A 114283-nucleotide genomic window follows, 5' to 3' on the forward strand; every position below is an offset into this window, starting at 1 on the left:
TCTTGCCGGCGCCGCTCGGGCCGACCACGGCGACCCGGTGGCCGGCCGGCAGGTCGAGGTCGAAACCGGCCAGGGCCGGTGCGGCTCCGGCCCGATAGCGGACCGTCACGTCCTCGAACCGCACGTCGTGGCCGCCGGTGACGGGCTCCGCCGCGCCGACCGGTCCCGTGACGCCGACCGGTTCCGTCGCGGCCGGTTCGGTGAGCAGGTCGGCGACGCGGGCCAGCCCGGCCCGGAGCTGGGTGCGTTGCCGGGCCGCCGCGACCAGGGCGAGCGCCACCTCGACGGCGGCCAGCGTGCCGACGGCGAGGACGCCGACCAGCACCCCGCCCACGCCCGCGCGCAGCGCCACGACCACCACCGCGGCGGCGGTGAGGCCGCCCACCAGCACGCCGGTCGCGTCCACCGCGAAGCCGACGGCGGCGAGCCGGCGCTCCAGCCGGGCCAGTCGCCCGGCCCGCCCCTCGGCGGCGGCCAGGGCGGCGTCGGTCGCGCCGAAGGCGGCCAGGTCGGCGGCGCCGTGGGTGAGGTCGACGGCGTCGACCGCGAGCGCGCCGCGTAGCGGGGCCACCTCGTCGGCGGCCCGGCGGGTGAGCCGGGTGGCCAGCGCGGGCAGTGCCACGCCGGCGACCAGCAGGCCCACCGCGAGCACGCCGGCGGCCGGCGGCGAGATGAGTGCCGCGCCCCCGACCGCGAGCAGGCTGACCAGGGCCGCCGCCGATCCCGGCACGAGCACGCGCAGCAGCAGGTCCTGGGCCGCCTCCACGTCGGAGACCAGCCGGCTCAGCGCGTCACCGGTGCGCCGGTCGGCGCCCTCGCGCCGGGCGGCGAGCGCGGCGAAGACCCGGGCCCGGACGTCGGTGATCATGCGCAGCACGGCGTCGTGCCCGGCGAGCCGTTCGGTGTAGCGGAACACGCCCCGGCCGACCGCGAGCGCCCGCACCGCGACGATGGCCACGGTCAACCGGTCCAGCGGCGGCCGGCCGGCGGCGCTCATCAGCAGCCAGGTCGCGGTCGCCATCAGCGCGAGCCCGGCGAACTCGGTCGCCGCGGCGAGCAGCCCGGCCCCGAGCAGCCGGCCCAGGTAGGGCCGGGCCAGACGCAGCACGACCCGCTCGGCGTCCGGGCGGGTGGGCGCCGGTGGTTCCGGCACCCCGGACGGCTCCGCCGGGACCGAGGTCGGCCCGGTGGGCACGCGGCCCACCGGCGTCACGCCGTCGCCGGCGCTCACCGGGTCACCGCCGGGCCGGTGGTGGTCGGGCGCAGTTCGGTGACCCGGCCGTCCTCGACGCGCAGGATCCGGTCGGCGTCGGCCAGCAGCGCGGGCCGGTGCGCGACCAGCAACGCGGTCCGGCCGGCGACCAGCCGCCGGGTGGCGCTCAGGACCACCGCCTCGCTGGCGCTGTCCAGCCGGGCGGTCGGTTCGTCGAGCAGCACCACCGGCGCGTCCCGGAGGAACGCCCGGGCCAGCGCGACGCGTTGCCGCTGCCCGCTGGACAGGCCGTGGCCGCGCTCGCCGAGCCGGGTGTCGAGCCCGTCGGGCAGCGCGTCGACCACCTCGTCCAGCGCCGCGTCGGTCACCGCGGCGGCGAGCACGTCGTCCGGGGTGTCCGGCGCGCCGAGCCGGATGTTGTCGGCCAGCGAACCGGCGAACAGGTGGGCCCGCTGCGGCACCCAGGCCAGCTCGCGGCGCCACGCGTCCGGGTCGACCTCGGCCAGGTCGGTGCCGTCGACGGTGATCCGCCCGCTGGTCGGGCGGACGAAGCCGAGCAGCAGGTTGAGCAGCGTGCTCTTGCCCGCGCCGCTGGGCCCGATGACGGCCACCCGGTCGCCGGGCCGGATGGTCAGCGTGACGTCGCGCAGCGCGGTCGTCCGGTCGTACGCGACGGTCACGCCCTCGAAGCGGATCTCGCCGCGGCCGTCCGGGGCCGCGCGCCCGGCGGCGGTGGGTGCGTTCGGCGCGTCGGTCGCGGAGAGGGTGAGCGCCTCGTCCAGCGCGGTGAGGCCCTCCATGCTGGCGTGGAACCGGCTGCCGGCGGCCCGCAGCGGCAGGTACGCCTCCGGGGTGAGCAGCAGCACGAGCAGCGCGGTGGAGAGCGTGATCCCGCCGCCGAGCAGCCGGATGCCGACCGGCACCGCGACCAGCGCGACGGAGAGCGTGGCGACCAGCTCCAGCACCAGCGCGGACAGGAACGCGATGCGCAGCGTCCGCATGGTGGCCTGGCGGTGGCCGTCGGCCATCCGGCGCACCACGTCGACCTGGGCCCGGGCCCGGCCGAACGCGCGCAGCGTGGGCAGCCCGGCCACCATGTCGAGGAAGTGCCCGCCGAGCAGCGACAGCCGCCGCCACTGCCGCTCGGTGGCGGCCTGCGCCTGCCAGCCGAGCAGCGCCCCGAAGATCGGGATGAGCGGAATGGTGAGCGCGATGATCAGCGCCGAGCTCCAGTCCGCGAACACGATCCGGGCCAGCACCGCCGCCGGCACCGTCACGCTCAGCACCAGCTGCGGCAGGTAGCCGGTGAAGTAGGGGTCGAGCGCGTCCAGCCCCCGCCCGGCCAGGGTGGCCAGTTGCCCGGCCCGCCGGCCGGCGACCCAGGTGGGGCCGTGCCGGCCGACCGCGCGCAGCAGGTCCGCGCGCAGCGCCGCCTTGACCGTGGCCGCGGCCCGCGCCGCCACCGTGCCCTGGGCCCAGCTCACCAGCGCCCGGGCGGCCACCGCCGCCACGAACCCGGCCAGCGCGGGCCGGTGCAGCCGCCCGTCGATCGCGGTCGCCAGCAGCGTGGCCAGCGCGGTCGCCTGGGCCACCACCAGCAGCGCGGTCAGCCCGCCCAGCACCGCGAGCACGGCGAGGTCGCGCCGGGCCGCGGGGACCCGGCGCAGCAGACGCGGGTCGAACGGGCGGCGGTTCACCAGTACACCGGTGCCCGGCCGTCGGTCCGTCCTCGGAACACCCACCAGCACATCGCCTGAAAGCCTAGTAGGGCCGGCACGAGCGGCAGCACCAGCCAGCCCAGCAGCGCCAGCGTCGGGCGGCTCGCCGCCGCGTCGGCGACCGCGAGCGAGGCCGCCGGGTCCGTCGTGGCGACCAGGATCCGGGGCCAGAGCGCGGCCCCGACCAGCGGCGCCGGGAGCGCCAGCGCCGTCGCGGTCGCCGCGAAGGCCACCCCGGCGCGGCCCCGGCGCAGCGCCGCGCGGGCCACCAGCAGCGCCGCCACCAGCGCCAACGGCAGGAGTACGGCGACCGCCGGCCGCCCCACGGCGGCGCGTACCCGGTCGGAGAGCAGGCCCAGGACGGTGGCCGTGGCGACCGCGGTGAGCGCGGCGGGCACCAGGCCGCGGGCGACCCGGGCGAGCGCCGGCGCGTCGGCGGCCGGCAGCCGGAGCGTGAGGAAGGTCGCACCGTGCAGCGCGACCAGCGCCAGCACGGTGAGCGCGGCGGCGGCCACGAACGGGGTGACGAGGTGGCCGGCGCCGGCCACGTGCCCGTCGGCGGTGAGCGGCACCCCCTGGAGCAGCCCGCCGAGCAGGGCCCCCCAGCCGAGCGCGGCCAGCACGCTGCCGACCACCACCACCCGGTCCCAGCCGGCGCGGGCGGAGCCGGCGACCGGCCGGCTGCGCAGCTGCACCCCGGCGGTCACCAGCACCACGCCGGCCAGCGCGCCGAGCACCGCCGGGTAGAAGCCGGAGAGCAGTTCGCCCTCCAGCGTGGGGAAGGCGCCGAACAGGATGCCGACGGCGGCGACCAGCCAGACCTCGTTGCCGAGGAAGAACGGCCCCACGGCGGTGAGCGTCGCCCGGCGGGCGGCCTGGTCCGCGCGCCGGGCGAGCAGCAGGCCGACGCCGTAGTCGTAGCCGCCGAGCACCAGGTAGGTGGCGAAGAAGAGGCCGAGCAGGGCGTACCAGGCGAGTTCCACGGCGGGCTCCTCAGGCGAACACGGGCTGGTGGTCGGGGTCGGTGTCGGGCGCGGGCGGGCGGCCCAGGGCGGGGTCGAGCGCGCCCCGGGCGGCATGCCGGGCCATCAGCGTCCAGTTGGTGACCGCGAGCGTGCCGAGCAGCAGGCTGAAGCCGATCAGCGAGGTGAGCATGAGCCCGGGCGACACCGGCGAGACGGCCTGGGCGGTGGGCAGCAGCCCGTACGCCACCCAGGGCTGGCGGCCCACCTCGCGGGCGATCCAGCCGAGCAGCACGGCCACGAAAGGCAGCGGCAGGCCGAGCAGGACCAGCCAGAGCGGGAACCGCAGCCGGATGATCCAGTCGCGCCAGAGCAGCGGCAGCAGGAGCCAGACGCAGCCCAGGGCGAAGCCGATCAGGATCATGAAGCCGAGCCCGACGCTGGACAGCACCGGCGGGTCCCAGTCGCCGGGGCCGAACCGGGCGGTCCAGTCGGCCACCGTCGCGTCCCGGGCCGGCCCGCCGCCGAACTTGGTGGGCTGGACCTGCCCGACCGGGCCGAACTGGGCGAAGCCGAAGCCCTGGAGGGCGGTCACCGCGAGCGCCGCGGTGACCAGGCCGATCCGCAGCGAGGTGCGGAAGAGCGCGAAGTCGGGGGTACGCCGGAGCAGGTGCCAGGCGCTGACCGCGGCCATCAGCAGGCCGCCGGTGACCAGGCCGGCCGAGACGACGTGGCCGAACGCCATGCCGAACGTGGGATTGGTGAGCAGTGCGCCGAAGTCGGTGAGGTGGGCGACGCCGTCGCGGACCTCGTAGCCGACCGGGTTCTGGAGCCAGGCGTTCGCCACCATGATCCAGAACGCCGAGGCGTACGCGGTGATCGCGACGCCCCAGAGCAGCGCCAGGTGCGTGCCGCGCCGGAGCCGGTGCCACCCGAAGATCCACATGCCGAGGAACGTGGACTCCAGGAAGAACGCCACGAGCGTCTCGATGGCCAGCGGCGCGCCGAACACGTTGCCCACGTACCGCGACAGCCCGCTCCAGTTCAGCCCGAACTGGAACTCCATCACGATGCCGGTGGCGATGCCGAGCACGTAGTTGATCACGTAGAGCTGGCCCCAGAACCGGGTCAGCCGCTCGTACACCGGCTTGCCGGTCAGGTAGCCGGCCGTCTGCAGCCCGACCAGGAGAGTGACCAGGCCGAGCGTGACCACCACGAACAGGAAGTGGATGGAGGTGGTGGTGGCGAACTGCAGGCGGGCGAGGAGCAGGGGGTCCATGGTCGCGTCTCCCACGGGTTGGCTCGCTTGTCGTAGGAACCCTACACGTAGCTTGTCTACCTATTGGGCCGCGCGGCACCCGGAGAAGTCCCGTAGGGGACGCCTCAGCTCAGGAAGAGGGAGACCGGCAGGAATACCAGGGTGCCGGCGACGGCCAGCGCGGTCGCGCCGAGCACCCGCGGCGGGCGGTCCGCGACCAGCAGCCGCTGCACCCGTACGTCGAGGTCGCGGTCGCCCAGACCGAGCGTGCCGGCCGGCGTGACCCGGTGCCCGGCGGCGGCGAACCGGCGCAGCGCGCCGGCCAGCGGCTCCTCGGCGTGCAGCTCGCGGGCCTTGTCGTCGGCGCGCATCTCGACCAGCAGCGCAACCCGCTCGTGCGCGTCGCGCACCCAGCGGAACCAGGGCAGGGCCCGGCAGAGCGCGGTGAACGGCAGCAGCACCAGATCGTGCCGCTCCTGGGCGTGCGCCCGCTCGTGGGTCAGCACCGCCGCCAGCTCCGCCGGATCGAGCAGGCTGACCGTGCCGGCGCTCACCACCACCCGGGGCTTCACCCCGGGCAGGCAGTAGGCCGCCGCGCTCGGGTGGTCGAGCACCAGCGCGCCGGGAATCGTCGGGTCGCGCCGGGCGACCAGGGTGAGCAGCTCGCGGTGCCGGCGCTGCGCCCGCACCGCGCCGTGCACGCTGCGCACGGTCGTGGTGAGCAGCACCGCACCGATGCCGAAACCGACCCCGACCAGGCTGAGATGCACCGCGCCCACACCGGCCGGCAGCGTGCCGTGGGCCAGGTCGTCGGCGAGCGCCAGCAGCGCGCCGCCGGTCGGCCGGTCGTACGCGGCGAGACCGACCGCCATCGGCAGCCCCATCGCGGAGAGCCCGAGCGCCAACCCGACCGCCTGCCAGCAGACGATCGCCACCCGGGGCGCCCGCCACGTCCAGCGCGCGGCGGCGAGGACCTGCGCGGTCAGCCAGCAGGCCAGGATGGTCGCGGCGAAGTGCACGGCGTACGCCACGGCGGCGGCCCTACCGGTCCGTCGCCTCGTCGAGCGCCGGCCCGGCGGGCCGCGGATCCTCGACGCGGTCGGTCAGCCCGGCCTCGGCGGGTCGGGCCGGATCGGTGAGCCCGGCCTCGGCGGCGAGGGCGGCCCGGAGCACGTCCGCCTCCGTCCCGGTGACCGACCGGGCGAAGCGCACCAGCGCGGCGTCCCGGCTGCCGCCGAGGTCGAGCGCGTCGAGCATGAGCTGGGCGATGTGCGCCTCCCGGGTGGCGGCCGGCCGGTAGCGCCAGGCCCGACCCTCCCGCTCGCGCTGCACCATGCCCTTGCCGGCGAGCCGGTCGAGCACGGTCATCACCGTGGTGTAGGCCAGCTCACGGCCGTCCAGGGCGTCGGCGACCTCGCGCACGGTCACGCCGTCCGACGTGCCCGGGACCGAGTCCCACAGCACGTCCATCACCGCACGTTCGAGGTCACCGAGCCGAGTCACCCGTCAATCCTACCTCGCGTAGTAGAAGAGACTCAGACGCCCTTGGGGTGCCAGACGGTCTTGGTCTCCAGCAGCGTGGTCATCCGGGTCAGACCCGGATCGGCGTGCCAGTCGTGGTCCGCCGGCGCCGGCCGGAGCACCCGCTTGAGATTCTCCGCCGCCTTGACCTCCAGCTCCGCCGCCAGCTCGGCGTCGGCGACACCGGTCAGGTCGACGGCGTTGACGTCCATGTGCGCGGCCAGCGTCGGCACCGTCTCGGCGAGCCGGCCGGTCAGGATGTTGACCACGCCGCCGGGCAGGTCGGAGGTGGCCAGCACCTCGGCCAGGGTCACCGCCGCCAGCGGCGCCGCCGGGGAGGCGGCCACCACCACCGTGTTGCCGGTGACGATCGCCGGGGCGATCACGCTGACCAGGCCGAGCAACGCCGGGGCCTCGGGGGCCACCGCGGCCACCACCCCCGTCGGCTCCGGCGCGGACAGGTTGAAGTACGGGCCGGCGACCGGGTTCGCGCCGCCGTAGACCTGGGGGAGCTTGTCCGACCAGCCAGCGTACCAGACCCAGCGGTCGATCGCGGCGTCCACCTCGTCGGCCGGGGCGCCGAGCGCGACGAACTGGTCGCGCCGGCCCTCCAGCATCTCGGCCACCCGGTAGAGGATCTGACCCCGGTTGTACGCGGTCGCCCCGGCCCAGCCCTTCACCGCGGCGCGCGCGGCGACGACGGCGTCCCGGGCGTCCTTGCGGGAGGCCAGCGACACGTTGGAGTCCTGCACGAGATACGACCGTCCCGACTCGCTGCGCGGGAACTTCCCGCCGATGAAGAGCTTGTACGTCTTGCGTACCGCGACCCGCTCAGACATTGAGGTACCCCTCCAGCCCGTGCCGGCCGCCCTCGCGACCGTAACCCGACTCCTTGTAGCCGCCGAACGGCGAGGTCGGGTCGAACTTGTTGAACGTGTTGGCCCAGACCACGCCGGCGCGCAGCCGGTCGGCGGTCCACAGGATCCGGGAGCCCTTGTCGGTCCAGATGCCGGCCGACAGCCCGTACGGCGTGTTGTTGGCCTTCTCGACGGCCTCCGCCGGGGTGCGGAAGGTGAGCACGGACAGCACCGGACCGAAGATCTCCTCGCGGGCGATCCGGTGCGCCTGGGTGACCCCGGTGAAGATGGTCGGCGCGAACCAGAAGCCGCGCTCGGGCAGCTCGCACGGCGGCGACCAGCGCTCGGCCCCCTCGGCGGCGCCGACCTCGGACAGCTCGCGGATCTTCGCCAGCTGGGCGGCCGAGTTGATCGCGCCGATGTCGGTGTTCTTGTCCAGCGGGTCACCGACCCGCAGCTGGGCCATCCGGCGCTTGAGCGACTCCAGCACCCGGTCGGCGACCGACTCCTGGACCAGCAGCCGGGACCCGGCGCAGCAGACGTGCCCCTGGTTGAAGAAGATGCCGTTGACGATCCCCTCGACCGCCTGGTCGATCGGGGCGTCGTCGAAGACGATGTTGGCGGCCTTGCCGCCCAGCTCCAGGGTGAGCTTCTTGCGGGTGCCGGCGACCGCGCGGGCGATGGCCTTGCCCACGTCGGTGGAGCCGGTGAACGCGACCTTGTCCACGCCCGGGTGCTCGACCAGCGCGCGGCCGGTGTCACCGGCGCCGGTGACGATGTTGACCACGCCGGCCGGCAGGTCGGCCTGCTGGCAGATCTCGGCGAACAGCAGCGCGGTCAGCGGGGTGGTCTCGGCCGGCTTGAGCACGACCGTGTTGCCGGCGGCCAGCGCCGGGGCGATCTTCCAGGCCAGCATGAGCAGCGGGAAGTTCCACGGGATGACCTGCGCGGCCACGCCGAGCGGCTTCGGGTCGGGGCCGAAGCCGGCGTAGGGCAGCTTGTCCGCCCAGCCGGCGTAGTAGAAGAAGTGCGCGGCGACCAGCGGGAGGTCGACGTCGCGGGACTCCTTGATCGGCTTGCCGTTGTCCAGCGACTCCAGCACGGCCAGCTCGCGGGAGCGCTCCTGGATGATCCGGGCGATCCGGAACAGGTACTTGGCCCGGTCCCGGCCCGGCATCGGGCCCCACACCTTCTCGTACGCCTGGCGCGCGGCGCGGACCGCGCGGTCCACGTCCTCGTTGCCGGCCTCGGCGATCTCGGCCAGGACCTCCTCGGAGGCCGGGTTGACCGACTTGAAGCTGCCGCCGTCGGCAGGGTCGACGAACGCGCCGTCGACGAAGAGCCCGTACGAGGGCTTGATGTCCACCACCGAGCGCGACTCGGGGGCGGGTGCGTATTCGAACATCGCGTTCAGTCCAGGGTGAAGTAGTCGGGACCGGCGTAGACGCCGGTCGTCAGCTTGGTGCGCTGCATGAGCAGGTCGTTGAGCAGGCTGGACGCGCCGAAGCGGAACCAGTCCGGGTCGAGCCAGTCCGGGCCCACGGTCTCGTTGACCATGACCAGGTACTTGATCGCGTCCTTGGTGGTCTTGATGCCACCGGCCGGCTTGACGCCGACCTGCCGCCCGGTGGCGGCGCGGAAGTCGCGGACCGCCTCCAGCATCACCAGCGTCACCGGCAGCGTGGCCGCGACCGGGACCTTGCCGGTGGAGGTCTTGATGAAGTCGCCGCCGGCCAGCATGGCGAGCCAGGAGGCGCGCCGCACGTTGTCGTAGGTGGCCAGCTCGCCGGTCTCCAGGATCACCTTGAGGTGCGCGTCCCCGCACGCCTCCTTGGTGGCCACGATCTCGTCGTAGACCTCGGAGTAACGCCCGGCCAGGAACGCGCCCCGGTTGATCACCATGTCGATCTCGTCGGCGCCGGCCGCGACGGCGGCCCGGGTGTCGGCGAGCTTGACCTCCAGCGGCGCCTGACCGGACGGGAACGCGGTCGCCACGCTGGCCAGGTGCACGCCGGACCCGGCCAGCACCTCGGCCACGTACGGGACCATCGACGGGTAGACGCAGACCGCGCCGACGTGCGGGCAGCTCGGATCGGACGGGTCGGGACGCACCGCCTTGGCCGCGAGCGCCCGCACCTTGCCCGGGGTGTCCGCGCCCTCCAGCGTGGTCAGGTCGACCATCCGGATCGCCAGGTCGATCGCCTCGGCCTTGGCCGTGGTCTTGATGGATCGGGTGCCGAGTTGTGCCGCCCGCTGCTCCGCGCCGACCTGGTCCACGCCCGGCAGGCCGTGCAGGAAGGTCCGCAGAGCGGTCTCGGATCGTCCCAGCTCGGAGAGGTCCGACCGGGCCGACGTCGCTGTCGCCGTCATGCCCCGAATAGTACGCACCCGCGAGTCGAGTGATCTTGGTCACGGCTGACCCGACGTGAGCGCATACGTGAGCGGCGTCGCTGGTCGGGCCGCACCCGCCGTGCGCCGGGCCGGGGACCGGTAGGTTGAGCGATCGTGGACGTACACGTCATTGACCATCCGCTCGCCCAGTCGCGGTTGACCGCCATGCGGGACGCCCGGACCGACTCGGCGTCGTTCCGGGCCGCGCTGCGCGAACTCACCACCATGCTGGTGTACGAGGCCGCGCGCTCCTTCCCGGTCGAGAAGTACTCGATCCAGACCCCGGTCACCGACACCGAGGGCACCCGGCTGGCGAACCCGCCGCTGCTGGTGCCGGTGCTGCGGGCCGGCCTCGGCATGGCCGACGCCGCGCTCGACCTGCTGCCCGAGTCGTCGATGGGCTTCGTGGGCCTGGCCCGCGACGAGGAGACGTACGAGCCGCGGGCGTACATGGAGTCGCTGCCCCGGGACCTGAGCGGCCTGCCGGTGCTGGTGCTCGACCCGATGCTGGCCACCGGCGGCTCGCTGGAGCACTGCTGCCGGCTGCTCGCCGACCGCGGCTGCACCGACATCACCGTGCTCTGCGTGCTGGCCGCACCGGTCGGCATCCAGCGGCTGGAGCAGTCCGGCCTGCCGCTGCGCCTGGTCACCGCGTCGATCGACGAGGGCCTGAACGACCGGATGTTCATCGTCCCCGGTCTCGGCGACGCCGGTGACCGGCAGTTCGGCGGCATGCCCCGCTTCTGACCCGTCGGCACCCGCGCGCAGAGGGCCCGTTCCATCCCGGAGGGGCCCTCCGCCGTAGGAAGCGGGCGGCACCGGCGAGTTGATGCGCGAGGGTGCGGGGAGGCGCTAGCGTTCCGGGCCATGACTGGTGTTGCGCTCGCCGAGGAGCTGCTGCTCCTCGCGTATGACGACGAAACCGGCAAGGCCACCATGCCGCGGATCAGCCTGGACCTGGGCATGGCCGCCGCGGTGCTGGTCGAGCTGGCCCTGGCCGGACGGGTCGCGTACGCGGACGGGAACCTGGCGGTGGTCGACCCCGCGCCGACCGGCGAGCCGATCGCGGACGCGGTGCTGGCCAAGATCGCCGCGGACACCCCGCACACGCCCTCGTCCTGGGTGCAGCGGCTGCGGCACGGGCTGCGCGACCGGATCCTCGGCGACCTCTGCGGCCGGGGCGTGGTCCGCGACGTGGACGAGACCGAGCTGGGCTTCATCCACGTGCACCGCTACCCGGTGGCCGACGCCTCGGTCGAGGCGGACATCCGCCGCCGGCTGGCCGACGCGCTGACCAGCGGGCAGCTCCCGGACGAGCGGACCGCGGCGCTGGCCACCCTGGTCGCGGTGCTGCGGATGGAGCCGGCGCTCGGGCTGACCGGCGCCGCCGCCACCGACGCCGGCAAGCGCCTGGAGGAGATCGCGGCGGGCGCCGGCTTCTCCGGCACGGTGAGCCTGGACGACAGCGTGGTACGCCCGTCGGTGAGCCTGGTCATCGCCGCCCTCGGCCAAGCCGTCGACGCCGCCCTCGGCAAGCGGTAAGGAAGGGCCCCCTTTTAACGCCTCAGGTAGAGCAGGGGCCCCTTGTTAACGCCAGGCGTTAACAAGGGGCCCCTCCTTACATCTCAGAGGCCGAGCGCGGCGGCGATCTCGTTGCGCAGCTCGGTGACGGCGGCCCGGGCGCGGCGCCGGGCCGCGGTGACGTCGCCGTCGGTCACCGGCTCCACCACCTCCAGGTACGCCTTGAGCTTCGGCTCGGTGCCGGAGGGCCGGATCACCACCCGGGCGGCGTCGGTGCGCAGAATGACCACGTCCGACTCGGGGAGCAGGTCGGTCGCCTCGGTGACCGGGTGCCCGAGCAGCGCGGTCGGGGTGGCCGCCCGCACCCGCGCCATCGAGTCCGCGATCACCCGCAGGTCCTCCACCCGGACCGAGAGCTGGTCGGTGTGGTGCACGCCGAACTCGGCGGCCAACTCGTCCAGCCGGTGGGTGAGCGTACGGCCCTGGGCCTTGAGCCCGGCGGCCAGCTCGGCGACGGTCAGCGCGGCGGTGATGCCGTCCTTGTCCCGGACGTGGCCGGGCGCGACGCAGTAGCCCAGCGCCTCCTCGTAGCCGTACACCAGCGGCTCCCGGCCCCCGCCGGCCCGGACGATCCACTTGAACCCGGTCAGCGTCTCGTCGTAGGGCAGCCCCCGGGCCTCGGCCATGGCCCGCAGCAGCGTCGACGACACGATCGTGGTGGCGTAGAGGCCGGTCACCCCGCGTCGCATCAGGTGGTCGGCGAGCAGCGCGCCCACCTCGTCGCCGCGCAGCATCCGCCAGGACCCGGCGTCGCGTACGGCGACCGCGCAGCGGTCCGCGTCCGGGTCGTTGGCGATGGCGATGTCCGCGCCGGTGCGGTCGGCGAGCGCGACCAGCAGGTCCACCGCGCCCGGCTCCTCCGGGTTCGGGAAGCTCACGGTCGGGAACGCCGGATCCGGCTCGGCCTGCTCCGGCACCACGCCGGGCACGCCGAAGCCGGCCCGGGCGAACGCGGCGGTCAGCACCACGCCACCCACCCCGTGCAGCGGGGTGTACGCGACCTTCAGGTCCCTCGGCCCGGCCGGGTCCACCACCGCGGCGGCCCGGTCCACGTACGCGGCGACCAGGTCGTCGCCGAGCACCTGGCCGGCCGGGCCGAGCGGCACCTGCGCGAGCGGGCCGACCGCGCGGATGGCCGCCTCGATGCCGGCGTCGGCCGGCGGCACGATCTGCGCCCCCGCGCCCAGCTCGCCGCCGAGCTGCGCGCCCAGGTAGACCTTGTAGCCGTTGTCCTGCGGCGGGTTGTGGCTGGCGGTGACCATCACGCCGGCGACCGCGCCGAGCTGCCGGACCGCGAACGCCAGCACGGGCGTGGGCAGCGGGCGGGGCAGCAGCAGCGCGGGGCGGCCCGCGCCGGTGGCCACCTGCGCGGTGCGCTCGGCGAAGGCGCGCGACCCGCGTCGGGCGTCGTACCCGATCACCAGCGGGCCCTCGCCGCCCTGGGCGGCGAGCCAGCCGACGAGCCCGGCGGCGGCCTGGGTGACCACGGCGAGGTTCATCCCGTTCGGCCCGGCGCGCAGCGGGCCGCGCAGGCCGGCGGTGCCGAAGGTCAGCGGGCCGGCGAACCGGTCGGCCAGCTCGCCGGCGGTGCCGGGCAGCCCGTCGAGGACGGCGCGCAGCTCGTCCCGGTCGGCCGGGTCGGGGTCGTCGGCGAGCCAGCTCTCGGCTCGCGCGCGAAGGTCGTCAAGGTCAGTGGTGTCCGCCGCCATGGCCTCTTGATAGCACGGCGACGGATCACCACTGGCCGTCGGCCTCGACTCAGTTGTCCGCCGTGAGCTGGAACGAGCCGACCATCGCGTCGAAGATCGGCTTGCTCTCGGCGAACCGCGCGTCGGTGGAGGAGAGGTAGAACGAGTAGACCTTGCCGTCCTTGACCAGGCCCCGCCAGATGCCGTGGCGCATGGACTCGCCCTCGCCGCAGGTGTATTCGAGCTGGCCCGCGGTCTGGCCGGCGAGCGGCTGCTCGGAGACCGACACCTCGGTGTAGGGGGCGGGGCAGGTCTTGCTGTTGGCGGTGTTCCTCCTCAGGTTCTTCGAGGCGAACTCGGCCCAGCTGATCGACGTACCGCCCCACTTCTCGGCGATGACGCGGACCTTGCGGCCCTCGTCGTCCGGGTCGACGTAGTCGACGTAGAGCCCGCCGGTCTGCTGCTGCCAGCCCTTCGGCACCTGGATGGTGACGCCCTTGACGGTCCGCTCCTGCATCTCCGGCGCGGCGGCGGCCGAGGTGGAGGGCAGCGCGCCCACGATCGGCGGGGGAGCGTCGTCGCCGCCGCTGGTCAGCGCTATCACGCTCACCAGCAGCACCACGGCCAGACCGCCCGCGGCGGCGAGCTGAACCTTGCGCGGCCACGCCTTGACGCGGCCGAGCAGGCCCTTCACGCCGCCGGGCGCGCCGTCGCCGGGCGCGGTGGCCGGCGTGGTCCACGGCTGGCCGGTGCCCGGCACCGACCACTGGGCGCCGCCGCCGTACACCGGTTGGGTGGCGTCGGCGCCGCCGCCGTAGGTGGTCGGGGCGCCGGTGGGGACGCGCTGGGTGGCGTCCGCGCCGGCGCCCCGGCCGAGGCGGACGGTGGCGTCCGGCGAGATGTGCTGGGTGGCCTCGGGAGCGCCCGGCCCGGACATGGCCCCGGTGGGCGTGTGCAGCGGCCCGGCCAACGCGTCGGCGCTCGTCTCGTCGAGCGCCGCGTCACCCGCCGTCGTGGCGCCGGGGCGCTCGCCGCGACGCAGCGCGGCCAGCCGGTCGGTCAGCGACTCACCCGGGCCGATCATCGCCCGGCCGCCGATCTGGCCGCTCGGCTTCGGCTCCGGGGCGACCGGCGGCGGGGTGGTCGGGCGCGGCACCGGCACCACGGCGTACGGGTCGGTGACCGAGTTGACCGCGGTCGCGGTGCTGGTCAGCGGGCCGGCGAGCAGCTCGCGCAGCATGGCCCGGGCCCGGTGCACGTCCATCCGGCGGGCCGGGTCCTTCTCCAGCAGGCCCATCAGCACGCCGGTGAGCGGGCCGCTGCGCTGCGGCGTGGCGGGCGGGTCCTCGACCACGGCGTGCATGGTCTCGATCGGGTCGCCCTTGTCGAACGGGGGCCGTCCCTCGACCGCGGTGTAGAGCGTCACGCCGAGCGAGAAGAGGTCGCTGGGCGGGCCGAACTCCTGGCCCATGGCCCGCTCGGGGGAGATGAAGTGGGGCGAGCCGAGCACCATGCCGGGCGTGGTGAGCTGCACGTCGGTGGGCATCCGGGCGACGCCGAAGTCGGTCAGCACGCAGCGGCCGTCGGTGCAGATGAGCACGTTGGCCGGCTTGACGTCGCGGTGCAGCACGCCTATCGCGTGCGCCACCTCCAGCGCGCCGAGCAGCGCGATGCCGATCTTGGCCACCGCGCGCGGCGCGACCGGCCCGTCCTCGATCACCATGTCGGCGAGGCTGCGGGCGTCCAGCAGCTCCATCACGATCCACGGCCGGCCACCCTCGGTGACCACGTCGTAGACCTGCACCACGGCCGGGTGCTGGATCGCGGCGGCGGCGCGGGCCTCGCGCAGCGTCCGTTCGTAGAGCGCGTCGCGGTCGCTGGGGGCGAGCCCCGGCGGGAGGACGACCTCCTTGACCGCCACGTCGCGGCGCAACAGGGTGTCTGTGGCTCGCCAGACCGTGCCCATGCCGCCGTTGCCCACCGGGGATCGCAGCGAGTAGCGACCACCGATGGTGGTGCCGGGCGCCGCGCGTCCAGTGGGGGGACTGGCCGGTCCGCCGCTCCACGTCGGAATCTGAGTCACAGAAAAGCCACCGGGGGATATCGAGGGGGCTGGGACACAACCCCTCTATCTTGCTGGTTCCGACGCCCGATGCGAAACCCGACGCGGCGGGCGTTTACCTACTCGACGGTATGTGGCCAGCTACTCACCTCCGGTGGGCCGCCACCGCCCGGTGTGCGGTATCCCTCACCCATCGAGCGGCGGCCGCGTCCTACCATCCGGTAATGAGCGATGCGCGGTCAAGCGAGTCGGGTTTCCCGATCAAGGGCGTCTACACGGCGGCCGACCTTCCGGCGGACCTGGACTCCCGGCTGGGCGAGCCCGGCGACTACCCGTACACCCGTGGGGTCTACCCGACGATGTACACGTCCCGGCCGTGGACCATGCGGCAGTACGCCGGCTTCGGCACCGCCACCGAGAGCAACGCGCGCTACCACCAGCTGCTGCGCGCCGGCACCATGGGCCTGTCCGTCGCGTTCGACCTGCCCACCCAGATGGGCTACGACTCGGACGACCCGATCGCGCACGGCGAGGTCGGCAAGGTCGGCGTGGCCATCGACTCCATCGAGGACATGCGGACGCTCTTCGGCGGGATCCCGCTGGACAAGGTCTCCACCTCGATGACCATCAACGCGCCCGGCTCGGTGCTGCTGCTGCTCTACCAGCTCGTGGCGGAGGAGAACGGGGTGCCCGGCAGCGCGCTCAACGGCACCATCCAGAACGACATCCTCAAGGAGTACATCGCCCGCGGGACGTACATCTTCCCGCCGAAGCCCTCGCTGCGGCTGGTCGCGGACACCTTCGCCTACTGCCGGGCCGAGGTGCCGAAGTGGAACACCATCTCCATCTCCGGCTACCACATGGCCGAGGCCGGCGCCTCGCCCGCGCAGGAGATCGCGTTCACGCTGGCCAACGGCGTGGAGTACGTCCGGGCGGCGCTCGCGGCCGGGCTGGCCGTGGACGACTTCGCGCCCCGGCTGTCGTTCTTCTTCGTGGCCCGCACCACGCTGCTGGAGGAGGTCGCCAAGTTCCGCGCGGCCCGTCGCATCTGGGCCCGGGTGATGCGCGACGAGTTCGGCGCGAAGAACCCGAAGTCGATGATGCTGCGGTTCCACACCCAGACCGCGGGCGTGCAGCTCACCGCCCAGCAGCCCGAGGTCAACCTGGTGCGGGTGGCGGTGCAGGGGTTGGGCGCGGTGCTCGGCGGCACCCAGTCGCTGCACACCAACAGCTTCGACGAGGCCATCGCGCTGCCCACCGAGAAGGCCGCCCGGCTGGCGCTGCGGACCCAGCAGGTGCTGGCGTACGAGACGGATCTCACCGCCACCGTCGACCCGTTCGCCGGGTCGTACGTGGTGGAGGCGATGACCGCCGAGCTGGAGACGGCGGCGAACGAGCTGATGGACCGGGTGTTCGACCACGGCTCGGCGGTGGACGCCATCGAGGCCGGCTTCCAGAAGCGCGAGATCGAGCAGTCCGCGTACCGGATCGCCCAGGAGATCGACTCGGGTGAGCGGGTGGTGGTCGGGCTCAACCGGTTCCAGATCGACGAGGAGGAGCCGTACGAGCCGCTGCGGGTGGACCCGACGATCGAGGCGGCCCAGGCGGAACGGCTGGCCAAGCTGCGCGCGGAGCGGGATTCGGACGCGGTTGAGCGGGCGCTGGCCGAGCTGCGCGCCGCGGCCGAGGGCGACACGAACGTGCTGCACCCGATGAAGGCGGCGCTGCGCGCCCGGGCCACGGTCGGCGAGGTGTGCGGGACGCTGCGCGACGTGTGGGGGGTCTACCGGCCGACTGACCGGTTCTGACCTGGGCGAACACGGGCGCGCGGCGTACCGTGGAAGCCTCCGGCGCATGCGCCGGGCGGTGACGGCCCGGCGCGGATCCTGCCCCGGGCGCCGCCGCCCGGGGCGGTGCCGACGCGTCTGCGGGCAGTGTGGCCGTGACCGTGGCGCGTGTGCGATTCGGGAATGCGGGTAACCCGAACGGGGGAACGGGACGGACAGCCTGTGCGGTCGTTCGGCGGACAGCCATGTCACCGTCGGGAGTCGTCCGGCAGCCGACTGTTGTCGCGCAATTGTCGGAGCGGCAGTTAATTGCCGCGACTAATGCGACAATTCGGAACGACGACCGGTATTTGGTGACCGATGAATCGGTTACGCGTTGTAGGAGGTGGGGGGCAGATGACGGCGTCCGACCGCGATCTACCTGCTGTCCCGCAGATATTCGAGCCCTCCCACCAGGGCATTCGTGACGCTGCGCGGTCCGACCGCTACGCGAAAGATGTTGCGCAGCGTCACCGCCGGAGGTCTAGGCTGTCTGCTGTTCTCCCCGAAGATCCATCCATCTCTAGTGATCGAGAATTCGACGTGACGAGTGCGTTGACGCTGCCTTCCGGTGGCCCGCTGGCGTCGTCCCGACCCGAGACGCCGACCGGTTCCCAGCCCCTGCCCTTCGAGCTCGACCATCTGCTCGCGCTGCGGGTACCCGGTCTCATCGAGACCCGCCGGCACATTCACTCGCACCCGGAACTGTCGGGCGAGGAATTCGAGACGGCCGCGCTGGTGCACCGGGAACTCTCGCTCGCCGGGCTGAAGCCGCGCCTGCTCCCCAAGGGCAACGGCGTCATCTGTGACATCGACGGCCGCCCGGACGGGCCGGTGATCGCGCTCCGCGCCGACATCGACGCGCTGCCGCTGAGCGACCCGAAGGACGTGTCGTACCGGTCCACCGTGGAGGGCGTCTGCCACGCCTGCGGCCACGACGTGCACACCTCGGTGATGCTCGGTGTCGGCATGCTGCTCGCCCAGTTGGCCGACCTCGGTCAGCTCGACGGCCGGGTGCGGCTGATCTTCCAGCCGGCCGAGGAGATCCTGCCCTGCGGCTCGCTGGAGGTCATCGAGGCCGGCGGCCTCGACGACGTGGTGCAGATCTTCGCGTTGCACTGCGACCCGAACCTGCCGGTGGGCAAGGTCGGCCTGCGGGTCGGCCCGATCACCGCCGCCGCCGACAACGTCACCGTCCGGCTCACCGGTCCCGGCGGGCACACCGCCCGCCCGCACCTGACCGTCGATCTGGTCGACGCGCTCGGCCGGCTCGTCACCGAGGTGCCGACGCTGATCAGCCGCCGGGTGCCGGCCAACAGCGGGCTGCTGCTGGTGTTCGGCCACGCCTCGGCCGGCACCCGCTACAACGTGATCCCGTCCGAGGCGTGCGCCGCCGGCACGCTGCGGGTGATGGACCGCGACACCTGGGACCAGGCGCCCAAGATCGTGGCCCAGGTGGTGCGGGACGTGCTCGCGCCCACCGGCGCCACCGTCGACCTGGAATACCTGCGCGGCCGGCCGCCGGTGACCAACGACGCCCGGGCCATCGGCGTGCTCACCGCCGCCACCGCGTCGGCGCTCGGACCGGACGGCATCGCCGAGACGCCGCAGAGCATGGGCGGCGAGGACTTCTCCTGGTACCTGGAGCACGTCCCCGGCGCGCTCGCCCGCCTCGGCGTCGGCCGGAGCGGGCCCAACGTGGACCTGCACCGGGCCTCCTTCGACGTGGACGAGCGTGCCATCGAGGTGGGCGTACGCCTCATGGTCCAGACCGCGCTGCGGGCACTGGCGGCGGCGCGCTGACCGGACCGCCGGTCGGTCCGACGGTGGCGACGCCGGCGGGCCCGCCGGGCGGCGGCGTCCGGCGGGCCCGCCGGCGTCGCCACCGCAGCAACAGCCACAGCGGTACGCCGATCACCACCGCGAACGGCAGGACCGCGCCGAGCACGGTGAGGAGCACGCGTACCGAGGTGAGGAAGACCGTCCAGCCGCCGCCCAGCCCGGTCAGGAAGCCGAGGTCGGCCTCCTCCTCGGCGGTGCTGGCGTCCCGGCCCAGGAACGTCACGGTGATGGTGGAGAGCGCGGTCAGGTCGGCCAGCCGACGCTTGCGGGCCTCCAACGCGGCCAGGTCGGCCTGCCGGGTGCCCACCTCGTTCTCCAGGGCGACCAGCTGGTCCACCGAGCTTGCCTGGGCCAGCAGCTTGCGGGCGCTCTCGACCCGGGCCCGCTGGGTGGCGATCCGGGCGTCCAGGTCGACCACCTGCTCGGTCACGTCCTCGGTGCGGATCTCCCGGCGCTCCTGCCGGCCGAACCCGGCCAGCTGGTCGATCACGCCGGCGAACCGGTCCGCCGGCACCCGCAGCGTCAGCACCGCCCGCGCGTCCGCCGACTCGCTCGACCGCCGGTCGCCGCCGACGAAGCCGCCGGCCGCGGTCACCGCCGTGGTCGCCTCCCGTGCCGCGGTGTCCACGTCGTCCACCCGGACCTGCATCGTCCCGGTGTAGATGATGGACCGCTGGTCCACCCGCAGGTCCGCGCCGCCGGTCCCGCCCGGGGCCGCCTGGTCCCGCTCCGCGCCGGCGTCCCCGCCGCCCTCCGCCGCCGGCGCCGCCGCGTCGTTGCTGCCACTGTCCCCGCCCGCGCTGCACGCCCCCACGGCCAGCGCCGCCGCCAGGCCCACGGCCACCAGGGCCACGCCCCGGAGTCGTCGTCCGCCCATTCCCCGCTCCGATCGTCGACGGCCCCGCGAGCCGGGGCCGATACCTCGGACGCGACGCGTCGTCGCGCCGGTTCCGGCAGACTGCGCTGAGGACATCACGATTCGATAATCGAGGAGTCACGATGCAGGTCACCAAGTTCACCCACTCCTGTCTCCGGCTCGAGCACGACGGGGGAGTGCTGGTCGTCGACCCCGGCGTCTTCAGCGAACCCGAGGCGCTGGACGGGGCGGACGCGGTGCTGATCACGCACGAGCACCCGGACCACGTGGACGTCGCCGCGCTGACCCGGGCGCTGGAACGCCGGCCGATCCAGGTGAACGGCCCCGCCTCGCTCGCCGGCGTGCTCGGCGACGCCGCCGAGGCGCTCGTCGTGGTCGCCCCGGGCGAGTCGTTCACCGCCGCCGGCGTGCCGGTGCGGACGTACGGCGGGCAGCACGCGGTCATCCACCCGGACATCCCCGTGATCCAGAACATCGGCTACCTCTTCGACGAGGTCGTCTACCACCCGGGCGACGCGCTGTTCGTCCCCGACGACGTCCAGGTGGACACGCTCTTCGCCCCGATACACGCGCCCTGGTCGAAGTTCTCCGAGGTGCTCGACTTCATCCGCGCCGTCGCCCCCCGCCGGGCCTACGCGCTGCACGACGGCCTGCTCAACGCCAACGGCTTCGGTGTGCTCGACCGGCAGTACACCGCGATGTCGAACACCGACTACCGCCGTCTGGAGCCCGGTACCCGGATCGACGCCTGAACCGTGCCCGGCCCCCCTGCCGACGTGGTCCGGCGGCTCTACGCCGCGCCCCCGGACCGGTTCGTCGCGGCCCGGGACGCCGCCGTGGCGGAGGCGCGCCAGGCCGGCGACCCGCGTACCGCCCGGGAGATCGGGCGGCTCCGCCGGCCCACGGTCGCGGCCTGGCTGGTCAACCTGCTCGCGATCCGCCGGCCCGAGCTGGTCGCCGACCTGACCCAGCTCGCCGAGGCGCTCCGCGAAGCGCAACGCGACCTGCGCGGCGGCACGCTCCGCGAGCTCTCCGCGCAGCGTCGCGCCGTCGTGGGCGCGCTGGTCGCCGAGGTACGCCGGCTGGCCGCCGCCGAACCCGCCGCGCCCCCGGCCGGGAAACTGCCGCTGGGCGAGGTGGAGGCGACGCTCAACGCCGCGCTCTCCGACACCGAGGTGGCCGACCAGGTACGCGCCGGCCGGCTGCTGCGGGCCAGCCACTACGCCGGGTTCGGTGAGGTGCCCCGCCCCCAGCTGCGGCTGATCACCGGCGACGACGAGGAGCCCACCCGGCCCGAGCGCGCGGGCAGGTCCGGCGTACCGGAGCGGGCCGGGAAGTCCGGCGTACCGGAGAAGGCGGGGAAGTCCGGCGTACCGGACCGGGCGGGGAAGTCCGGCGTACCGGACCGGGCGGCCGAGGCGCGCCGGGCGCGCGAGGAACGGGCGGCGCGGGCCGAACGGGCGAAGCGGCGGCGGGCGGCCGCCCGCGAGCTGGAGAAGGCGCGCGCGGAGCTGGGCCGGGCCGAGGCGGAGCTGTCCGGGGCCGAACGGGCCGAGCGGGACGGCGCGGCGACGCTGGACCGGATCGAGACCGAGCTGGCCGAGCTGGAGCGCCGTCGGGCGGCGGCCGAGCAGGAGCTGAGCCGGGCCAAGCTGACCCGCCGGGGCGCGGAACGCGCGCTCAGCGCCGCCCGGCGGCGCGCCGGCGAGGTGGAGGGCGTCCTGGAGGCACTCGACGCCGAAGAGGGGGATGCCATGGAGGGTGATCACGAGGCAGACTGAGCGTGATGAGCGGCCACGGTGGACGGACGGCGGGGGGTCGCCGATGACCCCGGAGCAGGTGGCCGCCGCGTGCAAGCCGCTGGCGCTGGAACTCGGCGAGGCGTTCTCCCGCTGCCCGTCGACGCTGCGCCGGGCCCGGCTGCTCGGCATCTCCGGGTGGGCCTTCTACATCACCGGCCGGGCCGGCGCGCTCGGCGACGTACGCGCCGAGACGGTGGCCGCCGCGCTCGGCTTCATCGCCCCCGAGGCGGTCGCCGACGGCTGGGACGCCGCCGCGCGGACCGTCCCGCCGCTGGAGGTCGCCACCGCCAACCTCGCCGAGTGCTGCCGCTGGGGCGCGGCCCGGCTGGGTGGGAGTCCCGAGGTGTCCCGGCTCGCCGGGCTGCTCGGCCGGGCGGTCGAGGCCGCCGACGGCAGCGCCATGCCGCTCTTCGCCGCCTGGCGCGCCATGCCGGTGTCCGACCCGTCCCCCGGCGCCCGGGCCGCCGTCGGGCTGCTGCTGCTGCGCGAGCACTTCGCCGGGGCCTACCTGCTGGCCGTGCGGGCGGCCGGGTTGACGCCGCTGGAGGCGGTGCTGGCCGGGCCGGAGGGGGAGACGGGGGCCGCCGCCTGCGGCTGGGCGCCGCCCTACCCGCCGGTCGGGCCGCTGGTGCGGCGGCGGCTCTGGGCCGAGGCGGTGACCGACCGCCTGGTGTCCCCGGCGTTCCGCGCGCTCGGCCCGGTCGAGGGCACCGAGCTGGTCCACCTGCTCACCGCCGCCCGGCCGCGCGCCCGGGGCGGATAAATGGGAGGCGTCCCGGCCGGCCCGGCTGCCAGGATCTGCGCCGTGACGCTCCCCGCCGGCTGGACCGCCCGCCGCCCCACCCTCGACGACGTGCCCGCGATCCTGACGGTGGTGCACGCCGCCGACACGTTCGCCGTGGGCTACCCGGACTTCGACGCCGACGACGTGCGGGACGCGCTGACCGCGCCCTTCGTCGACCCGGCGCGGGACTCCTGGCTGGTCGCCGACCCGGACGGCGTGGTGGTCGGCTGGGCGATCCTGAGCAACCCGACCGGGGTGGGCCGGGAGTTCGTCGAGGTCTACGTGGACCCGGACCACGGCGCGCCCCTGCGCGCCCCGCTGCTGGCCCGGCTGCTCGAACGGGTCGCCGAACGGGCCGCCGAGCGGGGCCGGCCCGCGCTGACCGCCCGCACCGCCGTCTTCGCTCCGGAGACCCGCTGGGCGGCTGAGCTGGTGGAGGCCGGGTTCACCCGGGTCAAGCGGTACGTCCGGATGACCCGTTCGCTCGCCGACCTGCCCGCCGAGCCGGCGCCACCGGCCGGTGTGACGATCCGGCCGCTGCGCGCCGACGACGAGAGCGACCTGCGGCTGTTCCACCAGATCTACGACACCGCGTTCCGGGACACCCCCGACCACGAGCCGCTCGACTTCGCGCGGTGGCGGGAGTCGCTCCCGTCCAGCGGCAAGGTCTGGGACGAGTGGCTGCTGGCCGAGGTCGACGGCGAGCCGGCCGGTGCCCTCCAGTCCTCCGACCAGGCGGTCGACCAGGGCATGGGGTGGGTCCGGACGCTGTCGGTGCTGCCCGCCCACCGGCGGCGCGGGGTGGGCGCGGCGCTGCTGCGTCGGGCCTTCGCGATCTACGCGACGAAGGGCCGCGAGGGCGCCGGGCTGGGCGTGGACCTGGCCAACCCCACCGCCCCGGTCACCCTCTACCGCTCCGTCGGGCTGGTGGAGGAGCGCTGGACCGACATGTACGAGCGGAGCGTGCCCGCCCCGCAGGTGTGACCGGGGACCCCCGCGTCGGGGTCGCCGAGCGGGCGGGTGTCCGTCCGGCGCACACTGGAGGGGTGGGAGACGCGCTACGCGGACGCGGTGCCGGTGGGGCGGGACCGCAGCTCGGTGACGTAGTCGTCCGGCGCGCCCGCCTTCTCGGCCGCGTTCGCGATCTCCGACAGGTACCACGAGGTCGGCAGCCCGCCCTCGTAGCCGTCGAAGACGTAGACCCACGCGGTCACGTCCCCGTCCAGCGTCGAGACGCGCACGGTGAGCCGGCGGTAGGTCTCGGCGGTCACGCCCTCGATCTCGTCGAGCTGGGCCGCGTCGTACGGGTGGATGTCGTAGAGCGCCACGAAGACCCGGTCACCGGGGGACTCCACCACGGTGCTGACCGAGCCCTCCCAGCCGATGACGTCCTCGCCCGCGAAGGTGAGCCGCCACCCCTCCAGCCAGCCGGTGCCCACCATCGGCGAATGCGGGCAGTAGGCGCGCATGCGAGCGGGGTCCAGGTTTGAGCCGTAAGCGGCGTAGAGACGCACGGCGACGACGATAGCCCGGTCGGCGGGTGGGGGAGAATACGACGGTGCGTGTCGGACGCGACGGGGAGAAGAAAGTCACTGTGAGCACAGACGAGGGGCGTTTGCCGTGAGCGCGAGGAGTGCAGCGGAGCGGAGCCCCGCAGTCGCGAACGAAGGGACGGCTCTGTGAGCCAGATCGTGATCATCGGCGGCGGGCCGGCCGGGTACGAGGCGGCCCTGGTCGCCGCCCAGTTGGACGCCGATGTCACCGTGGTCGAGGCGGCGGGCGCCGGCGGCGCCTGCGTGCTCTCCGACTGCGTACCCTCAAAGACCTTCATCGCCAGCTCGGAGGTGGTGACCGGCTACCGGGACACCGAGGAGTTCGGGGTGCACTCCGACGGCCTGGAGGCGGTCACGGTCGACGCCCGGGCGGTGCACGAGCGGGTCAAGCGCCTCGCCCTGGCCCAGTCCGCCGACATCCACACCAAGCTGGTCAAGGCCGGGGTCGAGTTCGTCGCCGGCACCGCGCGCCTCGGCGAGGACGCGCTCGGGCACACCCACCGGGTGATCGTCACCCCGGCCGGCGGCGGCGAGCCGTACTCGATCGAGGCCTCGACGGTGCTGGTCGCCACCGGCTCGACCCCGCGTCAGCTCCCCACCGCCGTACCGGACGGCGAGCGCATCCTGACCTGGCGCCAGGTCTACGACCTGCCCGAGCTGCCCGAGCACCTGATCGTGGTCGGCTCCGGCGTCACCGGCGCGGAGTTCGCCAGCGCCTACCTGGCCATGGGCGTCCAGGTCACGCTGGTCTCCAGCCGCGACCGGGTGATGCCGCACGAGGACGCCGACGCCGCGATGGCGATCGAGCGGGTGTTCCGCAACCGGGGCATGAGCATCCTCAACAACTCCCGCGCCGAGGCGGTCCGCCGTACCGCCGACGGGGTGGAGGTCGTGCTCTCCGACGGTCGCCAGGTCACCGGTTCGCACGCGCTCATCGCGGTCGGCTCGATCCCCAACACCGCCGACCTGGGCCTGGCGGAATACGGCGTCGAACTGTCCCGGGGCGGTTACGTCACCGTCGACCGGGTGTCGCGCACCAACGTGCCCGGCATCTACGCCGCCGGCGACTGCACCGGCGTGCTGCTGCTGGCGAGCGTCGCGGCCATGCAGGGCCGGATCGCCATGTGGCACGCGCTCGGCGAGGCGGTCCGGCCGCTGCGGCTGCGTACCGTCGCGGCGAACGTGTTCACCGACCCGGAGCTGGCCACCGTCGGTGTCTCGCAGGACGAGGTGGACGCCGGCAAGACCCCGGCCCGCCAGGTGATGCTGCCGTTGTCCGGCAACGCCCGGGCGAAGATGGACGACCTGGCCGACGGTTTCGTCAAGCTGTTCTGCCGGCCGGCCAGCGGCCAGGTCATCGGCGGCGTGGTGGTGGCGCCCAAGGCCAGCGAGCTGATCCTGCCGATCACCATGGCGGTGGAGAACAACCTCACCGTCAACGAGCTGGCCCAGACCATCACGATCTACCCGAGCCTGTCCGGCTCGATCACCGAGGCCGCCCGGCAGCTCATGCTCCACGAGCTGGAGTGAGCGTGGACACGACCCGCGTCACGACTCCCCGGAGCCGTCCGGATTCGATCGTGACCGGTCGTGGTGGTGGCAGCGGCCGGTGAAGACGGCCGCGAGGATCGGGCCGAGCACGGCGTCGACGTGTCCGGTCGACGCCGTGGCCGTGGGCGGTCGTGTCAGGGCCAGCCGGATGGCGAGACCGTGCGCGGTGGCGAGGATGCGGGCGGCGGCTGTGTCGGCGTCGACGTCGGGCTCGACCTCACCGCACTTCTTGCCGTTGCGCACCGCGACGGACGCGCGCAGGTGCAGGTCGCGATCGGCGCGCACCGCGACCTCGGCGATCTCGGGGTCGTGGAGGGCCTGGGTGAGGAGGTTCTGGGTGATGTGGAACTCCGCGGTCCGTGTGCCGTCGAGGGGGAGCAGTTCGCGTACGGCGGCGGCGAGCATGTCGCGGATCGGGCGTTCGGCGGCCTCGCCCTCGGCGATGTGCGCCACGATCCGGTCGTCGCGGCGGCGTAACGCGTCGAGGTAGACGAAGCGGAGCAGCTCGTCGCGGTTGGTGAAGTAGTGCTGGATGAGTCCGACCGAGATTCCGGCCGACGCGGCGACGCGCGCGAACGTGGTGGCCGCGAGCCCGTGCACCAGGACGTGGCGCTGGAATGTACGGGCGATGAGCGTACGTCGCTCCTCGTGGTCCACGACGCGAGGCATTTGAAAACCATACAGCTATATGGTTAAGGTTTGCCATATGAGCGTATGGTTACGTGGGTCGATCCTCGGCGGACTGTTGCTGGTCGTCCTTCCGATCGGTGCCGCAGCACCTGAACGTCCCACCGCACGTGCCTCGGTGGGGCCCGGTGAACTGGACGCCTTCGTCACCGGACAGATGAAGCGCGCGGGCGTCCCCGGACTCGCCTACGCGGTGGTGGGGCCGGACGGGGTGGAGCGCCAGGAGACGTTCGGCAAGGACGGTGACGGCGAGGCCGTCACCGCCACGACCCCGTTCCTCTGGGGCTCCCTGGCCAAGCCGGTGACCGCGAGCCTGGTGGTGCGGATGGCGGCCGCCGGGGAACTCGACCTCGACGAGCGCGTGACGACGTACCTGCCGGGCTTCGCCATGGCCGACGACGAGGCGCGCACGATCACCCTGCGGCACCTGCTGAGCCAGACCGGCGGCATTCCCGAGCGGATGGACCTCACCGACCGTTACGACGCCGACCGGCGCCCCGGGGACGTCGTCGATGACCTCGCCGACGTCCGTCTCGCCGCCGACGTCGGCGCGAAGCACGTCTACTCGAGCTTGAACTACATGCTGCTCGGTGCGGTCGTGGAGGAGGCCACCGGCCGCGATTTCGCGAAAGTGCTGCGCGAGCGGCTGCTCGTGCCGGCGGGCATGGACACCGCGATCGTCGACGCCGACGACGCGGCGGACCGGCTTCCGCCCGGCCACCGGTACGTCCTCGGCCAACCCCGGGCGTTCCGGACCGCGTTCGATCCCGCCGGGCTCAGCTCGGGCTACCTCGGCGGTTCGCTGCGGGACGCCGTCGCGTTCGTCGAGGCCAACCTCGACGGCAGCCGGGTGCTGACTCCCGATCAACGCGCGGCCCTGCGCCATCCGGAAGTTGTCACCGGCGACGACCGGAGCTACGGGCTGGGCTGGCGTACCTGGCCGGTCTTCGGGGGTGACCAGCCGATGGTCTGGCACGGAGGGGCTGCGCCCGGCTACCAGGCCGGGCTCGTGCTGCTGCCGGAACAGGGACGGGCGGTGGTGGTGTTGCAGAACGTCTACGGCAACTTCCAGGAGACCCGGTTGCTCGACACCGCGTGGGGGTTGGCGTCACTGCTGTCGGGTGTCGAGCCGGAGCCGCACGGCGGGGAGCCGTCGTACCCGACGATCCTCTCCGCGCTGAGCGCGGTATGCCTGGCGCTGGTGGCGATCCTCGCCCTCTCGCTCCGGCGGTTGGCCCGGCCGCCGGGGCCGGTGTGGTCGCGACGCCGTGCGGTGGTCGGGCTGGCCGGCTGGCTGGTCGGCCTCGTGCTGGTCGGAGGTGGGCTGCTGGCCCTGCCGGCGGCCTTCGGGGTGACGCTCGGCCAGGTGCCGCTCTGGGCGCCGGACATCGCGGCGCTTCTCGACACCGGTCTGGCGCTGGTCGTCCTGGCGGCCCTGGGTCGACTCGCGGTGACGGCACGCGCCCGCCTGGCCGGAACCCGCGCCGACGTGGCCTGAACGCCGCGCCCGACCCCGGCTGGTCGTCGGAGGTGCAGCTGTCCGGTTGCCGCAAGGGCGCAGCGACCGGAGAGCCGGGTCCCCTCTGGCGCGACGTCGACGGTCAGAATCCAGGGCCGCCCCATCGCGTGGCCCTGGATGGTGCTCGTCATCGCCCATGGAATGACTTTCACGCGATCACCCCCACGATGACGACCGCGATCACGAAGATGATCCACACAGGTTCCATCGCTTCTCTCCATCCGGTGTGTCGAGCGCGCATGTCCTCGATTCTCTTCCCCGGCCGACCACCGCCCACGCTCAGCTCCGCTCGCCTGCGCCCCTGGGTGCGTGGGTCGAGCGCCGGCCGAAGTCGGTGGCGAGCCAGCGACCGGCGGAGGCGTCGGGGAAATCGGGCGCCTCGTCACCGGTGGCCACGACCTCCAGGTCGTGCACCCGGTCGAGTCGGAAGACGCGCCAGTCGTCGCGGTCGACGTCGTAACCGATGAGGTACCAGCGACCGCGACGGTGGACGTGGCGGTGGGGGATCAGCAGGCGGGTGGTCGGCCGGTCGTGGTCGTCGCGGTAGGTGAACCGGACGCTCCGGCCCTGGGCCACCGCGTCGGCCACGACGCCGACCGCGCGGGCGTTGATGCCGGGGTCGTCGATCTCCGGAACGGTGACGGCGAGCATGGTCGCCGCGGCCCGGCGACGTAGGGCGCGGGGCAGCACCCGGTCGAGCTTGGCCAGCGCGCGGGCCGGGGCGTCGTCGCCCGGCATGGCGCCCTCGATCAGGCGGAGCCCCGCCACCACGCAACTGATCTCGTCGGGGTCGAACAACAGTGGCGGCAGTGCGACGCCGGGGACCAGGCGGTAGCTGCTCCCGGGACCGGGGCGCGCCACCACGCCGTAGCCGAGCCGGCGCAGCCGGTCGGCGTCGCGCCGCACGGTCCGTCCGCTCACCCCGAGGCGGCCGGCGAGTTCCTCGACGGTCCAGCCGGAGCGCGAATGGAGCAGGGCGAGGAGCAACAGCGTCCGCTCGGTGGGGTCGTCGGCCATGGCGCCACCATGTCAGAAGTGGCGGACGCCAGACGGCCGGCACTGCTTCTAGCGTGGTGATCGTCCGCCCGACCCGATTCGAGGGAGTGCCGATGACGATCGCCGTGACGACTCCGACGGGCAATGTGGGCCGCCACGTGGTGGCCATGCTGATCCGCGCCGGTGTCCGGCCACGGGTGCTGGCCCGTCGGCCGGAGCGGATGAAGCCCGACATCCGCGCGGAGGTGGAGGTCGTCGCGGTCGACCAGCACGACGTCGACGCCGTGGTCGCGGCCACCGCCGGCGTCACCGCGTTGTTCTGGGTCGATCCGCCGCCCGCCGGTGACGACCCACTCGCGGAGTACGCGCGGGCGACCGACAGCGTGATCCGGGCCGTGCGGGAGAACGGCATCGGCCGGGTCGTCTTCCAGAGCAGCGTCGGAGCCGAGAAACGGCACGGCGTCGGCGAGATCGACGGGCTGGCCCGGACCGAGGAGGCGCTCGACGCCACCGCCGCATCGGTCACCCACCTGCGCTGCGGCATGTTCTTCAGCAACCTGGAACTCCAGGTCGACGCCATCGGCAGCGGGACGATCCCGGTCCTGCTGCCGGTGGACCACGCGATCCCGTGGGTCGCACCGCGCGACGTCGCCGAGGTCGCCACCACCAGGCTCCTCGCCGACGCCTGGACGGGACGGTGCGTACGGGCGGTGCACGGGCCCGCCGACCTGACCTGGACCCAGGTCGCCGAGACCGTCACCGCCGTCACCGGCCATCGACTGCGGGCCGAGCGGATCTCCGACGACTCGATGCGTGAACTGCTCTCCGCCGCCGGTATGAGCGAGGCCCGGATCGAGGCCCTCATCGGGATGTCCAGCGGGATGCGCGACGGCTTCACCCCCGAACAGGCGCGCACCGTCCACACGAGCACGCCCACCACCCTGGCCTCGTGGGTCGGCGACGTGCTGGCCCCCCTACTCGACGGTCACGGGCCCAGTGACCGTCGACGCCCGTAATGCCGTTGTCACCCCCGTGCCGACCTGTGAAGGATCAGCCCCATGGCCTCTCGTACCTCCAACTTCTGCTTCGACTCGATCGACCCCTATGCGCAGGTCACCTGGTGGTCGGCGGTGCTCGACGACTTCCAGCTGCTCAACCCGGAGGAGATGGGGCCCGACGACGACGAGTGCTGGCTGGTCGGCCCCGATTCCAGGGAGATCATCTTCGCCCGGGTCCCGGAACCGAAGACAGTGAAGAACCGGATGCACTTCTGCCTCCGCCCCACCGACCGCAGCCGTGAGGAGGAGGTGGACCGCATCCTCTCGCTGGGCGCCACTCTGGTGGCCGACCTGCGCGACGGACCGTCGAAGGGCTGGGCCGTGCTCGCCGACCCCGAGGGCAACGAGTTCTGCGTCCTCACCCGCCACGTCCCCGAGGACTAGCCGGGCAACCCCGCGGTTCCGGCCCGTCGGCTCATGTTCCACGGGCCGGCGTGAGCGCGGCGACCCGCGTCAGGTGCAGGGCGACGGTGGTCAGGAGGGCGGTCTCGGCGAGGATCAGGAGTCGCTCGGCCAGGCCGATCAACGCGCGGTCACCGGGGTAGGCGGACCAGATCATCGCGGCGGCCAGCAGCAGGCTCGCCACCGTCCACGCGCGTAGCCAACCGGCGGGCGCGGCGCCGAGCCGGCGGGCGAGCAGCCAGCCGGCGACCGGCAGGGCCAGGAACGACAGGACCGACGCGTACCGGTGCACGTAGGCCGCGGTGTCCATGGGCAGGCCCGGCTCGTTCGTGGGCACCACGGCGGCGGCCAGCAGTCCGGCCGACCAGGCGACCAGCAGCACGACCGCCGCCCGACCGGCGCCCGCCCGGCGCAGCGCGGGAAGGAGTACGGCGCTGGCCACCGCGAGGACCGCCATCGCGGTGTCGATGACGCCGCCCCGGTCGGAGACGGCGAAGTCGCTGACGGTCAGCGACCAGGGACTCAGGTCGTCGTTCACCTCGAGGTGACCGATCACGGCGAGCACCGCCGCCAGGGCGATCCCGCCGAGGGCCAGCAGGCCGCTTCTCCGGGCTCCACGCATGGGCCAAGCCTGTCGCCGGAACGACCCCAGGCGGATCCGGGACCGCCACCCACTTCGATCCCCGGGTCGTCCCCTAGCGGAAGCCGCCCGGCGTCACGCCACGTCGAGCCGGATGTTGCCGATCCTGGCCACGACGTCGAGGTGGCCACCCAGCCCGGTCACGTAGGCGCGGAGGATCTCCAGATTGACGCTCTCGCCGTTCTCGATCTGGCTGATCCGGGCCTGGGACAGGCCCGCCGCCTCCGCCAGTTGAGCCTGTGTCATGCCCAGTTGCTTCCGGATCTCCGCCAGTTGGGCGCCACTGACCGCGGCCAGCATCTGTTCCCTGAGTCGTCCACGCCGGGCCACCCGGTCGGCATCGTCCCAGGAGGGGTCGACCCCCCGGGCCTTCGCCTTGACGTCGCGCCAGTTCGACCCATCGCTCATGACTGATCTTCCTTCAAGCTGATCAGGTGCTCCGGGAACCGTTCGTCCGCCAACGGGACGACCCCACATATAAGCAGGACTTATATGTGCCGTTGCCCCGGACGCGCCGGAGTCGCGGAAAGAATCCGACGCCCAGTCGGTGGGGCGTCCGGCGGAGATCCTGGGTGGCCGCGCGAGGGTCAGTCGGCGGGGGCCTCGGTGCGGGTCTGGCGGGTGCTGATCCAGGTCATGGCCCAGCCCGCCCCCGCGAACCCGGCCGCCGCCAGCCCGCCGATCAGCAGCAGCCGCCACGCCGACTCGGTCAGCGCCGTGCCGCCCAGGTGACCGACGAGCGTGCCGTAGCTGGCCCAGCCGGTGGCCGCCGCCGCCTCGTAGGTCAGGAACAGTCGGTACGGGTAGCGGCTGCGGCCGGCCGAGAAACACGCCGCCATCCGGCCGCCGGGCACGAAGCGGCAGAGCAGGATCACCAGCGGTCCGGGCTCGCGCAGTCGGCGGGTGGCCCGGGCGACGGCGCGGCGGGCCCGCCCCGGCGCGGCGTGCCGGGCTGCCCGACGGGCCGGTGCGGTGCGGCCGAGCACATAGCAGGCCAGGTCACCGACGAAGACGCCGACCGCGCCGACCGCGATGGTGAGCGGCAGGTTGAGCCCGCCGTAGACGGTCAGCGCCCCACTGGTGATCATGACGACCTGGGTCGGCACCACCGGGACGAAGGCGTCGGCGACCAGCAGCGTCAGCAGCAGCGCGTACGCCCACATGGGCGACGCGACGTCAGAGATGAGTTCGGCCACGACCGCCACCTCGCCGGAGTTCCCCGTTCGACCGCACCGAGCCTGACGCCGTGTCCCGCGTCACCGCGACCGGCCCTGCCCCGTGGTGACCGTCGACACCGGTGGGCCGTCGATCTGCAACGAGGCGACCCTTCCCGGGGTGACGGACAACCGGTGCGACGGGCGTCGAGCGGGGCGGCGGATTCACGCTCACCGGCGTACCGTTGACGGGACGCGGCACCGGAGCCGTCGGGTCCCCCGTTCTCGATGCCCGGGCCGCCGCGGGTCGCCGGCAGGTCCCGTGCCGGCGACCCGCACCCACTCCCCGAAACTCACGTGCGCCGTCGACGTCCGCGCGCCTACCGTCGGGGCATGCGCAGTGCTGAGGTGACCACGACGCCGGGTGTTCCCGGCGCGCCGCACTGACGTTTCCGTCGACGAGGCCCCGGGGCGATCCGCTCCGGGGCCTCGCGGCGTCCCGGTCCCGCTCGCCTCCGGGTCGTACCTGATCAAGGAGAGCGACATGATCGACCACCGCAGGCTCGGCCGGGAGCTGGAGCTGTTCGTCTCCGACCCGCTCGCGGGCGCCGGGCTGCCGATCTGGCTGCCGGCCGGCGCCGCCGCCCGGCACGCCGTCGAGGAGTACGTACGGGAGTTGGAGCGTCGGGCCGGCTACCGGCACGTCTACTCGCCTCCGCTGGGCAAACGGGAGCTGTTCGAACGCTCCGGGCACCTGGGCTACTTCGCCGACGACATGTTCCCGCCGATGCGGTTGAGCGCCGACGACGAGTTCGTGCTCCGCCCGGCGCTCTGCCCGCACCACGCGCTGGTCTTCGCCGCCCGGGGCCGGTCCTACCGGGAACTGCCGCTGCGCGTCGCCGAGCTGGGCGGGATGTATCGGGCCGAGCGCTCCGGGGTGCTCGGTGGGCTGTCCCGGGTGCGGGCCATCTCGCTCAACGACGCGCACAACTTCTGCGCCCTGGAGCAGGTCGGCGACGAGGTGCGGGAGATCCTGCGGCTGATCCGCGAGGCGCACGCCGCCCTCGGCGTCCGTCCGGCCGGGTTCCGGTTGTCGCTGCGCGGGCCGGACCAGCGGTACGTCGGCGACGACGCCGGGTGGGCGCGGGCCGAGGAGCTGCTCCGCGCCGCGCTCGACGGGGTGGACGTCACCGAGGCGCCGGGCGAGGCCGCGTTCTACGGCCCGAAGATCGACATCCAGATCGTGGACGCGGGCGGCCGGGAGTCGACCATCTCCACCGTCCAGCTCGACTTCGACAAGCCGGAGCGGTTCGACCTGTCGTACACCGACTCGGACGGGCGGCGGAAACGGCCGGTGATGGTGCACCGGAGCCTGGTCGGCAGCATGGAGCGGCTGTTCGCCTACCTGATCGAGGTGCACGAGGGCGCGTTCCCGGCCTGGTACGCCCCGGTGCAGCTGGTGCTGCTCCCGGTGGACGACGCGCAGGCCGACGCGGTCCACCGGCTCCGCCGCGAGGCGGAGGGCGCCGGCCTGCGGGCCGAGGTCGACGAATCGGGCTCGCTGGGCGCGCGGATCCGGGACGCGGCCCGCCGACGCGTCCCGTACGTCGGGGTGGTCGGTGCCCGGGAGGCGGCCGACGGGTCGGTCTCGCTGCGCCTGCGCGACGGGCGCGGTCTCGCCCCGATGCCCACCGCCGCGGCGGTGGGGCTGGTCGGCGCGGTGGTCGCGAGCCGGTCGCCCGACCTGCTCCCGCCGGCCTGAGCCCGGCCCGACGCCGGGGTCGCCCGGGTGACGTGCCGTCACCCGGGCGGCCGGTGTCGCAGGTGTCGCCGGGTCCACGTCAGTTCCCGACCGGCGCGCCGGTGGGCCGGACCCCGGCCGGCGGACCGCCCGGCGTCGGCGCGGGCACCTCGTCGGAGATCACCGCGCCGGTGAACTGGGCCCGGTAGAGCCGGGCGTACGCGCCACCGGCGGCGACCAGCTGGTCGTGGGTGCCCTGCTCGACGATCCGGCCCTGCTCCATCATCAGGATCAGGTCGGCGTCGCGGATGGTGGAGAGCCGGTGCGCGATGACGAAACTGGTCCGGTCGGAGCGCAGCGCCGCCATGGCGCGCTGGAGCAGCACCTCGGTGCGGGTGTCCACCGAGCTGGTCGCCTCGTCCAGGATCAGCAGCGACGGCTCGGCCAGGAACGCCCGCGCGATGGTGATGAGCTGCTTCTCGCCGGCGCTGACGTTGCTGCCCTCCTCGTCGATGACGGTGTCGTAGCCGTCCGGCAGGCTGCGGACGAAACGGTCCACGAAGGTCGCCCGGGCGGCGGCGAGGATCTCCTCCTCGGTGGCGTCCGGCCGCCCGTAGGCGATGTTGTCCCGGATGGTGCCGCCGAACAGCCAGGTGTCCTGGAGCACCATGCCGATCCGTCCGCGCAGGTCGTCCCGGCGCAGGGTGCTGATGTCCACCCCGTCCAGCGTGATCCGGCCGGCGTCCAGCTCGTAGAACCGCATGACCAGGTTGACCAGGGTGGTCTTGCCGGCGCCGGTGGGACCGACGATGGCCACGGTGTGCCCGGGCTCGGCGACCAGGGAGAGGTCGTCGATCAGCGGCTTGTCCGGGTCGTAGCGGAACGAGACGTGTTCGAACTCGACCCGGCCGTGCGGGTCGGCGATCCGGGCCGGCTCGGCCGGGTCGGCGCTCTGCTCGTCGGCGTCGAGCACGGCGAAGACCCGCTCGGCCGAGGCCACCCCGGACTGGAGCAGGTTGGCCATCGACGCGACCTGGGTGAGCGGCTGGGTGAACTGCCGCGAGTACTGGATGAACGCCTGCACGTCGCCGAGGCTCATCGCGCCGGAGGCCACCCGCAGCCCGCCGACCACCGCGATGGCGACGTAGCTGAGGTTCCCGATGAAGAACATCGCCGGCATGATGATCCCGGAGACGAACTGGGCGCCGAAGCTGGCCTTGAACAGCTCCTCGTTCTTGGCGTGGAAGGCGGCCTCGACCTCCTTCTGCCGGCCGAACACCTTGACCAGCTCGTGCCCGGTGTAGGCCTCCTCGATCTGGGCGTTCAGCTCACCGGTGTGGGTCCACTGGGCGATGAACTTGCGCTGCGACCGCTTGGCGATCTGACCGGTGACGATCACCGACAGCGGGATCGCGACCAGGGCCACCGTCGCCAGCAGCGGCGAGATCCAGAACATCATCCCGAGTACGCCGACGACGGTCAGCAGCGACGTGAGCAGCTGGCTCAGCGTCTGCTGGAGGGTCTGCGAGATGTTGTCGATGTCGTTGGTGACCCGGCTCAGCAGCTCGCCCCGCGGCTGCTTGTCGAAGTACGGCAGCGGCAGCCGGTTGAGCTTGTCCTCCACGTCGGCGCGGAGCCGGAACACGGTGCGCTGCACCACGCCGTTGAGCACCCAGCCCTGCGCCCACATCAGCACGCTCGCGGCGACGTAGAGCGCGACCGCGAACGCCAGCACCCGGCCCAGCCGGTCGAAGTCGATGCCCGCGCCGGGCACCACGTCCATCCGGGCCAGCATGTCGGCGAAGTTGCCGTTGCCCGCGGCCCGGGCCGCGGCCACCGCCGCCTCGGTGCTGGTGCCGGCCGGCAACTGCCGCCCGATCACCCCGTTGAAGATCAGGTCCGTGGCGTGCCCGAGCACCTTCGGCCCGATCACGCTCAGCCCGACGCTGGCCAGCGCCAGCGCCAGCACACCGACGAGCTGGATCCGGTACGGGCGCAGCCGCCCGAGCAGCCGCCGCGCCGACGGCCCGAACCGCATCGCCTTCTCGGCCGGCATGCCCATGTTCATGTGCGGCGGGCCGCCGGGCCGCCGTCCGGCCGGAGGCAGCCGCTTCGGCTCGCCCTTCTGCTGCGGCACAGCTCTCGTGTCACTCACAGGGTCACCTCCGCCGTCTGCTGGGACGCCACGATCTCGGCGTACGTCGGGCAGTTCTCCAGCAGTTCCTCGTGCCGTCCCATCCCGACGACACCCCCGTCCTCGAGCACGATGATCTGGTCGGCGTCGACGATCGTGGAGACCCGCTGGGCCACGATCACCACCGCCGCGTCCGCGGTGACCGGCTTGAGGGCGGCCCGCAGCCGGGCGTCCGTGCCGAGGTCGAGCGCGGAGAAGGAGTCGTCGAAGAGATAGATCTCCGGCTTGCGGACCAGCGCGCGGGCGATGGCCAGGCGTTGCCGCTGGCCGCCGGAGACGTTGGTGCCGCCCTGCGCGATCGGCGCCTCCAGCCCGCCCGGCATCTCGGCGACGAAGTCGCGCGCCTGGGCGATCTCCAGGGCCGCCCACAGGTCCGCGTCGGTGGCGTCCGGGTTGCCGTAGCGCAGGTTGCTCGCCACCGTGCCGCTGAACAGGTACGGCCGTTGCGGCACCAGCCCGATCCGCCGCCACAGCTCGTCCGGGGCCAGGTCGCGCACGTCCACGCCGTCGACCAGGACCGCGCCGGCGGTCGGGTCGACCAGCCGGGGGATCAGCGTCAGCAACGTGGTCTTGCCGGCGCCGGTGGACCCGATGATCGCCGTGGTGCGGCCCGGTCGGGCCCGGAACGAGATGTCGCGCAGCACCGGCGCGGTGGCGCCCGGGTACTGGAAGCCGGCGCCGCGCAGCTCCAGCTCGCCGCGTCCGGCGACCTCGGTCACCGGGTCGGCCGCCGGCACCACCGAGGAGTCGGTGTCCAGCACCTCCTCGATGCGTTCGGCGCAGACCGCCGCCCGGGGCACCATCATCAGCATGAAGGTGGCCATCATGACCGCCATCAGGATCTGCATCAGGTACTGCAGGAACGCGGTGAGCGCGCCGACCTGGATCTCCCCGGAGTCGACCCGGGCCGCGCCGAACCAGAGCACCGCCACGCTGGAGACGTTGAGCACCAGCATCACGATCGGGAAGATCAGCGCCTGGAGTCGGCCGATGCGCAGCGCGGTCGCGGTCAGGTCGGCGTTGGCCCCCTGGAAGCGGTCGGTCTCGTACGGCTCGCGGACGAACGCCCGGACCACCCGGATGCCGGTGATCTGCTCGCGCAGCACCCGGTTGACGGTGTCGATCCGGGTCTGCATGAGCCGGAAGCCCGGCACCATCCGGCGGATGATCAGGCCCAGCGCGACGGCCAGCACCGGTACGCAGACCAGCATCAGCCAGGAGAGGCCGACGTCCTCGCGCAGCGCCATCACCACGCCGCCGACGCTCATGATCGGCGCGGCCACCAGCATGGTGCAGCTGAGCAGCACCAGCATCTGCACCTGCTGGACGTCGTTGGTGTTGCGGGTGATCAGGGACGGCGCGCCGAAGCGGGCCACCTCGCGGGCGGAGAAGCGGTTGACGTGCCCGAAGATCGCCCTGCGGACGTCGCGGCCGAAGCCCATCGCGGTCTTCGCGCCGAGGTAGACCGCGGCGATCGAGCAGGCGATCTGGAGCAGGCTGACCACCAGCATCCAGCCGCCCGTCCGCAGGATCTGGTCGGTGTCGCCGCGGGCGACGCCCCGGTCGATGATGTCGGCGTTGAGGCTGGGCAGGTAGAGCGAGGCCATCGTGCCGACGAACTGGAGCGCCACCACGGCGGCCAGCAGTCGTCGGTACGGGCGTAGATGTGTGCGGAGCAGGCGGATCAGCACGGATGTCTCCCCGTTGGCGACTCGGTGTCGGACTCGCTGTCCCGGTTCAACCGACGGAGGTCCCCGTCGGACATGCCGGTGATGATTTCGGTCAGGAATTCGCGGATGACGGCCCGCTTGGCCGGGTCGGCGTCGACCGACGTCAACGGCCGGTCGCTGTGGATCAGGTCGATGATCGCGCGGGCGTGCTCCTGGCCCTTGTCGGTGAGCGTGAGCTGGACGGCACGCCGGTCCTCCGGGTTGCGCCGCCGGCTGACGAAGCCGTCGCGTTCCAGGGTGTCGACGATGCCGGTGAGGGTGGCGGGCCGGACGAAGCACAGCTCCGCCATCTCGCGGTGGGTGATGTCGCCGGCCCGCAGCAGGATCATCAGCACCCGCATGCCGGCGGAGGTGAGGCCGTGGTGCTCGGCCAGGTAGCGCCCCCAGTGCTGCTCGACGACGTGGCCGGCGATCGAGATCAGCCGGCCGAGCGGCGCCTGTTGCAGCGCGTCGGGGTAGCGGACGAGCGGTCCCATGTTCACGGGCGCCAGATTAGCCCCCGAACCATCAGGGCCCAAACTAATTTCTGAGAGTGCCCTCAGCCACGCTCGGTACGGGCGCGGGGCGGCTCGTCCGGCGCGGTGGCGACGTACTCCCGCATCACCTCGGCGACCTCGCGCAGGAACGTGGCGGTGGCCTCGGCCTGTTCGGGGGTGAGTCGGGCGACCGCGCGGTCGACGCCGACCAGCATGGGCCGCAGCGCCTCCAGCACCTCGCCGACCGCGTGCTCGGTCACCTGGAGGGTCAGGCGCCGGCGATCGTGCGGATGCGGGGCGCGGGCGACGTGTCCGGCCTGGACCAGCCGGTCGACGAGCGTGGTGGCGGAGGCGGACCGGATGCCCAAACGGTTGCCCAGCTCCACCGGGCCCAGCGGCTCGGGGCTGGAGATCAGGTGGTCGATGGCCGCGGCGTCGGTCGCGCCGATGCCGAGGCGGCGGGCCAACGCGGCCCGGGTGTCCCCGGCGACCCGCAGCATCTCACGCAGCGCCCGGGCGGCCTCGCTGCTCGGCGGCCGGCCGGCGGGCGTGGCCTCTCCGGTTGACGGCGACCCCTCCACGGGTTAAAGCTAGCATCTCAGGTAGCTAGAAAATCTAGCTAAAGCGGGAGGGGTGCCATGCGCAGCGACGGGCGCGGACGTTGGTTCGGGCTGCTCGCCATCAGCCTCGGCGTGGCGATGATCATCGTGGATGCCACCATCGTGAACGTCGCGGTTCCGCAGATCATCCGGGACCTGGACATCACCTCGACCGACGCCCAGTGGGTGCAGGAGGCGTACACCCTGGTCTTCGCCGCGTTGCTGCTGGTCGCCGGCCGCTTCGCCGACCGGTCCGGGCGGCGGCGGATGTTCGTCGCCGGCGTGGGCGTCTTCGTGGTGGCCAGCGTGCTGGCGGCACTCGCCGGCTCCGGCGAGGCGCTGATCGGCGCCCGGGTGCTGCAGGGCATCGGTGGCGCGATGATGCTGCCCACCTCGCTCTCCCTGCTCAACGCCAACTTCACCGGCCGGGAGCGGGGCATCGCATTCGCCGTCTGGGGCTCGACCATCGGCGGCGCGGCGGCGCTCGGCCCGTTGCTCGGCGGCTGGCTCACCACCACGTACTCCTGGCGGTGGGCGTTCGGCATCAACGTCCCGGTCAGCCTGGCCGTGATCGGGGCGACCCTGCTGCTGGTCGCCGAGTCCCGGGACGACCGCGCCGAACGCGGGGTCGACCTGCTCGGCGCGCTGCTCTCCGTGGTCGGCATGACCGGCGTGGTCTTCGCGCTCATCGAGGGACGCACCTACGGCTGGTGGGAGCGGGAACGCCCGTTCAGCCTCTTCGGCCTCGACTGGACCGCCTCGATCTCCCCGGTGCCGGTGGCCGCGCTGGCCGGGCTGACCGCACTCGGGGTCTTCCTGGCCCAGCAGGTCCGCCGCAACCGCGCCGGGCGACCCGCGCTGCTCGACCTGTCGCTGTTCGGCATCGGCTCGTTCCGCAACGGCATCCTGGCCGCGGCGATCGTCAGCCTGGGCGAGTTCGGCCTGCTCTTCGCGCTGCCGCTGTGGTTCCAGAACGTGCTCGGCTACAGCGCCTTCCGCACCGGCCTGGCGCTGCTGCCACTCGCCGTGGGCAGTTTCCTGGCCAGCGGCATCGGTGCGCCGCTGACCCAGCGGTGGGGCGCGGCCCGGGTGGTCCAGTTGGGCGTCGCGGCCGAGCTGGTCGGCGTCGCCGGACTGGGCTTCGTGGTGGCCCCGGACACCCGCTGGTGGGCGCCACTGGCGTTCCTCTTCGTCTACGGCATCGGCGTCGGTCTCGCCACCGCCCAGCTCACCGGCGTCTCGCTGGCCGAGGTGCCGGTCCGGCGCAGCGGGCAGGGCTCCGGACTGCAGAGCACCGCCCGGCAGGTCGGTTCGGCGCTCGGCATCGCCGTGCTCGGCACCGTGCTCTTCGCCGGCCTCGGCGGCCTCCTCGGCGACCGGCTGGCCGACCAGCCCGGCCTCGACCCGGCCGGTCGGGACCAGGTGGTGAGCGCGGTGAAGGAGAGCGCCGGCGCGGCGATCGGCGGGCTGGCGGCGGATCCGCGTACCGCGCCGATCGCCGAGGAGGCGAAGGCGGCCTTCTCCGACGCCACCCGGTACGCCGCCTTCACCGCGGCCGGGTTCCTGCTGGTCGGCCTGCTCGCCTGCCTGCGCCTGCCGAGCGTGCGCGCCGAGGTGACGGGGGACGCCCCGCCGGCCGGGGCGGAGCCGGCGCGGGTCTGAGGCCGGGGCGTGCCTGCCGATCCGGGTCGGCAGGCACGCCGTTCTCCGGTCGGTCCGGCACCCCGCCCGCAGCCGTCGGGCGGCTGCCCGGCACCGCACCGCAGCCCGGCACCTGGACCGCGGCGCGCGGACGGCGGATGTGCACCGGGCGCGGCCGAGGGCGCGGTCAGTCGCCCAGGGCGACCGCGAGCGCGGCGGCCACGAAGACGAGCTGGAGCGCCGTCCGGGTGGCCAGCGGGGTGACCGGTCGGCCGGCGAGCGTCAGCCGGCGGCGGGCGGCCGAGACGTTGGCCGGGAACATGGCGAGCATCAGCAGCGCCAGGCCGGCCGCGGCCCAGCGCGCGGTCGCCGGCGGCAGCAGGGCGACCGCGCCGCCGAGTTCCAGCACGCCGGTGAGCGTGACCAGCAGGTCCGGCCGGGGCAGCGCCGGCGGAACCATGGCGATCAGGTCCGCCCGCCGGGAGGCGAAGTGGGCCGTGCCGGTCAGCACGAGCATCAGCGCCAGGCCGACCCGCAGCGCGGGATGCCAGCCGTCGAGCGCGTCCACGCCGAGCAGGCCGGCGATCCGGGCCACGGCGGTGCCGGTGAGGAGTGCGATCAGGGGTGCCACGGCTCATCCCTCCGTCGAGCAATCTTGTCAGCGACAAGATTGCCGGCGTGGATGCCATCTTGTCAATGACAAGTTAGGGTGGGGGTCATGACGTCCTCCGGCTCCTACCACCACGGGGACCTGCGCCGGGCGCTGCTGGCCGCCGCCGTGGACGCGATCGCCGAATCCGGGCCGGCCGCGCTGAGCCTGCGCGATCTCGCCCGGCGGGCCGGCGTCTCGCACGCGGCGCCCGCGCACCACTTCGGTGACAAGGCGGGGTTGCTCACCGCGCTCGCCATCCAGGGCTTCGACAAGCTCGGCGAGGCGCTGCGGGGGGCGGGCGACGACTTCCGGGAGAGCGGCGTCGCGTACGTCGTCTTCGCGGTCCGGCACCGCGCGCACTTCGAGGTGATGTTCCGTCCGGACCTCTACCGGGCCGACGACCCGGAGCTGGTGGCGGCCCGGCAGCGGACCGGGGAGCTGCTGCGCGGCGGGGTGGCCCGGCACACCGGCCGGGAACCCGACCCGGACGCGCTGGCCGCCTGGTCGATCGCGCACGGCTTCGCCGAGCTGTGGCTGGCCGGCGCCCTCCCGTCCCGGGTGGGCGCCGACCCCGAGCCCGCCGCCCGTGCGGTGGTCGGCCGGCTCTTCTCCTGAACGGTCACCAACTGGTCGGCAGCGGCATCCCCTCGGTGTACCCGGCGGTGCTCTGCACGCCGACCAGCGCCCGCTCGTGGAACTCCTCCAGGCTGCGTGCGCCCGCGTAGGTGAACGCGCTGCGTACCCCGGAGATGATCTCGTCGATCAGGTCCTCGACGCCCGGGCGGTTCGGGTCCAGGTACATCCGGGCCGAGGAGATGCCCTCCTCGAAGATGGCCTTGCGGGCCCGGTCGAACGCGCTGTCCTCGGCGGTCCGGGCGCTCACCGCCCGCGACGAGGCCATGCCGAAGCTCTCCTTGTAGCGCCGGCCGTCGGCGTCGGTGTAGAGATCGCCGGGGGACTCGTAGGTGCCGGCGAACCAGGAGCCGATCATCACGTTCGAGGCGCCCGCGGCCAGCGCCAGCGCCACGTCCCGCGGGTGCCGTACGCCGCCGTCGGCCCAGACGTGCCGGCCCAGCGAGCGGGCCGCCGCGGCGCAGTCGAGCACCGCGGAGAACTGCGGGCGGCCCACGCCGGTCATCATCCGGGTGGTGCACATGGCGCCCGGCCCGACACCGACCTTCACGATGTCCGCACCGGCCTCGACCAGGTCGCGTACGCCGTCCGCGGTGACCACGTTGCCCGCCGCCACCGGCACCCCCGGGTCGAGCTTGCGCACCGCCCGCAGCGCCTGGAGCATCCGCTCCTGGTGACCGTGCGCGGTGTCCACCACCAGCGTGTCCACCCCCGCCTCCAGCAGCGCGGCGGCCTTGCCGGTGACGTCGCCGTTGATGCCCACCGCGGCGGCGATGCGCAGCCGGCCCCGGTCGTCCACCGCCGGCCGGTAGAGCGTGGCGCGCAGCGCGCCCTGCCGGGTCAGCACGCCGACCAGGCGGCCCTCGCCGTCCACCACCGGCGCGAGCCGCCGCCGGCCCGCCGACAACCGGTCGAATCCGGTACGCGGGTCCGCGTCCGCCGGCACGGTGTGCAGCTCGGTGGACATCACGTGCCGCAGCTGGGCGAAGCGGTCCACCCCGACGGTGTCCGCCTCCGTCACCACGCCCATCGGCCGCCCGTCCGCGTCGACCACGACGACCGCGCCGTGGGAGCGCTTGGGCAGCAGGTGGATCGCGTCGCCGACGGTGTCGGTCGGACCCAGCGTGATCGCGGTGTCGTGCACCAGGTGCCGCTGCTTGACCCAGCCGACGACGTTGGCCACGACCTCGATCGGGATGTCCTGCGGGATCACCGCCACGGCGCCGCGCCGGGCCACCGTCTCGGCCATCCGCCGGCCGGCCACCGCGGTCATGTTCGCCACCACCAGCGGGATGGTGGTGCCGGTGCCGTCGCCGGAGGACAGATCGACGTCGAGTCGGGAGCCCACCTGCGAGCGGTTGGGCGCCATGAAGACGTCGTTGTAGGTCAGGTCGTGCGCGGGGACCGCGCCATGAAGGAACCGCACCCGAACATCATTCCCGCCCGGGCGCGCTCCCGCCCCCGGTGGTGGCAAGGACCACCCGGCCCCGCGCTGTTAAGAAGGGGCCCTTTCTCTACCTCAGGCGTTAAGAAGGGGCCCTTCCTTACACCTCAGGCGATGGTGCAGATCGCGGCGCCGGCCGTGATCACGGCGCCCACCTCGGCGGCCAGCCCGCTCACCGTGCCGGCCTTGTGCGCGTGCAGCGGCTGCTCCATCTTCATCGCCTCCAGCACCACGACCAGGTCGCCCTCGGCGACCGTGTCGCCGTCGGCCACGGCGATCTTGACGATGGTGCCCTGCATGGGGGAGGTGAGCGTGTCACCGCTGACCGCGGCGCCCGCCTTGCCCCCGCCACCCCGGCGGGCCGGCTTCTTCGCGGCGGGCGCGGCGGTCGCCGTACCCGCGCCGAGTCCGGCGGGGAGGACGACCTCCAGCCGCTTGCCGCCCACCTCGACCACGACGGTCTCGCGCTCGGCCGGAGCCTCGGCGTCACCGGCGGCGGCGGTGAAGGCCGGGACGGTGTTGTCGAACTCCGTCTCGATCCAGCGGGTGTGCACGGTGAACGGCTCAGCGGTGAACGCCTCGTCGCGGACCACCAGGCGGTGGAAGGGCAGCGCGGTGGCCATGCCCTCGACCACCATCTCGTCGAGCGCCCGGCGGGCCCGCTCCAGGGCCTCGGTGCGGGTCTCGCCGACGATGATCACCTTGGCCAGCAGCGAGTCGAAGTTGCCACCGATCACGTCGCCGGCCGAGATGCCGGTGTCGACCCGGACACCCGGGCCGGACGGCAACCGCAGCGCGGTGACGGTGCCCGGAGCGGGCAGGAAGTTGCGGCCCGGGTCCTCGCCGTTGATCCGGAACTCGATGGCGTGGCCACGCGGCGTCGGGTCCTCGGTGATGCGCAGCTTCTCGCCGTCGGCGATGCGGAACTGCTCGCGTACCAGGTCGATGCCGGCGGTCTCCTCGGTCACCGGGTGCTCCACCTGGAGCCGGGTGTTGACCTCCAGGAAGGAGATGGTGCCGTCCGCGCCGACCAGGTATTCCACCGTGCCGGCACCGTGGTAGCCGGCCTCCCGGCAGATCGCCTTCGCGCTGTCGTGGATCTGCGCGCGCTGGGCGTCGCTGAGGAAGGGCGCGGGCGCCTCCTCGACCAGCTTCTGGTGCCGGCGCTGCAGCGAGCAGTCGCGGGTGCCCACCACGATCACGTTGCCGTGCTGGTCGGCCAGCACCTGCGCCTCGACGTGGCGCGGCTGGTCCAGGTAGCGCTCGACGAAGCACTCGCCCCGGCCGAACGCGGCGACCGCCTCGCGGGTGGCCGACTCGAACAGGTGGGGGATCTCCTCCATGGTGCGGGCGACCTTGAGGCCGCGCCCGCCGCCGCCGAAGGCCGCCTTGATGGCGACCGGCAGCCCGTGGTCGACGGCGAACGCCATCACCTCGTCGGCGTTGCCCACCGGGTCCGGGGTGCCGGGCACCAGCGGCGCGCCGGCGCGCTGCGCGATGTGCCGGGCGGTCACCTTGTCGCCCAGGTCGCGGATCGCCTGCGGGGTGGGGCCGATCCAGGTCAGCCCGGCGTCGATGACGGCCTGGGCGAAGTCGGCGTTCTCGGAGAGGAAGCCGTAGCCGGGGTGCACGGCGTCCGCGCCGGCGCGGGCGGCCACGTCGATGAGCTTGTCGATGCGCAGGTAGCTGTCCGCCGCGGTGTCGCCGCCGAGGGCGTACGCCTCGTCGGCGAGCGTGGCGTGCAGGGCGTCCCGGTCGGAGTCCGCGTAGACGGCGACGCTGGCCAGGCCGGCGTCGCGGCAGGCGCGGATGACGCGGACGGCGATCTCGCCGCGGTTGGCGATGAGAACCTTGCGCACCTTGGGGGCTCCTCCCGGGAGGTCGATGCCGGGAGTGTATCGGCCGGCATGCTGGCCCTAACGATCGCTCAGTGTGGGATGTGGCACTGTAGTCAAACTTGGCTATTACGCTTGTCCGGTGTCGGCGACGCGGATGATGATTCTGGGCCTGGTCAGGTGGATGCAGCCGGTGCACGGCTACGACGTGCGCCGCGAGCTGCTGAGTTGGAGCGCGGACAAGTGGGCGAACGTCCAGCCCGGTTCGATCTATCACGCGTTGCGCAAGCTCACCGACGAGGGGCTGCTGCGGACCGTGTCGGTCGAGCAGGTGGGCGCCCGTCCGGCCCGCACCACGTACGAGGTGACGGCGAAGGGCGAGGACGAGTTCGAGACGTTGCTGCGGGCCCAGTGGTGGCAGGTCCAGGAGTCGCCGGACCCGTTCGTGGCGGCGTTCTCGTTCCTGCCGGCGATGCCGCGCGACGAGGCCGCGGCGGCGTTGCGCAACCGCGCCAACCTGCTCCGCGCCGGCGTCGAGTCGATGCGCGCCTCGTTGGACTCCGACTGGGTGCGCAACCGCAAACCGGTGCACGTCGGATGGATGTTCGAGCTGTGGCTGGCCCGGGCCGAGGCGGAGACGGCCTGGTGTGAGCGGATCGCGGAGCGGATCGAGTCCGGTGTGTCCTACCTCCCCGCGGGGATGGAGCAGGCCGAGGGTTGGTCGGGCTGGACGGACGGGGACAAGAAATAATCAACGTTGACTAGAAGAGTTATATCGCGTTAGCCTCGGCAGGAGCCGCGGGGGAGTCGTGCGTCCTCCCCGCGGACGATCGGCGGCCGGTCACGTCCGGCCCGGACGACCAGGAGCAGAAATGATCGAGACCAGGGGGCTGCGGAAGTCCTTCCGCTCCCGCGCGGGTCGCGAGACGAAGACCGTGGACGCGGTCCGTGGCGTCAACCTCGACGTCGCCGAGGGGGAGATCTTCGGCTTCCTCGGGCCCAACGGCGCCGGCAAGACCACCACGCTCCGGATGCTCGCCACCCTCATCGAGCCGGACGGCGGCCAGGCCACCGTCGCGGGGGCCGACCTGCGCAAGGACCCGGCCGGGGTGCGCCGGCGGATCGGCTACGTGCCCCAGGGCGGCAGCACCTGGGACGAGTCCACCGCCCGCGAGGAACTGGTGCTCCAGGCCCGCCTCTACGGCATCTCCAAGGCCGACGCCCAGCGGCGCGCCACCCGCGCGCTGGACGCGTTCCAGCTCACCGAGTACGCCGACCGCAAGTGCAAGACCTACTCCGGCGGCCAGCGCCGGCGGGTGGAGATCGCGCTCGGCATCATCCACGAGCCGAAGATCGTCTTCCTGGACGAGCCGACCACCGGCCTCGACCCGCAGAGCCGCGCCCACATGTGGGACGAGATCCGGCGGCTGCGCACCGAGGGGATGACCGTCTTCATCACCACGCACTACCTCGACGAGGCCGACGCTCTCTGCGACCGGATCGCGATCATGGATCACGGCGAGGTGGTCGCGGAGGGCACCCCGGCCGAGCTGAAGCGCGAGATCTCCGGCGAGGTGGTGATCGTCGGCCTGGACGCCGCGACCACCCCGCACGCCGCCCAACTGCTCGACACCGAGGCGTACGTGACCAAGCTGGAGACCGCCGACGAGGGCGGCCTGCGTCTCTACGTCGACGAGGGCGCCGTCGCCATCCCGCAGGTGCTGCGCCGCCTCGACCACGCCGGGGTGGAGCTGCGCTCGATCGAACTGCACCGACCCAGCCTCGACGACGTCTTCCTCACCAAGACCGGCCGCTCGCTGCGCGAGTCCTGACCCCCGGAGAAACTGTCATGAAACTCGCCCGCGACACCTGGCTGATCTTCCAGCGCCAGGCGCAACTGCTGCTGCGCAACCCGGTCTGGGTCTTCGTCGGCGTCTTCCAGCCGGTGATGTACCTGCTGCTCTTCGCCCCGCTGCTCAAGCCGGCCCTGAACGCGCCCACCCAGGCCGCCGCGTACAAGATCTTCGTACCCGGCCTGCTCGTGCTGCTGGCCATCTTCGGCGGCCTCTTCCAGGGCTTCGGCCTGATCGCCGAGCTGCGCGCCGGGGTGATCGAACGCTCCCGGGTCACCCCGGTCAGCCGACTCGCCCTGCTGCTCGGCCGCTCCCTGCGCGACGTGGTCTCGCTGATCGCCCAGGCCGTCATCATCACCCTCCTGGCGCTCCTGTTCGACCTGCGCGTCTTCATCGGCTACCTGCTGCTGGCCTACCTGATGCTCGCCCTCATCGCGCTGATGACCTCGGCCGTCTCCTACGGCGTCGCGCTCAAGGTCAAGAGCGAGGACGCGCTCGCCCCGCTGATGAACACGGTCGCCCAGCCGGTCCTGCTGCTCTCCGGCATCCTGCTGCCCCTCACCTTCGCCCCCGGCTGGCTCCAGGGCGTGGCCAAGTGGAACCCGTTCTCCTGGGCCGTCGACGGCACCCGCGCCCTCTTCGGCGGCGACCTCGGCAACGACAAGGTCTGGCAGGGGCTGGCAATCATCACGGTGCTCGCCGTGGCCGGCGTGGTCTGGGCCGCCCGCCAGTTCGCCCGCAGCGTGAGATGAAAGGAGGGGCCCCCTATTAACGCCTCCGGTAGAGGAAGGGCCCCCTCTTAACACCCGGGGAGAGCTGCCTCTCACTCAAGGCGAGGCGCCGGTCGTGCGCGCGTAGCGTCGGGCCGGTGCCTCGCCTCACCCGTGACCGGACCACCTGGCTGACCTACGCGCAGCTGGGCCTCTGGGGCTTCTTCCTCTACGGGTTCGGCCCCGTCGTACCGCTGCTCCGCGACGAACAGGGCACCAGCGCCGCCGTCGCCGGCCTGCACAGCACCGGCATCGCGGTCGGCGCGCTCGCCGGCGGCGCGCTGTTCGCCCCGGTCGCCCGCCGCTACGGCCGGGGCCCGGCCATCTGGCTCGGCCTCGCCGGCGTGGCCGCCGGCGTCACCGCGCTCGGCCTGCTCCACCCGCTGCCCGCCACCATCGCCGCCGTGGCGGTCGTCGCCACCTTCGGCATGATGGTGATCAGCGGCGTCAACGTGGTGCTCACCGCCCGGCACGGGCCGGCTGCGCCCGCCGCGCTCACCGAGGCCAACGCCGCCTGCGCCGGCATGGGCATCCTGGCGCCGCTGACCATCGGCGTCACGGTGGACGCCGGCGTCGGCTGGCGACCGGTGATGGCCGTCGAGGTCGGGCTGATCACGCTGGTCGCGCTCGCCGCGTTGACCTTCCGGGTACGCCTGCCGCAGGACGCCCCCGCTACCGCGGCTGCCGCCGCCCCCGTTGGCGTCGCTTCCCCATCGGCCGCGCCCGCGCCCGTTGCCGCCGCTGTCGCTCCCGCCGCTGTTACTCCTGGCGCTGTCGCTCCCGGCGCTGTGGCTCCCGCGGCGGGCGCCTCCGCTGTGCTCGCCCGCGGGTCGGGCGAGGTTTCGGTGAGATCTCGTTCGAGCGGATCAGGACCTTGCCGAGGCCTCGATGCGGGCATGCGGGCGGCGTCCGCGCGGTTGCCGCGGGCGTACTGGATCGCCTGGGTTCTGATGTCGGTCACCGGCTCGATCGAGGTCTGCCTGTCGCTCTGGACCGCCGACGTGCTCCGCGGCCATGCCGGACTGAGTGCCGGCGGCGCGTCGGCGGGTGTCGCGGCGATCGTCTGCGGCATGTTCGTCGGCCGGGCCGCCGGTGGCCGGGCCGCGCTGCGCTGGCCACCGGTGCCGCTGCTGCTCGGCGCCCTCACCGTCTCACTCGCCGGGTTCACCCTGTTCTGGGCCAGCCCGATCGGCTGGCTGGCGGTCACCGGCCTGGTCGTGCTCGGGCTGGGCAACGCCCTCCACTACCCGCTGGCGATCTCCATCGCTCTCGCGGCCGCCGGCACGGCCACCGATCGGGCGGCGGGCTGGTCGTCGTACTCGATGGGGGTTGGTTTCGGGATCGCGCCGGTCGTGCTCGGCTGGGTGGCCGACGGCGTCGGCCCGCACCGGGCCTTCCTGCTGTTGCCCGTGTTCATCGCGGTGGCCGTGCTGCTGACCATGCGGCTGGGCCGGGCCCTGGCGCCCGGTGTCGCGCCCGCTTGATCGACTCCACTTCGCTGAGGTGGCGGTGTCCGGCGTGCCTCGATACCGCCACCTCGGCGAACTGGTTCAGCGCACGCGGGCGAGCGTGACCCCGTCGGCGATCGGCAGCATCACGGCCTCGACGCGGACGTCGGCGAGGACCTCGTCGTTGAACGCGGCGATCGCCCGATCGTCCGCGTTGCGCGGGGCGAGCACCCGACCGGCCCGCAGGGTGTTGTCCACCGCGATCACCGCGCCGGGGCGCATCCGGGGCACCAGCTCGTCCCAGTAGACCGGGTAGCCGACCTTGTCCGCGTCGATGAACGCGAAGTCGAGGTGACGCTCCCGGGGCAGCTCGCGCAGCCCGTCCGCGGCCGGCCCGATGCGCAGCTCGATCCGGTCCTGCACCCCGGCGCGGGCCCAGTAACGCCGGGCCACGTCGGTGTACTCCGCCGAGATGTCGAAGCAGGTCAGTCGACCACCGTCGGCCAGCCCCCGGGCGATCGCGAGTGAGGAGAGACCGGTGAACGTCCCCACCTCCACCGCCTGCCGCACCCCGAGCAACCGGGTCAGGAAGGTCAGGAACGCCGCCTGTTCGGGAGCGACCTGCATGTCCGCCTCGGCCGGAAGGGCCGCCCGGGTCTCCTCGGCCAGGTCGCGGACCACCTCGTCGGGGGCGGACCCGTGGGCCACCAGATAGGCGTGCAGTTCCGGGGTCAGCGGTAGCGGCTTCGTGCTCATGCCCGGACGTTAGCCGAGATGCTCGATCTCCTGGCCCCCCGGCGCGACCTTCGTCCACAGATCGACGATGCGAAGGTCCAACTCGGCGAGAAGCCGACGCAACAGGGGCAGGGACAGGCCCACCACCGTGCCCGGGTCGCCCTCGATGCCGGTCAGGAACGCCCCACCCAGCCCGTCGATCGTGAACGCGCCGGCCACCGCCAGCGGCTCGCCCGTCGCCACGTACGCGGCGATCTCCTCGTCGCTGATGTCCGCGAAGTGCACCGTGGTCGAGGCGACCGCCTCGGCGCGCGACTCGTGCACCACGTCGATCAGGCAGTGCCCGGTGTGCAGGACGCCACTACGCCCCCGCATCCGCCGCCACCGCCGAGTGGCGTCCGCCGCGTCCGCCGGCTTCCCGAGAATCTCACCGTCGAACGCGAGCACCGAGTCGCAGCCGAGCACCAGCGTGCGCTCCTCCGCGGTGGACCGCAGTCGACCGAGTACGGCCTGGGCCTTTAGCCGGGCCAGTTCGAGACACAGGTCCTCGGCCCGCTCGCTGACCACCAGCGACTCGTCGACACCGCTGACCAGCACGTCGGGTTCGATCCCCGCGGCCTGGAGCAGCTTGCGGCGGGCGGGACTCTGCGAGGCGAGCACGAGACGCAACGGCACGGAGTTCAGCACCCCGCCGACGCTACCGGCTGATCCTCGGTGGCGGGCCGTCGGCACGTCGACGACGACGCCAGACGAGGTAGGCGCCGCCTGCCGCCAGCAGGGCGCCCAGGGTCGCGAGCCCTCGGGCGGTGCTGTTGTCGCCACCGGCGTCGGGTGCGGCGGCGGTCGGGGCCGGGGCGGTGACGCCGGTCGACTCGAAGCCGAGCGGAGGGACGTCGGCGGTGAGCGCGGCGACCAGATCGATCACCCCGTAGCCGTACTGGTCGTCGCGGCCGGGTGGGCCCTTGTCGACAGCGGTCGCGGTCAGTCGGTGCGCGACCTCTGCGGCGGGAAGGTTGGGGTATTTGGAGCGGATGAGCGCGGCGGCGCCAGCCACGATCGCAGTGGCATCGGACGTGCCGGTGCCGACCCGGTAGCCTCCGTTTAGCCCAGTGCTATAGATGTCTACAGCGGGCGCAACGACATCGATCTCCGGCCCGCTGACCGAGATGGCGGCATGATTCCCATTGCGGTCAACTCCACCAACCGCGATTACTGCGGGTTCGCTTGCCGGGTAGCCGACATAACCGTCCGCTGGGCGATTCCCTGCGGAAGCGACTAGTGTCACGTTTGCCATGATTGCCGAATTTACGGCTCGGACGAGCCTTTGGGTCACGCCGCCCACGCTTGAGATGCTGATTACTGTCGCGCCGCGCGAGACGGCGAAATCAATCCCATCCGCGAGTGAATCGGCGTCGCCTTGGCCATTCGGTGGTGCAACTATTACGGGCAGAATCTTAGCTCTTGGTGCTATTCCTTGAAGAGTTTTGCTACTTCCATCGCTCGTTGCTGCGATTAGGCCGGCCATCGCGGTCCCGTGCCCGTTCGTATCCCGTTGGCCGTTGCCGGACCCCCCAGGAGTTACGTCCGCTCCGTTGAGCAAGTTTGGTATCAGGGCCGGGTGAGCGGCGACGCCGGTATCGAGGACTGCAACGACCACTCCCGTCCCTTGACTTGACCGCTGCGCCTGCGTGGCGTGTAAGAAGCCTAGGTGCCATTGCTTGGTGGATGCCGAAACGATTCGGCCTGCTCTTGGCTTGTTTAGGTCGATAGGGGTAAGGGAGGGAATTGCGAGAGATGCAATGATGGGTAATAGTGTGACTATCCGACTCACTTATCAAGCCCAATGGCTGGGCCTGGATCAATTGGCCCCTCGTCCTCTGGTGGCCGCATGACCGGTTCGACGCCCTTATCTGTCTCCCAGGGATTGTCTCTATCCCATGCCTTCCCAGGTTGCTCTCTGCGGCTCCTGTTCTCGCCGAATGGGTATGCCATGCCTGCTGGGCTTCCGCTCGGCGGCATCATATTCGCGCCGGCAGCACGAACGCCGCCGGGTCGAGAGCCGGCGGCGCCAGTGGGAGAGGTGCCGGCGCCTCCTCCGCCGATCACGCCCCCGACCGGATTGACCTTCCGCATCGCCGGGGATCGGTTCGGCTGGCTGGCGTTGGTGCCCGGCATTCCACCGATCAAGCTAGGTGGGACAGGGCGCTGAGTGGATGCTGGGCTACTCGGCTGAGGTACTGCGCCCGGCGGCACGGGTGGTCTGCCAACCCGAGGAGAGTCAGAATTTGGTCTGAAGTTCGGTGGAAGTGCTGGTGGATAGCCAGAGTTTGAAGGGCCGGGGAAAGTGCCACTTACCGGAGTTACCAAGCTCGGATTCGGGCCTGCTGGGCCGGTAACTACCCCTGGTGAGGCACCTCCGAGGACGGGGCCTGTGACGCGAACAGGAGGTGACGTCTGACCGGGCTGCGGGGGCAGTGGCGAATGCCGGGACGTACCGGCAGGCGTTGATGTCGGCGCGATCGCTGCTGGGACGACCGGAGGAATGATCGGGACGCCGCCCACGCCCTCGGCTCCATCCGGCGAAGCGGAATCGCGAGGCGGCCGTGGTGGGGCTGGAGGCTGGCGGAGCATGACCTGGGCTTGTTGGAGCTCTCCGCTCAATCCCGTCATCAACCCGCGCGCCCTGACGTTCAACCGCTCCAGGTCCTCGTCCGTCACCGGGGGCCGCTCCGGAAGCCGGCTGCCCGCCACCGCCTTCGGGTCGGCGATCGTCGTCTCGTACGCCTGCTTCTGTCGCAGCTTGGTCGCGTACTCGTCGTAGAGCGGTCGCAGCTCGGTGCGGGCGCTGCCGATGGCGCGCGCGGCGGCGGCCAGCGCGTCGTAGTTCGCGGCGGCGGCGTCGTGGGTGTGCTGTACGCGTTCGATGAGCTGGTCGAGTTCGGCGACGTACGCCCGCGCGGCCGCGTTGGTCTCGGGCGGCCACGCTTCGGCGAGCCCTCGCCGGTATTCGCGCAACCGGCTCAGGTGCGCCAGGGCCAGGTCGCAGACCTTCCGCCAGCCGGCGACCTGCTTCCACTGGCCGGTGGTGTCCTGGTCCTGCAGGCACGCCCACATGCTGGAGACGTCCATCAGCTGCCAGTCGGTGAGCCCGGCGGTGCGTCCGCCGCCCCGTTCGATCACGGCAGGACCACCTGCTGCCCCTGATCGGTTGCGGTGGGGTCGGCCAGGGGCGGCATCGGACGCGTGACGGCGGTGGACGGGGTGGTGAGCGCCCGTTCGACGTCGGCGACGCGGGCCGAGGAGAACGCGTCCGCGTCGCCGTAGTGGGCGGCGATCCGGCCGGCGGCGTCGGCCAGCCTGCCGGTGGCGGGGGCCAGGTCCCACACCGCGCTCACGGCGGCCTTCTGGGTCTCGTGGTGGGCCTGCATGAACTGCACCAGCTCGACGAAGGCGTCGGCCGGGTTGGGCACCGGGGCCTTCATGTCGTCGGCGATGTACGACAGGTGGGGGGAGTAGTTGCGCGTGACCTCGTCCTGCAGGCGGTCGGCGAACTCGCGCATCTGTTGGATGTCGGCCTCGATGCCGCCGTAGTCGCGTAGCCAGCCGGCTGGCCGGTCGTCCTCCGGGATCATCGGACCTCCCTGCCCGTCACCGCACGGTTTCCCTGAGTGAGGTTAATGGCTCCGCGCGGATCCCGGCAGTCCCGGTACGGGTCCCGTACGCGGGGAAGGTTTCAGCGGGGGAGACCTGAGGCGCGCCACGCGCCGGGACCGGCGAGCGGGCTCGCGCCGGCCGGGCGGGCGCTGCGGGACCAGTGCGAGACGGCGGCCGGCGCGGCGACCGCGACCGGGCGGGTGCGCACCACGATCGCGCCGACCAGAGCGGCCAGCTCCTCGGCGGTGGGCACGCCACGGACGATCCGGAACATCGGCTCTTCGGCAGACATGGGCCCAGGGTACGCGTCCGGAACTCGACCTTCGCCGGACAGTGGCGTGCCGGCGGTGTGTGCGTCGTGGCGGCCGGGTACGGTTTCAGCGATGTCGAACGCGCTCCCCCAACTCGTCGCCGACCGGTACAGGCTGCTGTCACCGCTCGGCCAGGGTGGCATGGGCCGCGTCTGGAAGGCGCGGGACGAGGTGCTGCACCGGGACGTGGCCATCAAGGAACTGGTCCCGCCGCCCGGCCTCACCCCGGAGGAGCGCCGCGAGATGCGGGAACGCTCACTGCGTGAGGCGCGGGCCATCGCCCGGCTCAACAACGTCAACGTGGTCCGCATCTTCGACGTGCTGCGCACCGACGGCGACCCGTGGATCGTCATGGAATACGTGGCGTCGAAGTCGTTGCAGGACACCATCGCCGAGGACGGTCCGGTCTCGGTGGCCAAGGCGGTCGAGATCGGGCTGGGCGTGCTCGGCGCGCTGAAGGCCGCGCACAAGGCCGGGATCATGCACCGCGACGTCAAGCCGGGCAACGTGCTGCTGGGCGAGGACGGCCGGGTGGTGCTGACCGACTTCGGCCTGGCCACCATTCCCGGCGACCCGAACGTGACCCGCACCGGCATGGTGCTGGGCTCGCCCGCGTACATCTCGCCGGAGCGCGCCCGCGACGGCACGGCGGGGCCGGAGGCCGACCTCTGGTCGCTCGGCGCCACGCTCTACGCCGCCGTCGAGGGCAAGTCGCCCTACGCCCGCCCGTCGGCGATCGCCACCCTGGCCGCGCTCGCCACCGAGCCGCTGCCGCCGACGCGCAACGCCGGGCCGCTCAAGCCCGTCCTCCAGGGCCTGCTGCGCAAGGACCCGGACGAGCGGATCACCGCCGAGGTGGCGGAGCGCATGCTGCGCAAGGCCGCCGGTCGGCGGGCCAAGGGCATCTCGCTGCTGGACGGCGTACGCCGGCCGGGGCCGAACGGTCCGCGCGCGCCGCGACCGCCGCTGGTGCCGGCGCCGCGCCCGGCCGACCAGGCCGAACGCGACGACAGTTCGGCCGCCGGCGCGGTCGCCGCCACCGGGGGTACGGCGGCGGTCGCCGCCGACCCGACGGCGAAGGTGCCGGCGCCCACCTCGGACGCCGGCCCGACCGCGAAGGTGACCCCGCCGGCCGCCGAGCCGACGACGAAGCTCGACCCCACCCCGCCGGTCGACGAGACCCGGGTGGACGACGCCGACCCGGCGCTGGACGAGACCCGCCTCGACGGTGAGCCCGTTCCCGCCGCCCCGGCGCAGCGCCCGGCCTCGCCGGTCAGCCCCGCGCCACTGAGCGCCGCGCCGGTCAGCCCCGCCTCGTCGACCGGGCGGGCCACCGTGCTGCCCGGGACGAAGACGGCGCCGAACCGGCGCAACCTCCTCATCGGCGCGCTGGTGCTGGTGCTGCTGGTCGGCCTGGCGGTGGCGCTGCCGCTGCTCAACAACGGCGACGACTCCGGCGACGGCGGTCAACCGACGGCCGGCAGCTCGGTGGGGTCGGCGGCCCCGCCCGCGCCGAGCGCCAGCGCCGCCCCGCCAAGCGCGAGCGCCTCGCCGAGCGGCAGTCCGTCGACCAGCCCGTCCGCGTCGGCCAGCCCATCCCCGTCGGGGTTCGTGCTGCCGGCCGGTTGGCGCTACTACAAGGGCTCCAACGGCTTCCAGGTGCCGGTTCCAGACGGCTGGCGGGCCAAGCCCAGCGGCAATCAGGTCGTGCTCTACGAGGTCGGCGGCGCCCGTCGCGTGTTGTTCATCCAGTGGACGGACTCGCCGAAGAAGGACGCGTACGCCGACTGGAAGGCGCAGGAGTCGTCGCGGCGCAACTACGTCGACGCCTACAAGCTGGTCGGCATCACCCGGTGCGACCCCTACTTCCGCACCTGCGCCGACTGGGACTGGCTGGAGACGCGTGACGGCGGCACCCGCTTCCACGTGCGCAACCGGGGCGTGGCGACGGCCAGCAACCGGGGCTACGCGCTGCGCTGGGAGGTGCCGGCGAAGGACTGGGAGGCCAACCTCGCCGCCTTCGACATCATCACCAAGGGCTTCGTGCCGGACCGCGTCAACTGATCCGGTATTCCCGCATCACGAAACGTGTTCGCATGGCTTTCCGTCCTCGGGGGTATGAACACCTCTGACGACGGAAGGAGGTGCGACATGGGTTACCGACGCAGGGACACCGGCACCCGGCTGGCACTGTGGATGCTCGTCGCGCTCGGGGACGTCGTGCTGCTCCTGGTCAGCGCCGGCCTGTCCGCGCCGGTCGCGATCCTCGGCGTGCTCACGCTCACCCTCGCGGGGGTGGCGGCGTGGCGCTGGACCCGCCGCACGGCGGTGCCCGTGCCGGCCACCGCACGCCGCCGGGCCTGACCGGGCGACGACGACCCCGACGGTACGACGACAGCGGGACCGCCCCGTGGCGAGGCGGTCCCGATGACGACGGGCGCGCGTCAGGTGTTGTTCGCCAGGGCGATCAGTCGGCTCCGGTCGCCGTTCCAGTAGTTGCGGTCGACGTTGCCGCTGATCCCGGAGACGCTGCCGGTGCTGGTGTACTGCCAGAAGCTCCACACCGGCGCGCCGGCCGGCAGGGTGCCGGGCGAGCTGGCCCAGCGGGCGAGCCACAGCGGGTGGTTGGCCCACGGGCCGGTCCAGCTTCCGGTGCACTGGTTCCACCAGCTCGTCGTGGTGTAGATGACCGCGTACCGGCCGGTGCGGGACCGGTAGGTGTTGAGGAAGTCCTGGATCCAGTTGCGCATGCCGGTGGTGCTCAGGCCGTAGCAGTAGCCTCCGCTGTAGGGGTTGCCCTCGATGTCCAGCGCGGCCGGCAGGGTGCGGCTGTCGGCGGACCACGCGCCGCCGTTGCTGGCCAGGTAGTTGGCCTGGGTCGAGCCGGCGGAGATGTTGGGCCGGGCGAAGTGGTACGCCCCCCGGATCACGCCCGCGTTGTAGGCGTTGACGTAGTTCGAGTTGAAGTTCGGGTCCTTGTAGCTCGTGCCCTCGGTGGCCTTGATGAAGGCGAACTGGATGCCCGCGTTGCGCACGCTGGTCCAGTTGATGCTGCCCTGGTAGCGGGAGACGTCGATCCCGGGCGTGGTGGCGGCGGCGGCCGGTCCGGCGGTCGCCACGAGGGCCGCGGCCGCGGTGGCGGCGACGGTCAGGCCGGCGGCGAACAGCCGGCGTACGGAGAACCTGGTGTGGGCCATGGATGCCTCCAGAGGACGTCTACTGATTGACGCTCATCTTTGGAGGTTAGTGCCCTAGATCGCAAGAGGGGTGCAAGGAAATTTTCATCGACGGTTGTCGTCATCCCAGGTGGCGGGGTGGTTCCGGATCAGCGGAGGGTGCCCGGGTCCATCGCCCAGCGGAACGGCTCGGTGACGCTGAGCGTCTCACCGGCCTTGGCCACGGCGTCCTCGACGTAGTGGCCCCCGTCGAGCCGGTGCAGCCGCAGCGAGTGGCTGTCGCCGTCCTGCTCGACCAGCAGATAGAACGGGATCCGGGCGATCGCGTAGAGCTGCATCTTGACCAGGCGGTCCGCGGCGGCGTTACCCGGCGAGACGATCTCACCGACGAGCGCCACGCGTTCGGCGTCGAGAATCACGCCGTCATCGTCGGCATCCGTGACGACGAGATCCGGAATCACGATCCGGTCGACGCCCAGCCGCACGTTGACGGCGTCGTAGACGAACAGGCCGGCTGGCTCGGCCGCGGCCTCCACGGAGTTCGCCAGTCGTCGCGCCACCCGCTGGTGCCGTCGGCTCGGAGCAGGGCTCACGATCAGACTCCCGTCGAGCAGTTCGATGCGGCCGCGGTTGTCGCTCAATGCGAGGTAGTCGGCCTCAGTCCACGGACCTACGTGCGAGCTGTAGGGCCCCAACGGAGCTGCGCTCACCGACCTCACCTCCGCTCCCTGACCACGCCCGATCAGTCTCACACTTTATGAGACGCGACCGGTCGAACGACACGGCTCGGGGCGGTAGGCTCCCCGCCCATGCCCCTGATCGACGGCCTGACCACGCTCTGGGACACGCTGACCAGCGCCCAACCGGACCCGCCGCCCCTGCTGGTGGTGCTCACCGCCGTCGTGGCGGTCGCGGTGGTGGCCGCCCGGGTGCCCTGGCGGATCGCCCGCAACGCGGTGACGATCGCGCACGAGGGCGGCCACGCGCTGATGGCGCTGCTCACCCGCCGCAAGCTGCACGGCATCCGGCTGCACTCGGACACGTCCGGCTTGACGCTCTCCGCCGGTCGTCCCGACGGGCCGGGCATGATCCTCACGCTGCTCGCCGGCTACGTCGCGCCGTCGCTGCTCGGCCTCGGCGGCGCGTGGCTGCTCGCCGGCAACCGGATCACGTTGCTGCTCTGGCTGGCGGTGGCGCTGCTGCTGGCCATGCTGGTGCTCATCCGCAACCTGTTCGGTGCGCTGTCGCTGCTGGTCACCGGCGGCATCGTGCTCGCCGTCTCCTGGTACACGCCGCCCGAAGTGCAGGCGGCCTTCGCCTGGACCTCGATCTGGTTCCTGCTCGTCGGCGGCGTGCGGCCGGTCTTCGAGCTGCGACGCCAACGCAGTCGGGGCCGGATGCCCCAGTCGGACGCCGACCAGCTCGCCCGGCTGACGCCGTTCCCGCCGCTGTTCTGGGTGGGGTTCTTCCTGCTGGTCGCGCTCGGTGCGCTGGTCGCCGGCACGCTGCTGCTCACCGGCCCGCTCCTCGCCGAGGTCGGCCTCACCGGCTGACCCGGCCCGGCTGCCCCGCTGGACCCTGCTGACCCGGTCGGCCCGACGGACCCGGCCGAGCCCGCCCGGCCGCCCGGGCCCGGCCGACCCGGCGGACGGCGGATCGCGCCCCGGCCGGACCGTGCCGGACAGCGGCCCACGCCGCGTCGGGGCAGAATCGGACGGATGCGATACGTGATCATCGGGGCGGGCGCGGTCGGCGGCACCATCGGCGTACTCCTCGCCGACTCCGGCCGGGACGTGACGTTGGTGGCGCGCGGCGCGCACCTGGACGCGGTGCGGGAGCGGGGCCTGACGCTGCGGACGCCGGAGCGGACGGTGACCGGCCGGCTGCCGGCGGTGGCCGGCCCGGACGGCGCGCCGCTGCCGGCCGACACGGTGCTGGTTCTGACGGTCAAGTCGCAGGACACCCAGGCGGCGCTGACCGCGTGGGCGGACGCCCCGGTCGAGGGCGGCGGGACGGCCGCCGAGCGGCTCCCGGTGCTTCTCGCCCAGAACGGCGTGGCGAACGAGCCGGCCGCGTTGCGCCTCTTCGCCCGGGTGCACCCGGTCTGCGTCTGGCTGCCCGCCACCCACCTGGAGCCGGGCGTGGTCGTCGCCAACGGGCACCCGCACCCGGGCATGCTGCACCTCGGCCGCTATCCGAGCGGCGCCGACGACACCAGCCGGGCGATCGCCGCCGACCTGACCGCCGCCGGCTTCGTCGCCCCGGTGCGCGACGACGTGATGCGCTGGAAGTACGGCAAGCTGCTGGTCAACCTCGGCAACGGCCTCCAGGCGTTGCTCGGCCGGGACATGCCGGAGTCGCTGTCGACGCGGGTACGCGCCGAGGGCGAGGCGGCGTTGGCCGCCGCCGGAATCCCGCACACCAGCCGGGACGAGGAGGCCACCGAACGTGGTGACCTGGTGGCCTACCGGCCGGTCGACGGGGAGGACCGCGCCGGCGGCTCCACCTGGCAGAGCCTGGCCCGGGGCGCCGGCTCGGCCGAGACCGACCACATCAACGGGGAGATCGTGCTGCTCGGGCGGCTGCACGGGGTGCCCACCCCGGTCAACGCGGCCGTGCAGGTCGCGGTCCGCCGGGCGGTCCGCGAGCGGATCCCCGCCGGTGGCTTCCCGGTGGCCGAGCTGGAGAAATTGGTCGGCTGAGCGGGCAACCGCACCCGGTGCGCCAGGCGTCTCTCCTGCGACCGTCACGGGGGAGGTAGCAGGTGCCGGACGTCGACGGGTTCGACGAGTTCTACCGGGGGAGCCGGCAACGGCTGCTCGGCTTCGTCTACGTGCTCACCGGCAACCTCGCCGAGGCGCAGGACGCCGTGCAGGAGGCGTACATCCGGGCCTGGCAGCGGTGGTCGACGGTGCGCGGGTACGACGACCCGGAGGCCTGGCTGCGGGTGGTGGCCAGCCGGATCGCGGTGAGCCGGTGGCGCAGCCTGCGCAGCCGGGCCCGGGCCTACCTGCGACACGGGGCGGAGGACAGCGTGCCGGGCCCGAACACCGACACGGTCGAGGTGGTGGCGGCGTTGCGGCGGCTGCCCGAGGAGCAACGCGTCGCCATCGCGCTCTACTACCTGGTCGGCATGCCGGTCGCCGAGGTGGCCCGGGAGACCGAGGCCCCGGTCGGCACCGTGAAGGCGCGGTTGTCCCGGGGGCGGACCGCGCTCGCCGGGCTGCTCGCCGTGGTGGACCTGGAGGAGGAGGCGGCAGATGCCTGACGACGTCGCACTCGTGGAGTTGCTGCACCGGGATCTGCGCAACGTCACCTGGCCGGAGCCGGAGGCGATCCGGGCCACGGCCCGGCGGCGCAGCCGACGCTCCGCCGCGCTCGCCGCGGCCTCGGTGGTGGTCGTCGCGGCGCTCACCGCGACGCTCGTGGACCGGGCCGGTGCGCCGCCACCGCTTGCCGCCGGTGCCGTCGACGGGCCGGGGGAGATCGTGGCCGAGGCGATGCTGGAACCGGCCGACATCCCCGTTCCGACCGGCGAGCGGCTCAGCGAGAGCGGCATCGACGAGCCGGTCCGGGTCGACGACCTCCTCCAGGTCTGCGCCCGCGAGCAGGGGCGGCCGGCCGAGGAACCGCGCTCGCGCTACTCGCTGTCGCAGACCCTGATGGAACCGCCGACCGAGCCCGCGACCACCATCGGATCGGTCCTCACCCAGGACGTCTACCGGATGGGGCCCGAGGCGGCGGGCCGGTTCGTCACCGACCTGGAGGGCACTGTCGCGGCCTGCGGCGCGTGGCGGACGACCGGCAAGGCCTACACCGAGCGGGGGACGGTCAGCGCCGAGGTCGTGCACCGCTGGTACGTCGCGGCGAGCGGCTTCGCCGGAGACCAGGCGCTGCTGCTGCGGCACGAGGCGAGCGTGCCGCCGGACGAGACGACCGGCCGGCCGGCCGGCTATGCGCCGTTGTTCGAGGACCGGCTGGTGGTACGGGCGGGTGACCTGGTGACGGTGTTGATCCCGTCCGGCCGGCTGCGGACCGACCTGCCCCAGGGCCAGGTGCCCGAGGCCAGGGTGACCGAGGCGCAGGTGAGGCAGATGGCCCGGGTCGCGGCCGAGCGGATGTGCGTGGCCGCATACCCGGGGTGCTGACACGTCGGCGCCCCCGCCGCTCTCCCGGCGGGGGCGCCGACGGCCTCGTCACAGCGGGATGTTGCCGTGCTTCTTCGGCGGCAGCGTCTCGCGCTTGGTGCGCAGCACCCGCAGCGCCCGGACGATCTGGGTACGCGTCTCGTGCGGCGGGATCACCCCGTCCACGTATCCGCGCTCGGCCGCGATGTACGGGTTGGCCAGCGTGTCCTCGTACTCGGCGATCTTCTCCGCCCGGACCGCGGCCGGGTCCTCGGCGTTGGCCAACTCGGAGCGGTAGAGGATGTTCACCGCGCCCTGCGCGCCCATCACCGCGATCTGCGCCGTCGGCCAGGCGAAGTTCAGGTCCGCGCCCAGGTGCTTGGAGCCCATCACGTCGTACGCTCCGCCGTACGCCTTACGGGTGATCACGGTGACCTTGGGGACGGTCGCCTCGGCGTACGCGTAGATGAGCTTCGCGCCGCGGCGGATGATGCCGTCCCACTCCTGCCCGGTGCCGGGCAGGAAGCCGGGCACGTCCACGAACGTCAGCACCGGGACGTTGAACGCGTCGCAGGTGCGGACGAACCGGGCGGCCTTCTCGGACGCGGCGATGTCCAGCGTGCCGGCGAACTGCATCGGCTGGTTGGCGACCACGCCGACCGGGCGACCCTCGACCCGGCCGAAGCCGACCACCATGTTCTGCGCGTAGAGCGGCTGCACCTCCAGGAACTCGCCGTCGTCGAGCACGTGCTCGATGACCCGGTGCATGTCGTACGGCTGGTTGGCCGAGTCCGGGATCAGCGTGTCCAGCTCCCGGTCCTCGTCGGTGATCGCCAGCTCGGCCGGTGCGTCGAACACCACCGGCTCGTCCAGGTTGTTCGACGGCAGGTAGGACAGCAGCGCCTTGACGTACTCGATCGCGTCCTCCTCGTCCGTGCCGAGGTAGTGCGCGTTGCCGCTGCGGGCGTTGTGGGTGCGGGCGCCGCCCAGCTCCTCCATGCCGACGTCCTCGCCGGTGACCGTCTTGATCACGTCGGGGCCGGTGATGAACATGTGCGAGGTCTGGTCGACCATCACGGTGAAGTCGGTGACCGCCGGGGAGTAGACCGCCCCACCCGCGCACGGACCCATGATGAGTGAGATCTGCGGGATGACGCCGCTGGCCCGCACGTTGCGGAAGAAGATCTCGCCGTAGAGGCCGAGCGAGGCGACGCCCTCCTGGATCCGCGCGCCGCCGGAGTCGTTGATCCCGACCACCGGGCAGCCGATCTTCATGGCCAGGTCCATCAGCTTGACGATCTTCTCGCCGAAGACCTCGCCCAGCGAGCCGCCGAAGACGGTGAAGTCCTGCGCGAAGACGCAGATCTGCCGGCCGTCCACGGTGCCGTAGCCGGTCACCACCCCGTCCCCGTACGGGCGGGTCTTCTCCAGCCCGAAGTTGGTGGAGCGGTGGCGGGCGAACTCGTCCAGCTCGACGAAGGAGCCCTCGTCGAGGAGCATCTCGATCCGCTCCCGGGCGGTCTTCTTGCCCCGCGCGTGCTGCTTCTCGACCGCGCGTGCCGACCCGGCGTGCACCGCCTCGTCGAGCCGTCGCTCCAGGTCCGCCAGCTTGCCGGCGGTCGTGTGGATGTTGATCCCGGTCTCGGTAGTCACCCGTGGAATATAACGATGGTTCAGGTGCGTGAGGTTGTGCAGTGCGCCTCACCCCGGGCCGTAGGCTGGCGGGATGCCCGGCTCGCCGTACACGGATCTGGACCGACCGCCGCTGTCGGCGGCCCGGCTGCGCCGCGCGCTGGTCGCGCCGCACGGGCCGTGGCGCCGGCTGGAGTTGCTGGCGGAGACCGGCTCGACCAACGCCGACGTGGTGACGGCGGCGCGGGCCGGCGAGCCGGAGGGCCTGGTGGTGGTCGCCGAGCGGCAGACCGCCGGCCGGGGCCGGCGCGGCCGGGTCTGGCAGTCGCCGCCGCGTGCCGGCATCGCGGCCAGCGTCCTGCTCCGGCCGGGCGAGGCGGTCCCCGAGCGCGGCTGGGCGCCCGTGCCGGCCACCGGGTACGGCTGGCTGCCGTTGCTGGCCGGCGTCGCGCTGGTCGAGGCGGTACGCCGGCTGGCCGAGGTGGACGCCCGGCTGAAGTGGCCGAACGACCTGCTGGTCGACGGCGCGAAGTGCGCCGGCGTGCTGGCCGAGGCGGTGCCCGGCGACGGCGCCCAACCGCCGGCGATCGTGGTCGGGGTCGGCCTGAACGTGACGCTGCGCGCCGACGAGCTGCCGGAGAACCCGACCGGCCTGCCCGCGACCTCGCTGCGGCTCGCCGGCGCCACCGCCACCGACCGGGACCCGCTGGTGCGGGCGCTGCTGCGCGCGCTCGCCGACTGGTACGAGCGCTGGCGCGACGCCGGCGGTGACGCGGTGGCCAGCGGGCTGCGCGACGCGTACCTGGGCGGGTGCGCCACGGTGGGCCGCCAGGTGCGGGTGTTGCTGCCGGACGGCCGCGAGGTGCACGGCACGGCGACCGGCGTGGACCCGGACGGGCAGCTCCTGGTGGACGCGGCCGGTGAGACGCTCCGTCTCGCCGCCGGCGACGTGCTCCACCTGAGGTGAAAGGAAGGGCCCCCTATTAACGCCTCCGGTAGAGGAAGGGCCCCCTCTTAACACCCACGGGGCAGCCGCCCGCGCGGCCGATGCCGCCGGGGTGCGCCGACCGGTTACGGTCAGCGCGTCCGGTTCTGCGAGGAGGTTCCCGTGGCGTTCCCCGAAGACGTGCTCACCGAGGACGAGCACGTCGTGCTGCACCTGCACCCGCACTGGAAGGCCCTGATCCGGCCGATCCTGGTGCTGGTGCTCACCGTCGCGGCGGTGGTCGCGGGCTGGGTCCTGCTGCCCGACGGCGACGGCGGCACCATCGCGCTCTACGCCATCGCCGGGCTCGGCCTGGTGCTGGCGTTGTGGTGGGGGCTCTGGCCGTTCCTGGTCTGGCGCACCACGCACTACCTCTTCACCAACGAGCGGGTGCTGCTCCAGGAGGGGGTGTTCTCGCGCAACCGGCGGGACCTGCCGCTGACCCGGATCAACGACCACGCCATGCACCAGAAGTTCGTCGAGCGGATGCTCGGCTGCGGCACGCTCACCATCGAGTCGGCCGGCGAGCGGGGCCAGTCGGTGCTCGCCGACGTACCGCACGTGGACCGGGTGCAGACGAAGCTCTACGAGCTGGTCGAGGCCCAGCACGACAAGCACAGCCTGGGTGACGGCGAGATGCGCGAGATCCTGGCCGACATGGCCGAGGGCAAGCCGCTGCGCGACCCGTCCTGACGTACGCCGCCGCCCCCGTCCGGGTGGGCGGGGGCGGCGAGGTCGGTCGGTCAGCGGCGGGCGCGCCGCGGTTGGAGCTCGGCGGCGAGTTCCGCGTCCAGGTCCGCGCCGAGGGCGCCGCCCAGGCCGGCGTCGGCGGGTGCGGTACGCCCCTGGGGCGGGGAGTAGTCGGCCACCGCCCGCCCTCCGGCGCCCAGTGGCGGTTCCTCCTCCTCCAGCTCGCTGACGGACTCGGCCAGCTCGGCCACCGGGTCCATCTCGGCGACGTTGTCCCACTCGTCACGTGGCACCGAGTGCCAGGTCTCCTCGGCGTGCTTCGGCACCGGCTGGAAGACGAACGTGCGGTAGGACCAGAAACGGAAGAGCGTGGCCAGCAGGACACCGATCGTCTTCGCCACGTTGAGCGCCAGCAGGCCGTGGACGCCGAGGCCGTACTTGGCCAGGGCCAGCACACCGAGTTCGATGAGCAGGCCGGCGCCGTTGAACAGGAAGAACAGGGCGTATTCGCGCCGTAGCGCCGATTTCGGTCGATCGCGGTACGTCCAGTGACGATTCATCAGATACGACGTGATGGTCGCGACGATCGTCGCGATCACGGTCGCCTTCAGCTGGCCGTCGCGAAAAACCGTGAGTGCCAACGCATTGAACACCGCGTAATTGATGACGGTGTTGATGCCGCCGACGATGCCGAATTTGAGCGCCTCGTGGATGAACTTCTGCCAGCGCTCGGGCAGCAGACGGACTCCAGGCATGCGGAACACCTTAGGGCAGTGGGCAGGGCCGGCTGGGCCCGGCGGGTCGGGATGGGCGGTGGGTCACGCCCCGGACTCTCGGTCGTGGCTCGTTGCCGGAACGGGGGGAGTTCCCGCCTCGACGAAGACGAACCGTCGGTAGGACCAGAACCGGAACAGTGTGCCCAGGCCGGTGCCGACGATGAAGCTGGCGATGTTGTCGGCCAGCGGGGTCTGGAACACCCCGGGCCAGATCGCCCCCAGGCCGTAGCGGCTGATCGCCAGGCAGGCCACCGCGATGCCGAGGCCCACGCCGTTGAAGAAGAAGAACAGCGCGTACTCGCGGGCGGGGTTGGACCGTTGGCGGTGTCGCCAGGTCCAGAACCGGTTGCCGAGGAAGGCGATGGTCGCGGCGATGACGGTGGAGATCGTCTTGGCCGCCAGGGGCGGCATGCCCCGACCGCTCGACAGATAGTTAAAGAGGGCGAAGTCCACCAGGAAGGCGAAGCCGCCGACGGTGGCGAACTTGCTCAACTCGTGGATCAGGTGGCCGAAACGGTGGAGGAGGGCCCCGATCGGACCCCGACGGGTCTGCGGGGCACCCGGTTGGTCCCCGGTCATCGTCGCGGCCACCCGCCGAGAGTACCGGTTGCACGGTAGGGGGACCGACCGCAACGGCGAGTCGGCCGGGGCAACTTGGACGCCGGCGTTCCGCCCGGTCCTCCCCGCCGGCGCGCCGCCGCCCTTTTCGGTGGTCCGTGAGCAGAGCGTAACCGGCTGTACGAATGTGTGGAGCACATCACGGAATCGCCTTTCGTGACATCCCCGTGTGCATCCGCGGATCGGACGTCGCGGCCGGACGGGTGACGGACCGGGCCGGCGAAGGTTCACCGCAGGATTTGCGTGAAACTGCGCGCGAAAGCGGGTATCAGATCGCGATGCCGCAGCGTGGCCGTACCTTGTGCAGTTCTTCACAACCAGTCCCACTGACTGGCGAGGCAGCCCGGTTTACGCTGAGCCCAATCCCAGGTTTCCACGACGGCGGCGCACTCGCCCGCCAGAGCTCGTGCATCCCATAGATCGGTCAGCGTCGACCACAAGGAGATGTGACATGGTTGCTCCGGCTACTGTTCGGGGTATCGATCAGGCCCCGACGTCCCACCCCAAACTGCTCTCCTGGGTACGTGAGGTCGCGGAACTGACCACCCCCGACCGCGTGGTCTGGGTGGACGGGTCCGACGAGGAGTGGCGTCGCCTCACCGACGAACTCGTCGACAACGGCACCCTGGTCCGGCTGAATCCCGAGAAGAAGCCGAACTCGTTCTACGCGCGGACGGACCCGACGGACGTCGCCCGGGTCGAGGAGCGCACCTTCATCTGCTCCGTCGACGAGGCGGACGCCGGCCCCACCAACAACTGGATGGCGCCGGCCGAGATGAAGCGGACGATGACGGACCTCTACCGCGGCAGCATGCGCGGTCGCACCATGTACGTCATCCCGTTCTGCATGGGGCCGGTCGAGGCCGAGAACCCCATGTTCGGCGTCGAGATCACCGACAGCCCGTACGTGGTCGCCTCGATGCGGATCATGACCCGGATGGGGTCGTCGGTCCTGGAGGCGATGGGCGACGACGCCGACTTCGTGCACGCGCTGCACTCGATCGGCGCGCCGCTGGCGCCCGGCCAGCAGGACGTGGCCTGGCCGTGCAACGAGACCAAGTACATCTCGCACTTCCCGGAGACCCGGGAGATCTGGTCCTACGGCTCCGGCTACGGCGGCAACTCGCTGCTCGGCAAGAAGTGCTACTCGCTGCGGATCGCCAGCGTGATGGGGCGCGACGAGGGCTGGCTCGCCGAGCACATGCTCATCCTCAAGATCACCTCGCCCGAGGGCAAGGTCTACCACATCGCCGGCGCGTTCCCGTCGGCCTGCGGCAAGACCAACCTCGCCATGCTGGAGCCGACCATCCCGGGTTGGAAGGTCGAGACCATCGGCGACGACATCGCCTGGATGCGCTTCGGCCCGGACGGCCGCCTCTACGCGGTCAACCCGGAGTACGGCCTGTTCGGCGTCGCGCCCGGCACCGACTGGAAGACCAACGCCAACGCCATGCGCACGCTGGACCGCGGCAACTCCATCTTCACCAACGTCGCGCTCACCGACGACGGCGACATCTGGTGGGAGGGCATGGGTGAGCCGCCGGCCCACCTGATCGACTGGAAGGGCAACGACTGGACGCCGGAGAGCGACAACCTCTCCTCGCACGCGAACAGCCGGTTCTGCACCCCGATCACCCAGTGCCCGATCCTGGCCGAGGACTACTACGACCCGAACGGCGTGCCGATCGACGCGATCCTGTTCGGCGGCCGGCGGCGGGACACCGTCCCGCTGGTGACCGAGGCACGCGACTGGGTGCACGGCGTCTACATGGGCGCGACGCTCTCCTCGGAGACCACCGCTGCCGCGTCCGGCGCGGTCGGCGTGGTGCGGCGCGACCCGATGGCCATGCTGCCGTTCATCGGCTACCACGCCGGTGACTACTTCCGGCACTGGATCGAGATGGGCAAGGGCGCCGACGGCGACGAGGCCAAGCTGCCCAAGATCTACTACGTCAACTGGTTCCGCAAGGACGCCGAGGGCAGCTTCCTCTGGCCGGGCTTCGGCGAGAACTCCCGGGTGCTCAAGTGGGTCATCGAGCGCCTGGAGGGCACGGCCGACGCGGTGGAGACCCCGATCGGCATGGTCCCGGCGCAGGACGCGCTGGACGTCGAGGGCCTCGACATGACGCCCGAGGACGTCCGGATCGCCCTGAAGGTGGACCCGGAGGAGTGGCGCAAGGAGCTGCCGCTGGTCACCGAGTGGTTCGAGAAGTTCGGGGACAAGCTCCCCGGCGTGCTCTGGGCCGAGTTGGACGCGCTGCGCGCCCGGCTGGACGCGGAGCCGCAGAAGTAAGAGGTGTGCCGGTTGCCCGCACCGGGCAACATCGGATGCCATGAGGACGGCCGTCGAACCTGTCGAGGTCCGGCGGCCGTCCGCCGTCCGGGCGCTGACCACGCTGCTCGCCGTGACCGCGGCGGCCACCGTCGCGGTCGAGCTGCTCAACTACTGGTACGCCCCGGAGCAGGAGTTCGGCCTCGCGGTCCGCACGGGCTGGGCGATGCTCCGGTCGCTGGGCTTCGTGCTGCTGATCGGGCAGGTGAACAAGGGCCGGGTGGGCGCCCGGCCGTTCGGACTGATCCTCGCGGTGACCACGATCTTCGCGGTGGGCCGGTTGGTCGTACCCCGGGCCGGGGTGCCCGCGCTGCCCGGCCTGGTCGGGTTCGCCGCGCTCAGCGCGCTCTGTGTCGCCGTGGTGGTGCTGCTCTACCGCTCCGACGCGGTCCGCGCCCACCTGGTCCGGCACCGCAAGGGCCTGGTCGTCGAGGGCGGCACCATCTCCTGGCGGGAGGTGGTGCCGAAGCGCCCGCAGGCGAACGGCTGGCTGCTCACCGCCCGGGTCGCCGCGTTCACCTACAGCCCGCTGATGCTGGTGCCGGCGCTGGTGGCGACCGGGTCCGTGCTGGACGGGCGGATCGCCGCCGTGCCCGCCCTGTTCCTCTGGTTCGGCGCCGGCATCGCGGTCAGCTACGCGGTGCTCTTCTGCACCGCGTTCCTGCTGCGCGGCCGCGGCTGGGCGCGCCGGGCGCTGGTCGTCGTCACGCTCGGCGTGCTCGCGCTCGACCTGCCGCTCTGCTGGTGGCTGCTCGGCGTCGACGGCCTGATCCGCGACGGCGCCCCCCTGCTGACCGCCGCCGCCCTCACCCTCTACTCCCTCCACCGCACCACCCCCTGACCCACGCACCCCACCGCGCCCGCGTCCCCGCCCGGGCCGGCGCGGTGATCAAGGAGTTCGGGTCGGAGCGCGGGCTCGGAGCTGACGCGAACTCCTTGGTCAACTCCGACCGCGGCGGGCGCGGTGCGGGGGCGGGGGAGCTGTGGCGGGGGAGGATGTGGGGGTGGTGGGCGCGGTGTGGGACGTCGTGGTGGTGGGGGCGGGGCCGGCCGGGGCGGCGGCGGCGCTCGCGGCACGGCGGGCGGGCGCGGCCCGGGTCCTGCTGCTCGACCGGTACGACTTCCCACGCGACAAGGCGTGCGGGGACGGCATCGCCGCGCACGCGTTGGACGTGCTCGCCGAGCTGGGCGTGACCGGCGCCGTCGACGGATACCCGCCGCTGCCCGCGCTGCGCCTGGTCGGGCCCGGTGGCGGCACGGTGGCCCGGGCGCTGCCCCGGCCCGCGTACACGGTGCCCCGGAAGGTGTTCGACGCGCGCCTGGTCCGGGCGGCGGTCGAGGCCGGGGTGGAGCTGCGGCGGCACACCGTCCGCGCGGTGGAGGTGGGCGCCGACCGGGTGGTGCTCGACGGGGACCTGGCCGGTCGGGCGGTGGTCGGGGCGGACGGCGCCGGGTCGGTGCTGCGCCGGGCGCTCGGGCACCCGGTGAACCCGGACCGGCACCTCGCGCTCGCCATCCGGGGCTACGCGCCCGCGCCGCCCGGCCCGCCCGAGCAGCTCATCGTCACGTCGGCGGAGCGCTGGCCCGCGTACGCCTGGGCCTTTCCGATCGGGGACGGGCGCGCGAACGTCGGGTACGGGGAGGTGTTGCGCGGTGAGCCGCTGACCCGCGCGCACCTGGTGGACCGGATGGCCGCGCTGCTGCCCGGCACCGACCCCGCCACGGTGACCGACCTGCGCGCGCACCACCTGCCGCTCTCCACCCACCGGCCGGCGCCCGGGCGGGGCCGGGTGCTGCTGGCCGGCGACGCGCTGTCGTTGATCAACCCGTTCACCGGCGAGGGGATCTTCTACGCGCTGCGCTCCGGCGCCCTGGCCGGGGCGGCGGCGGCCGGCGCGCCCGCCGACGCGGCCCGTCGGTACGCCACCGCGCTGCGCGCCCGGCTCGGCGTCCACCTGCGGCACAGTTCGGCGGCGGCCTGGCTGGCCCGGCGCCGGTGGGTGGTCGACGCGGTGATCGGGGCCGCCGGTCGGGACGAGCGGGTCTACCGGACGGTGGTGGAGCTGGGGCTCGGCGACGGGCGCCTGGACGCCCGCACGCTCGCCGCCGTCGCGGCCGGGGTGCCGCGCCCGCGTGGGGCCGGGAACGGCCGGCCGTCCCGCGATGCGCCACCGCGGCACTGATCTTTCCGCGGGGTCGCTACCCTGCAAGGTGATGACTCTGCGGAAACTTCTCTACTCCGTGTACGAGCGCCGGCTCACGGCGAAGCTCGCGGGCAGGCCCGTGCCCGCACACGTCGGCGTGATGTGCGACGGCAACCGCAGATGGGCCCGGGAGATGGGCTTCGTCGACCCGAACGACGGCCACCGGATGGGCGCCGAGCGGATCAAGGAGCTGCTCCGCTGGTGCGACGCCGCCGGCGTCGGGCACGTCACGCTCTGGCTGCTCTCCACCGACAACCTCTCCCGGCCGGCCGCCGAGCTGGACCCGCTGCTCCAGATCATCGAGGACCTCACCACCGAGCTGGCCGAGGAGGGCAACCCCTGGCGGCTGCGCATGGTGGGCGCGCTCGACGTGCTGCCCGCGCCGCACGCGGCGGCGCTGAAGGCGGCCGAGGAACGCACCCGGGACCGCGACGGCGGGGCCCAGGTCAACATCGCCGTCGGGTACGGCGGGCGGCGCGAGATCGCCGACGCGGTGCGGTCGCTGCTGCTGGAGCACGCGGCGAACGGCGGCACGATCGAGGAGCTGGCCTCGTCGATCGACGTCGACCACATCTCCGAGCACCTCTACACCAAGGGGCTGCCGGACCCGGATCTGATCATCCGGACCAGCGGGGAGCAGCGACTGTCCGGCTTCATGCTCTGGCAGAGCGCGCACTCGGAGTTCTATTTCTGCGAGCTGAACTGGCCGGACTTCCGCAAGGTCGACTTCCTCCGCGCCCTGCGCTCCTACGCCACCCGCCAGCGCCGCTACGGCGTCTGACCCGCCCTTCTCCCGACGAGGAGGGGCGGTCGAGTCAGGTGAGGTGGGGGAGGGCGGCCTCGAGGAACTCGCCGAGGGCGGCGGGGGAGTCCAGGGTGAGGTCGGCGGCGTCGGCCACCTCGTGACCCGTCTCCGGGTTGGCGACGGCCACGCACACGCCGAGGAAGTCCGGGTCGGTGGCGGCGCGGGCGCGCAGCGCGGCGAACGCCTTGATGTCGGAGACGTCGTCGCCGAAGTACCAGGCGCCACCGGCGTCCCGCACGGCCTCGCCGATGACCATGCCCTTGTCCCGGTCGACCGGGGGCTTCAGCTCCAGCACCATCCGACCGGCCTGGCAGCGCAGGCCGAGCTGCTCGGCCTGGCTCCGGCCCCACTCCTGCACCAGGTCGCCGAGCTGCGGGGCGGTGCGCCAGTGCAGCGCGACGGAGAGCCGCTTGAACTCCACCAGGGCGCCCGGCGGCAGCTCGGCCCGGGCCTGCTCGGCCAGCTCGGCCATGGTCGGCACCCAGGGCAGCGCGGCCGGCTCGGTGACCGTCTCGCCGCCGGAGTGGCTGTGCTCCAGGCCGTAGAGCCCGTAGAGGTCCACGCCGTCGAGGCCACCCAGGTGGTCGCGGAGGAACTCGACCGGTCGCGCGGAGACGATGGCGATCCGGCGTACGCGGGGGGCCAGCGCCTCCAGCGCGGTGAGCACCTTCGGCGCGGGGCGGACCGCGGTGGGATCGTCGTCGACCGGCGCCAACGTGCCGTCGAAGTCGAAGAAGAGCACCACGTCGCGCACGCGGGCGGCGGTCGCACGCCAGGCGTGCTCCGCGTTCAACGGGGTCTTCGGCTGCTGGTTGCCCAGATTCAACGGCGGCACGCGCGACAGCGTACCCCGCGCCGGGCGGCGTATTCGTGGCCGAGATGTGACGTCGGGACGACGTGGGAGGTCAGCGTTCGGCGGCTCCCCGTCCCCGGCGCCCGAACGGCACCACGGCCGCGTCCTGTCCGTGGCTGAGCAGGTAGCCCTCCACGAAACCGGTGTTCCGGTCGCCGGTGTGCGCCTCGATCTCGTTGAGCCGCGCCACCAGGAACTCGGTGAGCGCGCTGACCCGGTCGTTGAGCCGATCGTGCAGCTCGGCCACGACGGCGAGGACCACCGCGGTGCCGGCCGTGGTGAGCGCGAGAAGATTGGCGACCAGGGGAAGCTGCCCGCCGTTCAGTACGCCGACCACCACGTTGCCGGTCACGCACGATGTCACCGACACCACCGCGACCACGACTGCCAACCATTTCAGGGTCATGGACAGACCCCTCCTTCTGTCCCGCAGGGCTGGGTTCGGCTGTGTCCCGTCCCCCCGCCGACGACGAGCCCCTAGCAGTACAAACGTGGACGCTAGCCGGTCCGATCCGTCCCCGCGGCGAAACGATCGGGTCTGACCTTCCGTTCTTTCGCCATTTGAGGAACTACCCGGCTTGTTTACCCCTATTTCGGACAACGGCCGGGAGAGTCGGGCGATATGCGAGGTAACGAATGGTTTCTCGAATGTGGAACTTCTCCGCGTCGGAGACGTTCGGGTCGACCAGCCGGCGCAGCAGTGCCTCGACGTCCGGGTCCATCGGGGGTGGGGTCGGGTCGGCGCGGGGGCCGGCGGCCCGGTCCCAGCCGAGTGCGACGAACGCGGCCGCCGGGTCGAGCCCGAGGCCCTCGCAGAAGGCGACCACGCGCTCCGCCTCGGGGTCGCTGGCCCAGTCGCCGCGCACCCAGCGGTTGATGGTCTGGCGGGAGACGCCGGTGCGCCGGGAGACCTCGGTGCCGCTCCAGGCCCGCATCGCGCGGGCGTCGTCCAGCGCGCGGCGGACGAAGGTGGCGAAGGCGATCTTCCGTGCGTTGGCCGTCTCGGTCACCCCGTGACGGTACGGCCAGTCGGCCGCGTCGGGCCGGCTCGGCACGCTGCTGTCACGCCGACGGGACGCTGTCGCGGGTTTTCCGGTAAACGATCCAGAGCTGCTCCTGAGGGGTGTCACCCGGGCAGAATAGATGGACACGAGTACGGCGGCAAACGGACGAAAAGCTGATACTGTCACGCTCATGAGACAACTTACGGTGTGTCACGTGCTTGAGACGACGAGTGCTCACATGCGTCACTCCGCGGGTGCCGAGGGGGTCTCGTGACCGAGCTCGCGACCCGCGCCCAGGCGTTCGGCCTGATCGCGGACGGGGTCTCCGCCGGGCTGAGCGCGCCGTGGCGCGTCTATCTCGCCCGGGGCTGTCGCTACCTCTCGCTCAGCGTCGGTGACCGGGAGGAGTGGGACGCCTGGCGTACCCACCTCGGCTGCCCCGAGCTGAGCGTGCGCGTCTACGACTCCGGCGGCGAGATCCGCCGGGCGTCCGTCGCCGAGGTCATCCTCGACGGCTGCCGGATCAGCGTCGAACTGGTCGAGGAGGTCAGCACCGCCGACCTGGAGCGGCTGCTGGTGGTCGACCCGCTGCCCGGGGCGGACGAGCGATGAGCCGGGGAGCCACGCCGTCCCGGGCGGCGGAGGTGACCCGGTGAGCCCCTTTCTCGCCGTGGTCCTCGTCCTGGTGCTCGGCTCCACCTGCTATGCCGCCGGCCGGTTGCACGGTCAGCTCAGCTACCGGATCGGCTACCGGTTCGGCTACCGCCAGGGCTACTTCGACGGCGACCGGGGCGCCTGGAACCGCCGGCGCCGGGACGCGCAGGCCGCCATCGCCTCGGCGCTCGCCGGCCCGGCGCCGACCGTGGTGACGTCTGTCGGGCGGGCGGCCACCCCGTTCGCGGGCACCGCCGTCCCCACCGCGGTCACCGGGCGCACCGGCTCCGCCCCGGCCGTACGCGTCACCGCGACCGCCCAGCTCGGCGGCGTGGCGGCCCGGCCCGGCACCACGTACACCGGGTCCTCGTTCGGCGCCGCCGGTGCCGGGCCGAGGGCCGGAACCCTGGTGCGACGGCAGGGCTGAGGCGACGGAGCTCCGGCCGGGGTGCGCGCAGGGGGCATGCATCCCGGCCGGTTCCGGGCACGTTCACCTCCCCGACGGGCGTGATCCACGTCCACCTCTAGCCGCGCGGCCCCGGTGCGATTAGCGTCTAGGCATGGCACGGGGTTTTCCCGGGCCAGCCGGACAGCCCGGACCTGCGACGACTCGCGCACGGGGCCCGCATCCGACCCCGTGCCCGCCGGGCGCCGGAAGAGGCGGAACTCGGGTGGCCGGGTGCCCATCCGCGGAGCAGGCCTGTGACCACTCGCCGTACCCCCGCCGGTGCCGACCAGACCCCGGCCGCGACCGCCCCGACCCGCCGGACCACCCGCGGCCGCCGCAGCGCCGCCGCGGCGGTCCCCGCCGCCGAGGAGCCCCGACCAGCCGGCCCGGCCTTCGTCCTGGACACCTCGGTCCTCCTCTCCGACCCCGCGGCGTTCCACCGCTTCGCCGAGCACGAGGTGGTGCTGCCGCTGGTGGTCATCTCCGAGCTGGAGGGCAAGCGGCACCACCCCGAGCTGGGCTGGTTCGCCCGCCAGTCGCTGCGCATGCTGGACGAGCTGCGCGTGCGACACGGCCGGCTGGACCGGCCGGTGCCCGCCAACGACCAGGGCGGCACGCTCCGGGTGGAGCTCAACCACACCGACGACGGGGTGCTGCCGCCGGGGTTCCGTAACGAGTCGAACGACGCGCGGATCCTCTCGGTGGCGCTCAACCTCGCCGCCGAGGGGCGCGAGGTGACCCTGGTCAGCAAGGACATGCCGCTGCGGGTCAAGGCGGCCTCGGTCGGCCTGCACGCCGACGAGTACCGGCACGGCCAGGCCAGCGACCCCACCTGGACCGGGATGGCCGAGCTGGAGCTCTCCGAGGAGGAGATCGGTCGGCTGTACGCGGGCGAGGCGCTCGACGTCGACGCCGCCGCCGGCCTGCCCTGCCACACCGGCCTGGTGCTGCAGTCCGGGCGGGGCTCGGCGCTCGGCCGGGTGTTGCCGGACAAGACCGTGCGGCTGGTCCGCGGCGACCGCGAGGCGTTCGGCGTGCACGGGCGCTCGGCGGAGCAGCGGGTGGCGCTCGACCTGCTGCTGGACGAGTCGATCGGGATCGTGTCGCTGGGTGGGCGGGCCGGCACCGGCAAGTCCGCGCTGGCGCTCTGCGCGGGCCTGGAGGCGGTGATGGAGCGTCGCCGGCACAAGAAGGTGATCGTGTTCCGCCCGCTGTACGCGGTCGGTGGCCAGGAACTCGGCTACCTGCCCGGCTCGGAGTCGGAGAAGATGTCGCCCTGGGCCCAGGCCGTCTTCGACACGCTGGGCGCGGTGGTGCACGAGCACGTGCTGGAGGAGGTCACCTCGCGCGGGCTGTTGGAGGTGCTGCCGTTGACCCACATCCGCGGCCGGAGCCTGCATGACGCCTTCGTCATCGTGGACGAGGCGCAGTCCCTGGAACGGGGCGTGCTGCTCACCGTGCTGTCCCGGATCGGCCAGGGTTCCCGGGTGGTGCTCACCCACGACGTGGCGCAACGGGACAACCTCCGGGTCGGTCGGCACGACGGGGTGACCGCGGTGATCGAGGCGCTGAAGGGGCATCCCCTCTTCGCGCACGTCACCCTCAGCCGATCGGAGCGTTCTCCGATCGCCGCGATGGTCACCGATCTGCTGGAGGACATCCCGGGCTGACCCCCTGGTACGCCCGCTTTTGCCCACATTCTTGGTGTGGCGCAGATCACATTTGGCGTCCGTGGTTTCCCACCGGCCTCACCCTGCGCGATGGTGTTCATCGAGCGCCACCGACAACTCCGGTGCCGAACACGGCCCGGAGCCCCATACGCACCGGCAGCATCGTTGAGCCTTCTCCGCCACGACGGCGGGAGCCACGGGACGCCGGCGCGTCGGCCTCGACCGTCGGGTCGGGGCGCTCACGGCACCCGTACCCGGCCGCACCCGGCCGCGCGGCGTGCCGTGTCCCTGCCCCCGACGAAGGGAAACTTCGTGAGTCGGCTGTGGAGCCGGTTCGGCGCCCGTACGGCCGCTGTCGCACTGCTCTCCGTGGGCGTCGCCGGTGGCTTCTACCTGGGCGAGGATCGCCAGACCCAGCAGCAGGGCCTGACCGCGCAGGTCGGGCTCGAGGTCGACCGGACGGAGTACGCCTACCAGCGCGACCGGCAGGCCGAGCACCGTGTGACGACCTCCCGGCAGCGGGCCGCCGAGTACCAGGCCAAGCTGCGGGCCGCCGCGGCGGCGAAGGAAGCCGCCGAGCGGGCCAAGCAGGCCGAGGCGGCCGCCGCCAACCGCAAGAAGGAGCGGGACGCGGCCAAGGCCGAGGCCGAGGCCAAGGCCAAGCCGTACGACGGCCCCATCCCGGCCTCGTGCGAGGAGTTCAGCGGCAACCGCAAGATCGGTTGCGCCATCATGCTCGACGAGGGCTTCGGTATCGACCAGTTCCCCTGTCTGGACAAGCTCTGGACCAAGGAGAGCGGCTGGAACCACAAGGCGTACAACGCGGGCTCCGGCGCGTACGGGATCCCGCAGGCCCTGCCGGGCAGCAAGATGGGCTCGGTGGCGGACGACTGGAAGACCAACCCGGCCACCCAGATCAAGTGGGGCCTCGGCTACATCGAGGGCCGGTACGACAACCCGTGCGGCGCCTGGCAGAAGTCGCAGAGTTCGGGCTGGTACTGACCGATCGACCGACGGCGGGGCGGGCGGGGAATCCGCGCGTCCCGCCCTCGTTGTTCCGCCGCTCGAGTGGCGGACGGCCGCGCTTGCTGGTAGCTCTTGACAGGTGACCTGGCACGACGGCCCTCGCGGCGGCGACCCCCACCGGTTCGGCACCGATGCGTTCTACGCGGCGCTCGGCCGGGCCTTCGTCGCCATGTGCGCGGTGGTGCCGGTGCTCTTCCTCGTCGAGGCGCTCGACGTGGGCCTGCGCCTCGACCTCGACGTCACCGCGGGCATCATCCCGCACCGGATCCAGGGCCTGGACGGCGTCTTCTTCTCGCCGTTCCTGCACGCCGGCTGGAACCACCTCTACAGCAACAGCATCCCGCTGATCCTGCTCGGCACGTTCGTGCTGGCCGCCGGCACCCGGCGGTTCCTCTGGTCCACCATGGTGATCATCCTGGTCAGCGGCCTGGGCGTGTGGTTCACCGGTTCGCCCAACTCGGTGGTGGTCGGCGCGAGCGGCGTGATCTTCGGCTACCTCGGCATCCTGCTCACCCGCGGTGTGGTGGAGCGGAGCTGGTGGAACTTCGCCGTGGTGCTGCTGGTCGGCCTGCTCTACGGCTGGCAGTTGCTGGGCATCCTTCCCACCGACGAGCGGATCTCCTGGCAGGGGCACCTGTTCGGGCTGCTCGGCGGCGTGGTCGCCGCGATCCTGTTCCGCCGCCGCGTCGAGACCGGCACGCCGGACCGGCTCGGGTCACCTCCGGTCACGCTGCCCTGACGACGCGTCGAACCGTCCGCGGGACGTGCTTGCCCGCGCCCGTCCGCCCGCCTACCGTCGGCATCAGCACCGGTTGATCCCTGGCGGAAAGTGACGGTACGCCATGCGCGAGGTCGATGTCGCCGTGATCGGGGCCGGCCCCGCCGGGCTCTTCGCCGCCTACTACGCCGGGTTCCGCGGGCTCTCGGTGGCCGTGATCGACGCGCTGCCCGAACCGGGCGGACAGGTCACCGCCATGTACCCGGAGAAGCTGATCCTCGACGTCGCCGGCTTTCCCGCGATCAAGGGGCGGGAGCTGGTCGCGAACCTGGTCGCCCAGGCCGCGCCGTTCCACCCCGACTACCTGCTCGGCGTACGCGCGGAAAAGCTCTCGTACCTGGACGGGCGGCCGGTCCTCGGGCTGGCCGGCGGTGAGCAGCTGCGCTGCGGCGCGGTGGTGGTCACCGGTGGTCTGGGCAGTTTCACACCCCGGCCGTTGCCGGTCGCGGACAGCTTCACCGGCGGCGGGATCGTCTACTTCGTGCCGCAGCCGACCGAGCTGACCGACCGGCACGTGCTCATCGTGGGCGGCGGCGACTCGGCCTTCGACTGGGCGGCCACGCTCGCCCCGCTGGCCCGCTCGGTGACACTGGTGCACCGGCGGGACCGCTTCCGCGCGCACGCCGCCACCGTCGAGCGGGTCCGCGCGCTGCCGGTGCGGGTCGTGGTCAACGCCGAGGTGAGCCGGCTCTACGGGGAGGACCACGTCACCGGCGCCGAGCTGACCGTGCGCGGGGGCGCGGCGGAGACGCTGCCGGTGGACACGGTGGTGGCGGCGCTCGGCTTCACCGCCGACCTGGGCCCCCTCGCCGAGTGGGGGCTGAGGCTCGATCGGCGGCACATCCTGGTGGACAGCGCCATGGCCACCAACCTGCCCCGGGTCTTCGCGGCCGGGGACATCACCGAATACCCGGGCAAGGTCCGGCTGATCGCCACCGGCTTCGGCGAGGCGGCCACCGCCGTGAACAACGCGGCCGTCGCCATCGACCCCACCGCGCACCTCTTCCCCGGCCACTCCTCCGACGGCACCTGACGCCGGATCCTCATCGCCGTGTGGCCGTGCCGAGACCATCGGTGACCACGATGGACGGATGACGCCCCCGGACCGGAGCACGCCCGACGGCGACCGCGTCGCGCTGGCCTGGCTGGGCCAGCCGGTGACCGTGCTCGCCCTGATCGTGCTGGTGTTCAACGACCACGTGCTCAAGGCGGCCCGGCCGGGCCCGGTGACCGGCAAGCTGAGCGACGTCGCCGGGCTGGTGCTCGCGCCGCCGCTCGTCGCCGTGCTGGTCACGCTCGTCGTACCCCGGCTCGGGGCCCGGGCCGCCGCCGGCCTCGCGCTGGGGTCGGTCGGGATCGGCTTCGCCGTGGTCAAGACCAGCGGGTACGCCGCGACGGCCGCCTCGCAGGCGTGGAGCGCGGTGAGCGGGCCCTCACTGGTCCGGGCGGACCGTACCGACCTGCTCGCCCTGCCGGCGCTCGCGCTGGCGGTCTGGGCGTGGCGGCGGGCCCGCCGTGACCCGGTGGGGCGGCGGGGCGCCCGGTCGGTCCGGGTCCTGGTGCTGCTGCCGGCGGCGACGCTCGCGGTGGCGGCGACCAGCGCGATCGGGTACGCCGACGCGGTCGACGCGGCAGTGGTCGACGGCCGGCTGGTCGCCGGCATCGGGGAGAGCCAGGGCGCCTCGGCCGACCCGCCCTGGCGATGGCGGATCAGCGACGACGCCGGTGCGACCTGGCGCGATCCCGCCCCGGCCGAGCAGGAGGCCCTGCGCGCCGGCTCGGCCAGCACGGACCAGCGGGCCTGCCTGCCCACCGCGCCGCAGCGGTGCTACCGGTGGCTGCCCGGGCGGATCCGGGTGGAGGAGAGCGACGACGCGGGCCGGACCTGGCGGCTGTCCTGGCAGGTCACCGAGGAGCAGCGGGAGCTGCTGCGGGCGCGCTACCAGGAGGCCGGGTCGGCCGGCGAGCGGATCGCCGGCCAGGACCTCGCCGTGCTCGACGTGACCGGCGGGCGGCACGTGGTCCTGGTCGCGAACGGTCGGGACGGTTTCGCGCTGCGCGACCCGGACGGTGGCTGGCGCCGGATCGGATTCGCCGACGACCGGGGGGAGGGGCCTCCGCCGCTGGGCGTGATCTCCCCCGGGGACCGGCACAACGACCCGCTCCGGGCGGCGCTGCTGGCCCTGGCGCTGGGTGCCCTGGTGCTCGTCGTCGCCGGTGCGCGGGCCGCCCGCACGTCCGGCTACGGCGTCGTGCTGCCGCTCGTCCAGGTCGTGGTCCTGTTCCACGCCGCGGTGTTCCTGCTCGTGGTCTGGAACGTCGACGACCTCATCCTGTTCCCGCTCGCCGCCGGTTGTGCCCTGCTGCTGTTCGGCGGCGGGCTGCTCGCGCTGATCCCGCCGGCCGCGCGGGGGGTGCCCGGCCGGTGGACCGGCGAGGCGATGCTGGCGGCCACGCTCACCGTGGTGCTGGCGGGCGTGCCGCTGACCGGGTGGCTCTACGGCCGACCGGTCCACGCCTCGACGGCGCTGGCGCTTGCCGGGTCGGCCCTCGTGCCGGGGCTGCTGCTCGGTTGGCGGGCGGCCCGGCTGGTCGCGCCGTGGCGACCGCCGGTCGCCCCGCCGTGGCCGCTGCTTCCGCCCGATCCGCCGTACCCGTTGCCGCCGCCGGCCGGCGGGCCGGGGCGTGTGCCGGCGGACTGATCCGGGTCAGGGCAGGCCGACCAGGTCGGCCATCAGGCCGATCTGGTGGTCGAAGTACTCGTCGCGGTGCGGCAGGGCCCGGTTGATCCGGCCGAACAGCTCGAAGCTGATCAGCCCGAAGAGCTGGGTCCAGCCGGCCATGCCGCGGGCCAGCAGCGCGGGCGGCAGGTCCATCCCGAGCGCCGCCACCAGTTCGGCGACGTCGGCGCGCAGCGGCTCGGGCAGGTCCTCGGCGGGCGGCGCGAGCCGGCCGGTGGCCACCCCGTCGCGCAGGATGCCGACCAGTGTCGTCGGGGGCCGCTGGGCCGGCGCGACCGTGTCGTCCGGAGCCGCGTAGCCGGGCACCGGGCTGCCGTAGAGCAGGGCGTACTCGGCGGGGTGGGCCAGCGCCCAGGTGCGGGCGGCCCGGCAGGCGGCCAGCCAGCGCCCGCGCAGGTCGGCCGGGTCGGCGGCGGCGTCGGCCGACTCGACCGCGTCGCCCAGCGCGGCGTACGCCTCCAGGATCAGCGCGGTGAGCAGGTCGTCCCGGCTGGGGAAGTAGCGGTAGATCGCCGAGGAGACCATGCCGAGGTCCCGCGCGACGGCGCGCAGGGAGAGGTTCGCGCCGTCGGTGGCCAGGTGGCGGCGGGCGACGGCCTTGATCTCTTCGATCATCCCGGCGCGGACCCGGGCGCGGAGCGAGGGAGCGACCATGGCTCCCACTGTGTCATGGATGAGAGCGCCAATCAAAAGCGAGAGCACTGCTCTTGACGGAGTCGCCGATCCGCGTCATGCTCTTCTTCGAGAGCGCTGCTCTCGATTCGGATAACTGCTTCAGAAGAGGTGGACCTGCCATGGCCCTGCACGTGATCGTCGGCGCCGGACCCGTCGGCACCGCCACCGCCCGGCTCCTCGTCGCCCAGGGCGAGCGGGTGCGGGTGGTCACCCGGCGCGGGACCGGCCCGGAGCACCCGGCGGTCGAGCGGGTGGCCGCCGACGCCGCCGACACCGACCGGCTGACCGCGCTGACCGAGGGCGCGGCCGCGCTCCACAACTGCGCCAACCCGGCGTACCACCGCTGGCCCCTCGACTGGCCGCCGCTGGCCGGCGCGCTGCTCACCACCGCCGAGCGCACCGGCGCGGTGCTCGCCACCGTCGGCAACCTCTACGGGTACGGCCCGGTCGACGCGCCCATGACCGAGTCGACGCCACCGGCCGCCACCGGGGTCAAGGGCCGGGTCCGCAACCGGATGTGGGCCGACGCCCTGGCCGCCCACCGCGCCGGTCGGGCCCGGGTCACCGAGGTACGCGGCTCCGACTACATCGGCGTCGGCGGCACCTCGCTGGCCATGATGGTGCTGCCCCGGGTGCTCACCGGGCGACGGGTGTTCCTCCCCGTCGACTGGGACGCCCCGCACACCTGGACGTACGTTCCCGACGTCGCCCGTACCCTGGTCGCCGCCGCGGCCGACCCGCGGGCCTGGGGTCGGGCCTGGCACGTGCCCAGCGCGCCGGCGGTGTCGATGCGGGACCTGGCCGACCGCACGGCCGCCCGGGCCGGCGCGCCGGCGCCGAAGCTGACCCGGATGCCCTACCCGGTGCTCTGGCTGGCCGGCGTGGCCAACCCGTTCGCCAGGGAGCTGCGGGAGACCGCGCACCAGTTCGCCCGGCCGTTCGTGCTGGACTCCACCGCCGCCACCGCCACGCTGGGCATCGAGGCGACCCCGCTGGACCGGGTCGTCGACGAGATCGTCGACACCCTGCACGCCCCGACCGCGCGTTAGGCGCGGCGGGGCGGGGAGAGGGCGGCGACCAGGACGGCCACCAACGTCAGCGCCGCACCGAGCAGCGTGTTCAACCCGGGGTGCGAGGCGGCGGTCGGCAGCACCACGTCCAGCAGCACCGCGCCCACGATCTGCCCGGCGATGGTGGCCAGGCCGAGCAGCAGCACCCCGGTGAACCGCACGAGGGCGGCGGCCAGCGCGATGAACACGATGCCGATCGGGCCGCCGACGTAGAGCCACGGCTCGCTCGGGAAACCGCCCGCCGGCCGGCCCCGCACCGCCACCTCCACCGCGAACGTGGCGAGCAGCGCCACCGTGCCGACCGCGAAGTTGACGAGCGTGGCGGTCATGGCGCTGTCCGCCGCCGCGCGGACCCGGCCGTTCACCGCCTGCTGCCAGGCGATGCCGATCCCGGCGGCCAGCGGCAACAGGGCCAGTGCCAGCGCGCCCGGGTCGCCGAGGCGGTCGCCCACCGCCAGCAGCACGGCCAGCACGGTGAGCACCGCGCCGACCAGCCGGTTCGGGGTGACCGCCTGGCGGCCGGTCGGCCCGATGCCGGCCCGGTCGACCAGCAGGCTGCTGCCGGACTGCCCGGCCACCACGGCGACGGTGAACACGGCCACGCCGAGCGCGCCGATGGTCAGTCCCTGCGTCGCCACCAGGAACGCGCCGCACACCCCGCCCAGGCACTGCCAGGGGCGCAGGGCGCCGGTACGCAGCGCGCCTCGCAGGGCGGCCAGCCCCCGCCGCCCCCCGGGCGTGACCGGGACCAGCACCAGCAGGATCAGCAGGCCCAGGCCGAACGAGACCACCGCGGCGGCGATCCCGTCGGCCAGGCGTACGCCCAACTCGCCGTTGATCCGGGACTGCACGGCCACCAGGACGCCGGAGCCGGTCGCCAGACCGACCCCCGCGATCCGCCGACCGGTCGACAGCGTCGGCGGCGCCGCCGTCCCGGTCGCGCTCACTCCTGCTCGGCCAACGGGCGCCCGTCGAAGTCGACGGACGAGTAGAGGGCGAGCTTCTCCAGGCGGTGGTAGGAGTCGATGACCCGGATCGTGCCGCTCTTGGAGCGCATCACGATCGACTGGGTGTACGCCCCACCGGCCCGGTAGCGCACGCCGCGCAGCAGGTCGCCGGAGGTGACCCCGGTGGCCACGAAGAAGCAGTTGTCGCCGGTCACCAGGTCGTCGGTGAACAGCACCCGGTCCAGGTCGTGCCCGGCGGCCAGCGCCTTCTCCCGCTCCTGGTCGTCCTTCGGCCAGAGCTTGGCCTGCATCATGCCGCCCATGCACTTCAGCGCGCAGGCCGCGGTGATGCCCTCGGGGGTGCCGCCGATGCCCATCAGGACGTCGATGTCCGACTCACCGCGGGCGGCGGCGATCGCGCCGGCGATGTCCCCGTCGGAGATGAACCGGATGCCGGCGCCGGTGCGCCGGATCTGCTTCACCAGGTCGTCGTGGCGCGACCGGTCCAGCACGCAGACCGTCACCTCGGCGGTGTCGGTGCCCTTGACCTTGGCGATCCGGCGGATGTTCTCGACCACCCCGGCGTCGATGTCGACCACGTCGGCGTACATCGGGCCGACCGCGAGCTTCTCCATGTAGAAGACCGCGCTCGGGTCGAACATCGCGCCGCGCTCGGCCACCGCGAGCACGGCCAGCGCGTTCGGCATGCCCTTGCTCATCAGGGTGGTGCCGTCGATCGGGTCGACCGCCACATCCACCTCGGGACCGGTCCCGTCGCCGACCTCCTCGCCGTTGAAGAGCATCGGGGCGTTGTCCTTCTCGCCCTCACCGATCACCACGACACCGCGCATCGGGATCGAGTTGATCAGCTTGCGCATGGCGTCGACGGCCGCGCCGTCGCCGCCCTCCTTGTCGCCCCGGCCGACCCAGCGCCCGGCGGCCATGGCCGCGGCCTCGGTGACCCGGACCAGATCGAGGGCGAGGTTGCGGTCGAGATCCTGGGGTGTCCGCGTCCTGGTGGTTGTCATGGCGGCTTCCTCCTCGCGACGTTGCGGGGTGGACCGGCGGGAGTGCGGCCGTCGCCGCCGCCGGTTTTGTCGCTGATCCTCACACGATCTCAGGTTCGCCGTCCCGGCGGGGCGGAGGAGGCCAGGATCACGCTCCCCGGACGGCTGCGACAATGGTCGGGTGGAGCCCGCGCAGCCTGCCGACCGTCCGCCGACCGACGCGACCCCGCCCGAGGGGCAGCCGCCGGTCCGACCGGGTGCCGGCCCGACCCCGCCGCAGGGGCAGCCGGCGCTGGTCGAACCGCCCACCGACCGGGGCGAGCCGGCCCTGGTCGACCCGGCGGGGGACGACGCCGGCCGGGCCGAGACCGTCGCCGGCGACCGGCCCGCGCCGCCCGCCCGCAAGGAGAAGGCCCGCTCGGAGCGGTCACCGAAGGACATGGTGCTGTCCCTGCTCGTGCTGCTGGTGCCGATCGCGCTGCTGATCGCGTTCTACCGGGGTTTCCTCGGCGGTGACTCGCCGGTCACCGTCGACCCGGCGCCGGCGCTGGAGCAGGCCCGGGCGGCGAACGTGTTCCCGGTGAGCCAGCCGACCGGGCTGGGCGACGACTGGCGTACGGTCAACGCCCGCTTCCGGACCGAGGCGGACGGCGCGACGCTGCGGATCGGATACGTGACCCCCGAGGGTCGGGGCGCGCAGCTGGTGGAGAGCAACGTGCCGGCGGAGAAGCTGCTGCCGGCCGAGCTGAGCGAGGGCCGGCCGCAGGGCCCCGCGGACCTGCCCGACGGGCTGAGCTGGCAGCGGTACACCGCCCGCGGCAACGAGCAGGCACTGGTCCTGCTGGAGCCGAACCGCACGGTCATCGTGGTCGGCGACGCGGGGGAGACGGAGCTGCGCAAGCTCGCCACCTCGCTGCGCTGACACGCACGGCCGGGTGACGCGGGATTGCGCAACGCCTCTTCAGGGAACAGACGGGACATCGAGCCCGGACGACCCACCTGGAGAGGTTGACGTGAAGATACGACGCTTCAGCGCCACCGCGTTCGCCGCGGCGCTGCTCATTCCCGGCCTGGCGGCCTGCAACAGCAACGGCGCCGGAACCTCCGACGCCTCCGCGACCCCGAGCGCCTCCGGCAGCGTCGCCCCCAGCGCCAGCGGGTCCAGCAGCGCGGCCAAGCAGGCCCTGCTCGACTCCACCAACGCGATCCGCGAGGGGAACTTCCGGTTCACCATGACGGGCGCCGGTTCCACCGCCGAGGGGCAGGTGCACGAGCCCAGTCAGAGCGCCGAGATGCGGATGACGATCGGTGACCCGTCGTCGGACCTGATGATGAAGCTGGACCTCATCCACGCCAAGCCGGACAGCTGGGTCAAGCTCGACCTGGGCGGCACGGCGGCCGCCAAGATCCCCGGCGTGAAGAACCTCAACCTCGGCAAGTACCAGCACCTCGACCAGAACCGGATCAAGGGCAACCGGGCGCTGGGCTTCGACTTCGAGAAGGTGGACCCGGCCGGCAGCGCCGTGCTCACCCAGGGCGTCACCGACGTCCGGCAGACCGGCGAGGGCGCGTACGAGGGCACCGTCGACGTGTCGAAGGCCGCCGAGGCGGGCTCGCTCGAGCCGGCCGTGATCACCGCACTCGGCGCGCAGGCCCAGTCGGTGCCGTTCACCGCCAAGGTCGACCCGCAGGGCCGGCTCAGTGAGATGGTGCTCAAGATCCCGGCCGCCGGCCAGAGCGCCGCGCAGGATCTGAAGATCACCTACACCGACTACGGCAACGCCGCCGCGGCCCAGAAGCCGCCGGCCGACCAGGTCGTCGAGGCGCCGCCGGAGTTCTACAACCTGTTCAGCTGACCGGCGCTCGCTGTCCCGGGAGGTGGGCCCGCCTCCCGGGACGCTCGGCCCTCCCGGCGGAGGGCCGAGCGGCGCGCGCAGGCGGGCCCACGGTCACTCTTCGGTCTTCTGCCGGGCGGTGTCGATGCGGGCGCGAGCGCCGTCCAGCCAACGCTGGCAGACGCCGGCGAGCTGCTCGCCCCGCTCCCAGAGCGCCAGCGACTCCTCCAGCGAGGTGCCACCCGCCTCCAGCCGCTCCACCACCGAGGCCAGCTCGGCGCGGGCCTGCTCGTAGCTGAGCTGCTCGTCCTTGGTCTTCTCAGTCATCCGTACCATTTCCTCAACCGTCGACGGTGGCGGTCAGCTCGCCCTCGGCGAGGCGTACCCGCAGTGGATCGCCCTTGGCCACCTCGGACGCCGCGCGGACCACGTGGCCGTCGCCGCGCTGCACGATGGCGTAGCCGCGGTCGAGCGTGGCCGCGGGGGAGAGCGCGCGCAGCCGCGCGAGAGTGTGGCGCAGGTCGTCGGCGGCGCCGCTCAACCGGTGGTCCAGGCACCGGCCGGCGCGGTCCCGCAGCGCGGTCACGTCGACGGCCCGCTGGTCGACCATCACCTGCGGTCGGGCCAGCACCGGACGGGAGCGGAACAGGTCGAGCCGGTGCTGCTCGCGGTCGACCAGATTGCGCACCGCCCGCTCCAGGCGCGACCGGGCCTGCCCGATGAGGCGGACCTCCTCGGTCAGGTCGGGCACGATCCGCTTCGCCGCGTCGGTGGGGGTGGAGGCGCGCACGTCGGCCACGTAGTCGAGCAGCGGCGCGTCGGTCTCGTGGCCGATCGCGCTGACCACCGGGGTGCGGCAGGCGAAGACCGCCCGGCACAGCGCCTCGTCGGAGAAGGGCAGCAGGTCCTCGATGCTCCCGCCGCCCCGGGCGATGACGATCACGTCGACCGTCGGGTCGGCGTCGAGCACCTTGAGCGCGCCGACGATGTCGGGCACGGCGCTCGGCCCCTGCACCGCCACGTTGACCGTGCGGAAGTCGACCGCCGGCCAGCGCCGCCGGGCGTTGGTGAGCACGTCCCGCTCGGCCGCCGAGGCCCGCCCGGTGATCAGACCGACCCGGCCGGGCAGGAACGGAGGGCGCCGCTTGCGCGACCGGTCGAACAACCCCTCCGCGGCGAGCAGCTTCTTGAGCTTCTCCAGCCGGGCCAGCAGCTCACCCAGACCGACCTGGCGGATCTCGTCGGCGCGCAGACTGAGCGTGCCCCGCGCGGCATAGAACTCGGGCTTGGCGTGCAGCACGACCCGGGCGCCCTCACGCAGCTCCGGAGCGCCCGCGTCGAGCACGTCACGGTTGGTGGTGACGGTCAGGCTGAGATCGGCCGAGGGGTCACGCAGGGTGAGGAAGACGGTGGTGGCGCCGGGACGGCGGCTGATCTGCGCCACCTGACCGTCGACCCACACCCAGCCGAGCCGGGCGATCCAGGCGCCGACCTTCTGGCTGACCACCCGGACCGGCCACGGCTCCTCGGACGTGCTCCGCTCCGGGGGCGTGCCCCGCCCCACCTCACCCGCGCTCACCCGCCCACCCTACGGCCCGGGACCGACACCGCCGGCCAGCCCTGACCGGTGCCGTGGTCGCGGCCGCTGCCGGCCCGGAGGGCGCCACGTACCATGGGCGGGTGACTGACGCTGAGACGACTCCCCGGACCGGCAAGCGCGTGCTCCTGGCCAACCCCCGCGGCTACTGCGCGGGTGTGGACCGGGCGGTGCAGACCGTCGAGGAGGCGCTGAAGCTCTACGGCGCGCCGATCTACGTCCGCAAGCAGATCGTGCACAACAAGCACGTGGTGCGGACGTTGGAGGCCAAGGGCGCGATCTTCGTGGAGGAGAACGAGGAGGTGCCGGAGGGCGCCACCGTCATCTTCTCCGCCCACGGCGTGGCCCCCGAGGTCTACGAGCAGGCGCGGGCGCTCTCGCTCCGGGCGATCGACGCGACCTGCCCGCTGGTCACCAAGGTGCACCACGAGGCCCGACGGTTCGCCCAGCAGGACTACGACATCCTGCTGATCGGCCACGAGGGGCACGAGGAGGTCATCGGCACCGCCGGTGAGGCCCCCGCCCACATCCAGCTGGTCGACGGCCCCGACGGGGTCGACAAGGTCACCGTGCGCGACCCGGAGAAGGTGGTCTGGCTCTCCCAGACCACGCTGTCGGTCGACGAGACGCTGGAGACCGTGGCCCGGCTCAAGCAGCGGCTGCCGCTGCTCCAGTCGCCCCCCAGCGACGACATCTGCTACGCGACCTCCAACCGTCAGCACGTGGTGAAGGAGATCGCCCCGGAGTGCGACGTGGTGATCGTGGTCGGCTCGCGCAACTCGTCGAACTCGGTCCGGCTGGTCGAGGTGGCGCTGGACGCCGGCGCCCGCGCCGGTCACCTGGTCGACTTCGCCGACGAGATCGACGACGCCTGGCTGGAGGGGGCCCGCACCGTGGGTGTGACCTCCGGCGCGAGCGTGCCCGACGAGTTGGTCCAGCAGGTGCTCGCGCACCTGGCCGAGCGCGGCTTCGCCGACGTCGAGGAGGTCACCACCGCCGACGAGCGGCTGACCTTCTCGCTGCCGCAGGAGCTCAAGCGCGACATGAAGGCCGCCGCGGCGCGCGGCTGACCGGGAACGGATCGGCCGCCCGCCGCGTCCAACCGACCATGAAGACTCCTCGGACGGTGCTCGTCGCCCTCCTCGCCGGTGTCGCGCTGACCGCCTGCGCCGGACCCGGCGACGAGCCCGCCAGCCCCAGCCCGACGGGAGCCGCCCCGGTGACCAGCCAGCCCGATCCCGTGCCCAGCGTGACGCCCAGCCGCCCGAACCCGACCTGGAAGGGCGGCCCGTCGACGCCACCCGGCGTCGGCGGCACCACCATCACCGGCACGATCCGGGCCGGTGTGGAGCCGAACTGCCTCCTGCTCGACGACCACCTCCTGGTCGGCGGTCCGCGCGACCTGCTCAAGGCCGGTGCCAAGGTGGAGGTCACCGGCCGGCCCGAGCCGGGCATGATGACCACCTGCCAGCAGGGCACCCCGTTCGTGGTCGAGTCCGCCCGGCCGGCCTGACCCCGTCTCGCGGGAAAGGCGGAAGCCCGCCTCCCTCGTCGGGAGGCGGGCTTCCGTGTTACGACGGGTGACTCAGTTCACCGCGTTGATCTCCACCGAGCCGCGGCCGACGACCGCGCCCTCGACGGTGGTGACGGCCATGTCACCGAAGAGCTCCCGACCGGCGGCCGGGGTGCTCAGCGCGGTCACCGAACCGGTCAGGGTCGCGGTGCCGCCGTTGGGCAGGAACAGCGGCGTGGACGGCGCGGAGAGCGAACCCAGCGCCGGGGACGCGAACGAGTCCCGGTAGTCGTACGCCGTGCCGCCCGCGGCGACCGCGTAGCCCTCGATGACCACCCGGTACGTGGCGGCGACCGGGTTGTTCAGCGTGACCGCCTCCTCCGAGTCGCCGTCGGCCGACCGGCCCACCTCGGTGGCGCCGCGGAAGATGTACAGGTCCAGGTCGGCGCCCAGGTCGGAGGTGTTGCCGATCCGGGCGGAGAACGAGGTGGTCCCGGCCGGGATGTCCACCGTGTACTCCTGCGTGGCGCCCTCGGTGATGGTCGGCCGCTCGGCGCGGACGCTGGACAGCGGCCCACCGACGCCGGTCACCCGGACCGGACCGAACGTGTTGGTCAGGCTCCAGCTCACCGGGCTCGGCGTGCCGGCGGTGACCGCCGGCAGCTGGACCACGGCCGGCTCGACCTTCACGCCCTGCACCCGCGCCTGCAGCTGGAACGGGTTGTCCAGCGCCGGCGACGTGCGCCGCGACTCCACCTCGATCTCCCAGACGCCCGGGATCGGGTTCTGGTAGTCCCGCTCCTGCGGCTTGCAGGCGGCGGCGTCGGAGAAATTGGTGTAGCAGGCGGTGCTCGCGGTGCTCTCGACCGGCACACCGTACGGGTTGATGGCGATGAACCGGGTCTGCGAGCCGGTCGCGATGCCGGACAGGTTGACCTGGAGTGCGCCCGCACCCTGCGGAACCGTGACGAAGTACGAGGTGAAGCTGTTCCGCTCGACCGAGCCCTCGGTCGAGTAGGAGTACGCCGGAGCGCTCACCGCGTTGGAGGCGACCACGACCGCGGCGACCTCGAAGTCGACCACCGAGGTGGCCGGGTCGTCGACGGTCAGGATCGCGCCGTGCGCGCCGGTGGTCATCGGCTTGGCCTTCACCTGGACGGTGACGGTCTTGTTCAGCGGCAGCCACACCTCCTTGCGGACGGAGAAGGTGCCGTCGTTGCCGCGGAGGCCGAGCAGGTGCTTGACGCTCTTGTTCGGGCCGCTGGTCCGGGTCAGCTTGACGTCGTAGGTGCGGCTCTTCTTGACCGTCTGGCCACCCCGGTCGGCGGCGCACCGGTTGTAGATGCCGGTGCCCACGTTCGGGTTCGGCACGAAGGTGCCGGAGTCCCGGTCGTAGCGGGTCAGGTTCGGCGACAGCTCGGTGCAGACCGCGGCCTCGGAGGTGTAGGTGCGGGTCTGCACGCCCTTGGCCAGCAGGTTCCACGCGCCCGGCACGTTGAACATGCCGTAGCCCTGGGCGTACGTCGGGACGTCCGCGATCGGCTTGGCCGAGGTGTAGACGGCCCGGCGCAGCGCGGCCGGGGTGACGCCCGCGCCGGTCGCCTTGGCGGCCGACAGCAGCAGCGCGGCGGCGCCGGTGGCCTGCGGGGAGGCCATCGAGGTGCCGTTCAGCATCTGGTAGCCCGGGGGCAGCGGGTAGCCCGCCTCCGGCACCGGGTTGCCCGGCTGCCAGGTCGGCGCGGTGGAGATGGCCGAACCGGGAGCGGAGATGTTCGGCTTGAAGCCGCCGTCCTCACGCGGGCCGCGGGAGGAGAAGTTGAACAGCGCGTTCTCCTTGCGGACCACCGAGCCGTAGTTGGCCAGCCAGGTGTCCTTGCTGATGTTCGCCGCGACGCTGACCACGTCGGTGGCGACCGACGGGTCGCCGACCGTGTTCAGGCCCGGGCCGGAGTTGCCGGCCGAGATGAACAGCTGCACGCCGTACGTGTTGATCAGGTCGTTGTAGAGGACGGCCCGGGCGTTGGAGCCGTCGTTCAGCGCCGGCAGGCCGCCGATCGACATGTTCACCACGTCGACCTTGCGGTTGACCACGAGGTCGACCATGCCGGTGGTGAGCGCCGCGGCGGTGCAGCCGCCACCCCAGGAGCAGGCGCGGGCGGAGACCAGCTTGGCGCCGGGGGCGGCGCCGTCGAAGGCGCTGTTGCCCAGCATGTCGTTGGCGGCGGTGATGCCGGCGACGTGGGTGCCGTGGGTGCTCTCGATGATGCCGATGTTGACGTAGTCGACCAGGCCGGGGCCGCCGGCCGGGGTGGTGTCGACGTTGCGCCGGAACTCGACCACGAACGGGATCTGCTCCCGGACGGCGGTGGCCGGGTTGTCCGTGCCGAAGTGGCCGACCTGGAACTTCTCCTTGTACGGCCGCATCACCTCGTCGTCGGTGAAGTCGCGGTTCTGGTTGACGTCCACCCGGATGTCGCCGTTGGCCGGGTTGTAGAGGATGCCCCAGGAGTCGGTGGTGTCGCCGTCGCGGTTGACGTCACCGGCCGGGTCGCTGCCCGCGGTGATGGACTCGCGGAAGGTGTTGAACCGGTAGGTGCCGGCCGGCGCGGTCCAGGTCAGGGCCGAGGCGCCGGTGCCCGTGGTGAAGCTGGGGCCGCTCACCTCGGTGATCATCGCGCGCCAGGTGGCGTCCTCGAGCGGGTCGGTCGCGGTGACCCAGTCGACGATCTTGCGCTCGCCGGTGGTGGTCTTCTGCAGCGCCGGCTGGTCGAGGTCCACACCGGAGTCCATGATGCCGATGGTGACGCCGCGGCCGTCCCACGTCGGGTGCGCGGCCTTGAAGGCCTCCGCGCCGGTCTCGTTGGTCGGCATGTACGGGTTGACCGCGCCGGTGTCCCCGCCGGGGCCGGCCAGGGTCTCACCCTGCTCGGCGGCCTTGGCGCCGTTCGGGGCGGCCTCCGGTGCCGGGTCGGGGAGCTTGATGGTCTCGTCGAGGTCGACGGCGGCGACGCCGGGCAGCGTGGCGGCCTTGAGCGCCTTCGCCGTCGGCACCTTGGCCAGCACGTAGCCGACCTGGTCGTACCGCTGGCTGACGGTGGCGCCGAGACCCTTGAGCCCGTCGACGACCTTCTTGGCCGAGCCCTTCCGGGCCGCGATGATCATCGTGACGGTCGGCGCGTTCTTCGCCTCGGCCGCGTCGAGCAGCTTGGCGTCGTGGGCGCCCAGGGCCTTCGCCGCGGTCGGCTGCGAGGGCTGCGGGGCGTTGGCGGGGGCCGCGCTCGCGGTCGCGGCGCCACCCCCGACGGTCATGGCGCCGGCCGCGAGGACCGAGGCGAAGAGCGCGGCGGAGGGGCGCCGGCTCCGATTGCGGGGTTGACTCACGTTCTCTTCCTCCAGAGAACAGGGCCCTTCAGACGACAGGGCACGTGTGACGCAGATCCTTCGGGCCGTGACGAGATGTGTCACTACCCGGGATCGGTTTGTGACCACTCCGTGACACGGATCGGCCGTCGTCGTCACGTGCGCCGTGTTAAACGTCGATGTCTGCTGACCGTTCGGCCGATGTGGACGGCCGGCCCAGCAACTCGGGCGCCTGCGGCTGGCGGGGGGCCAGCTCGACCTGCGCCGGCGTGGGCAGCTCGTCGTCGGAGACGCCCAGCTCGGCGAGCTTGCGGGCGCTGACCAGCACCCGGGCCTCCAGGGAGCCGACCGCGCGGTTGTAGGCCGTCACCGCGCCGCTCAGCGAGCTGCCCAGCTTGCCGACGTGGTCGCCCAGGGTGGACAGCCGCCCGTAGAGCTCGCGGGCCAGCGAGTGGACGGTCGCCGCGTTGCGCGCCAGCGCCTCCTGCCGCCAGGAGTAGGCCACCGTGCGCAGCAGCGCCACCAGCGTGGCCGGCGTGGCCAGCACCACGTTGCGGGCGAACGCGTGCTCCAGCAGCGTCGGGTCGCGTTGCAACGCCACGTCGAGGAACGGGTCGGCCGGCACGAACAGCACCACGAACTCGGGGGTCTGGTCGAAGGCCGACCAGTAGGACTTTGCGGCGAGACCGTCGACGTGCGCCCGCAGGTGCCGGGCGTGCGCGTCGAGGTGGGTGTCGCGCCCGCGCTCGTCGCGCGCCTCCATCGCGGTCAGGTAGGCGTCGAACGGCGCCTTCGCGTCGACCACCACGGTGCGCCCGCCGTGCAGGCGCACCACCAGGTCGGGGCGGACCCCCTGCTGGTCGGTGGCGGCGGTGACCTGCTCGCTGAAGTCGCAGTGCTCCAGCAGGCCGGCCGCCTCGACGATCCGCCGGAGCTGGTGCTCGCCCCACCGGCCACGCACCTGCGGCGCGCGCAGCGCGGCGACCAGCTGCTTGGTCTCGGTGCGCAGCTCGCCGGAGACCGCGCTCATCGAGCGCACCTGCTCGCGCAGCTCGGCGTAGGCGTCGACCCGGTCGCGCTCCAGCTCGGCGACGCGTTGCTCGTAGCGGCGGAGTGTGTCGTGCAGCGGCGCCACCGCGCGCGCCACCGCCTCCTGGGACTGCGCGGTCGCCTCGTAGCTGAGCGCCCGCATGGACTGCTCCAGCCGCCCCTCGCCGGCCTGGGCGGCGGCCAGCGTCGCCTCCAGACGGGCGACGTCGGCCGCGGCCCGCCCGCGGGCCGCCAGCCAGCCCACCGCGCCGCCCGCGGCGAGGCAGAGCACCACCACGGCCAGCGTCGAGAAGCTCATGGCAGAAAGCTTGCCAAACGGGTACGACGTGCGCGCGCTGGGTACGTTCGAGGTCATGGAAGTTGCCCTGTGGGTGTTCCTGATCGTGATGCTCGGAGGTGCGCTGGTGTTCTGGCGGTGGGGGAGCAGGTCCCGGCGGGCCGACGAGATGGCGGACGCCCGCGCCGAGGCGCAGCGCTGGTACGAGCGGCTCGGCGGTCAGCTGATGAACCTGCACGGCGACGCCCCGGCGGTCCGGCAGGCGCTCGCCGACGCCGGTGAGCGGTACAACGCGGCCGGCTCGCAGCTGGAGCAGGCGCGCACCCCGCACCAGTTCGCGCTGGCCCGGGAGACCGCGCTGGAGGGGCTGGCGTACATCCGGGCGGCGCGGACGGCGATGGGCATCGACCCGGGCCCGGAGCTGCCGCCGCTGGCCGCCGCCCAGGGTGCCGGCTCGCTCACCAAGGAGCGCCAGGTCGACGTGCAGGGGCAGACGTTCCGGGCCGGCCCGCAGCCGGGGAACGCGACGCCCTACTACTACCCGGGTGGCCGGTTCCAGGGGCGGCCGGTGCCGGCCGGCTGGTACTCCACGCCGTGGTGGAAGACCGCGCTCGGCGCGGGCGTCGGTGTGGTCGGCGGTCTCCTGATCGCGGACGCGCTGTTCTCACCCGCATTCGCCGATCCCGGGTACGACGCCGGTTACCAGGAGGGCTTCGGCGACGGCCAGGACTTCGGCGACCAGGGCGGCGACATGGGCGGCGGCGACATGGGCGGCGGCGACATGGGCGGCGGTGGTGACTACGCCGGTGGCGACTTCGGCGGCGGCGGAGACTTCGGCGGCTTCGGCGGCGGGGACTTCGGTGGTGATTTCGGCGGCGGCGACTTCTAGCCGGCGCCACCGCGTCGGGCGCCGCTCGCAGCGCGCCGGGCGCAGGCGTTAAGAAGGGCCCCCTCTTATGCACGAGGCGTTAAAAGGGGGCCCTTCCTTGCGTCTCAGCCGGTGTTGCGCATGCCGGCGGCGATGCCGTTGACAGTGGTCAGCAGCGCCCGCTCCAGCGCCGTGCCGTCGTTCGGGGCCCGTCGGCCGCCCGGCGCGGTCGCCACCGCCCGGCCGGCGGCGCCGGACTCGCGGTACTGCCGCAGCAGCGCCACCTGGAGGTGGTGCAGCGGCTCCAGGTAGGTGTCCCGCACGGCGAGCGTGCGCTGCAGGACGGGCGAGTTCTCCAGCAGGGCCGGCGAGGCGGTGACCGCCAGCACCTCCCGCTTGGTCAGCTCGTACTCCTGCTCGATCGTCGAGAAGATCGGGTGCAGCTTCTTCGGGACCAGCGTCTCGACGTAGCGGCGGGCGATGCTCAGGTCGGTCTTGGTCAGCATCATCTCGACGTTCGACAGGAACGTGCGGAAGAAGTGCCAGTTCCGGTTCATCTCGGCGAGCACGTCGGCCAGGCCCGCCTCCCGTGCGGCGGCCAGCCCGGATCCCACGCCGAACCAGCCCGGCACGATCTGCCGGGTCTGGGTCCAGCCGAACACCCACGGAATGGCCCGCAGGCCGGAGAGGCCGGCGCCGGTGTTCGGGCGCTTCGCCGGCCGGGAGCCGATGTTCAGCGCGCCGAGCAGCTCGGTCGGGGTCGACGCCCAGAAGTACGCCGGCAGGTCCGGGTCCTCGACCAGCGACCGGTACGACCGGAACGCCGACTCGGAGACGACGTCCATCGCCGCGTCCCAGCGCTCCAGCATCTCGGCCGGCTGCCGGGGCGCGGTGTGCAGCAGCGTGGCCTGGAGCACGGCGGCCACGGTCAGCTCCAGGTTCTCCCTGGCCAGCGCCGGCAGCGTGTACTTGTCGGAGATGACCTCGCCCTGCTCGGTCACCTTGATCGCGCCGTCGAGCGTGCCGTAGGGCTGGGCCAGGATCGCGTCGTGGGTGGGGCCGCCGCCCCGGCCGACCGTGCCGCCCCGGCCGTGGAACAGCCGCAGGTGCACGCCGTGCCGGGCGGCCACGTCCCGCAGCGCCCGCTGGGCCCGGTGGATGGACCACTGGCTGGTGGTGATCCCGGCCTCCTTGTTGGAGTCGGAGTAGCCCAGCATCACCTCCTGGACGTCACCGCGCGCCGCGACCAGCGCCCGGTAGGCGGGCAGCGACAGCAGCTCGTCGAGCAGCTCGCCGCCGGCGTTCAGCTCGGCCGGGGTCTCCAGCAGCGGCACGATGCCGATCCGGGCCCGCCCGCTGTGCACGTCGACCAGGCCGGCCTCGCGGGCCAGCACCACCGCGGCGAGCACGTCGTCCACACCGAGGGTCATCGAGATGATGTACGACTCGATGACCTCGGGGCCGAACCGGTCCTGCGCCTCGCGGATCGCGGAGAACACGTCGAACGTCTTGCGCGCCGACTCGGTGAGCGGGCTGTCCTGGGTGGAGAGCGGCCGGCGGCCGGTCAGCTCGTCGGCGAGCAGCTTGGTGCGCTCCAGCCGGGTCAGCGACGGGTAGTCGGAGACCTCGCCGACCGCCTCGTAGAGCTGGGCCAGCACCTCGTGGTGCTTCTCGGCGTGCTCCCGGATGTCCATCGTCGCCAGGTGCAGCCCGAACGCGGAGACGGTCCGGATGGTCGAGGCGAGCCGGCCCACGGCGGTGAGCTGCCCGGAGTTGCGGGCCAGCGACGCGCGCAGCAGCTCCAGGTCGGCGATCAGCTCGGTCGAGCCCTGGTAGTCGCGGCCCGGCACGTGCGGGGTGCCGGCGCGCAGCCGCTCCCGGGTGTTGGCCAGCTTGGCCTTCACGCAGCGCGCCTTGAGCCGGTAGGGCTCCTCGGCGTTGACCCGGCGGAACCGGGGCGCGACCTCGGGCAGCGCGTCCAGGTCCTTGGCCAGGCTGGCGGAGAGGTCGAGCGAGACCGCGCGCAGCCGGCGGGAGACGCTGACCTCGCTGATCAGCTCGTCCATCGCCTTCTCGGTGGCCTCGATGCCGTGCTCGTGCTGGATCCGCAGCACCTCGCGGGTGACCGTCGGGGTGACGAACGGGTTGCCGTCGCGGTCACCACCGATCCAGGTGCCGAAGGTCAGCGGACGGGCGGTCGGCGAGGTCTCCACGCCGAGCGTACGCAGCGTGTCGGCGAGGTCGTCGAGGACCTGCGGTGCGGCCTCGGCGTGCAGGTCGCGCAGGTAGTAGATGGCGTTGCGGGCCTCGTCGGTCGGGTCCGGCCGGTCGAGCCGCAGCTCGTCGGTCTGCCACATCAGGTCGAGCAGCTCGGCGAGGCGGCGGTTGGCCGGGCCCTCGTCGCTGGCGCCGTAGAGGATCGCGTTGGCGGTCTCGGTGTCCAGCTCGTCGGCGACCGCGCGCAGCTTGGACAGGATGGACCGGCGGGCCGCCTCGGTGGGGTGGGCGGTGAAGACCGGGCGTACGGCCAGCCGGCGGGCCGCCGCGGCGATCTCCTCGGCCGGCACGCCGCGCTCGGCGATCATCTTGGCGGCCTGGTCCAGCCAGCCGCCGTGGGTGGCGCGCCGGCGACGCAGGTCGCGGGCGCGGTGCACCTGCTCGGTGATGTTGGCCAGGTGGAAGTAGGTGGAGAAGGCGCGGGCCAGCTTCGTGCCGGTGGTGACGTCGAGCCCGGCGAGGCGCTGGGCGGCGGCCGGCGCGTCGGAGCGGACCTGGGCGCGGATCTCCTCGACCAGGTCGAGCAACGGCCGGCCCTCCTGGCGGGCCAGGGTCTGCCCGAGCAGGGTGCCGAGGCGGCGGATGTCGGCCCGGAGAGCGGCGTCGGGGCCGTCGTGGTCGTGCTGGTCGGTCACGGTTGCGCTCCTTACGCGAGGACGAAGGACAGCGCTGTCCGACTCCCCTGGATGGTATCCGCGTGCGCCCCGACGGCAGGAGGGGGACGGCGTGATGATCTGCACTCTGGGACGGGCCGGCGGGTCAGCGGCCGGCGACGGCGTGGCGTCCCGCACCGGTCCGCGCGGCCCGGCGGCGGGCCCGGAACATCGTGGCGGTGAGCAGACCGGCCAGGCCGGCGACCACCCAGACCAGCAGCCCGGTCAGCGCCCAGCCGCCGCCGCGCCAGTCGAAGTAGATGGCCGACTTGAGCAGGTCGGTGGCGAGCCCGGGGACGTTCCAGCGGTGCATCCCACGCAGGAACGGCGGCAGGAACTCGGGCGCGTAGATGCCCCCGGAGCCGGGGTTGCCGAGCACCACCAGCAGCAGGATCACGATGCCGGTGCCGAGCAGCCCGAGCCACGCCTGCACGGCCGCCGCGACCATCCCGGCCGCGAACGCGGCCAGCGCGCCCACCACCGCGATGGTTCCCACGTCGTGCGGGAAGACGTCCAGCACCGGCCCGACCAGCACCGCCCCGATGATGCCGAGCAGGACGGAGTGGACGGCGAGCGTGGCGATCCGCAACCCGGCCCGGCGCAGGCTGCCCGGGCTGGTGCCGAGCGAGATGCCCAGCGCCGTGGAGGCCAGGTAGCCGCCGAGGACCACGCCGACCGCCAGGTAGAACGGGACCAGGCCGCGCGGGTCGCCGCCGGAGACCGGCACCTCGTCGGTGACCGCCAGCGGCACGCCGGCCTGCCGGGCCGCCTCGGTGAACACCTCGGTGACGAGTTCGGTGGCGGCGGGCGCGCCGGCGCTGGCCGTGGCCAGGGTCAGGCCGCCGTCCGGGGCGGAGCCGAGCACGGCGTACACCGAGCGGTCGTCGAGGCCGTCGTCGGCACGTTCCCGGCTGTCGTACCCGACGGGTTTGACGACGTCGGTGCGGGCGCGGACGGCCGACATCACGGCCTGCGCCTGCTGGTCGGTCGTCACCACGGCGACCGGCACGTCCTTCGGGTCCGGCTTGTGCAACGCGCCGACGTAGGCGGCGATGAACGCGCTGGCCAGCGCCAGGGTGCCGAGGACCAGCGCCGCCGTGCGGGGCAGCCAGTCCCGGGTACGCAGCTCCGCCTCGTCGTCCACGGGCCCAGCCTATTGCCGGCATATGCCCGGCTCGTGGCGTTTCGCCGGGCGGAAATCGCTGGTGCCGGCCGATAGCGTTCGGATCATGACGCCGCCGCGCTGTCCCACCAAGCCGAAGCCGGGCGACCGGGTCGCCGTCGTCTCACCCTCCGCCGGCCTGCCGGGCCTCTTCCCGCACGTGTACGAGCTGGGCCTGCGCCGGCTCCGCGACGAGCTGGGGCTGGAGCCGGTGGAATATCCGACCACCCGGCGGATGGGCGCCGACCCCCGGGACCGGGCCCGGGACCTGACCGCCGCGTTCGCGGACCCGACGGTCACCGCGGTGCTCGCCACCATCGGCGGGGACGACCTGATCACGGTCACCCCGTTCCTCGACGACGAGGTGATCCGGGCCAACCCGAAGCCCTACTTCGGCTACTCCGACAACACCAACGTGCTCAACCACCTGCACAGGCTGGGGATCGTCGCCTACCACGGCGGCTCGGTGCTGGTGCACCTCGGCCGGCCGGGCAGCCCGCACCCGCTGACGCTCGACTCGCTGCGCGCCGCGCTGTTCACCTCCGGCTGGTACGACCTGGCCCCGGCCGCCGAGTGGGGCGACGAGACGCTCGACTGGGGCGACCCGCAGACGTTGACCGAGGAGCCGCCGATGCTCCCGGGCGAGGGCTGGCGCTGGCACGGGCCGGATCGGGTCGTGACGGGCCGGACCTGGGGCGGCAACCTGGAGATCGTGCACTGGTTGGCCGCCGCCGACCGGGTCCCGTCCGCCGCCGAGCTGGCCGGCTCGGTGCTGCTCGTGGAGACCTCGGAGGAGATGCCGCCGGCCGAGGAGGTCTTCCGGATGATGCGGAACCTGGGCGAGCGCGGGCTGCTCGCCGGTTGCCCGGCGATCGTGGTCGGCCGCCCCAAGGCGTGGAACTTCGACCGCCGACTGTCGGTCCCGGAACGGCTGGCCTGGGCCGAGGAGCAGCGGGCGGCGATCCTGCGGGCGCTCGGGCCGTACGCCGACGACCCGGTGGTGGTCTTCGACGTCGACCTGGGTCACACCGACCCGCAACTGATCGTCCCGTACGGCGGGGAGATCCGGGTGGACGCGGTCGAACGCCGCATCGCGGTCCACTACTGACGCCGTCCCCGCTCCGGCCGGGTCAGCCGTCGAGGACGGCGAAGGCGCGGACCGGGAAGGTGCCCATGCCGGCCACCCGCGGCGGTGCGGCGGTGAACCGGAAACCGGTCGGCGGCAGCGCGCCCAGGCCGGTCAGGTGCTCCACGATCGGGATGCCGGCGGCCAGCAGGGCGCTGTGCGCCGGTCGTTCGCCGGCCGCCGCCGGGGTCATGTCGTCGATGTTGATCGAGTCGATGCCGACCAGCGCCGCACCGGCCTCGACCAGCCAGTCGGCGCCGTCCGCGGTCAGGTAGGGCGCCTCCGGGCCGGCGTACGCGTCGGTGCCGAAGTGCGCGTCCCAGCCGGTGTCCAGCAGCACCGCCCGCCCGGTGACCTCGTAGGGGGCGAGGAGCAGCCGGTCCACCGCCCGGGTGCCGGCGGGGACGCGCACCACCAGGCCGGGCAGGTCGGCCAGCCGGTCCAGCGGGATCCCGGTCAGATCGGGCCCGTCGGCCCAGCGGTGCGCCGGCGTGTCGACGTAGGTGCCGGTGTTGGCGATCATGTCGATCCGCGCGACGTGGAACTCGACGCCCGGCGCGTACCGCTCCCGGGACGCCTCCCGGGTCAGCCAGTCGGTGATCCGCGGCGCCGGCCAGCCGGGCAGCGTGACCAGGCCGTCGGTGATCTCGTGGCTCAGCTCGACCAGGCGCCGCCCGCCGGGGGCCGCGGCGGGGACGCCGCGCCCGCCCTTGTGCGGCTCCTCCACCACGGTCCGGTTGCTGATCCGCACCTCGCCGACCATGAGCAGCCCGAGGTGCCGCACGAGCAGCGCCGCCAACTCGTCGTCGGTGATCCCCGGGCCCGGCACGTCCAGCCGGAAACCCTCGGTACGCAGCCCACCGCCGTTGGCGAAGCGGACCTCGGCGTCGAAGACCGCCCGGTATTCCCCCGTCATGCCTCCACCGCACCATGTCGACGCGCCCCGGTCAAGATCATGGGGGAGGTGCCGCAGGGGGGAGTGCGGCACCTCCGCGGCACGCCGTGAACCGGCGGCGCAGGACCGGCTTCGGGTGTCGGGCCTCCCCGAACAGGCCCGCGTACCCCTGGCCGGGTCGCCATCTCCCCATGGCGACCCGGGCCGGGCTGACGGGATCCATCCTCGCCGGACCCGACCGGGCGGTTCTTGAAGAATCTTGCTCGGATCGTCGAGCGAACGTTCAGGCGGCGTCCAGGTCGGCCTCGCCGGCGGCGAAGAGCCGGCGCAGCCGGGCCGGCGGGTGCCCCACCTGTTCCCGGACCACCCGGGTCAGGTGCGCCTGGTCCGCGAAGCCGTACGTGGCGGCGACCTCGCCCAGCGGCGGGCCGTCGCCGTCGGCCAGCACGTCGAGCAGGGAGCGCACCCGCAGCCGGTTCCGGTATGCGGTGAGGCTCTGCCCGGTGACCCGCTGGAACACTCGGCTCAGGTGGTGCGGTGAGCAGCCCACCTGGGCGGCGACGTCGGTCAGTCCGAGCCGGGAGTCGGACGCGGCCAGCACCTCGCGCGCCCGGTCGGCCAGCCGGCGGTGCGCGGCGAGCGTGGCCGGTCGGCGCCGGACCGCCCGTTCGATCTCGGCTCCCGGCTCGCCCGCGCCGACCGGGCTGGCCGCCAGCAGCCGGCCCAGGAAGCGGTGCACCCGCTCGGTGAACTCGAACCGGTCCAGCCCGGCCGTCGCGCGGGCCACCAGCATCCGGTGCTCCAGGTCGAGCCGCTCGTCGACGCTGCCGTCCCAGCCGCGCCGACCCAGCCACCGGTCGGTGTCCGGCCGCTCGCCGAGCAGCTCCGGGGACAGCTCCAGACAGGTGTAGACGTCGCCGTCACCCAGCGGGTGCGCGGCGTACATCTCGTCGCCGGGGCGGGTGAGCAGGACCGAGGTGGCGTCCACCACGCTGAGCTGGCCGTTGAGCCGGCGCAGGGAGACCCCCGAGCGGCCGAGGAAGACCCGGTGCCCCAGGTCCCGCGCCGGCCCGTGCCAGCCTGGGTCCTCGACCACGCACCGCACCTGGTAGAGCAGCATGCCGGGGGCGACCCCGAGGACCCGCCAGCGGCCCGGCGTGGTTCGGGTCCGGGGATCACTACCGACCTGTTCCGGCATTGCCCGTCCCCTCCCGGCCTACGCGGTGCCACCGGAGATTGTCCCCGGCGCGGGATAGTCTCGACAGGTGCACCCCCCGTCCGGCTGGACGCGGGGTCCTCGTCGTGTCGAGCCGCTGGAAGTGATCACTGATGCTCACCGGACTCTTCTCCGCCGCCCTGGCCGACCCCGGGCTGGCCCGGGCGCGTGACCTGGCGCGCTCCGGTGCCGCCCGGGTCGACGGCCTCGACCTGACCGCTCCCGCCGCGCTGCGCCCGTTCGCGGTGGCCGCCGTCGCCGCCGACGAGCCGGCCGGCGGCGCGGGCCGGCCGGTGCTCGCGGTCACCGCCACCACCCGCGAGGCCGACGACCTGGCCTCCGCGCTGGGCAGCCTGCTGCCGCCGGAGCAGGTGGCGGTCTTCCCGTCCTGGGAGACGCTGCCGCACGAGCGGCTCTCGCCCCGCTCCGACACGGTCGGGCGGCGGCTCGCGGTGCTGCGTCGGCTGGCCCACCCCGACTCGGCCGACGCGCACGGGCGCACCGGGCCGCTGCGGGTGGTCGTGGCGCCGGTGCGGTCGTTGCTCCAGCCGCAGCTCAAGGGCCTCGGCGACCTCGAACCGGTGCAGCTCGCCGCCGGGGACGAGGCCGACCTGGAGGAGGTCGCCCGCCGGCTCACCGACATGGCGTACGCCCGGGTCGACCTGGTCACCAAGCGCGGCGAGTTCGCCGTGCGCGGCGGCATCCTGGACGTCTTCCCGCCCACCGACGAACACCCGTCCCGGGTCGAGTTCTGGGGCGACGAGGTGGAGGAGATCCGCACCTTCGCCGTCGCCGACCAGCGCACCATCGAGGGTGTCGCGCAGCTCTGGGCGCCGCCGTGCCGGGAGCTGCTGCTCACCCCGTCGGTCCGGAAGCGGGCCGCCGCGCTCGCCGCCGAGCATCCCGAGCTGGCCGAGATCCTGGACAAGCTGGCCGAGGGCATCCCGGTCGAGGGGATGGAGTCGCTGGCCCCGGCCCTGATCGGCGCCGACGCGCTGGAGCTGCTGGTCGACTGCATGCCGGCCGGCACCCACCTGCTGCTCTGCGACCCGGAGCGGATCCGCACCCGGGCGCACGACCTGGTCCGTACCTCGGAGGAGTTCCTCCAGGCCAGCTGGGCCGCAGCCGCCGTCGGCGGCCAGGCCCCGGTCGACCTCGGCGCCGCCGCCTTCAAGACCCTGGCCGAGGTACGCACGGCGGCCCGCGCCCTGGGCCAGCCCTGGTGGACGCTCGCCCCGTTCGGTCTGGTCGAGGCCGACGCGGCGCCGGCCCGGCAGCCCTGGGAGGACGCGCCGACGGAGGTCGACGTCACCCCGGACGACGCCATCGCGGTGACCCTGGCCGCCCAGCCCGCCCCGCTCTACCACGGCGAGACCGCCCGGGTGGTCGACGACCTGAAGCGCTGGGCCGGTGAGGGCTGGTCGATCGCGCTGGTCTTCGAGGGCCACGGCCCCGCCCAGCGGGCCGTCGAGGTGCTCCGCGACGCCGGCCTCGGCGCCCGGCTCACCGAGGAGGTGCCCGCCGCGCCCGCCCCGGGCGAGGTGCTCGTCTCCTGCGGCTGCCTGACCGCCGGGTTCGTCGACGAGGCGTCGAAGTTCGTGCTGCTGACCGGCGACGACGTCACCGGCGGCCGGGGCACCTCCACCCGCGACATGCGCAAGATGCCCAGCCGGCGACGCAACACCATCGACCCGCTGGAGCTGAAGGCCGGCGACTTCGTGGTGCACGAGCAGCACGGCATCGGCCGCTACGTCGAGCTGGTGCAGCGCACGGTCAACGGCGCCAGCCGCGAATACCTGGTCATCGAGTACGCCGCGAGCAAGCGTGGCCAGCCCGGCGACCGCCTCTTCGTCCCCACCGACCAGCTCGACCAGCTCTCCCGCTACGTCGGCGGCGAGCAGCCCACGCTGCACAAGATGGGTGGCTCGGACTGGCAGAAGTCCAAGGCCCGGGCGCGCAAGGCGGTCCGCGAGATCGCCGCCCAGCTGATCCAGCTCTACGCCGCGCGCAAGGCGTCCAAGGGGCACAACTTCGGTCCGGATACCCCCTGGCAGCGGGAGCTGGAGGACGCCTTCCCCTGGCAGGAGACGCCGGACCAGATGGCCGCCATCGAGGAGGTCAAGCGGGACATGGAGCAGACCGTCCCGATGGACCGGCTGATCTGCGGCGACGTGGGCTACGGCAAGACCGAGATCGCGGTGCGGGCGGCGTTCAAGGCGGTGCAGGACGGCAAGCAGGTGGCGGTGCTGGTGCCCACCACCCTGCTGGTGCAGCAGCACTACAACACGTTCGCCGAGCGGATGAGCCAGTTCCCGGTCAACATCCGGCAGCTCTCCCGGTTCCAGACCCCGAAGGAGTCCGAGCGGACGCTGGAGATGGTCGCCGACGGCAGCGTCGACATCGTCATCGGTACCCACCGGCTGCTCCAGGCGGCCACCCGGTTCAAGCAGCTCGGGCTGGTCATCATCGACGAGGAGCAGCGCTTCGGCGTCGAGCACAAGGAGCACCTGAAGACGCTGCGCGCCTCGGTCGACGTGCTCGCCATGTCGGCCACCCCGATCCCCCGGACGCTGGAGATGGCGATCACCGGCATCCGGGAGATGTCCACCATCGCCACCCCGCCGGAGGAGCGGCACCCGGTGCTGACGTTCGTCGGGGCGTACGACGACCGGCAGGTGGCCGCCTCCATCCACCGTGAGCTGCTGCGCGACGGTCAGGTCTTCTACCTGCACAACCGGGTCGAGTCGATCGACCGGGCGGCCCGCCGGATCCGCGAGCTGGTGCCCGAGGCCCGGGTGGCGGTGGCGCACGGCCAGATGGGCGAGGAGGCGCTGGAGAAGGTGATGGTCGGCTTTTGGGAGAAGGAGTTCGACGTCCTCGTCTGCACCACGATCGTCGAGTCCGGCATCGACATCCCCAACGCCAACACGCTGATCGTCGAGCGCGCCGACCTGCTCGGCCTGGCCCAGCTGCACCAGATCCGGGGCCGGGTCGGCCGGGGCCGGGAGCGGGCCTACGCCTACTTCCTCTACCCGGCGGACAAGCCGCTGACGGAGAACGCACACGAGCGGCTGGCCACCATCGCGCAGCACACCGAGCTGGGCGCCGGCATGTACGTGGCGATGAAGGACCTGGAGATCCGGGGCGCCGGCAACCTGCTCGGCGGCGAGCAGTCCGGCCACATCGAGGGCGTCGGCTTCGACCTGTACGTCCGGATGGTCGGCGAGGCGGTCTCCGCGTTCAAGGGTGAGCACCAGGAGGAGGAGACCGAGGTCAAGGTCGACCTGCCGATCGACGCGCACCTGCCGCACGACTACGTCGGGGTGGAGCGGCTGCGGTTGGAGATGTACCGCAAGCTCGCCGAGGCCCGCGACTCCGAGCGGCTGCGCGAGGTGGTCGCCGAGATGACCGACCGCTACGGCGAGCCGCCCGCGCCGGTGCAGAACCTGGTGGCGGTGGCGCGGTTCCGGCTGCTGGCCCGCCGCTACGGCCTCACCGACGTCTCGATGCAGGGCAAGCACATCCGGTTCGGCCCGCTGCCGCTGCCCGACTCGAAGCAGATGCGGCTCAAGCGCTACCACCCGGACTCGGTCTACAAGCAGGCGCTCGACCAGGTCAGCGTGCCGCGACCGAGCACCCGCCGGATCGGCGGCGAGCCGCTGCGCGACCAGGCGCTGCTGGAGTGGTGCGGTCAGCTCCTCTCGGATGTCCTGGGCGAGCCCGAGGAGCTGGCCGGTTCTGCCAGCCCCGCAGTGGCGAGCGGACGGTGACACAGCGAGCCCGAGGAGCTGGCCGGTTCTGCCAGCCCCGCAGTGGCGAGCGGACGGTGACACAGCGAGCCCGAGGAGCTGGCCGGTTCTGCCAGCCCCGCAGTGGCGAGCGGACGGTGACACAGCGAGCCGGCGGCGGCGCAGCCGGCCGGGGCGGGGGCGCGGTGAGGTGGGCGGCGTCACAGGCGGGTACGGGGCGTGAGAGAGTGACCGTCATGCGTGCTCGCCGTCTCCTCGCCGCCACCAGCGTCGCGGCCCTCGCCGCGCTCTCCCTCACCGCCTGTGGCCGGTCCGCCCCGGACGTCGCCGCCTACGTCGGTGACCGGACCTACTCCGTCGACCGGGTGGACACGATCCACGACGAGGCCCAGACCGCGTACGCGGCCTCGGTGCGCGACGCCGCGGCACAGCAGGGCGCGACCCCGTCGCCGGAGCAGCTCAAGCTGAACGTGGACCGCCAGGACGTCCTCAACCTGCTGGTCGGCATCGACCTGGGCAAGCGGGTCGCCGAGGAGAAGAAGATCCCGGTGCAGGACCAGCTCACCGCCGAGCAGCTCGGCAAGGAACTGGGCGTGCCCAACACCGAGTACGCGACGCTCGCCGCCGAGTGGTACGACCTCTACCTGGCCCTGGAGCGCGGCCTGCCGCCGGCGGAGCTGAGCGACGGGTCACGGACCGACCTGTACGACGCGCTGGTCAAGGCCGGGGTGGCCCCGGCCGGGTGGTCGGCCGAGGAGCAGCGCAAGCAGTTCGCCGAGGCCGCCTTCACCCGGCAGGTCGGCGCGGTGAGCGTGGCGCTGCGGGACGAGGTGCGCAAGCTCGACGTGACCGTCAACCCGCGCTTCCCGACGTTGGAGATCCCGGCGCTGCTCCAGACGCAGGGCGGGTTCCGTCAGTACGACCTGCCGTACGTGGACGGCGCGGACCAGGTGACCGACATCTCCACCCCGGAACCGGAGTCGACCGGGCCGGAGTCGGTCGAGCCGAACGCGTCGGTGGCGCCCTGAGCATGACGGCACGCATCGTCCTGCTGGTCACCTCGCCCCGGCTGCCCGCCGGCCTGCTGACCTCGGCCGCCTGGGACGCCGTACGCTCCGCGCCGGTCTTCGCCGGCGCGGAGAGCGAGCTGACCCGGGTGGTCCGGATGGCCGGCGCCGAGGTGAGCGTGCTGACCGAGGGCGCGACGCAGGCGCTGCTGGACGCGGTGTCGGCGCACGGTGGCGCGGTGTGGCTGGCCGGCCCGACCGGTGACGAGTCGCTCGCCCGCGAGCTGGGGTTGCGGCTGGCCCGCGAGCCGGGCCTGGCCGAGATGGAGCTGATGTACGGCTCGTGGGACCCGCCCGGCGCCCGGCTGCTCGACGCGGTCGAGGTGATGGACCGGCTGGCCTCGCCCGGCGGCGACCCGTGGAAGCGGGCGCAGACCCACCGCAGCCTGGCCGGGTTCCTGCTCGAGGAGTGCTACGAGGCGTACGACGCGATCAGCGCCGACGACACCGACGCGCTGCGTGAGGAGCTGGGCGACGTGCTGCTCCAGGTGCTGCTGCACGCCCGGCTGGCGGAGAACCTGCCGGAGGGCGAGAGCTGGACCGTCGACGACGTGGCCGGTGGCCTGGTCGACAAGATGGTGCGGCGCAACCCGCACGTGTTCTCCGGCGAGCGGGCCGGCTCGATCGAGGAGATCGAGGCGAACTGGGAGCGGATCAAGCGGGCCGAGAAGACCCGCGACTCGGTGCTGGACGGCATCGCGTTGAGCCAGCCCGCGCTGGCCCTGGCCGCGAAGATCCTGGACCGGGCCGGTCGGGTCGGGCTGGCCGTGCCGCCGCCGCTGGCCGAGTCCCAGGTGGACGCGGAGGCGCGCCTCGGCGCGAGCCTGCTGTCCACGGTCGCGGCCGCCCGGCAGGCCGGCATCGACCCGGAGGCGGCGCTCCGGCGCGCCACCCTGGCGTACGCCGACGCCGTCCGCGCCGCCGAACGCACCACCACCAACCCTCCCGCCTGACCCCCACCCCGGCGATCTTGCACTTGCGGCCCTCCCGACGTCGCAGACACCCATTCGCCGGGGCGCACAGTGCAAGATCGCCGAGGCTGTCCGCCCAGCCCGGCCCCATCGACCAAGCCCCGCCGGGAAGCGAGACTCGCGGTCCACATCGCGCTCGGCCGGGGCGGGGGACCCGATTCGGTGACCGAGGAGTTGGTGTCGGGAGGGGCGCCGACGGAGACGCGAACTCCTTGATCAACGCGGCGGCGGGGGCAGTGGGAGGGCGGGGCCCGGCGGCGCGGTCGGTAGGGTTTCGGTATGGAAGCGTTCGTGCCGCTGGCGGAGCGGATCGTCGAGGCGTTGCTGGAGAGCCGGCCCGGGCTGGCCACCGCCGCCGGAGACCACCGCTACGACGACCGGCTGCCCGACCTCTCCGCCGACGCGCTCGCCGCCGACCAGGCGATGCTGAAGGACGCGGCCGACGCGCTCTCCGAGATCGACCCGGACACGCTCGACGTCGAGGAGAGCGTCGACCACGCGCTGCTCAGCAGCCTGGTCGACCGCGGGCTGTTCGAGGCGACCGAGATCCGCGGTCACGAGTGGGACCCGCTGCGCCACAATCCCGGCCCGCTGCTGCACGCGTTGCTGGCCCGCCCCTACGCCCCGGTCGAGGAGCGCCTGACCCACCTGGCGGGGCGCCTCGCCGCCGTACCGGACGCCCTGGCCACCGCGCGCGCGACGCTGCGCGACATGCCGCGGATCCACGCCGAGACGGCGGTCGGGCAGTTCACCGGCACCGCGGCCCTGGTCCGCGACGAGGTGCCCGCGCTGCTCGCCCAGGCGCCCGCGTTGCGGGACCGGGTCGGGCCGGCCGCCACGGCGGCGATCGCCTCGCTCGACGAGTTCGTGGCCTGGCTGCGCGCGGGGCTGGCCGCCGACGCCGGTCCCGGGCGTGACCCCCGGCTGGGCCGGCGACGCTGGGAGGCGCGGCTCTGGCACACGCTCGACACCGAGCTGGGCGCCGCCGAGGTCCAGCGCCGCGCCTGGGCCAACCTCGACCGGGTCACCGAGGAGATCCGGGCGGCGGCCGTCGAGCTGGTCGGCGGTCCGGCCGACGACGAGACGGTACGCCGGGCGCTGGACCTGCTCGCCGCCGAGCACCCGGACGACGCCACCATCGTCGACCTCGCCTCCGTCACGCTCGACGAGGCGAGTGACTTCGTCCGTCGGCACGACCTGGTGAGCCTGGTCGACGACCCGTGCGTGATCCAGGAGATGCCGGAGTTCGCCCGGGGGGTGGCGGTGGCCTACTGCGACTCGCCCGGCCCCCTGGAGACGGCCGACGTGCCGACGTTCTACTGCATCGCGCCCACCCCGGCGGACTGGCCGGCGCAGCGGGTCGAGTCGTTCTACCGGGAGTACAACGACCACATGATCCGCAACCTGACCGTGCACGAGGCGATGCCGGGTCACTTCCTCCAGCTCGCCCACGCGCGGCGACACGCCGGCCCGACCCGGGTGCGCGCGCTCACCGAGTCGGGTGTGTTCATCGAGGGCTGGGCGGTCTACACCGAGGAGCTGATGGCGGGCCTCGGCTTCGGTGGGCTGCCGGTGCGCCTGCAACAGCTCAAGATGCAGCTCCGGATGACCATCAACGCGCTGCTGGACCAGCTCGTGCACTGCGACGACCTGCCCGAGTCGGAGGCGATGGCGCTGATGACCGGGCGCGGCTTCCAGGAGGAGGGCGAGGCGGCCGGCAAGTGGCGGCGGGCGTTGCTCACCTCCACCCAGCTCTCCACCTACTTCGTCGGCTACAGCGAGATGGCCGACATCGCCGCCGCGCGACCCGCCGACGTGCCGGTCCGGGAGTGGCACGACGCCATGCTGGCGCACGACTGCCCGCCCCCGCGCCACCTGCGCACGCTGCTGGGGCTCTGACGGGTCAACCGCGCGCGACCACCGCGTCGATCAGCCAGCGGGACAGGGAGTACGCCGGCGGCAGCTCGGCCGGTAACGAGTCCACCGGGAACCAGCGGGCCGCGGTCAGCTCCGCCCGGTCGACCACCGGCTCCGCGGCCGGATCGGTCACGGCGGCGGTGAAACCGGCGAGCAGCGTGCCCGGCCCGGACAGCGCCCACGGCTGGCTGTCCACGTACGCGGGGCGGTCCAGCGTCAGGCCGACCTCCTCGGCGACCTCGCGGTGCACCGCCGCCTCCAGCGACTCGCCCGCCTCGACGAAGCCGGCGACGAGCGCCCACAGCTCCGTCGGCCCGTGGGCGTGCCGGACCAGCAGAAGCTCGCCCGGGCGGGTGATCGCGGTCAGCACCGCGACGGACAGCGGCACGTACACGGTCAGCCCGCACGTCGGGCAGCGCCGCGCGGTCTCGCCCGGCACGTCGGCCAGCTCGGCCCGGCAGGCCCCGCACCACCGGTGCGTACGCCGCCAGGTGACCACGGCGAGCGCGCGCCCCGCCAGGTCCGCCGCGGCGGCGGGTAGTTCGGCCGCGAGGCCGCGCCAGCTGCGCCACCGGCCGGGCAGGGACTCCGGGTCGCTGACCTCGGTCGCCCAGGCCGGCACCCCGTCCAGCGTGCCGACCGCCACCCAGCCGGTCCGGGCGGGCAGTTCGCCGATCCGTGGCAGTCGACCGTCGGCGCCGGTCAGCAGCTTCCGCCCGGCCACGGCGAGGGCCAGGTCGTCCGGGTCCGGCGGCCGGCCGTGGTCGGCGGCGGGACGGAAGCCCTCCGCGCCCGTCCGGCCCGCTGCGCCGGCGGCGTGGGGTGCGGGGGTTCCGGCGCCGCCGTGGTTCACGACGTGATGGTGCGGCGGTCGACCACGCCGGCGCCGGCCGGCACCGCGAACGCGGCGGCCTCGACCGTCTCGGTGTAGCGGCTCAGCGTCACCTCGGCCGGCTTACCGTCGAGCCGGCCGGTGAAGCTGCCCAGCACCCCCTCGTTGGTCACGCAGGCGGTGAAGCGTTCCCCGGCGTTCGTGACGTCGACGCAGGTGGCGTGGTGCCCGGCCAGCGTGGTGTCGCTCTGCGTGATGACCGCCTCGGGCCGCAGCGCGGCATCGGTGAGCAGCCGGATCACCGCCGGTGGGGTGACCAGGCCCTGCTTGCGGGCCTCGTCGTAGACGATCACCGACGGCTTGCCGGCGGTGAGCAACGGCGGGGACACGGTGCAGGAGGTGCGGGCGGCGGTGCTCGCGCACCGGGTCACCGCCTCCTGGGTCACCGTGATCTTGCCGCCGGGCCAGGTGTAGGTGGAGCGGAGCGGCTCCTCGGTCTGGGCGATCGAGGCGGTCCGCCCGCCGTCGAGCTGGTATTCCGCGGCCCAGGTCTGCTCCAGCGCCCGGTCCATCCGCGCGGCGAGGTCGTTGACCAGATCGGCCCGCCCGAGGGCGACCCCCGCGTCGTCCAGGGCCTGGCATCCGGTGACCGAGAGCGACACGATGACCGAGGCGGCGAGCACACGGAGAGTCGTCGAGGCGGCAGGCATGATGCCCAGCCTTGTCGATCGACGCAACCTCTCGCAAACCCGTTGCCGGTTGACGCCCGGTAATCCGGGAATGTCCGTCTCAGCTCGCGCCGTGGGGTCCGCCCCGAGCGGCGTACGGGAGGGCGGGGACCGATACGCTGCGTTCAACACCTGCCTCAGCCGCACCGTCGCGGCCCATACCGGACCGGAACCACACAAACGAGGAGCGACTCAGTGGCAACCATCGAGGGAATCGTCGCCCGGGAGATCCTGGACTCGCGGGGCAACCCGACGGTCGAGGTCGAGGTCGGGCTCGACGACGGCACGATCGCCCGCGCCGCGGTGCCGTCCGGCGCCTCCACCGGCGCCTTCGAGGCGGTCGAGCTGCGCGACGGTGACTCCGACCGCTACCTGGGCAAGGGCGTCGAGAAGGCCGTCGCCAACATCGAGGACCGGATCGTCGACCAGCTCATCGGCTACGAGGCCAGTGAGCAGCGGCTGATCGACCAGAAGATGATCGACATCGACGGCTCGGACAACAAGGGCGAGCTGGGCGCCAACGCCATCCTCGGCGTCTCCCTGGCCGTGGCGAAGGCCGCCGCCGGCAGCGCCGAGCTGAGCCTCTTCCGCTACCTGGGCGGCCCGAACGCGCACCTGCTCCCGGTGCCGATGATGAACATCCTCAACGGTGGCGCGCACGCCGACTCGAACGTCGACATCCAGGAGTTCATGATCGCGCCGATCGGCGCGCCGACGTTCCGGGACGCGCTGCGCTCCGGCGCCGAGGTCTACCACGCGCTGAAGACGGTGCTGAAGAAGAAGGACCTGTCGACCGGGCTCGGCGACGAGGGCGGCTTCGCCCCGAACCTGCCCACCAACGCCGCCGCGCTGGACCTGATCGCCGAGGCGGTCGAGAAGGCCGGCTACCGGCTCGGCACCGACATCGTCTTCGCGCTCGACGTGGCCGCCACCGAGTTCTTCGACAACGGCAGCTACACGTTCGAGGGCAGCGCCAAGAGCGCCGAGGAGATGAGCAACTACTACACCAAGCTGGCCGGCGACTACCCGATCGTGTCCATCGAGGACCCGCTGGCCGAGGACGACTGGAGCGGCTGGGCCACCCTGACCGCCGCGCTGGGCGACCGGATCCAGATCGTCGGCGACGACCTGTTCGTGACCAACCCGCAGCGCATCGCCCGGGGCATCGCCGAGCAGGCCGCCAACGCGGTGCTGGTCAAGGTCAACCAGATCGGCTCGCTCACCGAGACGCTCGACGCCGTGGACCTGGCCCACCGGGCCGGCTTCAGGTGCATGATGAGCCACCGTTCCGGCGAGACCGAGGACACCACCATCGCCGACCTGGCGGTCGCCACCGGCTGCGGGCAGATCAAGACCGGCGCGCCGGCCCGCTCCGACCGGGTGGCCAAGTACAACCAGCTGCTCCGGATCGAGGAGGAGCTGGCCGACGCGGCGCGGTACGCCGGCGCCGGCGCGTTCCCGCGTTACCGTTCGGCCTGAGGCCGACGCTCCGGGGGAGGGGTGTGACGATGCAGCAGCGCCGCACACCGGGCGGCCAACGCCCCGCCCGTCGGCCGGGTCAGGCCGGCCGGGCGGGCGGTGCCCGGGTCCGGTCCACGGCCCGTGACGGCGGCGTCCGCGCCGAGCAGCGGGCCGCCGGCCGGTCACCCGGCACGTCCCGCGCCACCGACGGCGTACGCTCCGCGAGCCGCCCGGCCGCGGCTCGGCGTACCGCGGCCGGTGGCGCGGTCAAGCGGCTCACCGCACCCCAACCCCGGCGCTTCACCGGGCGCGCCACCGTGCTGTTCGCGGTGCTGATCGCGCTCGCCCTGGCATACACCTATCCGGTCCGGGTCTACCTGGACCAGCAGGCCGACATCGAGCGGATGGAAGCCGCGCAGGCCGCGCAGCGGGCCGAGATCGAGCGGCTCACCGCCGAGGCGGCCAAGTGGAAGGACCCGGAGTACGTCAAGACGCAGGCCCGGGAGCGCTTCTTCATGGGCAAGCCCGGCGAGACGCTGCTGGTGGTGCTCTCCGACCCGGACGGCGCCGCCAAGGACGCCGGCAAGGGCGCGAAGGCGGGGGCGCCGAGGCCGCCCGACCCCTGGTACGACACCCTGTGGTCGAGCGTGCAGGCGGCCAACGCCGAGCGCCGCGACAAGTGAGCACCACACGAGAGGTCCTGTTGTGAGCGTCGAACCACCGCTGGAGCCGGCGGCGGACTCCGTACCCCTGCCGGAACGTCAGCCGGCCACCGAGGCCGACCTGGCCGCGGTGGCCACGCAGCTCGGCCGCCCGCCTCGCGGCACCCGGGCGGTGGCCCACCGATGCCCGTGCGGCCTGCCCGACGTGGTGGAGACGACGCCCCGGCTGGCCGACGGCACGCCCTTCCCGACGCTGTTCTACCTGACCTGCCCGCGGGCCACGGCGGCGTGCAGCCGGCTGGAGTCGGCCGGGCTGATGAAGGAGATGGCCGACCGGTTGGCCGAGGACCCGGAGCTGGCCGCGCGGTACCGGGCCGCGCACGAGGACTACCTGGCCCGCCGGGAGGCGATCGGTGAGGTGCCGGAGATCGCCGGCATCTCGGCCGGCGGCATGCCGGGACGGGTGAAGTGCCTGCACGTGCACCTGGGCCACGCGCTCGGCGCCGGCCCGGGGGTGAACCCGTTCGGCGACGAGACGCTGGCTCTGGTGGAGAAGTGGTGGGCCGCCGGCCCCTGCGTGGACGTGCCCGCGGCGGAGTGAGGTGAGCACCGTCGACGAGGTCGTGGTCCGCCGCGCCCGCACCGGTGACGTACGCGGCATCCGCCGGCTGGTCGACACCTACACCGACGACCGGCGCCTGCTCAGCAAGGCCACCGTGACGCTCTACGAGGACGTGCAGGAGTTCCGGGTGGCGGTCACCGGGGACGGCACGGTGGTCGGGTGCGGCGCGCTGCACGTGATGTGGGAGGACCTGGCGGAGATCCGCACGGTGGCGGTCGACCCGTCCTGCCGGGGTCACCGGATCGGTCACCGGATCGTCGGCGAGCTGATCGACGCGGCGCGGGAGATCGGCGTCGCGCGGATCTTCGTGCTCACGTTCGAGACCCGGTTCTTCGGCAGCTTCGGGTTCCGCGAGATCGACGGCGCCCCGGTCCCGCAGCCGGTCTACGAGCAGTTGCTCCGCTCGTACGACGAGGGTGTGGCGGAGTTCCTCGACCTGGAACGGGTCAAGCCCAACACCCTGGGCAACAGCCGCATGCTCCTCCGCCTCTGACCCCGGCCGGGCTGCCGTAGGGTGGCAGCCGTGAGCGCGCGTGTGGCTGCCATCGACTGTGGGACCAACTCGATCC

The 114283-nt window shown here is 73.2% G+C and carries 105 protein-coding genes (2 of these 105 cut by a window edge); 54 read left to right on the forward strand and 51 right to left on the reverse strand.

The window, feature by feature from the left end; translation table 11 throughout:
• From cydC to deoC, 9 genes are all read right to left on the reverse strand, one after another.
• Positions 1 to 1153: the 5' portion of a thiol reductant ABC exporter subunit CydC gene (gene cydC, locus ACN27B_RS13770; RefSeq protein WP_422745963.1), read on the reverse strand. Its footprint begins 629 nt before the window's first position; only the first 1153 of its 1782 coding nucleotides appear in the window; it begins with the start codon at positions 1151 to 1153; its stop codon lies off the left edge, out of view.
• A 74-nt stretch (positions 1154 to 1227) separates the two neighbouring features.
• The gene (gene cydD / locus ACN27B_RS13775; RefSeq protein WP_422745278.1) at positions 1228 to 2910 is read right to left on the reverse strand and encodes a thiol reductant ABC exporter subunit CydD; all 1683 of its coding nucleotides are present in this window, start codon (positions 2908 to 2910) and stop codon (positions 1228 to 1230) included.
• Complete coding sequence (locus tag ACN27B_RS13780) at positions 2907 to 3914, reverse strand: cytochrome d ubiquinol oxidase subunit II (protein ID WP_422745280.1); 1008 nt, start codon at positions 3912 to 3914, stop codon at positions 2907 to 2909. The genes cydD and ACN27B_RS13780 overlap by 4 nt, the downstream gene beginning before the upstream one ends.
• A gap of 10 nt (positions 3915 to 3924) precedes the next feature.
• On the reverse strand, positions 3925 to 5172 hold the full coding sequence (locus ACN27B_RS13785) for a cytochrome ubiquinol oxidase subunit I (RefSeq protein WP_422745282.1): 1248 nt from the start codon (positions 5170 to 5172) through the stop codon (positions 3925 to 3927).
• A 104-nt stretch (positions 5173 to 5276) separates the two neighbouring features.
• Positions 5277 to 6182 (reverse strand): M56 family metallopeptidase, encoded by a 906-nt coding sequence (locus ACN27B_RS13790; RefSeq protein ID WP_099162611.1) that lies wholly within the window; start codon positions 6180 to 6182, stop codon positions 5277 to 5279.
• A 10-nt stretch (positions 6183 to 6192) separates the two neighbouring features.
• Complete coding sequence (locus ACN27B_RS13795; protein WP_099162610.1) at positions 6193 to 6654, reverse strand: BlaI/MecI/CopY family transcriptional regulator; 462 nt, start codon at positions 6652 to 6654, stop codon at positions 6193 to 6195.
• 32 nt (positions 6655 to 6686) lie between these two features.
• Positions 6687 to 7511, reverse strand: a complete 825-nt coding sequence (locus ACN27B_RS13800; protein WP_091582320.1) for an aldehyde dehydrogenase family protein — start codon at positions 7509 to 7511, stop codon at positions 6687 to 6689.
• Positions 7504 to 8934 (reverse strand): aldehyde dehydrogenase family protein, encoded by a 1431-nt coding sequence (locus ACN27B_RS13805; RefSeq protein WP_099162609.1) that lies wholly within the window; start codon positions 8932 to 8934, stop codon positions 7504 to 7506. The genes ACN27B_RS13800 and ACN27B_RS13805 overlap by 8 nt, the downstream gene beginning before the upstream one ends.
• Positions 8935 to 8939: 5 nt before the next feature.
• A complete protein-coding gene (gene deoC / locus ACN27B_RS13810; RefSeq protein ID WP_099162608.1) occupies positions 8940 to 9899 on the reverse strand; it encodes a deoxyribose-phosphate aldolase in 960 nt (319 codons plus the stop codon).
• A gap of 135 nt (positions 9900 to 10034) precedes the next feature.
• Between deoC and upp the strand changes: the two genes are divergently transcribed.
• Together upp and ACN27B_RS13820 are read left to right on the forward strand one after the other, a co-directional pair.
• Positions 10035 to 10667 (forward strand): uracil phosphoribosyltransferase, encoded by a 633-nt coding sequence (gene upp / locus ACN27B_RS13815; protein ID WP_091582308.1) that lies wholly within the window; start codon positions 10035 to 10037, stop codon positions 10665 to 10667.
• A gap of 120 nt (positions 10668 to 10787) precedes the next feature.
• Complete coding sequence (locus tag ACN27B_RS13820; protein WP_099162607.1) at positions 10788 to 11462, forward strand: GOLPH3/VPS74 family protein; 675 nt, start codon at positions 10788 to 10790, stop codon at positions 11460 to 11462.
• A gap of 83 nt (positions 11463 to 11545) precedes the next feature.
• Here the strand turns inward: ACN27B_RS13820 and ACN27B_RS13825 are convergent, their stop codons facing one another.
• Positions 11546 to 13210: a phospho-sugar mutase gene (locus tag ACN27B_RS13825; protein ID WP_099162606.1), complete on the reverse strand. Its 1665-nt coding sequence runs from the start codon at positions 13208 to 13210 to the stop codon at positions 11546 to 11548.
• 49 nt (positions 13211 to 13259) lie between these two features.
• Positions 13260 to 15272 carry a protein kinase domain-containing protein gene (locus tag ACN27B_RS13830; RefSeq protein WP_422745287.1) on the reverse strand — a complete coding sequence of 671 codons (2013 nt, stop codon included), beginning with the start codon at positions 15270 to 15272 and terminating at the stop codon, positions 13260 to 13262.
• A 203-nt stretch (positions 15273 to 15475) separates the two neighbouring features.
• On the opposite strand from ACN27B_RS13830, the gene ACN27B_RS13835 reads away from it, so the two are divergent.
• The gene (locus ACN27B_RS13835; protein ID WP_099162605.1) at positions 15476 to 17059 is read left to right on the forward strand and encodes an acyl-CoA mutase large subunit family protein; all 1584 of its coding nucleotides are present in this window, start codon (positions 15476 to 15478) and stop codon (positions 17057 to 17059) included.
• A 561-nt stretch (positions 17060 to 17620) separates the two neighbouring features.
• Positions 17621 to 18880 carry an amidohydrolase gene (locus tag ACN27B_RS13840; protein WP_099162604.1) on the forward strand — a complete coding sequence of 420 codons (1260 nt, stop codon included), beginning with the start codon at positions 17621 to 17623 and terminating at the stop codon, positions 18878 to 18880.
• On the opposite strand, the gene ACN27B_RS13845 is transcribed toward ACN27B_RS13840, so the two are convergent.
• Complete coding sequence (locus tag ACN27B_RS13845; protein ID WP_422745290.1) at positions 18837 to 19796, reverse strand: DUF4349 domain-containing protein; 960 nt, start codon at positions 19794 to 19796, stop codon at positions 18837 to 18839. The two genes, ACN27B_RS13840 and ACN27B_RS13845, sit on opposite strands and share 44 nt — an antisense overlap.
• Positions 19797 to 19918: 122 nt before the next feature.
• On the opposite strand from ACN27B_RS13845, the gene ACN27B_RS13850 reads away from it, so the two are divergent.
• The 4 genes from ACN27B_RS13850 to ACN27B_RS13865 are packed head-to-tail and all read left to right on the forward strand — an operon-like array spanning position 19919 to position 23366.
• Complete coding sequence (locus ACN27B_RS13850) at positions 19919 to 20548, forward strand: MBL fold metallo-hydrolase (RefSeq protein WP_091582279.1); 630 nt, start codon at positions 19919 to 19921, stop codon at positions 20546 to 20548.
• 3 nt (positions 20549 to 20551) lie between these two features.
• A complete protein-coding gene (locus tag ACN27B_RS13855; protein ID WP_422745292.1) occupies positions 20552 to 21577 on the forward strand; it encodes a hypothetical protein in 1026 nt (341 codons plus the stop codon).
• Between the two features lie 43 nt (positions 21578 to 21620).
• Positions 21621 to 22361 carry an SCO6745 family protein gene (locus ACN27B_RS13860; RefSeq protein WP_422745294.1) on the forward strand — a complete coding sequence of 247 codons (741 nt, stop codon included), beginning with the start codon at positions 21621 to 21623 and terminating at the stop codon, positions 22359 to 22361.
• A gap of 42 nt (positions 22362 to 22403) precedes the next feature.
• Positions 22404 to 23366 carry a GNAT family N-acetyltransferase gene (locus ACN27B_RS13865; RefSeq protein WP_422745296.1) on the forward strand — a complete coding sequence of 321 codons (963 nt, stop codon included), beginning with the start codon at positions 22404 to 22406 and terminating at the stop codon, positions 23364 to 23366.
• A gap of 74 nt (positions 23367 to 23440) precedes the next feature.
• Here the strand turns inward: ACN27B_RS13865 and ACN27B_RS13870 are convergent, their stop codons facing one another.
• On the reverse strand, positions 23441 to 23896 hold the full coding sequence (locus ACN27B_RS13870; RefSeq protein WP_046566454.1) for a gamma-glutamylcyclotransferase: 456 nt from the start codon (positions 23894 to 23896) through the stop codon (positions 23441 to 23443).
• A gap of 165 nt (positions 23897 to 24061) precedes the next feature.
• On the opposite strand from ACN27B_RS13870, the gene ACN27B_RS13875 reads away from it, so the two are divergent.
• Entirely contained in the window at positions 24062 to 25465 is a 1404-nt protein-coding gene (locus tag ACN27B_RS13875; protein ID WP_099162598.1) for an NAD(P)H-quinone dehydrogenase, read from the forward strand.
• An 18-nt stretch (positions 25466 to 25483) separates the two neighbouring features.
• On the opposite strand, the gene ACN27B_RS13880 is transcribed toward ACN27B_RS13875, so the two are convergent.
• Complete coding sequence (locus tag ACN27B_RS13880) at positions 25484 to 26155, reverse strand: TetR/AcrR family transcriptional regulator (RefSeq protein WP_091582257.1); 672 nt, start codon at positions 26153 to 26155, stop codon at positions 25484 to 25486.
• 136 nt (positions 26156 to 26291) lie between these two features.
• On the opposite strand from ACN27B_RS13880, the gene ACN27B_RS13885 reads away from it, so the two are divergent.
• Entirely contained in the window at positions 26292 to 27671 is a 1380-nt protein-coding gene (locus ACN27B_RS13885) for a serine hydrolase domain-containing protein (RefSeq protein WP_422745299.1), read from the forward strand.
• 300 nt (positions 27672 to 27971) lie between these two features.
• Here ACN27B_RS13885 and ACN27B_RS13890 read toward each other — a convergent pair whose 3' ends face one another.
• Positions 27972 to 28709: a helix-turn-helix transcriptional regulator gene (locus ACN27B_RS13890; protein ID WP_091582250.1), complete on the reverse strand. Its 738-nt coding sequence runs from the start codon at positions 28707 to 28709 to the stop codon at positions 27972 to 27974.
• Between the two features lie 92 nt (positions 28710 to 28801).
• Between ACN27B_RS13890 and ACN27B_RS13895 the strand changes: the two genes are divergently transcribed.
• Positions 28802 to 29704 carry an NAD(P)H-binding protein gene (locus tag ACN27B_RS13895; RefSeq protein ID WP_422745302.1) on the forward strand — a complete coding sequence of 301 codons (903 nt, stop codon included), beginning with the start codon at positions 28802 to 28804 and terminating at the stop codon, positions 29702 to 29704.
• 42 nt (positions 29705 to 29746) lie between these two features.
• Positions 29747 to 30130, forward strand: a complete 384-nt coding sequence (locus ACN27B_RS13900; RefSeq protein ID WP_422745304.1) for a VOC family protein — start codon at positions 29747 to 29749, stop codon at positions 30128 to 30130.
• A 31-nt stretch (positions 30131 to 30161) separates the two neighbouring features.
• Here the strand turns inward: ACN27B_RS13900 and ACN27B_RS13905 are convergent, their stop codons facing one another.
• From ACN27B_RS13905 to ACN27B_RS13915, 3 genes are all read right to left on the reverse strand, one after another.
• Positions 30162 to 30770 carry a DUF998 domain-containing protein gene (locus ACN27B_RS13905; protein WP_098743718.1) on the reverse strand — a complete coding sequence of 203 codons (609 nt, stop codon included), beginning with the start codon at positions 30768 to 30770 and terminating at the stop codon, positions 30162 to 30164.
• Between the two features lie 93 nt (positions 30771 to 30863).
• Entirely contained in the window at positions 30864 to 31196 is a 333-nt protein-coding gene (locus ACN27B_RS13910; protein ID WP_091582238.1) for a helix-turn-helix domain-containing protein, read from the reverse strand.
• Between the two features lie 179 nt (positions 31197 to 31375).
• On the reverse strand, positions 31376 to 31984 hold the full coding sequence (locus ACN27B_RS13915; protein ID WP_099164780.1) for a DedA family protein: 609 nt from the start codon (positions 31982 to 31984) through the stop codon (positions 31376 to 31378).
• 487 nt (positions 31985 to 32471) lie between these two features.
• Here ACN27B_RS13915 and thrS point away from each other — a divergent pair, with 487 nt between their 5' ends.
• On the forward strand, positions 32472 to 33704 hold the full coding sequence (thrS, locus tag ACN27B_RS13920) for a threonine--tRNA ligase (RefSeq protein WP_371682301.1): 1233 nt from the start codon (positions 32472 to 32474) through the stop codon (positions 33702 to 33704).
• Between the two features lie 79 nt (positions 33705 to 33783).
• On the opposite strand, the gene ACN27B_RS13925 is transcribed toward thrS, so the two are convergent.
• From ACN27B_RS13925 to ACN27B_RS13940, 4 genes are all read right to left on the reverse strand, one after another.
• Positions 33784 to 35739, reverse strand: coding sequence for an ABC transporter ATP-binding protein (locus ACN27B_RS13925; RefSeq protein ID WP_422745966.1), 1956 nt, complete (start codon positions 35737 to 35739; stop codon positions 33784 to 33786).
• 95 nt (positions 35740 to 35834) lie between these two features.
• On the reverse strand, positions 35835 to 37568 hold the full coding sequence (locus tag ACN27B_RS13930; RefSeq protein ID WP_422745307.1) for an ABC transporter ATP-binding protein: 1734 nt from the start codon (positions 37566 to 37568) through the stop codon (positions 35835 to 35837).
• A complete protein-coding gene (locus ACN27B_RS13935; RefSeq protein WP_098743715.1) occupies positions 37562 to 38083 on the reverse strand; it encodes a MarR family winged helix-turn-helix transcriptional regulator in 522 nt (173 codons plus the stop codon). The genes ACN27B_RS13930 and ACN27B_RS13935 overlap by 7 nt, the downstream gene beginning before the upstream one ends.
• Positions 38084 to 38145: 62 nt before the next feature.
• On the reverse strand, positions 38146 to 38583 hold the full coding sequence (locus tag ACN27B_RS13940; RefSeq protein ID WP_172968031.1) for a MarR family winged helix-turn-helix transcriptional regulator: 438 nt from the start codon (positions 38581 to 38583) through the stop codon (positions 38146 to 38148).
• A gap of 138 nt (positions 38584 to 38721) precedes the next feature.
• Here ACN27B_RS13940 and ACN27B_RS13945 point away from each other — a divergent pair, with 138 nt between their 5' ends.
• Positions 38722 to 40344 (forward strand): DHA2 family efflux MFS transporter permease subunit, encoded by a 1623-nt coding sequence (locus tag ACN27B_RS13945; RefSeq protein ID WP_422745309.1) that lies wholly within the window; start codon positions 38722 to 38724, stop codon positions 40342 to 40344.
• A 166-nt stretch (positions 40345 to 40510) separates the two neighbouring features.
• Here the strand turns inward: ACN27B_RS13945 and ACN27B_RS13950 are convergent, their stop codons facing one another.
• Positions 40511 to 40954 (reverse strand): DoxX family protein, encoded by a 444-nt coding sequence (locus tag ACN27B_RS13950; RefSeq protein WP_099162592.1) that lies wholly within the window; start codon positions 40952 to 40954, stop codon positions 40511 to 40513.
• A gap of 87 nt (positions 40955 to 41041) precedes the next feature.
• Between ACN27B_RS13950 and ACN27B_RS13955 the strand changes: the two genes are divergently transcribed.
• Positions 41042 to 41590 (forward strand): TetR/AcrR family transcriptional regulator, encoded by a 549-nt coding sequence (locus tag ACN27B_RS13955; RefSeq protein ID WP_099162591.1) that lies wholly within the window; start codon positions 41042 to 41044, stop codon positions 41588 to 41590.
• Between the two features lie 4 nt (positions 41591 to 41594).
• Here ACN27B_RS13955 and ACN27B_RS13960 read toward each other — a convergent pair whose 3' ends face one another.
• Together ACN27B_RS13960 and ACN27B_RS13965 are read right to left on the reverse strand one after the other, a co-directional pair.
• Positions 41595 to 43034 carry a GuaB1 family IMP dehydrogenase-related protein gene (locus tag ACN27B_RS13960; protein WP_099162590.1) on the reverse strand — a complete coding sequence of 480 codons (1440 nt, stop codon included), beginning with the start codon at positions 43032 to 43034 and terminating at the stop codon, positions 41595 to 41597.
• 125 nt (positions 43035 to 43159) lie between these two features.
• The gene (locus ACN27B_RS13965; RefSeq protein ID WP_422745313.1) at positions 43160 to 44911 is read right to left on the reverse strand and encodes an acetyl/propionyl/methylcrotonyl-CoA carboxylase subunit alpha; all 1752 of its coding nucleotides are present in this window, start codon (positions 44909 to 44911) and stop codon (positions 43160 to 43162) included.
• Positions 44912 to 45044: 133 nt separating this feature from the next.
• Between ACN27B_RS13965 and ACN27B_RS13970 the strand changes: the two genes are divergently transcribed.
• From ACN27B_RS13970 to ACN27B_RS13985, 4 genes are all read left to right on the forward strand, one after another.
• Positions 45045 to 45638, forward strand: a complete 594-nt coding sequence (locus ACN27B_RS13970; protein WP_091582194.1) for a PadR family transcriptional regulator — start codon at positions 45045 to 45047, stop codon at positions 45636 to 45638.
• 121 nt (positions 45639 to 45759) lie between these two features.
• Positions 45760 to 46719: an ATP-binding cassette domain-containing protein gene (locus ACN27B_RS13975; protein ID WP_099162587.1), complete on the forward strand. Its 960-nt coding sequence runs from the start codon at positions 45760 to 45762 to the stop codon at positions 46717 to 46719.
• A gap of 17 nt (positions 46720 to 46736) precedes the next feature.
• The gene (locus ACN27B_RS13980) at positions 46737 to 47492 is read left to right on the forward strand and encodes an ABC transporter permease (RefSeq protein WP_099162586.1); all 756 of its coding nucleotides are present in this window, start codon (positions 46737 to 46739) and stop codon (positions 47490 to 47492) included.
• 116 nt (positions 47493 to 47608) lie between these two features.
• Positions 47609 to 48994: an MFS transporter gene (locus ACN27B_RS13985; protein WP_422745316.1), complete on the forward strand. Its 1386-nt coding sequence runs from the start codon at positions 47609 to 47611 to the stop codon at positions 48992 to 48994.
• Between the two features lie 66 nt (positions 48995 to 49060).
• Here ACN27B_RS13985 and ACN27B_RS13990 read toward each other — a convergent pair whose 3' ends face one another.
• The 5 genes from ACN27B_RS13990 to ACN27B_RS14010 form a co-directional block, all read right to left on the reverse strand.
• Positions 49061 to 49714 carry an O-methyltransferase gene (locus ACN27B_RS13990; protein ID WP_091582178.1) on the reverse strand — a complete coding sequence of 218 codons (654 nt, stop codon included), beginning with the start codon at positions 49712 to 49714 and terminating at the stop codon, positions 49061 to 49063.
• A gap of 9 nt (positions 49715 to 49723) precedes the next feature.
• Positions 49724 to 50380 carry a Maf family protein gene (locus tag ACN27B_RS13995; RefSeq protein WP_091582175.1) on the reverse strand — a complete coding sequence of 219 codons (657 nt, stop codon included), beginning with the start codon at positions 50378 to 50380 and terminating at the stop codon, positions 49724 to 49726.
• 10 nt (positions 50381 to 50390) lie between these two features.
• Positions 50391 to 51524, reverse strand: coding sequence for a S8 family serine peptidase (locus ACN27B_RS14000; protein WP_422745320.1), 1134 nt, complete (start codon positions 51522 to 51524; stop codon positions 50391 to 50393).
• A 1345-nt stretch (positions 51525 to 52869) separates the two neighbouring features.
• The gene (locus ACN27B_RS14005; RefSeq protein WP_422745322.1) at positions 52870 to 53325 is read right to left on the reverse strand and encodes a hypothetical protein; all 456 of its coding nucleotides are present in this window, start codon (positions 53323 to 53325) and stop codon (positions 52870 to 52872) included.
• A gap of 101 nt (positions 53326 to 53426) precedes the next feature.
• Positions 53427 to 53639: an acyl-CoA carboxylase subunit epsilon gene (locus tag ACN27B_RS14010; protein WP_099162580.1), complete on the reverse strand. Its 213-nt coding sequence runs from the start codon at positions 53637 to 53639 to the stop codon at positions 53427 to 53429.
• Between the two features lie 91 nt (positions 53640 to 53730).
• Here ACN27B_RS14010 and ACN27B_RS14015 point away from each other — a divergent pair, with 91 nt between their 5' ends.
• Positions 53731 to 55722, forward strand: coding sequence for a protein kinase domain-containing protein (locus tag ACN27B_RS14015; protein ID WP_422745324.1), 1992 nt, complete (start codon positions 53731 to 53733; stop codon positions 55720 to 55722).
• A gap of 87 nt (positions 55723 to 55809) precedes the next feature.
• Positions 55810 to 56022 (forward strand): hypothetical protein, encoded by a 213-nt coding sequence (locus ACN27B_RS14020; RefSeq protein ID WP_091582158.1) that lies wholly within the window; start codon positions 55810 to 55812, stop codon positions 56020 to 56022.
• An 80-nt stretch (positions 56023 to 56102) separates the two neighbouring features.
• On the opposite strand, the gene ACN27B_RS14025 is transcribed toward ACN27B_RS14020, so the two are convergent.
• Positions 56103 to 56855 (reverse strand): GH25 family lysozyme, encoded by a 753-nt coding sequence (locus ACN27B_RS14025; protein WP_091582155.1) that lies wholly within the window; start codon positions 56853 to 56855, stop codon positions 56103 to 56105.
• A gap of 128 nt (positions 56856 to 56983) precedes the next feature.
• Positions 56984 to 57544 (reverse strand): Uma2 family endonuclease, encoded by a 561-nt coding sequence (locus tag ACN27B_RS14030; RefSeq protein WP_422745328.1) that lies wholly within the window; start codon positions 57542 to 57544, stop codon positions 56984 to 56986.
• A gap of 99 nt (positions 57545 to 57643) precedes the next feature.
• On the opposite strand from ACN27B_RS14030, the gene ACN27B_RS14035 reads away from it, so the two are divergent.
• The 4 genes from ACN27B_RS14035 to ACN27B_RS14050 all read left to right on the forward strand — a co-directional run bounded on the left by ACN27B_RS14035 (position 57644) and on the right by ACN27B_RS14050 (position 60982).
• On the forward strand, positions 57644 to 58387 hold the full coding sequence (locus ACN27B_RS14035) for a M50 family metallopeptidase (protein WP_099162577.1): 744 nt from the start codon (positions 57644 to 57646) through the stop codon (positions 58385 to 58387).
• 165 nt (positions 58388 to 58552) lie between these two features.
• Positions 58553 to 59536, forward strand: a complete 984-nt coding sequence (locus tag ACN27B_RS14040) for a ketopantoate reductase family protein (protein ID WP_396822343.1) — start codon at positions 58553 to 58555, stop codon at positions 59534 to 59536.
• A gap of 62 nt (positions 59537 to 59598) precedes the next feature.
• Complete coding sequence (locus tag ACN27B_RS14045; protein ID WP_422745332.1) at positions 59599 to 60102, forward strand: SigE family RNA polymerase sigma factor; 504 nt, start codon at positions 59599 to 59601, stop codon at positions 60100 to 60102.
• The gene (locus tag ACN27B_RS14050; protein ID WP_099162574.1) at positions 60095 to 60982 is read left to right on the forward strand and encodes a hypothetical protein; all 888 of its coding nucleotides are present in this window, start codon (positions 60095 to 60097) and stop codon (positions 60980 to 60982) included. The genes ACN27B_RS14045 and ACN27B_RS14050 overlap by 8 nt, the downstream gene beginning before the upstream one ends.
• Positions 60983 to 61030: 48 nt before the next feature.
• Here ACN27B_RS14050 and ACN27B_RS14055 read toward each other — a convergent pair whose 3' ends face one another.
• Positions 61031 to 62614, reverse strand: coding sequence for an acyl-CoA carboxylase subunit beta (locus tag ACN27B_RS14055; protein ID WP_091582135.1), 1584 nt, complete (start codon positions 62612 to 62614; stop codon positions 61031 to 61033).
• A gap of 73 nt (positions 62615 to 62687) precedes the next feature.
• On the opposite strand from ACN27B_RS14055, the gene ACN27B_RS14060 reads away from it, so the two are divergent.
• Both ACN27B_RS14060 and ACN27B_RS14065 read left to right on the forward strand, forming a co-directional pair.
• Positions 62688 to 63560, forward strand: a complete 873-nt coding sequence (locus tag ACN27B_RS14060) for a biotin--[acetyl-CoA-carboxylase] ligase (protein WP_422745335.1) — start codon at positions 62688 to 62690, stop codon at positions 63558 to 63560.
• Positions 63561 to 63701: 141 nt separating this feature from the next.
• The gene (locus ACN27B_RS14065) at positions 63702 to 64271 is read left to right on the forward strand and encodes a PH domain-containing protein (RefSeq protein WP_091582131.1); all 570 of its coding nucleotides are present in this window, start codon (positions 63702 to 63704) and stop codon (positions 64269 to 64271) included.
• A gap of 50 nt (positions 64272 to 64321) precedes the next feature.
• Here ACN27B_RS14065 and ACN27B_RS14070 read toward each other — a convergent pair whose 3' ends face one another.
• Together ACN27B_RS14070 and ACN27B_RS14075 are read right to left on the reverse strand one after the other, a co-directional pair.
• On the reverse strand, positions 64322 to 65023 hold the full coding sequence (locus ACN27B_RS14070; RefSeq protein WP_091582129.1) for a GtrA family protein: 702 nt from the start codon (positions 65021 to 65023) through the stop codon (positions 64322 to 64324).
• A gap of 63 nt (positions 65024 to 65086) precedes the next feature.
• Complete coding sequence (locus tag ACN27B_RS14075) at positions 65087 to 65977, reverse strand: GtrA family protein (protein ID WP_422745339.1); 891 nt, start codon at positions 65975 to 65977, stop codon at positions 65087 to 65089.
• Positions 65978 to 66113: 136 nt separating this feature from the next.
• Here ACN27B_RS14075 and ACN27B_RS14080 point away from each other — a divergent pair, with 136 nt between their 5' ends.
• The 4 genes from ACN27B_RS14080 (at position 66114) to ACN27B_RS14095 (ending at position 70979) form a co-directional block, all read left to right on the forward strand.
• Positions 66114 to 67955 carry a phosphoenolpyruvate carboxykinase (GTP) gene (locus ACN27B_RS14080; protein ID WP_098743697.1) on the forward strand — a complete coding sequence of 614 codons (1842 nt, stop codon included), beginning with the start codon at positions 66114 to 66116 and terminating at the stop codon, positions 67953 to 67955.
• Positions 67956 to 67995: 40 nt separating this feature from the next.
• The gene (locus ACN27B_RS14085) at positions 67996 to 68835 is read left to right on the forward strand and encodes a hypothetical protein (protein ID WP_422745342.1); all 840 of its coding nucleotides are present in this window, start codon (positions 67996 to 67998) and stop codon (positions 68833 to 68835) included.
• Positions 68836 to 69010: 175 nt separating this feature from the next.
• Positions 69011 to 70177, forward strand: a complete 1167-nt coding sequence (locus ACN27B_RS14090; RefSeq protein WP_422745969.1) for a geranylgeranyl reductase family protein — start codon at positions 69011 to 69013, stop codon at positions 70175 to 70177.
• 31 nt (positions 70178 to 70208) lie between these two features.
• Positions 70209 to 70979 carry an isoprenyl transferase gene (locus tag ACN27B_RS14095; RefSeq protein ID WP_091582120.1) on the forward strand — a complete coding sequence of 257 codons (771 nt, stop codon included), beginning with the start codon at positions 70209 to 70211 and terminating at the stop codon, positions 70977 to 70979.
• 34 nt (positions 70980 to 71013) lie between these two features.
• Here the strand turns inward: ACN27B_RS14095 and otsB are convergent, their stop codons facing one another.
• The 3 genes from otsB to ACN27B_RS14110 form a co-directional block, all read right to left on the reverse strand.
• Positions 71014 to 71838, reverse strand: a complete 825-nt coding sequence (otsB, locus tag ACN27B_RS14100; protein ID WP_422745345.1) for a trehalose-phosphatase — start codon at positions 71836 to 71838, stop codon at positions 71014 to 71016.
• 70 nt (positions 71839 to 71908) lie between these two features.
• Positions 71909 to 72262 carry a hypothetical protein gene (locus ACN27B_RS14105; RefSeq protein WP_099162569.1) on the reverse strand — a complete coding sequence of 118 codons (354 nt, stop codon included), beginning with the start codon at positions 72260 to 72262 and terminating at the stop codon, positions 71909 to 71911.
• A gap of 163 nt (positions 72263 to 72425) precedes the next feature.
• Complete coding sequence (locus ACN27B_RS14110; protein ID WP_091584191.1) at positions 72426 to 72866, reverse strand: helix-turn-helix domain-containing protein; 441 nt, start codon at positions 72864 to 72866, stop codon at positions 72426 to 72428.
• 264 nt (positions 72867 to 73130) lie between these two features.
• Between ACN27B_RS14110 and ACN27B_RS14115 the strand changes: the two genes are divergently transcribed.
• From ACN27B_RS14115 to ACN27B_RS14145, 7 genes are all read left to right on the forward strand, one after another.
• On the forward strand, positions 73131 to 73472 hold the full coding sequence (locus ACN27B_RS14115; protein ID WP_091582110.1) for a hypothetical protein: 342 nt from the start codon (positions 73131 to 73133) through the stop codon (positions 73470 to 73472).
• A 40-nt stretch (positions 73473 to 73512) separates the two neighbouring features.
• Positions 73513 to 73941, forward strand: a complete 429-nt coding sequence (locus ACN27B_RS14120; RefSeq protein WP_091582105.1) for a hypothetical protein — start codon at positions 73513 to 73515, stop codon at positions 73939 to 73941.
• Between the two features lie 275 nt (positions 73942 to 74216).
• Positions 74217 to 75632: a PhoH family protein gene (locus tag ACN27B_RS14125; RefSeq protein ID WP_091582101.1), complete on the forward strand. Its 1416-nt coding sequence runs from the start codon at positions 74217 to 74219 to the stop codon at positions 75630 to 75632.
• 312 nt (positions 75633 to 75944) lie between these two features.
• Positions 75945 to 76634, forward strand: coding sequence for a lytic transglycosylase domain-containing protein (locus ACN27B_RS14130; RefSeq protein WP_172967853.1), 690 nt, complete (start codon positions 75945 to 75947; stop codon positions 76632 to 76634).
• Between the two features lie 103 nt (positions 76635 to 76737).
• Complete coding sequence (locus tag ACN27B_RS14135) at positions 76738 to 77397, forward strand: rhomboid family intramembrane serine protease (RefSeq protein ID WP_091582094.1); 660 nt, start codon at positions 76738 to 76740, stop codon at positions 77395 to 77397.
• Positions 77398 to 77500: 103 nt separating this feature from the next.
• Positions 77501 to 78469, forward strand: a complete 969-nt coding sequence (locus tag ACN27B_RS14140) for an NAD(P)/FAD-dependent oxidoreductase (protein WP_099162566.1) — start codon at positions 77501 to 77503, stop codon at positions 78467 to 78469.
• A 58-nt stretch (positions 78470 to 78527) separates the two neighbouring features.
• On the forward strand, positions 78528 to 80138 hold the full coding sequence (locus tag ACN27B_RS14145; RefSeq protein ID WP_422745350.1) for a hypothetical protein: 1611 nt from the start codon (positions 78528 to 78530) through the stop codon (positions 80136 to 80138).
• Between the two features lie 6 nt (positions 80139 to 80144).
• Here the strand turns inward: ACN27B_RS14145 and ACN27B_RS14150 are convergent, their stop codons facing one another.
• Positions 80145 to 80831 carry a TetR/AcrR family transcriptional regulator gene (locus tag ACN27B_RS14150; RefSeq protein WP_099162564.1) on the reverse strand — a complete coding sequence of 229 codons (687 nt, stop codon included), beginning with the start codon at positions 80829 to 80831 and terminating at the stop codon, positions 80145 to 80147.
• A gap of 140 nt (positions 80832 to 80971) precedes the next feature.
• Here ACN27B_RS14150 and ACN27B_RS14155 point away from each other — a divergent pair, with 140 nt between their 5' ends.
• On the forward strand, positions 80972 to 81901 hold the full coding sequence (locus ACN27B_RS14155; protein ID WP_422745352.1) for an NAD-dependent epimerase/dehydratase family protein: 930 nt from the start codon (positions 80972 to 80974) through the stop codon (positions 81899 to 81901).
• Here ACN27B_RS14155 and ACN27B_RS14160 read toward each other — a convergent pair.
• Positions 81898 to 82869, reverse strand: coding sequence for a DMT family transporter (locus tag ACN27B_RS14160; protein ID WP_357621683.1), 972 nt, complete (start codon positions 82867 to 82869; stop codon positions 81898 to 81900). The two genes, ACN27B_RS14155 and ACN27B_RS14160, sit on opposite strands and share 4 nt — an antisense overlap.
• On the reverse strand, positions 82866 to 83897 hold the full coding sequence (gene glpX, locus ACN27B_RS14165; RefSeq protein ID WP_091582068.1) for a class II fructose-bisphosphatase: 1032 nt from the start codon (positions 83895 to 83897) through the stop codon (positions 82866 to 82868). Before glpX ends, ACN27B_RS14160 begins: the two co-directional genes overlap by 4 nt.
• Before the next feature lie 160 nt (positions 83898 to 84057).
• Here glpX and ACN27B_RS14170 point away from each other — a divergent pair, with 160 nt between their 5' ends.
• Positions 84058 to 84798, forward strand: coding sequence for a DUF4245 domain-containing protein (locus tag ACN27B_RS14170; protein ID WP_099162561.1), 741 nt, complete (start codon positions 84058 to 84060; stop codon positions 84796 to 84798).
• A gap of 91 nt (positions 84799 to 84889) precedes the next feature.
• Positions 84890 to 85732: a hypothetical protein gene (locus ACN27B_RS14175; protein WP_422745356.1), complete on the forward strand. Its 843-nt coding sequence runs from the start codon at positions 84890 to 84892 to the stop codon at positions 85730 to 85732.
• Between the two features lie 93 nt (positions 85733 to 85825).
• On the opposite strand, the gene ACN27B_RS14180 is transcribed toward ACN27B_RS14175, so the two are convergent.
• Together ACN27B_RS14180 and xseA are read right to left on the reverse strand one after the other, a co-directional pair.
• Complete coding sequence (locus tag ACN27B_RS14180) at positions 85826 to 86038, reverse strand: exodeoxyribonuclease VII small subunit (RefSeq protein ID WP_091582057.1); 213 nt, start codon at positions 86036 to 86038, stop codon at positions 85826 to 85828.
• 13 nt (positions 86039 to 86051) lie between these two features.
• Positions 86052 to 87290, reverse strand: coding sequence for an exodeoxyribonuclease VII large subunit (gene xseA, locus ACN27B_RS14185; RefSeq protein ID WP_253865956.1), 1239 nt, complete (start codon positions 87288 to 87290; stop codon positions 86052 to 86054).
• Positions 87291 to 87391: 101 nt separating this feature from the next.
• On the opposite strand from xseA, the gene ACN27B_RS14190 reads away from it, so the two are divergent.
• A complete protein-coding gene (locus ACN27B_RS14190; RefSeq protein WP_422745359.1) occupies positions 87392 to 88378 on the forward strand; it encodes a 4-hydroxy-3-methylbut-2-enyl diphosphate reductase in 987 nt (328 codons plus the stop codon).
• A gap of 38 nt (positions 88379 to 88416) precedes the next feature.
• Complete coding sequence (locus tag ACN27B_RS14195; protein WP_091582047.1) at positions 88417 to 88821, forward strand: hypothetical protein; 405 nt, start codon at positions 88417 to 88419, stop codon at positions 88819 to 88821.
• Between the two features lie 72 nt (positions 88822 to 88893).
• Here the strand turns inward: ACN27B_RS14195 and ACN27B_RS14200 are convergent, their stop codons facing one another.
• Positions 88894 to 92202, reverse strand: a complete 3309-nt coding sequence (locus ACN27B_RS14200; protein ID WP_099162559.1) for a S8 family serine peptidase — start codon at positions 92200 to 92202, stop codon at positions 88894 to 88896.
• 148 nt (positions 92203 to 92350) lie between these two features.
• Positions 92351 to 93529, reverse strand: a complete 1179-nt coding sequence (locus tag ACN27B_RS14205; protein WP_091582041.1) for a DNA recombination protein RmuC — start codon at positions 93527 to 93529, stop codon at positions 92351 to 92353.
• Between the two features lie 55 nt (positions 93530 to 93584).
• Between ACN27B_RS14205 and ACN27B_RS14210 the strand changes: the two genes are divergently transcribed.
• Positions 93585 to 94397 (forward strand): hypothetical protein, encoded by an 813-nt coding sequence (locus ACN27B_RS14210; protein ID WP_422745363.1) that lies wholly within the window; start codon positions 93585 to 93587, stop codon positions 94395 to 94397.
• Positions 94398 to 94501: 104 nt separating this feature from the next.
• On the opposite strand, the gene ppc is transcribed toward ACN27B_RS14210, so the two are convergent.
• A complete protein-coding gene (gene ppc / locus ACN27B_RS14215; RefSeq protein ID WP_422745365.1) occupies positions 94502 to 97288 on the reverse strand; it encodes a phosphoenolpyruvate carboxylase in 2787 nt (928 codons plus the stop codon).
• A gap of 124 nt (positions 97289 to 97412) precedes the next feature.
• Positions 97413 to 98450 carry a hypothetical protein gene (locus ACN27B_RS14220; RefSeq protein WP_422745368.1) on the reverse strand — a complete coding sequence of 346 codons (1038 nt, stop codon included), beginning with the start codon at positions 98448 to 98450 and terminating at the stop codon, positions 97413 to 97415.
• A gap of 85 nt (positions 98451 to 98535) precedes the next feature.
• Here ACN27B_RS14220 and ACN27B_RS14225 point away from each other — a divergent pair, with 85 nt between their 5' ends.
• A complete protein-coding gene (locus tag ACN27B_RS14225) occupies positions 98536 to 99576 on the forward strand; it encodes a S66 family peptidase (protein WP_099162556.1) in 1041 nt (346 codons plus the stop codon).
• Positions 99577 to 99598: 22 nt separating this feature from the next.
• Here ACN27B_RS14225 and ACN27B_RS14230 read toward each other — a convergent pair whose 3' ends face one another.
• Both ACN27B_RS14230 and ACN27B_RS14235 read right to left on the reverse strand, forming a co-directional pair.
• Positions 99599 to 100510: a cyclase family protein gene (locus ACN27B_RS14230; RefSeq protein ID WP_099162555.1), complete on the reverse strand. Its 912-nt coding sequence runs from the start codon at positions 100508 to 100510 to the stop codon at positions 99599 to 99601.
• 262 nt (positions 100511 to 100772) lie between these two features.
• Positions 100773 to 101687, reverse strand: a complete 915-nt coding sequence (locus tag ACN27B_RS14235) for a helix-turn-helix domain-containing protein (RefSeq protein WP_099162554.1) — start codon at positions 101685 to 101687, stop codon at positions 100773 to 100775.
• 131 nt (positions 101688 to 101818) lie between these two features.
• Between ACN27B_RS14235 and mfd the strand changes: the two genes are divergently transcribed.
• The 4 genes from mfd to ACN27B_RS14255 all read left to right on the forward strand — a co-directional run bounded on the left by mfd (position 101819) and on the right by ACN27B_RS14255 (position 109391).
• Positions 101819 to 105475, forward strand: coding sequence for a transcription-repair coupling factor (gene mfd / locus ACN27B_RS14240; protein ID WP_422745372.1), 3657 nt, complete (start codon positions 101819 to 101821; stop codon positions 105473 to 105475).
• Positions 105476 to 105690: 215 nt separating this feature from the next.
• Positions 105691 to 106482, forward strand: a complete 792-nt coding sequence (locus ACN27B_RS14245) for a hypothetical protein (RefSeq protein ID WP_422745374.1) — start codon at positions 105691 to 105693, stop codon at positions 106480 to 106482.
• A 2-nt stretch (positions 106483 to 106484) separates the two neighbouring features.
• On the forward strand, positions 106485 to 107474 hold the full coding sequence (locus ACN27B_RS14250) for a nucleoside triphosphate pyrophosphohydrolase (protein WP_422745377.1): 990 nt from the start codon (positions 106485 to 106487) through the stop codon (positions 107472 to 107474).
• Positions 107475 to 107771: 297 nt separating this feature from the next.
• Entirely contained in the window at positions 107772 to 109391 is a 1620-nt protein-coding gene (locus ACN27B_RS14255) for a DUF885 domain-containing protein (RefSeq protein ID WP_422745379.1), read from the forward strand.
• Positions 109392 to 109395: 4 nt separating this feature from the next.
• Here the strand turns inward: ACN27B_RS14255 and nudC are convergent, their stop codons facing one another.
• Positions 109396 to 110262, reverse strand: coding sequence for an NAD(+) diphosphatase (gene nudC, locus ACN27B_RS14260; protein ID WP_422745381.1), 867 nt, complete (start codon positions 110260 to 110262; stop codon positions 109396 to 109398).
• Positions 110259 to 110951, reverse strand: coding sequence for a hypothetical protein (locus ACN27B_RS14265; protein WP_422745383.1), 693 nt, complete (start codon positions 110949 to 110951; stop codon positions 110259 to 110261). Before ACN27B_RS14265 ends, nudC begins: the two co-directional genes overlap by 4 nt.
• 213 nt (positions 110952 to 111164) lie before the next feature.
• Between ACN27B_RS14265 and eno the strand changes: the two genes are divergently transcribed.
• The 5 genes in view from eno to ACN27B_RS14290 are tightly spaced (at most 42 nt apart) and all read left to right on the forward strand, a layout consistent with a single transcriptional unit that may run on beyond the window.
• Positions 111165 to 112448, forward strand: a complete 1284-nt coding sequence (gene eno / locus ACN27B_RS14270; RefSeq protein WP_099162548.1) for a phosphopyruvate hydratase — start codon at positions 111165 to 111167, stop codon at positions 112446 to 112448.
• A gap of 29 nt (positions 112449 to 112477) precedes the next feature.
• A complete protein-coding gene (locus tag ACN27B_RS14275) occupies positions 112478 to 113113 on the forward strand; it encodes a septum formation initiator family protein (RefSeq protein WP_396822366.1) in 636 nt (211 codons plus the stop codon).
• Between the two features lie 22 nt (positions 113114 to 113135).
• Entirely contained in the window at positions 113136 to 113693 is a 558-nt protein-coding gene (locus ACN27B_RS14280; protein WP_099162547.1) for a DUF501 domain-containing protein, read from the forward strand.
• Between the two features lies 1 nt (position 113694).
• Positions 113695 to 114207: an amino-acid N-acetyltransferase gene (locus ACN27B_RS14285; protein ID WP_099162546.1), complete on the forward strand. Its 513-nt coding sequence runs from the start codon at positions 113695 to 113697 to the stop codon at positions 114205 to 114207.
• 42 nt (positions 114208 to 114249) lie between these two features.
• Positions 114250 to 114283, forward strand: the 5' end (the start) of a protein-coding gene (locus tag ACN27B_RS14290) for an exopolyphosphatase (RefSeq protein ID WP_422745971.1). Its footprint extends 896 nt past the window's final position; the window shows 34 of its 930 coding nt (coding positions 1-34); its start codon is at positions 114250 to 114252; its stop codon lies beyond the right edge, outside the window.

This window comes from Micromonospora sp. WMMD754, assembly GCF_049315235.1.
GTDB classification, from domain to species: domain Bacteria; phylum Actinomycetota; class Actinomycetes; order Mycobacteriales; family Micromonosporaceae; genus Micromonospora; species Micromonospora sediminicola.

Bases quoted from the DNA above. Each gene is read 5' to 3' on its own strand.
- ACN27B_RS13785 (WP_422745282.1), bottom strand. From the start codon at position 5,172: ATGGACCCCCTGCTCCTCGCCCGCCTGCAGTTCGCCACCACCACCTCC.
- ACN27B_RS13800 (WP_091582320.1), bottom strand. From the start codon at position 7,511: ATGTCTGAGCGGGTCGCGGTACGCAAGACGTACAAGCTCTTCATCGGC.
- ACN27B_RS13805 (WP_099162609.1), bottom strand. From the start codon at position 8,934: ATGTTCGAATACGCACCCGCCCCCGAGTCGCGCTCGGTGGTGGACATC.
- deoC (WP_099162608.1), bottom strand. From the start codon at position 9,899: ATGACGGCGACAGCGACGTCGGCCCGGTCGGACCTCTCCGAGCTGGGA.
- ACN27B_RS13820 (WP_099162607.1), top strand. From the start codon at position 10,788: ATGACTGGTGTTGCGCTCGCCGAGGAGCTGCTGCTCCTCGCGTATGAC.
- ACN27B_RS13825 (WP_099162606.1), bottom strand. From the start codon at position 13,210: ATGGCGGCGGACACCACTGACCTTGACGACCTTCGCGCGCGAGCCGAG.
- ACN27B_RS13835 (WP_099162605.1), top strand. From the start codon at position 15,476: ATGAGCGATGCGCGGTCAAGCGAGTCGGGTTTCCCGATCAAGGGCGTC.
- ACN27B_RS13845 (WP_422745290.1), bottom strand. From the start codon at position 19,796: ATGGGCGGACGACGACTCCGGGGCGTGGCCCTGGTGGCCGTGGGCCTG.
- ACN27B_RS13850 (WP_091582279.1), top strand. From the start codon at position 19,919: ATGCAGGTCACCAAGTTCACCCACTCCTGTCTCCGGCTCGAGCACGAC.
- ACN27B_RS13860 (WP_422745294.1), top strand. From the start codon at position 21,621: ATGACCCCGGAGCAGGTGGCCGCCGCGTGCAAGCCGCTGGCGCTGGAA.
- ACN27B_RS13880 (WP_091582257.1), bottom strand. From the start codon at position 26,155: ATGCCTCGCGTCGTGGACCACGAGGAGCGACGTACGCTCATCGCCCGT.
- ACN27B_RS13890 (WP_091582250.1), bottom strand. From the start codon at position 28,709: ATGGCCGACGACCCCACCGAGCGGACGCTGTTGCTCCTCGCCCTGCTC.
- ACN27B_RS13895 (WP_422745302.1), top strand. From the start codon at position 28,802: ATGACGATCGCCGTGACGACTCCGACGGGCAATGTGGGCCGCCACGTG.
- ACN27B_RS13900 (WP_422745304.1), top strand. From the start codon at position 29,747: ATGGCCTCTCGTACCTCCAACTTCTGCTTCGACTCGATCGACCCCTAT.
- ACN27B_RS13905 (WP_098743718.1), bottom strand. From the start codon at position 30,770: ATGCGTGGAGCCCGGAGAAGCGGCCTGCTGGCCCTCGGCGGGATCGCC.
- ACN27B_RS13910 (WP_091582238.1), bottom strand. From the start codon at position 31,196: ATGAGCGATGGGTCGAACTGGCGCGACGTCAAGGCGAAGGCCCGGGGG.
- ACN27B_RS13925 (WP_422745966.1), bottom strand. From the start codon at position 35,739: ATGCCGGCCGAGAAGGCGATGCGGTTCGGGCCGTCGGCGCGGCGGCTG.
- ACN27B_RS13935 (WP_098743715.1), bottom strand. From the start codon at position 38,083: ATGGGACCGCTCGTCCGCTACCCCGACGCGCTGCAACAGGCGCCGCTC.
- ACN27B_RS13940 (WP_172968031.1), bottom strand. From the start codon at position 38,583: ATGCTGCGGGTCGCCGGGGACACCCGGGCCGCGTTGGCCCGCCGCCTC.
- ACN27B_RS13945 (WP_422745309.1), top strand. From the start codon at position 38,722: ATGCGCAGCGACGGGCGCGGACGTTGGTTCGGGCTGCTCGCCATCAGC.
- ACN27B_RS13955 (WP_099162591.1), top strand. From the start codon at position 41,042: ATGACGTCCTCCGGCTCCTACCACCACGGGGACCTGCGCCGGGCGCTG.
- ACN27B_RS13970 (WP_091582194.1), top strand. From the start codon at position 45,045: ATGATGATTCTGGGCCTGGTCAGGTGGATGCAGCCGGTGCACGGCTAC.
- ACN27B_RS13975 (WP_099162587.1), top strand. From the start codon at position 45,760: ATGATCGAGACCAGGGGGCTGCGGAAGTCCTTCCGCTCCCGCGCGGGT.
- ACN27B_RS13980 (WP_099162586.1), top strand. From the start codon at position 46,737: ATGAAACTCGCCCGCGACACCTGGCTGATCTTCCAGCGCCAGGCGCAA.
- ACN27B_RS13990 (WP_091582178.1), bottom strand. From the start codon at position 49,714: ATGAGCACGAAGCCGCTACCGCTGACCCCGGAACTGCACGCCTATCTG.
- ACN27B_RS14005 (WP_422745322.1), bottom strand. From the start codon at position 53,325: ATGATCCCGGAGGACGACCGGCCAGCCGGCTGGCTACGCGACTACGGC.
- ACN27B_RS14010 (WP_099162580.1), bottom strand. From the start codon at position 53,639: ATGTCTGCCGAAGAGCCGATGTTCCGGATCGTCCGTGGCGTGCCCACC.
- ACN27B_RS14015 (WP_422745324.1), top strand. From the start codon at position 53,731: ATGTCGAACGCGCTCCCCCAACTCGTCGCCGACCGGTACAGGCTGCTG.
- ACN27B_RS14020 (WP_091582158.1), top strand. From the start codon at position 55,810: ATGGGTTACCGACGCAGGGACACCGGCACCCGGCTGGCACTGTGGATG.
- ACN27B_RS14025 (WP_091582155.1), bottom strand. From the start codon at position 56,855: ATGGCCCACACCAGGTTCTCCGTACGCCGGCTGTTCGCCGCCGGCCTG.
- ACN27B_RS14035 (WP_099162577.1), top strand. From the start codon at position 57,644: ATGCCCCTGATCGACGGCCTGACCACGCTCTGGGACACGCTGACCAGC.
- ACN27B_RS14040 (WP_396822343.1), top strand. From the start codon at position 58,553: ATGCGATACGTGATCATCGGGGCGGGCGCGGTCGGCGGCACCATCGGC.
- ACN27B_RS14050 (WP_099162574.1), top strand. From the start codon at position 60,095: ATGCCTGACGACGTCGCACTCGTGGAGTTGCTGCACCGGGATCTGCGC.
- ACN27B_RS14060 (WP_422745335.1), top strand. From the start codon at position 62,688: ATGCCCGGCTCGCCGTACACGGATCTGGACCGACCGCCGCTGTCGGCG.
- ACN27B_RS14070 (WP_091582129.1), bottom strand. From the start codon at position 65,023: ATGCCTGGAGTCCGTCTGCTGCCCGAGCGCTGGCAGAAGTTCATCCAC.
- ACN27B_RS14080 (WP_098743697.1), top strand. From the start codon at position 66,114: ATGGTTGCTCCGGCTACTGTTCGGGGTATCGATCAGGCCCCGACGTCC.
- ACN27B_RS14085 (WP_422745342.1), top strand. From the start codon at position 67,996: ATGAGGACGGCCGTCGAACCTGTCGAGGTCCGGCGGCCGTCCGCCGTC.
- ACN27B_RS14095 (WP_091582120.1), top strand. From the start codon at position 70,209: ATGACTCTGCGGAAACTTCTCTACTCCGTGTACGAGCGCCGGCTCACG.
- ACN27B_RS14105 (WP_099162569.1), bottom strand. From the start codon at position 72,262: ATGACCCTGAAATGGTTGGCAGTCGTGGTCGCGGTGGTGTCGGTGACA.
- ACN27B_RS14140 (WP_099162566.1), top strand. From the start codon at position 77,501: ATGCGCGAGGTCGATGTCGCCGTGATCGGGGCCGGCCCCGCCGGGCTC.
- ACN27B_RS14145 (WP_422745350.1), top strand. From the start codon at position 78,528: ATGACGCCCCCGGACCGGAGCACGCCCGACGGCGACCGCGTCGCGCTG.
- ACN27B_RS14150 (WP_099162564.1), bottom strand. From the start codon at position 80,831: ATGGTCGCTCCCTCGCTCCGCGCCCGGGTCCGCGCCGGGATGATCGAA.
- ACN27B_RS14155 (WP_422745352.1), top strand. From the start codon at position 80,972: ATGGCCCTGCACGTGATCGTCGGCGCCGGACCCGTCGGCACCGCCACC.
- glpX (WP_091582068.1), bottom strand. From the start codon at position 83,897: ATGACAACCACCAGGACGCGGACACCCCAGGATCTCGACCGCAACCTC.
- ACN27B_RS14180 (WP_091582057.1), bottom strand. From the start codon at position 86,038: ATGACTGAGAAGACCAAGGACGAGCAGCTCAGCTACGAGCAGGCCCGC.
- ACN27B_RS14195 (WP_091582047.1), top strand. From the start codon at position 88,417: ATGAAGACTCCTCGGACGGTGCTCGTCGCCCTCCTCGCCGGTGTCGCG.
- ACN27B_RS14205 (WP_091582041.1), bottom strand. From the start codon at position 93,529: ATGAGCTTCTCGACGCTGGCCGTGGTGGTGCTCTGCCTCGCCGCGGGC.
- ACN27B_RS14210 (WP_422745363.1), top strand. From the start codon at position 93,585: ATGGAAGTTGCCCTGTGGGTGTTCCTGATCGTGATGCTCGGAGGTGCG.
- ACN27B_RS14225 (WP_099162556.1), top strand. From the start codon at position 98,536: ATGACGCCGCCGCGCTGTCCCACCAAGCCGAAGCCGGGCGACCGGGTC.
- ACN27B_RS14230 (WP_099162555.1), bottom strand. From the start codon at position 100,510: ATGACGGGGGAATACCGGGCGGTCTTCGACGCCGAGGTCCGCTTCGCC.
- ACN27B_RS14235 (WP_099162554.1), bottom strand. From the start codon at position 101,687: ATGCCGGAACAGGTCGGTAGTGATCCCCGGACCCGAACCACGCCGGGC.
- mfd (WP_422745372.1), top strand. From the start codon at position 101,819: ATGCTCACCGGACTCTTCTCCGCCGCCCTGGCCGACCCCGGGCTGGCC.
- ACN27B_RS14245 (WP_422745374.1), top strand. From the start codon at position 105,691: ATGCGTGCTCGCCGTCTCCTCGCCGCCACCAGCGTCGCGGCCCTCGCC.
- ACN27B_RS14250 (WP_422745377.1), top strand. From the start codon at position 106,485: ATGACGGCACGCATCGTCCTGCTGGTCACCTCGCCCCGGCTGCCCGCC.
- ACN27B_RS14255 (WP_422745379.1), top strand. From the start codon at position 107,772: ATGGAAGCGTTCGTGCCGCTGGCGGAGCGGATCGTCGAGGCGTTGCTG.
- ACN27B_RS14265 (WP_422745383.1), bottom strand. From the start codon at position 110,951: ATGCCTGCCGCCTCGACGACTCTCCGTGTGCTCGCCGCCTCGGTCATC.
- ACN27B_RS14275 (WP_396822366.1), top strand. From the start codon at position 112,478: ATGCAGCAGCGCCGCACACCGGGCGGCCAACGCCCCGCCCGTCGGCCG.